Raw genomic sequence first — 111,903 nt, 5'->3', positions numbered from 1 at the left:
CCCCGGCGGCGCGGCCGCCCCGTGGGCGTCGGAGACGGCGGGAGCGCCCTGGGGGCAGACGCCCGCCCCCGAAGCGCCGGACGCGCACCGGCCGGAGGGACACGCGCCGGACACCCACGCGCCCGAGGGCTACGCGCCGGACACGCACGCCGTCGAGCGCGGCGCCGGCGGCCACGGCTCCGAACAGCCCGGCTCGCACGAATTCGACGCGTCAGCCGAGCAGCCGTACCCCGAGGCGCCGGCGGAGCAGCCGTACGCGGAGGTGTCCGCCGAGCAGCCCTACCCCGAGGTGTCCGCCGAGCAGCCGTACGCCGAAGGCTCCGGCGGGCCTTACTCCGAGGGTTCCGGCGAACCGTACTCCGAGGGTTCCGGCGCGCCGTACGCCGAAGTGTCCGCCGAGCAGCCCGGCCCAGCCGCCTCACAGACCGCCCACGAGGGCCGTGAGGCCGGTGACGCCGTCGAGGCGTCCGAGGAGGCCCAGGAGGCCGCTGAGGCCGTTGAAGGGGCTGCCGAGGAGGCCGCGGAGCCTGCCGCCGAGCCCGCCCCGGAGGCGGACGCCGGCGAGGGAACCGCCGAGGGTGGCGGGGCCGCGGAGGCGTCCGACGGTGAGGCGGCACCCCCGCCCTCCGGTGAGGAACACCCCCTCGCCTCCTACGTCCTGCGGGTCAACGGCGTCGACCGCCCCGTCACGGACGCGTGGATCGGCGAGTCCCTGCTCTACGTGCTGCGCGAGCGGCTCGGTCTCGCGGGCGCCAAGGACGGCTGCTCGCAGGGCGAGTGCGGCGCCTGCAACGTGCAGGTCGACGGCCGGCTCGTCGCCTCCTGCCTGGTGCCCGCCGTGACCGCGGCCGGCAGCGAGGTCCGCACGGTCGAGGGCCTGGCCGCCGACGGGCAGCCCTCCGACGTACAGCGTGCCCTCGCCAGGTGCGGCGCGGTGCAGTGCGGGTTCTGCGTGCCGGGCATGGCGATGACCTTGCACGACCTCCTGGAGGGCAACCCGGCGCCGAGCGAGATGGAGACCCGCCAGGCACTGTGCGGAAACCTCTGCCGCTGCTCCGGCTACCGGGGCGTCGTGGAGGCCGTCAAGGAGGTCGTCGCGGAACGCGAGTCGCACAGCACGGCCGCCGACTCCGAACAGGACGGCGACGAGGCACGTATCCCTCACCAGGCGGGTCCGGGAGCCGGCGGCGTCAACCCGTCGGCGTTCGAACCGGCTGAACCGCACGACCGGACGTACGGACCCGGACAGGGACAGGACGGAGGCCAGGCGTGAGCAACGAAGCCGCCACCGCGACCACCGCCGCGGAGGCAGCACCCGCCCCCGAGCCGATCCCGCACGGCCTCGGCGTCGCCCTCCCGGCCGCCGACGCCCGCGCGAAGACCGAGGGCACCTTCCCCTACGCGGCCGACCTGTGGGCAGAGGGCCTGCTCTGGGCGGCCGTGCTGCGCTCGCCGCACCCGCACGCGCGCATCGTGTCCATCGACACCTCCCACGCGCGCGAGATGCCCGGCGTACGGGCCGTCGTCACCCACGAGGACGTGCCGGGCAGCCCGGTGCACGGCCGCGGCAACGCCGACCGGCCGGTCTTCGCCTCCGACGTCGTACGCCACCACGGCGAGCCCATCGCCGCCGTCGCCGCCGACCACCCCGACACCGCGCGCATGGCCGCGGCCGCCGTCATCGTCGAGTACGAGGTGCTCGAACCGGTCACGGACCCCGAGCAGGCCTTCGAGGCCGAGCCCCTGCACCCCGACGGCAACCTGATCCGGCACATCCCGCTGCGCCACGGCGACCCGGACGCGGCGGGCGAGATCGTCGTCGAGGGCCAGTACCGCATCGGCCGCCAGGACCCCGCGCCCATCGGCGCCGAGGCCGGCCTCGCCGTACCGCGGCCCGACGGCGGCGTCGAGCTGTACGTGGCCTCCACGGACCCGCACACCGACCGCGACACCGCCGCCGCCTGCTACGGCCTGGAACCCGAGCGGGTGAAGGTCGTCGTCACCGGCGTCCCCGGCGCCACCGCCGACCGCGAGGACCAGGGCTTCCAACTCCCGCTCGGCCTGCTGGCCCTGAAGACGGGCTGCCCGGTCAAACTCACCGCGACGCGCGAAGAGTCCTTCCTGGGCCACGTCCACCGACACCCCACCCTGCTGAGATACCGCCACCACGCCGACGCCGAGGGCAAGCTGGTGAAGGTCGAGGCGCAGATCCTGCTCGACGGGGGCGCCTACGCGGACACCTCCTCGGAGGCGCTGGCGGCCGCGGTCTCCTTCGCCTGCGGCCCGTACGTCGTCCCGAACGCGTTCATCGAGGGCTGGGCCGTACGCACCAACAACCCGCCCTCCGGCCACGTACGCGGCGAGGGCGCCATGCAGGTGTGCGCCGCCTACGAGGCGCAGATGGACAAGCTCGCGAAGAAGCTCGGCGTCGACCCGGCGGAGCTGCGCCTGCGCAACGTCCTGGCGACCGGCGACGTGCTGCCGACCGGCCAGACCGTGACCTGCCCGGCGCCGGTCGCCGAACTGCTGCAGGCCGTACGGGACGTCCCCCTGCCCGCGCTGCCCAAGGACACCCCCGAGGACGAGTGGCTGCTGCCCGGCGGCCCCGAGGGCGCTGGCGAACCGGGAGCGGTGCGCCGGGGCGTCGGCTACGGCGTCGGCATGGTGCACATGCTGGGCGCCGAGGGCACGGACGAGGTCTCCACGGCGACCGTCCGGGTCCAGGACGGAGTGGCGACGGTGCTGTGCGCGGCGGTCGAGACGGGGCAGGGCTTCACGACCCTGGCCCGGCAGATCGTCCAGGACACCCTCGGTATCGACGAGGTCCACGTCGCCCCCGTCGACACCGACCAGCCGCCGGCCGGACCGGGCTGCCGCGGCCGCCACACGTGGGTGTCGGGCGGCGCGGTGGAACGGGCGGCCAAGATGGTCCGCACCCAGCTTCTGCAGCCCCTGGCGCACAAGTTCGGCATGTCCACCGAGCTGCTCCAGATCACCGACGGCAAGATCACCTCGTACGACGGTGTGCTGTCGACCACCGTCACCGAGGCGATGGACGGCAAGGAACTGTGGGCCACCGCCCAGTGCCGCCCCCACCCGACCGAACCGCTCGACGAGACCGGCCAGGGCGACGCCTTCGTGGGCCTCGCGTTCTGCGCGATCCGCGCGGTCGTGGACGTCGACATCGAACTGGGCTCGGTACGCGTGGTGGAGCTCGCGCTCGCCCAGGACGTCGGCCGGGTCCTGAACCCGACCCAGCTGGTGGCCCGTATCGAGGGTGGCGTCACCCAGGGCGTGGGCATCGCCCTCACGGAGAACCTGCGCAGCGCCCGCGGCGTGATCCGCCATCCCGACCTCACCGGGTACGCGCTGCCGACCGCCCTGGACGCGCCGGAGATCCGCATCGTGAAGCTGGTCGAGGAGCGTGACGTGGTCGCGCCCTTCGGCGCGAAGTCGGTCAGCGCGGTCCCGGTGGTGACGTCCCCCGCGGCGATCGCCTCGGCGGTCCGCGCCGCGACGGGCCGCCCGGTCAACCGCCTCCCGATCCGGCCCCAGGCGGCGGTGGTGACGGGCCAGTGAACTCCGCGCCTGCTGCCTGTTGAACTGCTGCCTGCCGAACCGCTGCCTGCCGAACCGTCGCCTTTGCCGGTGCCGCCGGAACGTCTGTCGAGGGACGGGAACGGCGAGGGCGATCTGAGCGTCTCCTGATCCGGGGGCGTTGTCAGTGGTGGCGCGTAGTGTTCTGGGCAGTGGGAGACGTGCTGCCGGGCCTGCTCGGCCGTGCGTGCCCTGGGTGCGCGGGGACGTGAGCAAGCACGGGGGAGCACATGGGCACGATCGAGGCCGCTGTCGCGGCCATCAGACTGACCGAGACAGATCTGGATCCGTACATCACACACGCATCGACGCGCCGCTGGCTGACGGGCCCCGGACTTCCGGGCGACAGCGGCCTGTTCACCTTCGAGGAACTGCGCCGCGCGGGCGTGCGCACGGTCGCGGACTCGACGGGCGACCCGGACGGACGGCTCGCGGCGGAACTGCGGAACCAGCTGGTGATAGGCGGACTGACGGGTCCCGGTGGCCTGGAGACCGAGTCGGTGCTGCTGGACGGCGCGACCGGCGAGATCTCCACGACCCACTTCCTGCACGACCGACCCGACCTGATGGGCCGTCGCCCGCTGGCGCCCTCGCTGGAGCGGTTGGTGCGGTTCGCGACGGCGACCGACGAACTGGCTGCGCTGCGCGGCCAGTTCGCGTCCTACGCCGGCCGCTTCGGCCCGAAGGCGGTCGCGGAGGCGTCGCGTCAGCTGCTGGCCGTGTTCAAGGAGGGGACGGGCGGTGAGGTGCCGCCGTTCTGGAAGATGGCCGCGCTGATCCGCCCCCTGTCCCTGGTCGCCGGTCCGGGCACGCTCTCCGGCCTGGCGCTGGACCTTCCGGCCCGCCTCCTGGACCAGGAGTTCGGCCGGGGCAGGGTGGCCCGCTTCGAGGACGTCGACTTCCCGGCGACACTCACCCACGAGCCGACCCGCCGCTTCCTGCGGGAGACGGGCCTGCCCGAGAACGCCTTCCCCTTCCACCTCGACACGGACGTCCCGCTGGCGACCCTGGCGGAACACCACGCGGACGATCCATCGGCCGAACTCCCGCCGCGTGCCGCCCACCTGATCCGCCTCGGCGACCTCGTCGAGAACAACAGCCTCGTGATCGACGGCGAGACGGGCGCGGTCCTGAACTGGAGCGAGCGGCAGGCAACGCTGCACCCCCTCAACACCGACATCTCCACCCTGGGCTTCACCCTCTGGCTCCTCCACCGCGAGCGCGCCATCGACGAGGACCTCGACCACGGCCTCACCACGAGCACGCGCGACCAACTGGCCGCCACGATGATCCAGGTCCTGTCGACGATCGACCCGACGGGCACGTCGACCCCGCCCGGACGCCATTACTGGACAGAGGCGCTCCGGGACGAGACGGGCGGGGTGCTGTGAGCGACACCGGCTCCGCTGATCTGGTCATGTCGCCCAGCTCCGGGGCCTCGACGCCTGATCTGTCCGGGCTGTTCAGACGGTAAGGAAGGGCAGCACCCGCGGAGGGTGCCGCCCTTCGTTCTACCTGGTCAGGCGTTGGAGGCCGTAGCGGGATTCGAACCCACGTAACTCGCTTTGCAGGCGAGCCCCTCAACCACTCGGGCATACGGCCGTGTCGGTGGAGCGTGGTGCGTGGTGCTCCGGTCCGCGCTTGGTGAGATGACCGTATGGCGGGGTGGGGAGAGGGCTCAAGGGAATCGCGGGCCCTGCAACGGGACTGCCACACCCCGTTCATGAAAGGGCCTGCGGCCAGGGATGTACGACCAAGGTCCCGGCGTGGGCCCTCCTCTCGACAGGGGTCAACGTGTCTGTTGGCCCTTACGCTGGCGGGCATGACCCCTCTGGAGCCGCGTGACAACGCCGTCGTGGACACCGCCGACCTGCCCGCGGTCGAGGAGAGCGTGCTGGGGCGGGATTATCGGGCGCTCAGTGTCGGGATCGTCTCCGTCGTGCTGCTCATCGCGTTCGAGGCGACCGCCGTGGGTACGGCGATGCCGGTGGCGGCTCGGGAGCTGGACGGGGTGTCGCTGTACGCGTTCGCGTTCTCGGGGTACTTCACGACGAGCCTCTTCGGCATGGTGCTGGCCGGGCAGTGGTCGGACCGGCGGGGGCCACTCGGCTCGCTGACCGCCGGGATCGGGGCCTTCGCCGCGGGGCTGATGCTGTCCGGGACCGCGGGGGCGATGTGGCTGTTCATCCTCGGGCGGGCGGTGCAGGGGCTCGGCGGCGGGCTGGTGATCGTCGCGCTGTACGTCGTGGTGGGGCGGGCGTATCCGGACCGGTTGCGGCCGGCGATCATGGCGGCGTTCGCGGCTGCCTGGGTGGTGCCGTCGATCGTGGGTCCGCTCGCCTCGGGGGCGGTCACCGAGCATCTGGGATGGCGGTGGGTGTTCGTCGGGATCCCGGTGCTCGTCGTCCTGCCGCTGGCCCTCGCGTTGCCGCAGATTCGGCGGCGCGCTTCCGGGGCGGTGGAGCAAGGGGCGGTGGAGCCAGGGGCGGTGGAGCGAGCAGCGGGGAAGGGAACCGGGTCCTTCGACCGGCGGCGTATTCGGCTGGCCCTCGGGATCTCGCTCGGCGCCGGGCTGCTGCAGTACGCCGCGCAGGATCTGCGCTGGATCTCGGTGCTGCCGGGCGCGGTGGGTGTCGCGCTGCTCGTGCCCGCCGTGCTCGGGCTGCTGCCGCGCGGCACGTACCGGGCGGCGCGCGGGCTGCCCTCCGTCGTGCTGTTGCGGGGCGTCGCGGCCGGGTCGTTCATCGCCGCCGAGTCGTTCGTGCCGCTGATGCTGGTCACCCAGCGAGGTCTGTCGCCGACGCTGGCCGGGTTCTCGCTCGCGGCGGGCGGTGGGACGTGGGCGCTGGGTTCGTGGATGCAGTCGCGGCCGCGGGTGGAGCCGTACCGGGAGCGTCTGATGACGGTGGGGATGGTGCTGGTCGCCGCCGCGATCGCCGCCGCCCCGAGCGTGCTGATCGAGTCCGTGCCCGCCTGGACCGTCGCCGTCGCCTGGGCCTTCGGGTGCTTCGGGATGGGCCTGGTGATCTCCTCCACCAGCGTCCTCCTGCTCCAACTCTCCGCCCCACAGGAGGCCGGCACCAACTCCGCGGCCCTGCAGATCTCCGACGGACTGTCCAACGTGATCCTGCTGGCGGTGGGCGGCGCCGCCTTCGCCGCGCTGGGCGGTGGCACGGTGAGCCACGCGGCCACGGAGACCTCCGGCTCGCATCCGGCCGCGTTCGCCGCGGTGTTCCTGCCGATGGCGGCGGTGGCGTTGGCGGGGGCCTGGGTGACGACCCGGCTGCGGGAGCGCTGAAGCGCGGGGAGCCGGTGCTCGGGCGCACGGCGTGGCCCGGCCGCCGCGACCTTCCTGGGTGTCAACGGTGTCGACGGCGTCAACGGCGTCGACCTCGGAGGCGGCGATCAGGACACCGCGTATGACCTGGTCATCGATGGCGCCTCCGGGAACGAGAGCGACATCTCGGTGATCGCGGGGCGGCTGCGGCAGCTGTGACGTGGGTCCCACCCACGGGCGACCCGGGCTTGTCCGCGCGTTGACACCACCGGGCCGCCGGTAGGGTGGCCCGGTTGTCATACGTAGCCGAGCCGTCAGACCAGTTCCGCGCCGCCCGACCCCGTTAACGGAGACCGTGACTACCACCGCCGCCTCCTCCCACCACCTTTCCCCCGCCTTCCCCGGCCGCGCCCCCTGGGGTACCGCCAGCAAGCTGCGCGCCTGGCAGCAAGGGGCGATGGAGAAGTACATCCAGGAGCAGCCGCGTGACTTCCTGGCCGTCGCGACGCCCGGCGCCGGAAAGACCACGTTCGCGCTGACGCTGGCGTCCTGGCTGCTGCACCACCACGTCGTGCAACAGGTGACCGTCGTCGCGCCGACCGAGCACCTGAAGAAGCAGTGGGCCGAGGCGGCCGCCCGGATAGGGATCAAGCTGGACCCCGAGTACAGTGCGGGACCGCTCGGCAAGGACTACCACGGCGTCGCGGTGACGTACGCCGGTGTGGGCGTGCGGCCGATGCTGCACCGCAACCGGGTCGAGCAGCGCAAGACCCTCGTCATCCTCGACGAGATCCACCACGCCGGTGACTCCAAGTCGTGGGGCGAGGCGTGCCTGGAGGCCTTCGAACCGGCCACGCGACGGCTCGCGCTCACCGGTACGCCCTTCCGGTCCGACACCAACCCCATCCCCTTCGTGACCTACGAGGAGGGCAACGACGGGATCCGGCGGTCCGCCGCCGACTACACCTACGGGTACGGCAACGCACTGGCCGACCACGTCGTGCGGCCCGTCATCTTCCTCTCCTACAGCGGCAACATGCGCTGGCGGACCAAGGCCGGCGACGAGATCGCCGCGCGCCTCGGCGAGCCGATGACCAAGGACGCGGTCAGCCAGGCCTGGCGTACGGCCCTCGACCCGCGCGGCGAGTGGATGCCCAGCGTGCTGCGCGCCGCCGACCAGCGGCTCACGGAGGTCCGCAAGGCCATTCCCGACGCCGGCGCGCTCGTCATCGCCTCCGACCAGGACTCCGCCCGGGCCTACGCCAAACTCATCCGGGAGATCACGGGCAGCAGGGCGACGGTCGTGCTGTCCGACGACGCCGGGGCGTCCAGCAGGATCGACGAGTTCAGCGGCAACAACGACCGGTGGATGGTCGCCGTCCGGATGGTGTCCGAGGGCGTCGACGTGCCCCGCCTGGCCGTCGGCGTGTACGCCACCACCATCTCCACGCCCCTCTTCTTCGCGCAGGCCGTCGGCCGTTTCGTGCGGTCCAGGCGGCGCGGCGAGACGGCGTCCGTCTTCCTGCCCACCGTCCCCGACCTGCTCACCTTCGCCAACGAGATGGAGGTGGAGCGGGACCACGCCCTCGACAAGCCGAAGAAGGAGGGCGAGGAGGACCCGTACGCCGAGTCCGAGAAGGAGATGGAGGAGGCGAACAAGGAACAGGACGAGGACACCGGCGAGCAGGAGCAGTTCTCCTTCGAGGCGCTGGAGTCCGAGGCCGTCTTCGACCGGGTCCTCTACGACGGTGCCGAGTTCGGCATGCAGGCCCACCCGGGCAGCGCGGAGGAGCAGGACTACCTCGGCATCCCCGGTCTCCTCGAGCCCGACCAGGTCCAGATGCTGCTCCAGAAGCGGCAGGCCCGGCAGATCGCGCACAGCCGCAAGAAGCCGGACGAGGAGGCGGACCTGCTCGAACTGCCCGCCGAGCGGCGGCCGGTGGTCTCGCACAAGGAGATGATGGAGCTGCGCAAGCAGCTCAACACGATGGTCGGCGCGTACGTCCACCAGAGCGGCAAGCCGCACGGGGTCGTCCACACCGAGCTGCGCCGGGTGTGCGGCGGACCGCCGAGCGCGGAGGCCACGGCCGGGCAGCTGCGGCAGCGGATCGCCAAGGTGCAGGAGTGGGCCACCCGGATGCGGTGACGCCGGGCGCTGTGCCTCGGCGGGTCCGGTCGGGGGGCATCTTTCCTGTTCCGGGTGTGGGCCGGTGGGGCCGGGGACTGTCGCGTCCCGTGGCGGAGGCGCGTGTCGGCGCAGCCCCGCGCCCCCTCCGAGTTCCGCACGCCGTGCGTTTTCAGGACAAACGGAAGCAGTCCGTACCGGGGAGTGCCCGGATTCTGGACGGAGCCTTCCGCTCAGCGAACTGCCTTCGCTACTGTCCGCCTACGCACACGCCCCGTGGCAGCGCCGCCGCGGAGCGCAGCCGTGAAGCGACGCGGTCCGGCAACTGGCCGGGCCGCCGGCCGATCGGCGGCCTCTGAAGCGCGTCGCCGACGGGACTCGGTGACGCATCTGTCGCGAGGGGGCTGCCGACCTCACCACTTGGAGGAGTGGGCGTCGTGACCGCGGAGACCTCTCAGACGCTCGACCGGGGACTGCGTGTCCTCAAACTGCTGGCCGATACGGACCACGGGCTGACCGTCACCGAGCTATCCAACAAACTGGGCGTGAACCGGACCGTGGTGTACCGGTTGCTCGCCACGCTGGAACAGCACGCGCTCATACGTCGTGACCTGGGCGGCCGTGCCCGGGTCGGCCTCGGTGTGCTGCGCCTGGGCCGCCAGGTGCATCCGCTGGTACGCGAGGCGGCCCTGCCGGCCCTGCGATCGCTGGCGGAGGACATCGGGGCGACCGCGCATCTCACGCTGGTGGACGGGGCGGAGGCGTTGGCCGTGGCCGTCGTCGAGCCGACGTGGACGGACTATCACGTGGCCTACCGGGCCGGGTTCCGGCATCCGCTGGACCGGGGGGCCGCGGGACGCGCGATCCTAGCCGCGCGCCGGCAGCCGGTGGACGAGCCCGGGTACACCCTGACCCACGGGGAGCTGGAGGCGGGAGCCAGCGGCGCCGCCGCACCTCTGATCGGGGTCACGGGGGTCGAGGGCAGCGTCGGCGTCGTGATGCTGGCGGACGCGGTGCCGGAACGCGTGGGACCACGGGTCGTGGACGCGGCCAGGGAGGTCGCGGAGGCCCTGCGCTGAGGTAGCCGGGCCGGAGCGCGGTGCCTTGTGCCGGTGCCGGTGCTGGTGCCCGTGCCCCGTGCCGGTGCCCGTGCTCGTGCCCCGTACCCGTGCCCCGTGCCCGTGCCCGTGCCCGTGCTCAGCGTCGTGAGGCCGAGGGAGAGGGCGAGGGCGTCGGGCCGCGCCGCCGTGCCGCGGAGCTTCATGCGCCGCGGGCGGGGCCGCGGGCGGGGCCGACCGCCCCGTGGCCGGAAGTGACCGCCGCGTTAGATTGATCCTGTGCTCTCTCGCCTCACGCGCCCCCGGGCCGTCGCCGTCTGCGCCCTGCCCGTCGTGGCCCTCCTCGCCACGGCGGCCTTCGCGCCGCTGCCGTTCTCACTGACGCAGCCCGGGATGACGGCGGACGTCCTCGGCGAGAACAAGGGCGACCCGGTGATCACGATCTCCGGCGCCCCGACCCGGGACACCACCGGGCAGCTGCGCATGACGACGATCGAGGCGACCAACCCGGACACCCGGATCCGGCTCGGTGACGTGCTCGACGCCTGGTTCGCCACGGACCAGGCGATCATGCCTAGGGACGCGGTCTACCCGAGTGGTCAGAGCGTCAAGGAGATCGAGAAGCACAACACCGAGCAGATGCGGGAGTCCCAGGACGCGGCGACCGAGGCCGCCCTGAACTACCTGGACCTGTCCGGCAAGGACATCAAGGTGACGCTGAAACTCGCCGACGTCGGCGGCCCCAGCGCCGGCCTGCTGTTCACCCTCGGCATCATCGACAAGCTGAACGGCGACGGCAGCGGGAGCGACCTCACGGGCGGCCGCACCATCGCCGGTACGGGCACGATCGACGCGGCGGGTGAGGTCGGCGCGGTCGGGGGAGTGGCCCTGAAGACGCAGGCCGCGCGTCGGGACGGGGCGACGGTGTTCCTGGTGCCGAAGGACGAGTGCTCCGACGCGAAGTCCGAGCTGCCGAAGGGGCTCCGGCTCATTCCGGTGACCACGCTGAAGGGCGCGGTGAACGCCCTGACGGCGCTGGAGAGCGGGAAGGGTTCCGTCCCCAGCTGCTAGTGGGGCCCGTGGCCGACTCAGCTGGTGGCCGCTTTCGGCCCTCACTCCTCCTTGACGAACCCCTCCGCCTTCAGCCAGTCCAGCGCCACCTGGTGCGGGTCCTCCCCGACGACGTCCACCTTGGCGTTCAGGTCCTGCGCCACGGCGTTGGTCAGCCTCTTCGTGATCGGGTTCAGGACGTCCGCGATGGCCGGCCACTTCTTCAGGGCCTTCGTGTTGATCTCGGGGGCCGCGTTGTAGTTGGGGAAGAACCTCTTGTCGTCCCGCATCACCGCGAGGTTCATGGACTTGATGCGGCCGTCGGTGGTGAAGACCTCGCCGTAGGTGCAACTGCCCTTCGCGGCCTGGGTGTAGATGATCCCGGTGTCCATCTGCGTGATGTTCTTCGCCGGGACGCTCATGCCGTACGCCTTCTCCAGCCCGGGCAGCCCGTCCGCGCGGTTGGCGAACTCGCTCTCCACGCACAGGGTGACCGCACCCGGGTCGGACTTGGACAGCGCGGCCACGTCCGAGAGCGTCCTCGTGCCGTACTTCTCGTAGTTGGCCTGGTTCATCGCGAGCGCGTAGGTGTTGTTGAGGGGCGCCGGGGGCAGCCAGGTCAGGCCGTTCTTCAGGTCGGCGTCGCGCACCGCCTGCCACTGCCGGTGCGGGTCGGGGATGGGCTTGCTGTTGCCGAGGTAGGTGATCCAGGCGGTGCCCGTGTACTCGTACATGCCGTCCGCCTCGCCGGACTTGACCGCCTCGCGGGCGCCGATGGACCCCTGGACGCCGGTGCGGTCGAGCACGTCCGCGCCGGCCGCCTCGAAGGCGATGCCCATGATCGCGCCGAGGATGAGCTGCTCGGTGAACTCCTTCGACGTCACGGTGAGATCGGCGCCGTCGAGCGGCAGCCCTTTGCCGATCGAGCCCGGCTTCACCTCGTCCACCATCGGGGATCCGCTGGTCAGACCGCAGGCGCTCGCCGACACCAGCATCCCGGAGGCCAGCAGCAGACAGGTACGCCGTCTCATGTCCCCGCCTCCAACCCGCGCGGCCGCAGCAGCAGTTCGGCCAGCGAGGCCAGCCAGTCCACCAGCAGCGCGAGCGCGACCGTGAGGATCGAGCCCAGCACCAGCACCGGCATCCGCTGGCTGGTGATGCCGGTCGTGATCAGGACGCCCAGCCCGCCGCCCCCGCCGAAGGTCGCCAGGGTCGCCGTACCGACGTTCAGGACGAGCGCCGTACGGACGCCGGCCAGGATCAGCGGGACGGCCAGCGGCAGCTCCACCCGGGACAGCACGCCCATCGGTGACATGCCGATGCCGCGGGCCGCCTCCAGCAGCGTCGGGTCGTTCGCCTTGAGGCCGGCGATCGTGTTGGACAGCACCGGCAGCACGGCGTAGGCGATGATGCCGATCAGAGCCGCCTTCATGCCGGTGCCGAGCCAGATGACCAGCAGCGCGAGCAGGCCGATCGCCGGTGTCGCCTGGCCCATGTTGGCGAAGGTCATCGCCACCGGGGTCGCCTTCCTGAACGCCCGCCGGGTCAGGAGGATCCCCAGCGGGATCGCGATGATCAGCACGAAGAACGTCGAGATCGCCGTGAGTTCGATGTGCTGCCACAGGGCCTTCGAGACCTGGCCGTCGGACAGCGCGTTCTCGGAGACGAAGTCGAGGTCGGCCTGCCGGAACCACAGCCAGGTCGCCAGCAGCCCCGCGACCAGGACGGCGGGCAGGATCGTCAGCCTCTGCCAGGTGACGCGCGGCTTCAGGGGGCTCGGCGGCGGCGGTGGGGCCTCGCCCTCCTCCCGCTCCTCCCGCCCTTCCCGCTCCTCCAGCTCGGGGGTGGTCACGCCTTCCTCTCCCCTCCGGCGCCCTCCTGCTCGGCGTGGGTCTGGGCGGACCGCAGCGCCTCCAGGTCGTGCTGGTGCTCCATGGCCTCCAGCCGGTCCGCCTCCAGCAGCTCGTGCACGGAGTTCATCAGCGTCTCCACGTCGACCACGCCCGTGTACTCGCCGCGCCGACCGGTCACCGCGACCCGCCCCGAGCTGTCGGTGAGCACCGCCTCCAGCGCGTCCCGCAGGGTCGCGTCCCTGGTCACCGTGTCGTGCACCAGCGTTCCCGCGCGGGCCAGCGAGCCCTTGGCGCGCATGAGGTCGCCGCGCCTGAGCCACTTGTAGGGCCGGCCCCGCTTGTCGAGCAGCAGGATCTCGCTCGTCCCGCTGGAGCGGAGCTTGCTGAAGATCTCCTGGAGCGGGTCGTCGACGGTCACCGTGGGGTAGTCGGTGATCTCCACGTCCCGCACCCGGGAGAGGTTGAGCCGCTTCAGCGCGGCCCCCGCGCCGACGAACCCGGACACGAAGTCGTCCGCGGGGTTGGTGAGGATCGCCTCCGGGGTGTCGAACTGAGCGATGTGGGAGCGTTCGCGCAGGACGGCGATCCGGTCACCGAGCTTGATCGCCTCGTCGAAGTCGTGCGTGACGAAGACGATCGTCTTGTGCAGCTCGTGCTGGAGCCGGATCAGTTCGTCCTGGAGGTGGTCACGGGTGATCGGGTCGACCGCGCCGAACGGCTCGTCCATCAGCAGCACGGGCGGATCGGCGGCCAGCGCCCGGGCCACGCCGACGCGCTGCTGCTGGCCGCCGGAGAGCTGGCGCGGGTAGCGGCCGTGGAACTCGCCGGGGTCCAGCCCGACCAGGTCGAGCATCTCCTCGACCCGGTTCCTGATCCGCGCCTTCGACCAGCCGACCATCCTGGGAACGAGCGCGATGTTCTGGGCGACCGTCATGTGCGGGAAGAGACCGGAGGTTTGGATCGCGTACCCGACCTTCCGGCGCAGCTTCACCGGATCCATGTGGGTGACGTCCTCGCCGTCGATGCGGATCCGGCCGCCGGTCGGCTCGATCAGCCTGTTGATCATCTTGAGCGTCGTGGACTTCCCGCAGCCGGACGGGCCGACGAAGATGACGATCTCGCCCGCCCTGATCTCCATGTTGACGTTGTCGACGGCCGGCTGCGGACTGCCCGGATACCGCTTGGTCAGGTTCTCCAGCTCGATGGAGGCACCGGAGGTCGCTGTCTCAGGCACGGATCCCCCTGGGAATGGTCAGCCGTCCGATCAGGACGTACGCCGCGTCGAACAGCAGGGCCAGGACGATGATGCCGAGCGTGCCCGCGAGCACCTGGTTGATGGCGTTCTTGCTGCCCAGGGAGCCGAGTCCGCGGAAGATCACGTTGCCGAGACCGGGCCCGGAGGCGTACGCGGCGATCGCGGCGATGCCCATCAGCATCTGCGTGGAGACCCGGATGCCGGTCAGGATCGGCGGCCAGGCCAGCGGCAGCTCGACCCGCACCAGCCGCATCACCCGGGACATACCGATGCCGGTCGCCGCGTCCACCAGCGAGGGGTCGACCCCGCGCAGCCCGACGATGGAGTTGCGCACGATCGGCAGTAGCCCGTAGAGCGTCAGCGCGATCACCGTGGGCGGGACGCCCAGGCCCACGATCGGGATGAGCAGGCCGATCATGGCGAGCGAGGGAACGGTCAGGATGGTCGAGGTGGTCGTCGTCGCCAGGTTGCCCGCCCACTCGCTGCGATAGGTGACCACGCCGATCAGGACCCCGAGCAGCGTCGCCACGACCATGCACTGGAAGACGGCGCTCGCGTGCTGGTAGGCGTCCGTCAGCAGCTGTTGGTGGCGGGTGCCGAGGTACTCCCAGAAGTTCACATCCGCTCACCCCAGGTCGGCGCTAGTTCCTCTCCCGGTCCTCGGCCGCCTGCTCCACCAGCGGGATGATCCGCAGCGGAACGGGGTTCTCCATGACGATCGCGGTGGAGGCCCGGACAATGCCATCAAAACCGACAACCAGGTCGATGACCCGCTGGAGATCGGCGTTGGAACGGGCCACGAGCCGGCACAACATGTCCCCGCCGCCGGTGGTGGTGTGCAGCTCCAGCACCTCCGGAACGCCCGCCAAGTGCGCCCGTACGTCCGCCCCTTGCCCCTGCCGGATCTGCAGGGTCGCGAAGGCGGTGACCGGGTAGCCGAGCGCCGCCGGGTCCACCTGCGGACCGAATCCGCGGATGACGCCATTCGACTGAAGCCGGTCCAGACGCGCCTGTGCCGTGCCCCGGGCGACCCCCAGCCGCCGCGACATCTCCAGCACCCCGATCCTCGGCTCCCGCGCCAGCAACACGATGATGCGGCCGTCAAGCCCATCGATCCCGTCGGTTCCCACGGTGGCCTCCCAGCGCTGGTCATCCTGTACAGAAAGCCCGCAGGATCCCCTGAGGCACTGGTCATATTGTTCAGCAGAATTGCGAACTATTGCGCACCTTGCCATCGCGGGACAAGGCTTGCGCTATGACGCAGACCACACACCACACTCCCGACACCGCCCGGCAGGCCGACCCCTTCCCGGTCAAGGGAATGGACGCGGTCGTCTTCGCCGTGGGCAACGCCAAGCAGGCGGCGCACTACTACTGCACCGCCTTCGGCATGAGGCTGGTCGCGTACTCCGGACCGGAGAACGGCAGCCGCGAGACCGCCGCGTACGTGCTGGAGAACGGCTCCGCCCGCTTCGTCCTCACCTCCGTCATCAAGCCCGCCACCCCCTGGGGCCACTTCCTCGCCCAGCACGTGGCCGAGCACGGCGACGGGGTCGTCGACCTCGCCATCGAGGTCCCGGACGCGCGCGCCGCGTACGCCTACGCGATCGAGCACGGCGCCCGCTCGGTCGCCGAGCCGTACGAGCTGAAGGACGAGCACGGCACGGTCGTCCTCGCCGCGATCGCCACCTACGGCGAGACCCGCCACACCCTCGTCGAGCGCACCGGCTACGACGGCCCGTACCTGCCCGGCTACGCGTCCGCGAGCCCGATCGTCGAACCGCCGGCCCACCGCACCTTCCAGGCCGTCGACCACTGCGTCGGCAACGTCGAGCTCGGCCGGATGAACGAGTGGGTCGGCTTCTACAACAAGGTCATGGGCTTCACGAACATGAAGGAGTTCGTGGGCGACGACATCGCCACCGAGTACAGCGCGCTGATGTCGAAGGTCGTCGCCGACGGCACGCTCAAGGTCAAGTTCCCGATCAACGAGCCCGCGATCGCCAAGAAGAAGTCCCAGATCGACGAGTACCTCGAGTTCTACGGCGGCGCGGGCGTCCAGCACATCGCGCTCAACACGAACGACATCGTCCAGACGGTACGGACGATGCGCGCGGCCGGGGTGCAGTTCCTCGACACCCCCGACTCGTACTACGACACCCTCGGCGAGTGGGTCGGCGACACCCGCGTGCCCGTCGAGACCCTGCGCGAACTGAAGATCCTGGCCGACCGCGACGAGGACGGCTACCTTCTGCAGATCTTCACCAAGCCCGTCCAGGACCGGCCGACCGTCTTCTTCGAACTGATCGAACGGCACGGTTCGATGGGCTTCGGCAAGGGCAACTTCAAGGCGCTCTTCGAGGCGATCGAGCGCGAGCAGGAGAAGCGGGGCAACCTCTAGGCCCCGAGGTCGAGGGGGGACCGTGGACGAACGCGTCGACCTGGCCACGCCGGCCGTCCGCTGGCTGTGGAAGAAGGCCACCCTGCGGGAGTCCACGGTCCTGCAGTCCTTCGCCTTCGACGAGGTGCACAGGCACCTGTACGTCCTCCAGGTCCGGCGGGGCGGCGTCGACGCCGGCAACCTGTGCCTCAACAAGCTCGACTACGACGGTGACTCCCTCGGCCACATGTACCTGCACGGCTTCGGACACGGCGTGAGCATGGGTGTCCAGCACGCTGCCGACGGCACGGTCTGGATCTGGACCGAGGCCGACTCCCGGGGCGGCTACGGCCAGGGAGTCACCCGCTTCCGCTTCGCCGACGGCGCCGTCCGCACCCGCGACGACGTGAGGATACGCAAACCGATACCGGGGTCGATCAACAACCAGCCCTCGGTCTGCACGGCCTCCGGCCGCATCGCCGTCCGTTACCGCACCGACGGCAGGCCCCGCTACCGCGTCTGGGACCTCGACGCCTTCACCGCCCGCGACTACGCCGACCCGGTCGCCGACATCCCCCAGTCGGGCGCCCACCCCGACCCCGCGATCCCGTTCCAGGGCTACGCCCTGCACGGTGACCACCTCTACCAACTCGCGGGCACCGCCTACGGCGCCTCCAACCCGCGTGCCGAGCGCGGCAACATTTACCTGTCCTGCCTCGACATCCGCACCGGTGAACTGGTCCAGCGACGGCGCACCGGAGCCGGTCACTCCCTGGACTTCCGCGAACCCGAGGGCCTCGCGGTCCGCCAAGACCCCGAACCGTGGCTGTGCCTGGGGCTGGCGTCGGGCAGCCCGGGGGCCCGCAGGTTCTCGGTGTTCTACAAACCCCGGGCGTGAGCCCTACTCGTCCGGCGCGTCCATCACCGGCAGCTTCCGCAGCGACGGCTCACCCAGCTGAGCGAGTGCCGCCCGGGCCGCCCGCGCCCGCGCCGGCGAGAAGTACGGGTTGATCCGCAGCGCCTCCTCCAGGTGCCGTCGCGCCGACCCGTGCCGCTTCAACTCCTTCTCGATCATGCCCCGGTGGTACATGTACAGGGCGCTGCGCACGCCCCCCTCCTTCGTCTTGTCGGTCGCCGTCACCGCGAACCGCAGCGCCTCCTCGTGCGCCCCGGCCCGGTGCAGCGCCCACCCCAGCGCGTCGGCCACCGCGATGCCCGGCTGCCGGGCCCACTCGGCCCGCAGCCGCCGTACCGCCGCCCGGGCGTCCCCGTGGTCCGCCTCGAACTGCCCCAGCACCAGCTCCTCGTCGGCCCCGTGCGAGGCGGCGGTGCGCACCCGCTCCCGCAGCAGGTCGTACTGCACCCGCGCGGCCTGCCTGAGCCCCAGGGTCTCGTACAACTCGCCCAGTTCCAGGGCGTACTGGGGGAGTGGCTGCCTGGCGAGGGCCACCCGGTAGGCGTTCAGTGCCTCCGTGGTCCGGCCCAGTGCCGCCAGCACCCGCCCCTGACCGGCCTGCGCGGCCCGCTGGTCGGGGTCGACGCGCACCGCCTCCTGGAAGTGCCGCAGCGCGTCCTCGCGGTCGCCGCGCTCCCACGCCAGCTGCCCGGCCCGCTCCAGATACGCCGCCCGCTCGGCCGGTGCCCGCGCCCCGGCCGCCGCGTCCGCGAGGGCGGCGGCGGCGTCCTCACGCCAGCCGTTGTCGCGGTAGACGGCGGCCGCGCGGGCCATCACGGCCGGCCCGGAACGCAGCTCCTGCAGCCGGTCGAGGGCCCCCTTGGCGGCCTTGTGGTCGCCGAGGCCGGTATAGGCGTCGATCAGCAGTGGATACGTCGTCCACCGCCCCGGTGCCGCCTTCCGGGCGGCCTCGGCCCACGTCCGCGCCGCCCGGAAGTCCCGGCGCGCGTTGGCGAGGGCCGCCAGGCCGCCGAGGGCCTCCGCGTTCCCGCGCGCGTCCACCTTGAGCGAGGTCCGCAGCGCCTGCTCGGCCCTCGGGTAGTACCCGGCGTCCGCGGTCCGCCGCCCCTGCTCGACAAACGCCGACCCGAGCACCGCCCACGCCCGCGCGTCCCGGGGATGCGCCCGCAGGTGGGACTCCCGGTCGTCGATCAGCGCCGCCAGGTCGGGCAGCGCGGCCGGCACCCCGGACGTGACCGCGCTCAGCGCCTGCGCCCCGGGGGCCGGCGCCGGAGCCCCCGTCCCCGCCCGCTCCCAGGGCAGCAGCGTCAGCACCCCGCCCAGCACGGCACACCCCGCGACAGAGGCGATCAGCGCGCGCCGGCTGATCCGCGGCCGCCGTACCGCGGCCCCCGTCTTCACTCCCGCCTTGGCCCCCGCTTCCGCCTCCGCGCCTGCCCCGGTCTCCGCGGTCTCCGCGCCTGCCCCGGTCTCCGCGGCCTGCGCGGTCTCCGCCGTCCGAGGGGGCTGCGGGGTCTGCTCCGCGGTCTGGTCCGGACTTTGCTCCCGGGGCGTCTCCGAAGCTTCCTGCTGCTTCTCCATGGCGCTCACTGTGCGTCAGTACGACGACCACACCCTGGCATGCGGCGGCTGCCGTACTCGGGGTTCACACCGATGGCCCCCGGTGCGACCCTGTGATCATGAGCCGTATCGAAGCGCCTCGCGACGAAGCGACCGGGAACCTCGTCGACCGTCTGCTCGGCGGTCTGCCCACCGAGGCCGTCCTCACCGACCCGGACGTCACGGCCTCCTACGCCAACGACATGGCCAGCTTCTGCCCGGCCGGCGCCCCGGCGGTGGTCGTGCTGCCGCGCACCGTCGAGCAGGTCCAGCACGTCATGCGCACCGCCACCGAACTACGCGTCCCGGTCGTCCCGCAGGGCGCCCGCACGGGCCTGTCGGGCGCGGCCAACGCCACCGACGGCTGCATCGTGCTGTCCCTGACGAGGATGGACCGCATCCTCGAGATCAACCCCGTCGACCGCATCGCCGTGGTCGAACCGGGTGTCGTCAACGCCACGCTCTCCCGCGCGGTCAACGAACACGGCCTCTACTATCCGCCGGACCCCTCCAGCTGGGAGATGTGCACGATCGGCGGCAACATCGGCACCGCCTCCGGCGGGCTGTGCTGCGTGAAGTACGGGGTGACGGCGGAGTACGTCCTCGGCCTCGACGTCGTCCTCGCCGACGGGCGGCTGATGTCCACCGGCCGCCGCACGGCCAAGGGAGTCGCCGGGTACGACCTCACCCGGCTGTTCGTCGGCTCCGAGGGCTCGCTCGGCATCGTCGTACGCGCGATCCTGGCGCTGCGGCCGCGGCCGCCCGAGCAACTGGTGCTGGCCGCCGAGTTCGCTTCCGGGGCCGCCGCCTGCGAGGCCGTGTGCCGGATCATGGAGGGCGGCCACGTGCCGTCCCTCCTCGAACTGATGGACCGCACGACGGTCAAGGCCGTCAACGACCTCGCCCACATGGGGCTCCCCGAGACCACCGAGGCCCTCCTGCTGGCCGCCTTCGACACCGCGGACCCGGCCGCCGACCTCGCCGCCCTCGGCGCGCTGTGTGAGGCGGCCGGCGCCACCCAGGTCGTACCGGCCGACGACGCCGCCGAGTCCGAACTCCTGCTCCAGGCACGCCGGTTGTCCCTCACCGCCCTGGAGGCGGTCAAGGGCACCACGATGATCGACGACGTGTGCGTGCCCCGGTCGAGGCTCGGCGAGATGCTCGAAGGGACCGAGCGGATCGCCGAGAAGTACCAGCTCACCATCGGGGTCGTCGCGCACGCGGGCGACGGCAACACCCACCCGACGGTCTGCTTCGACGCCCAGGACCCCGACGAGTCCCGGCGCGCCCGCGAGTCCTTCGACGAGATCATGGCGCTCGGCCTGGAGCTCGGCGGCACCATCACCGGTGAGCACGGTGTGGGCGTGCTGAAGAAGGAGTGGCTGGCGCGCGAGATCGGGCCGGTGGGCGTCGAGATGCAGCGGGCGATCAAGGCGGCGTTCGACCCGCTGGGCCTCCTGAACCCCGGAAAGCTCTTCTGACCCGCTCTTCCCGCTCACTCCCCGTCCTGGGACTCGTCCGACGGCCACGGGTCGCACAGCCACAGCTCGTCGTGACAGCCCGGAATCGGGGCGAGCAGCTCGGCCAGGCCGTCGTCGATACCGAGCTGTTCGGCCTCGGAGCCCGGGGGCACGGCCCGCAGCGTCCGCTCCAGCCAGGCCGACACCTGGGGCGTCGGGGCCTCCAGCAGGGCGTCGCCGTCGGGGGAGCTGAGCGCCATCAGCACGACACTGCGCCCCGCGACCTTCGTCGGCCACACCCGCACGTCCCCGTGCCCGCACGCCCGGAACACCCCCTCCACGAGGAGTTCGCGGGCGAACGTCCAGTGCACGGGATGGTCGGTGCCGATGTGGAAGGTGACGTGGACGGCGTAGGGGTCGTCGGAGCGGTAGCTCAGCCGGGCCGGGACCGGGATGCTGCGCTCGGGCGACAGGACGAGTTGGAGCTCCAGCTCCCGCTCCACCACGGTGAAATGCATGGCGTACGTTCCTCTCTCGCGCGCTTTCGCGCTCTCTCGTGGCGGGACCCGCGTCGGGCCCGTACGAGGAGAGAGGGAGTGGGGCCCCGAAGCATTACGCGGTTTTCCGGAACTTTTTTCCCGGCACTGTCACGAGGTTGCTCAAAAAGAGTGGGTCCGGTGGGACTGGCGGTGGGGGTTGCGCCGGTCTGATAGATGTGTAGCCCCCATATTCACCCCCGAGCAGATACGGGACGACGGACATGAGCGCCCCAACCCCGGCCCCCGGTGACGACAGGCCCCGCGACGGTTACTACCCGGACCCGTCCATTCCTGGATACGTCAGGTACTGGAACGGCGCTGCCTGGGTACCGGGCACCAGCCGCCCGGCACCGGCGGACGGCGAGCGGCTCGACCCGCCACCCGGCTCCCCGGCCGTGACGGCCTCCGGGCCGCCGCCGGTCGAGGAGACGGGCCCGCACTTCTTCGACGAGGACCCGGCCGGCCTGTCCGGCGGCCTGGCGTCCGGCGTGCCCGGACAGGCCGACGCCCAGCACGGCAGCCGGCCCGAGCCCGCGTCCGCCTGGGGTGCCGACCGGTCCCGGCAGTCGGGCTTCGGCGGAGACCAGGACCGCCGGGTCTCCTGGGGCTCGCCGCAGACGGCTCCGCAGGGCGCGCAGGGGGCTCCGCAGGGCGCCCAGCAGACCTCGGGTGCCCCGCAGGGCGCCGATCCGCGGCAGCCGCACGCCGCCGGGCCCGGCGATGCCCCGGCCCCGCCGGACGGTCGCTCGGCCCGTACGGACGGCACGGCGACGATCCCGCCCGCCGCGCCGGACCGGGAGGACGCGTCCGGCAACACGTTCGTCTTCCGCCGGGCCACGGCGGGCTCCGGTGAGCAGGCGGGAACTCCCGGCGTCCCGGGCCCCGGTGGCCCCCGCGGTGACGAGGGCACCATGACCTTCCGCGCGCTCTCCCCGCGCACGGCACAGCAGGGCGGGGCGGCCGGGGCGCAACGGGGGAGCACGGGCGCGGCCGACGCCGCCGCGGCAGGCCTCAGGCCGCAGCCCGCGGCCGGCTTCGAGGGCCGGTACCCGGCGAACGGCGGCCCGGGCGGAACCCCGCCCGCGGCCGGAGGTCCCGGACCCGCCGTGGCCGACGGCCCCGGAGCTCCCGGCTTCGGTGCCGGAAAGGCGGCCGCCCGGGCCGCGTCCGCGCAGGGGCAGGCAGGCGCGGGAGCCGCTCCCACCGCCCCCTCCGGCCCGCAGCAGACGCCTCCGGCGCCCGGTCCGCAGCAGACGGCCACCCCGAGCGTGCCCCACCAGCCCGGCGCACCCCAGCCCGCCGCTTCCGGCGGCACGCCGATGGCGAGCGGTGCCGGTGGCGGCCAGCCCTCCTGGGCGCAGCAGGTGCACCGGCTCGCGGGCGCCGACGAAGAGCAGCCGGTCACGCCGTGGAAGCCGCCGGTGGAGGACGTGTTCCAGGCGGCCGCCCGGCGTCAGTCGGAGGCCCGCCCGGCGAGCATGGGCAAGAGGCTGGCGGCCCGTCTGGTGGACACCCTGGTGCTCGGTGCCGTCACCGCCGGTGCCGCCGTGCCTCTTGGCGCCAGGGCCATCGACCACGTCAACGAGAAGGTCGAGGCGGCCAAGCTGTCCGGCGAGACCGTCACGGTCTGGCTGCTCGACGGCACGACGTCGGTGTACCTCGGCATCGTCCTCGCCGTGCTGCTGGTCTTCGGCGCCCTCTACGAGGCGCTGCCCACCGCCAAGTGGGGCCGCACCCTCGGCAAGAAGCTGCTCGGCCTGGAGGTGCGGGACATCGAGGGCCATGAGCCGCCGTCCTTCGGCGGGGCCCTGCGCCGCTGGCTCGTGTACAGCGTGCCCGGCCTGCTCGGCATCGGTGTGGTGGGCGTCGCGTGGTGCCTGTTCGACCGGCCGTGGCACCAGTGCTGGCACGACAAGGCGGCCCACACGTTCGTGGCGGTGGCCTGACGGAAGCACCGGCCGGGTTCCTGACGAGAACGGCCGACAACGGCCGACAACGGCCGACGGGCGGCGGCGAAGGGATGCCGTACGGCGTTCGTCGTAGATGATTCGGTCGCCCGGACGGCCGCTCGCCGGATGCGGAGTGGGGGCGTTCGCGGTCGACTCGGGCCATGAGCAGTGAACCGCCTCCCGGCTCCGGTCAGCAGCCACCGGAAGACGACCCGTTCAGGAAGCAGCCCCCGCCGGCCGGGGGCTCGGGATCGCCGTACGGCAGCGGGCCTCCGTACGGCGGTGGCGGCCCCTACGGCGGCGGTGACCCCTACGGGGGCGGGACCCCGTACGGCGGCGGCGGTCAGCCCGGCGACCCGCTGGCCGGCATGCCTCCGCTCGCCGACAGCGGCCGGCGCACACTCGCCCGCATCATCGACATGATCATCGTGGGCATCGTCGTGTGGCTGATCACCCTGGGCTTCGGCGTCAACGAGTACGACGTGGACGGCGACCAGATCGAGTACAGCAAGTCGCTCGGTCAGTCCCTGGTCGCCGCGGTGCTCTACATCGCCTACGACACCCTCATGATCGTCAAGTCCGGGCAGACGCTCGGCAAGAAGTGGCTGGGCATGCGGGTGGCCAACCTCGACAACGGGGCCACGCCGTCCGTGCAGAACACACTGATCCGCTCAGCGGTGCTGTGGATCCCGTTCGCGTTCTGCTGTGCCTGCATCTGGACCGCGATCTCGGGCGGCGTGAGCTTCTTCGACAAGCCCTACAAGCAGGGTCTGCACGACAAAGCGGCGAAGACGGTGGTGGTCAGCACCCGCTGAACCACCGGCCGGCCTCGCCGCCGGAAGACGTACGGACGAACACAACGCGCGGACGAACAGAACGTACGGACGAACAGAACGTACGGACGAACAGACCTCAGGACGCAGCGCGCTCGTGCACGGGCTGCTCGGACGCCAGTGAGGCGACGGAGGCCGGCACGGGCGCCTGTGCGGTCCGCGTGGCGGGGCGGTGCACCGCCACCAGGCGTGGCTTCGGCGTCGGGACGGTCATCGCGACCAGCAGCCCGAGAGCGAGCGCCGAGACTGCGATGATCGCGATCCCCACGCCCGAACTCGTCTGTGACAGCAGCAGCATGGCGAGCGTCGAGAAAATCACGGTGCACGAACCGTAGGCGAGCTGTGCGGCCGTCGGGCGAGGCGTGACAGTCGGACGAGGCATGGCAATCGTGTCCTCGGAAGTGGGGGTCCACGGGGGCGTCGGCCTGGCTTTCCGCCGATTTCAGGGCGTTCCGCCAGTCGACTCTAATCGGCTGCATGCCCGAGTGGAACGAACAGTAAGCGTGACCTGACCAACAGTGCCGGAGCACGGGGGGCGCACGGAGTCATGGTGTCCATCAGGTGGACGGAACCGCGCGCCCGTTCGAAGGCGGACCGGTGTTCGCAAAGCGAACACCGGCTCCGCATAGTGCAATTGACCTGTCCAAGTCAAGGTCTGTCTTTTCTTCCCAACCTCTAGTCAAATGACGTCACTTGACTACACGCGTTGACCACGCGCGCGCGGATCCCCCAGGCACCGGCCCCCCTCCTTCCGCGCGCCCGAACGCGGGGGAGGAATTCAAGTGACCAGCAGATCCTGGCAGTTCAGAACGGCGGCGGTCGCCGTGGCACTCGCCGCGGCCACCGCCACCTTCTCGACCTTCGCGGTCGCCCAGGCCGACCCGGCCGGCGCACCCGCGGCCGTCGACGGGCACGACCCGCAGCCGGCCAAGAGCAGGGAGCACGACCTCGACGGACCCCTGTCCCAGACGCAGGCGGCCCAGCGCGAGGAAGCGCTCGACCAGGTCATATCCGGTGCCGCCAAGGTGCGGGACCGCGACGGCTCGAAGGTCGTCAAGCTGGAGGGCGAGGACAAGTACGTCGAACTCGGCCGCGAGAAGACCGACAAGATCTTCACCATCCTGGTGGAGTTCGGCGACCAGGTCGACAGCCGCTACGGCGGCACCCCCGGCCCCCTCCACAACCAGATAGCCAAGCCGGACCGGGCCAAGGACAACAGCACGGCCTGGCAGGCGGACTACAACCAGCGGCACTTCCAGGACCTCTACTTCGGCACCGGCAAGAACACCGAGTCGCTGAAGAAGTACTACGAGAAGCAGTCCTCGGGCCGTTACTCGGTCGAGGGCAAGGTGACCGACTGGGTCAAGGTCCCCTACAACGAAGCCCGTTACGGCTCCAACGACGCGCCCACCGGCGCCTGGTATGCGGTGCAGGACGGCGTCAACGCCTGGGTGGCCGAGCGCGAGGCGGCGGGCGACTCCGCGGCCGAGATCAAGGCGGAGCTGGCCGAGTTCGACCAGTGGGACCGCTACGACTTCGACGGCGACGGCGACTTCAACGAGGCCGACGGCTACGTCGACCACTTCCAGATCGTGCACGCCGGCGAGGACGAGTCCGCGGGCGGCGGCGCGCAGGGCGAGGACGCCATCTGGGCCCACCGCTGGTACGCCTTCGGCACCGACTCCGGCTCCACCGGTCCCGACACCAACAAGCTCGGCGGCACCGAGGTCGGCGACACCGGCATCTGGATCGGCGACTACACGATCCAGCCGGAGAACGGCGGACTGGGCGTCTTCGCCCACGAGTACGGCCACGACCTGGGCCTGCCCGACGAGTACGACACCTCCGGCGGCGGCGAGAACTCCACCGGCTTCTGGACGCTGATGTCCTCCGGTTCCTGGCTCGGCACCGGCAAGGAGTCCATCGGCGACCTGCCCGGCGACATGAACGCCTGGGACAAGCTCCAGCTGGGCTGGCTCGACTACGACATCGCCGAGGCGGGCGTGAAGTCGAACCACACCCTGGGTGTGGCGGAGTACAACACCGAGAACCCGCAGGCCCTGATCGTGCAACTGCCCGACAAGACGGTCACCACCGAGGTGGTCGCCCCGGCACAGGGTGACAGCCAGTGGTGGAGCGGCAGCGGTGACGACCTGCGCAACACCCTGACGCGCTCGGTCGACCTGACCGGCAAGTCCGCCGCGAGCCTGACGCTCGACGGCTGGTGGGACATCGAGGCGGACTTCGACTTCCTCTACACCGAGGTCTCCACGGACGGCTCCAACTGGACGCCGATCGACGGCAAGCTGGCCGACGGCAGCGCCATCCCGCGCGACGGCAGCGACAAGCCCGCGCTCACCGGCACGGTGGAGTCGTACCAGAAGCTGACGTTCCCGCTGGACGCCTACGCGGGCCAGAAGATCAGCCTGCGCTTCCGCTACGCCACCGACGGCGGGGTGGCGCAGCAGGGCTTCGCGGCCGACGAGATCACGGTGACCGCCGACGGCGCGACCGTGTTCTCCGACAACGCCGAGTCCGCGGACGAGGCGTGGACGGCGAAGGGCTTCTCGCGCATCGGCGCGGCCATCACGGACGACTATCCGCAGTACTACATCGCGGAGAACCGCCAGTACGTGTCGTACGACAAGACCCTCAAGGTCGGCCCGTACAACTACGGCTTCTCGACGACCCGTCCGGACTGGGTGGAGCACTACGCCTACCAGAACGGCCTGTTGATCTGGAAGTGGGACACCTCGCAGGCGGACGACAACACCAGCCAGCACCCCGGTGAGGGTCTGATCCTGCCGATCGACTCCCACCCGGCCCCGCTTCGGTGGTCCGACGGCACGCTGATGCGCAACCGCATCCAGGCCTTCGACTCGACCTTCACCCGTCAGCAGACGGATGCGATCACGCTGCACAACGCGGACGTCGCGACGAAGATCAAGTCGCGGGTCGGGGTCCCGGTCTTCGACGACGGCACGTCGACGTACTACGACGCGTCGAACCCGCTGGCGGGCGTCAAGATCACTGACACCGATACCCGGATCAAGATCACGAAGGAGCCGGCGGACGGCTCGACGATCTCGGTCCAGGTGGGCCCCTCCGCGAAGTAGTCGGCATATTCGCAGGTCAGAAGCGTATCGGCGGCGACCCCCTGGCGGGTTGCCGCCGATCGTGTTTAGGTGCGTCCTGTGGTTGTCTTATTGACACTGATGTTGACGTCGACTCGCACGGGGGCATGACCGCATGGCCGCAGGAGGTTTTTGCAAGCTGCCGACCGGCAGCGTGGTGGTGGCACTGAACCTGCCCCGCCCCGCCGCCGACGGCACGGACTGCGTCCGTGTGCTGGTCCACGCCCAGAACCGGGCGCGCGCCCTGACCAGGCTGCGCAACCTGGGCATGCGCGCGGTCTACCTGCGGGGCAACGCCGCCCCGCCGACCCCGGACGAGATCACCGCGGTCCTGCACCACCCGGACGGCCTGATATGGCGCACGGCACCTGACCTCGGTGTCGGCCCGGAGCTGGTCCAGGAGCTGTGGCACCCCATCCGGGCCCTGCTGAGGCGGCCGGCGGCGTCGGCGTGAGCTGCGGCGGGCGTCGCACCGGCGGCGCCCCGCCCGCCTGCGCGGGGCCCTATACGACCGGCTTGCCGGTCAGCTCGACGCCCGCCCCGCGCATCTCCTCCAGGGCCCGTTCGGTGGTCTCCTCGGCGACCCCGGCGGTCAGGTCCAGCAGGACCTGGGTGCGGAAGCCCTCGCGGGCCGCGTCCAGCGCGGTGGCGCGGACGCAGTGGTCGGTGGCGATGCCCACCACGTCCACCTCCTCGACCTCCCGGGCCCTGAGCCAGTCCGCCAGCGGGACGCCGTTCTCGTCGGCTCCCTCGAAGCCGCTGTACGCCGCCGCGTACGCCCCCTTGTCGAAGACGGCGTCGATCGCGCCGGAGGCGACGGCGGGGGCGAAGTTCGGGTGGAAGCCCACCCCCTCGGTGCCGGCGACGCAGTGCGCGGGCCAGGAGTGGACGTAGTCGGGGTTGTCGGCGAAGTGGCCGCCGGGGGCGATGTGGTGGTCGCGGGTCGCCACCACGTGCTGGTAGCCGGAGCCGGCCGCCTGCCCGATCAGCTCGGTCACGGCGGCGGCCACATCGGCACCCCCGGCCACCGCGAGGCTGCCCCCCTCGCAGAAGTCGTTCTGCACGTCTACGACGATCAAGGCGCGGCGCATGGTCGGTGTCCTTCGGTTATGGACGACTGGGTCGTGGAAGGGGGTGCTGGCCCGGCCGGTGAACTTACGAGCCTATTGACTCGAAGGGCCGTTCGGGAGGGGGCGTTGCGGGGCGCATCGCGTCACTCCCGCTTTAGCTACCCGAGCGCCCGTGCGCGTACTCCGTCGGGATGACCGGTTCTCCGCGGGACAGCTGGGTCGCCGACAGCGGCAGGCCGGCGCGGGCCGCCGCGTGGCGGTCGCGTACGACGTCCAGCGGCTCGCGGGCCACGACCTCGCCGCCCTTGACGAGCTCGACCAGGAGCTGCCGGTCCGCCAGCTCGGCCGGTACCGGCCCGGTGCCGACGACCTCCGCCTCCGCGACCCCGTGGCTGTCGAGACGCCGCGCGGCCCACTTGCGGCCGCCGACGGACGTCTTGCCGCCGGACGACTTCTTCGCCACCGACACCAGCGGAGCCTTCGGGTCGGCGGACTCGGCGCGGGCGACCAGCTTGTAGACCATGGAGGCCGTCGGGTGCCCCGAGCCGGTCACCAGCTGGGTGCCGACGCCGTACGCGTCCACCGGCGCCGCCCCCAGCGAGGCGATCGCGTACTCGTCCAGGTCCGAGGTCACGATGATCTTCGTGTCCGTCGCCCCCAGCTCGTCCAGCTGCTGCCGCACCCGGTAGGCGACCAGCAGCAGGTCACCGGAGTCGACGCGCACCGCGCCCAGCTCGGGTCCGGCGACCTCGACGGCCGTGCGGACCGCCTCGGTGACGTCGTACGTGTCCACGAGCAGCGTCGTGCCCCGGCCCAGCGAGTTCACCTGGGCCTGGAAGGCGTCCCGCTCCCGGTCGTGCAGGAGGGTGAAGGCGTGGGCGGACGTGCCGACCGTGGGGATGCCGTAGCGGAAGCCCGCCGCCAGGTCGGAGGTGGTGGTGAAGCCGCCGACGTACGCGGCGCGGGAGGCGGCGACCGCGGCCAGCTCGTGGGTGCGCCGGGCACCCATCTCGATCAGCGGCCGGTCACCGGCGGCGGAGGCCATCCGGGAGGCGGCCGCGGCGATCGCCGAGTCGTGGTTGAGGATCGACAGGATCACGGTCTCCAGGAGCACGCACTCGGCGAAGGACCCCTCGACCCGCATGATCGGCGAGCCCGGGAAGTACACCTCGCCCTCGGGGTAGCCCCAGATGTCACCGGAGAAGCGGTAAGAGGACAGCCAGTCCAGGGTGGTGTCGTCGACGATGCCGCGCTCGCGCAGGAAGGCGAGGACGTCGGCGTCGAAACGGAAGTTCTCGACCGCGTCCAGGACCCGGCCGGTGCCCGCCACCACGCCGTAGCGGCGCCCGTCCGGCAGGCGCCGGGTGAAGACCTCGAACACGCTGCGGCGCTCGGCGGTCCCCGCTTTCAGAGCGGCCTGCAACATCGTGAGCTCGTACTGGTCCGTGAAGAGCGCCGTCGAGGGAACTTCCACCGGCAGTCCAAGGTCCGCTACATCCACGACAGCTCTCCTCGCCCATGACTCTCCGAGTGCCCCCGGGCCGGCCGGGGGCCCGGGGGTTGTCCCCGGTGTACGCCGCATGGCAGGAGATGCTACCCCCATTTCGTCACTCTGACGATTTCGGGTTCCCGTCGCCTCCGTCACACGTCGGTTTGTGCGACCACCCCCCTGCGGTGGCAGCATGGGCCATGTGACGTCACCCGCTCCCGTAGAGATCGAACGCACCGAGTCGGCGGAAGAGGTCTTCGCCGTCCCCGAGCCGGACGTCCCCTGGGTCACCATCGTGCACAACGACCCCGTCAACCTCATGAGCTACGTGACGTACGTCTTCCAGTCGTACTTCGGCTACACCAAGGACAAGGCCACCAAGCTCATGCTCGACGTCCACCACAAGGGCCGGGCGGTCGTCTCCAGCGGGAGCCGCGAGGAGATGGAACGCGACGTGCAGGCGATGCACGGCTACGGCTTGTGGGCCACCCTCCAGCAGGACCGGAAGTAGCGATATCCCCTGATGCCCGGACAATTCGAACCGCTCCCCGGCGGCGGCGCGGCCGTCGCGCTCGACGACGTCGAGATCTCCATCATCCGGTCGCTGGCCGTCCAGCTTCTGGAGCTCATCGGCCCGGGCCCCGCCGAGGACGCCTCCGACGACCCGCTCGCCGAGCTGTTCGCCGAGGGCCCGAGCGAGCCGCCCGCCGACCCCGTCCTGATGCGCCTCTTCCCGGACGCCTACAGCGACCCCGAGGGGACGCCGGGGCCCAGGGAGGCCGAGGAGCAGCGGGCGTACTCCGCCGAGTTCCGCCGCTACACCGAGAACGACCTGCGCTCCGGCAAGCGGGAGAACGCCCTCGCGGTGATCCGTGCCCTGAACGAGCTCAGCTCCGCGGCCGAGGGTGGCGGGGCGGTCCTCAAGCTCTCGCCGGAGCAGTCCCGGCAGTGGCTCGGCGCCCTGAACGACCTGCGCCTGGCGATCGGGTCCCGGCTGGACATCACCGACGAGGAGGACACCGACCTCCTCTACCGGCTGCCGGACGAGGACCCGCGCAAGCCGATGGTGATGGCGTACCTGTGGCTCGGCGGCCTCCAGGAGACGCTCGTGACGACACTTATGCCGTGACTTGTGAGGATGATGTGTTCGCTCAGCGGACGCTCAAATCCGGATAACGATCGCATCACCGCGACGGGCACCTATGCCCGTCGCGGTGTTCTTTGTCCGCTTCTTCTCGTGGTCTGCGTCACATGACGTACGGGTGATCAATATTGCGGGCGTGATAAATCTTCACGACCGCCCGGTGAACACCACCCATGTGCGCCGGGTGCGCCACCGAGCCGGCAGACCGTCGGCCAGGCAGAAAGCTCCATCAATCCGGGGGGATCGAGACCCGATCCGAGGCCGACGAGAGGCCCGGGTCGGAATGGAGAAAGGCGCACTACACATGACCTCACCGCAGGTCGAGGAGAAGACCTCCGAAGAGGGGTACGAGCGCGGGCTCGGCAGTCGTCAGGTCCAGATGATCGCGATCGGCGGCGCCATCGGCGTCGGCCTGTTCCTGGGCGCCGGGGCGAACATCGCCAAGGCCGGACCCAGCCTGATCTTCATGTACGCCCTCGCGGGCGTGATCATCTTCTTCATCATGCGGGCGCTCGGTGAGCTCCTGCTCTACCGCCCGGTCTCGGGCTCCTTCGCGGAGTACTCCCGCGAGTTCCTCGGTCCGTTCTTCGGCTACTTCACCGGCTGGACGTACTGGCTGATGTGGGTGGTGACCGGCATGGCCGAGCTCACGGCCGCCGCCATCTACGTCAACTACTGGTTCCCGGAAGTCCCCCAGTGGGTGACCGCACTGGTCTTCCTGGTGATCCTCTTCGGGGTGAACCTGATCTCCGTGAAGCTCTTCGGTGAGCTGGAGTTCTGGTTCTCGATGGTCAAGGTCACCGCCCTGATCGGCATGATCGTGATCGGCCTGGGCGTGCTCACGTTCGGCTTCAGCAGTGCCGGCGACACGGCGGCCGTCTCCAACCTCTGGGCCTTCGACGGCTTCTTCCCCAAGGGCGTCGGCTCGTCCCTGATGACCCTGCAGGGCGTCATGTTCGCCTACCTCGCCGTCGAGCTGGTCGGTGTCACGGCGGGCGAGTCCGAGGACCCGGAGAAGACCCTCCCCAAGGCGATCAACACCCTGCCCTGGCGGATCGCGCTGTTCTACGTCGGTGCCCTCACCGTCATCCTGTGCGTGGTCAAGTGGACCGAGTTCGCGCCCGGTGTCAGCCCCTTCGTCGCGGCCTTCGCGAAGATCGGCATCCCGGCGGGCGCGGCCATCGTCAACTTCGTCGTGCTGACCGCGGCCCTGTCCTCCTGCAACTCGGGCATGTACTCCACGGGCCGCATGCTGCGGAACCTGGCCGACAGCGGCGAGGCCCCCAAGGCGTTCAGCAAGCTGTCGTCGACCAAGACGCCCGCCTTCGGCATCTTCGTCTCCGTGCTCTTCATGGGCATCGGCGTGGTCCTCAACTACGTCGTCCCGGAGAAGGCCTTCGGCTACGTCACCTCGGTCGCCACCGCGGCCGGCATCTGGACCTGGCTGATGATCCTGGTCAGCCACGTCCTGTACCGCCGCGCGGTCGAGGCCGGCCGGCTGCCCGCCTCGTCCTTCCCGGCGCCGGGCGGCTCGAAGTGCAGCTACGTCGCCATCGTCTTCCTGCTCTTCGTCACCGGCCTGATCGCGTACGACGCCGACTCCCGCGTCTGCCTGTACGTGATGGCCGTCTGGGCCGCGGCCCTGGGCATCGGCTGGGCGATCCTCAAGAGCCGCAACCCCGAGGTCGCCGCCCGCGGAGACGAGCGGTTCGAGAAGGTCGGCTAGGACCCGTCCCGGCCGCACGATCCAGGACGTCCGGCCGCAGGGAGCACTCGTGGCGCTCCCTGCGGCAGCCGCTCAGGACGTCCGGCATGTGGGCCGCCCGTACCATCCCTCGGTACAGGCGGCCCCTTTGCTTATCCTGACCAGCATGCTGACCATCACCCAGGCCCTGTACGACCAGATCGTCGCCCACGCGCGCGAGGACCACCCCGACGAGGCGTGCGGCGTGGTCGCGGGCCCGGAGGGCGCGGGCCGCCCCGAGCGCTTCGTCCCGATGCTGAACGCCGCCCGCTCGCCCACGTTCTACGAGTTCGACTCGCAGGATCTGCTCAAGCTCTACCGCGAGATGGACGACCGCGACGAGGAGCCGGTGGTGATCTACCACTCCCACACGGCGACCGAGGCCTACCCGTCCCGCACCGACATCTCCTACGCCAACGAGCCCGGCGCGCACTACGTCCTGGTCTCGACGGCGGACACCGACGGGGCCGGCGACTTCCAGTTCCGCTCCTTCCGGATCGTGGAGGGCGAGGTCACGGAGGAGGAGGTCACGGTGGTGGAGTCGTACTGATCTCACTGTTCGGTTGGAATGTGTCCGGAATGCGAGATCACACCCCGGACCCCCGAGCGGGAATCGATACGATGAGCCCATGGTTTCCCACGACGTGAGCGAGAAGACGCCGGGCATGCTGCTCGTGGCGCGGCTGCACGTCGACCTGTGCAGGCTCGCCAGCGCCATCTGTTGACGCTGCCCTGCCGCCGTACGGCCGAGGGCCGCGGCGCCTCACCCTGCAATACCCGCCCCAGCTGCGCTGCCGCGCGCCCACCGACCTGACCACTTCCGACAGGAGCCCGCAACCATGGCCATCGAGGTCCGCATCCCGACCATCCTCCGCCAGTACACCGACGGCCAGAAGGCCGTGGAGGGCACCGGGGACACCCTTGCCGAGCTCTTCACCGACCTCGAGACCCGGCACGCGGGAATCCAGGCCCGCATCGTGGACGGCGGCGAGCTGCGTCGCTTCGTCAACGTCTACCTGAACGACGAGGACGTCCGCTTCCTCGACGGCATCAACACCAAGCTCGCCGACGGCGACAACGTGACGATCCTGCCGGCCGTCGCCGGCGGCATGGTCTGAGGCCCCGGCCACCGATGCGTTACGACTCCCCGCTGGCCGCGGTGGGCAACACCCCTCTGGTGCGCCTGCCGCGGCTCTCGCCGTCCGCCGACGTCCGTATCTGGGCGAAGCTGGAGGACCGCAACCCGACCGGCTCGGTCAAGGACCGTCCCGCCCTGCACATGATCGAGCAGGCGGAGAAGGACGGCCGGCTGACCCCGGGCTGCACGATCCTCGAACCCACCTCCGGCAACACCGGCATCTCCCTCGCCATGGCGGCCAAGCTCAAGGGCTACCGCATGGTGTGCGTGATGCCCGAGAACACCTCGCAGGAACGCCGTGACCTGCTCGGCATGTGGGGAGCCGAGATCATCTCCTCGCCCGCCGCCGGCGGCTCCAACACCGCCGTCCGGGTCGCCAAGGAGCTCGCCGTGGAGCATCCCGACTGGGTGATGCTCTACCAGTACGGCAACCCGGACAACGCCGGCGCCCACTACGCCACCACCGGCCCGGAGATCCTCGCCGACCTGCCATCCGTCACCCACTTCGTCGCGGGCCTGGGCACCACCGGCACCCTGATGGGCGTCGGCCGCTACCTCCGCGAGAACAAGCCGGACGTGAAGATCGTCGCCGCCGAGCCCCGCTACGACGACCTGGTCTACGGCCTGCGCAACCTCGACGAGGGCTTCGTACCGGAGCTGTACGACGCGTCCGTCCTGACCACCCGCTTCTCCGTCGGCTCGGCGGACGCGGTCACCCGCACCCGCGAGCTCCTCCAGCAGGAGGGCATCTTCGCGGGCGTCTCCACCGGCGCCGCCCTGCACGCCGCGATCGGCGTCGGCAACAAGGCGCTCAAGGCCGGCGAGAGCGCGGACATCGTGTTCGTCGTCGCGGACGGCGGCTGGAAGTACCTCTCGACGGGCGTCTACACGGCGGCCACGACGGAGGAAGCGATCGAGACCCTGCAGGGCCAGCTCTGGGCGTGACGAAACCCGCGGCCGACGCGCCAGGAGGTGTCCGCACCCCCTAGTCGGCCAGGTGGCGGACCTGGTCCCACAGGACCGGGTCCACCACCCCCACCTGCCGCCGGAAGTCCCGCACCGGCACTTCACGCAGCTCGTCCGTCTCCAGGAAACTCGCCCGGCCACGGGCATCGCCGACGGCACCCGGCGGCAGCGGGATCACCCCGGCCCGCTCGTCGTGGTACTTGCTGGTGATCTTCGCGACGGTCGCCCGGTTCCCGTGCACCACCAGCACCAGACAGGGCCGGTCCTTGCCTCCCGGGCCGTCTTCGAAGGGCACGTTCGCCCACCAGATCTCCGCGGGCCGCGGCCGCGCCGCGCCGCGTCCGCGCGGCCCCGTCGGGCGCCCCGGCGGCCGGGTCCGCCGTCCCGCGGGACGCCGGCCGCGTCCCCAGCCGTCGACGAGCGTGGCGACCAACGCGAGCAGCACCAGCGCCACGAGCGCGAGCCACCAGGACGTATCCATGGGCATGACGTTACCGGCGTGCGATCCCGGCTGCGCGCCCTTCCTCGCGCCCCGCACGCCTTCGGTCCAGCCGAACCGGTGACAGCGCAGGTGAGTTCGCCCACAACAGCCCCTGGTGGAGGAGCGACCGGGAGTTTTGCGCCTTACGCTCGACAAACCGCACGACCCCCGTTTCCTTCCCAGAAAAGTTTCCCGCCCGCGGAGGTTTCTGCTTTATGAAGCTCACCGTCGTCGGCTGCTCGGGGTCGTTCCCGTCCGCGGAATCGGCCTGCTCGAGCTACCTCGTCGAGGCCGACGGCTTCCGGCTGCTTCTCGACATGGGCAACGGTGCCCTTGGCGAGCTGCAGCGCCACTGCGGTCTCTACGACCTCGACGCGATCTTCCTCAGCCATCTGCACGCCGACCACTGCATCGACATGTGTGCGTACTTCGTCGCGCGCTACTACCGCCACGACGGCGGCCGCTGCGACCCGATCCCCGTCTACGGGCCCGAGGGCACGGAACACCGGCTGACCACCGCCTACGCGGACACCCCCACCGCCTCCTCCATGAGCGAGGTCTTCGACTTCCACACGGTCAAGCCGTCCACCTTCGAGCTCGGCCCGTTCACGGTCCACACCGACCGCGTGGCGCACCCGGTGGAGGCGTACGGCATCCGCGTCGAGCACGCCGGGAAGTCGCTGACGTACTCCGGCGACACCGGCCTCAGCCCGGCCCTGGACGAACTCGCCCGCGACACCGACCTGTTCCTGTGCGAGGCCGCCTTCACGCACGGCAAGGAGAACATCCCCGACCTGCACCTCAACGGCCGCGAGGCGGGCGAGACGGCGACCCGGGCAGGAGCCCGCCGCCTGGTCCTCACCCACATCCCCCCGTGGACCGATCCCCAGGTCAACCTGGCCGACGCGCGCGCGGTGTACGACGGTCCGGTGGAGCTGGCGACGCCGAGCGTGTCGTACGAGATCTGACGCCGGAGCGTGCACGAAGGCCCCGGAACCTTCCCGGTTCCGGGGCCTTCGTCATGCCGTACGGCCTGTGTGGGGGGGCCTCACGCCTTGGTGAGGTCCTCGACCTCCTCCTCGGGCTCGCGGCCCGGGGTGGGGAGGTCGAACTTGGTGATCGCGAAGCGGAAGAGGGTGTAGTAGATCGCCGCGAAGACCAGACCGATCGGGATGATCAGCCATGGCTTGGTGGCCAGGGTCCAGTTCAGCCCGTAGTCGATGGCACCCGCGGAGAAGGTGAAGCCCGCGTGGACGCCGAGCGCCCAGGTGACGGCCATGGAGACGGCGGTGAGGACCGCGTGGATCGCGTACAGCACCGGGGCGATGAACATGAACGAGAACTCGATCGGCTCGGTCACACCGGTGATGAACGAGGTCAGCGCGAGCGAGACCATCATGCCCATCACGGCCTTGCGGCGCTCGGGACGAGCGGCGTGGGCGATCGCGATCGCGGCGGCCGGCAGACCGAACATCATGATCGGGAAGAAGCCGGACATGAACTGACCGGCCGTCGGGTCACCGGCGAAGAAGCGGTTCAGGTCACCGTGGACGATCTCGCCCGCCGCGTCCTTGAAGTCGCCGAGCTGGAACCAGGACACGGTGTTGACGAACTGGTGCATGCCGATGGGGATCAGCGCGCGGTTGATCAGGCCGAACAGGCCCGCACCGACGGCGCCGAGACCGGTCATCCACTCGCCGAAGTCGGCGATGACCTCACCGATCGGCTCCCAGACCAGGCCGAAGAAGACGCCCATCAGGGTGCCGACGAAGGCCATGATGATCGGCACCAGCCGGCGGCCGTTGAAGAAGCCGAGCCAGTCCACCAGCCTGGTGCGGTGGAAGCGCTGCCACAGCACGGCGGACAGCAGACCCATCAGGATGCCGCCGAGGACACCGGGGTTGTTGTAGGTCGCGGCTATGTCCGCGCCGGCCTGGACCTTGGCCTCGGTGACCGGGAAGGCCTTCAGGACGTTGCTGTAGACCAGGAAACCGACCAGGGCGGCCAGCGCCGTCGAGCCGTCCGACTTCTTGGCGAAGCCGATCGCGACACCGATGCAGAACAGCATCGGCAGGTTGTCGAAGATCGCGCCACCGGCGGTGGCGAACACGGCCGCGACCTTGTCCCAGCCGAGGCCGTCCTTGCCGAACACGTCGGGCTGGCCGAAGCGCAGCAGCAGCCCCGCCGCCGGCAGTACGGCGATCGGGAGCTGGAGGCTGCGGCCGACCTTCTGCAGGCCCTGGAACAGTCCGGAACCCCGCTTCTTCGCGGGGGCCGCCGTTGCGGTGGCGGAGCTCATACTTCCTCCATCGGGTGGTGGTCTACACCACTCAGTGGTGTAGACCATGTTCTAGCACGATGAAGGGCGCATAAGGAACCCGCGGTTCCCGTGACGGGAAGGCTACTTTGGGCTACCTGTTCCGGCCGGGTGCGGACCTACCCCTTGGTGACGTCCTCGACCTCCTCCTCGGGCTCCCTGCCCGGCGTCTTGAGGTCGAACCGCGTGATCGCGAAACGGAAGATCACGTAGTAGACGGCCGCGAAACACAGGCCGATCGGAATGATCAGCCACGGTTTCGTCGCCAGGTTCCAGTTGATGACGTAGTCGATCAGCCCCGCCGAGAAGCTGAAGCCGTCGTGCACCCCGAGCCCCCACGTCACCGCCATCGACACACCCGTCAGGACCGCGTGCACCGCGTACAGCAGCGGCGCGATGAACAGGAACGAGTACTCGATCGGCTCTGTGATGCCCGTGACGAGCGAGGTCAGCGCGACGGAGAGCATCAGACCGCCGACCTCCTTGCGGCGGCTCGGCTTCGCGCAGTGCGTGATGGCGAGCGCCGCGGCCGGCAGCGCGAACATCATGATCGGGAAGAAGCCCGAGGTGAACTGGCCCGCGTTCGGGTCGCCCGCCAGGAACATGTTGATGTCGCCGTGCACCACCGTGCCGTCCGGCTTGGTGTAACTGCCGAACTGGAACCAGATGGGCACGTTCAGGAACTGGTGCAGACCGATCACCAGCAACGCCCGGTTCGCGATACCGAAGACACCGGAGCCCCACGCGCCCAGGTCGGTCAGCCAGTCACTGAAGCTCTCCAGCGCGTCACCGATCGGCGGCCAGACCCACAGGCACACCGACGCGAACGCGATCGCCACGAACGCCATGATGATCGGCACCAGCCGGCGGCCGTTGAAGAAGCCGAGCCAGTCCACCAGCTTGGTGCGGTGGAAGCGCTGCCAGAAGTACGCCGACATCAGACCCATGATGATGCCGCCGAAGACACCCGGGTTCTGGAAGGTGAACTCCGACACCGATCCGTCGGCCGTCACCTGGCAGCCGATGCCGGTCAGGGTCTTCGTGCCCTCGGGGCAGTCCTCCGGGAACTGGAGCAGCACGGTGTAGTAGACGAGAAATCCCGTCACCGCCGCGAGAGCTGTCGAACCGTCGGCCTTCTTCGCCATGCCGATCGCCACACCGATGCAGAACAACAGGGGCAGCCCCAGCTGACTGTCCAGCAGCGCGCCGCCCGCCCCCGCCATCACCTTGGAGACGTTCGTCCAGCCGAGTCCGTCGGCCCCGAACACGTCGGGCTGGCCGAGCCGGTTGAGGATGCCGGCCGCCGGCAGCACGGCGATGGGCAGTTGGAGACTGCGGCCCATCTTCTGCAACGCCTGGAACACGCTGTTCCAGCGGGCGCGCGCGGGACTGACCCCCGTGTCGGCACTCTCGGCACTCATGGTTTGGCGACCGCCTGTCAGGTGGTGTAGACCAGCTACGGACGATTTCGTTGCTGCCAGGTCATCTTTCGGTACCTCCGGCACGATCGCTCGCGAAGATGGGCCAACTGTGGGTTACTGCGACAAAGCGGTTCGGATCAGGGAGAAGGAACATGGCCAGCAAGGCTGAGAAGATCGTTGCCGGGCTCGGCGGCATCGACAACATCGAAGAGGTCGAGGGCTGCATCACCCGCCTGCGGACCGAGGTCGTCGACGCGAGCAAGGTCGACGAGGCCGCCCTGAAGGCCGCCGGAGCCCACGGCGTCGTCAAGATGGGCACCGCCATCCAGGTCGTCATCGGCACCGACGCCGACCCGATCGCCGCGGAGATCGAAGACCTGATGTGAGTCCGCGGGCCCCACACGGCCCCACTCACTCTTCAGGGGCCTTTCCCACCGCGGGAGGGGCCCCTTCCCCATGTGCGACTAGGCTCAGCGCCATGTCTCGAATCGACGGCCGCACCCCCGAACAACTCCGCCCGGTCACCATCGAACGCGGCTGGAGCAAGCACGCCGAGGGCTCCGTCCTCGTCTCCTTCGGCGACACGAAGGTCTTCTGCACCGCCTCCGTCACCGAAGGCGTCCCGCGCTGGCGCAAGGGCAGCGGCGAGGGCTGGGTCACCGCCGAGTACTCCATGCTGCCCCGCGCCACCAACACCCGCGGAGACCGCGAGTCCGTGCGCGGCAAGATCGGCGGCCGCACCCACGAGATCAGCCGTCTCATCGGCCGCTCCCTGCGCGCGGTCATCGACTACAAGGCACTCGGCGAGAACACCATCGTCCTGGACTGCGACGTCCTCCAGGCCGACGGCGGCACGCGCACGGCGGCCATCACCGGCGCCTACGTCGCTCTGGCCGACGCGATCTCCTGGGCCCAGGGCCGCAAGCTGATCAAGGCCGGCCGCCAGCCCCTGACCGGGACGGTCAGCGCGGTCTCGGTCGGCATCGTCGGCTCGGTCCCGCTCCTGGACCTCTGCTACGAGGAGGACGTCCGCGCCGAGACCGACATGAACGTCGTCTGCACCGGCGACGGCCGCTTCGTCGAGGTCCAGGGCACCGCCGAGGCCGAGCCCTTCGCCCGCGACGAGCTCAACGCCCTCCTCGACCTCGCGGTCGCCGGCTGCACCGACCTGGCGGCCCTGCAGCGCAAGGCCCTTGATACGGTCCTCGAAAAGTAAAGGGCGCACCAAGAAGGCCGGCCGTCGCGGGCAACCGCGCCGACCGCCTTCGCGTCACTACGGGTACGGGCGCACGGAACACCACCGTGCGCCCGGCCAGTACGAGGGCCATCGAGGCCCTGCCAACGGGAGGGAACAGATCCATGGCCGCGAGCCGACGCCGCCCAGGTCGCCGAATCGCCATCGTCGCCGCGGTGGCCGCTGTCGCGCTGACGACCGGTCTCACCACCGGCTGCGACGCCGTCAACAAGGCACTGGACTGCGTCCAGACCGCCGACGCCATCGCCGACAGCGTCACCAACCTCCAGCAGGCCGTGGAGAACGCGTCGAACGACCCGACGCAGCTCGAGGAGTCCCTCGACGCCATCGACAAGAACCTCACCGACATCGGCGACAAGACCGACAACGCCGACGTCAACAAGGCCGTCGACCAGCTGGACCAGGCCGTCGGCAACGTCCGTGACGACGTCGCGAACGGCGACACCACCCCTGACGTGAGCGGGATCACGGACGCGGCGGGCGAACTGACGAAGGTCTGCACGCCGTAACCGGGCCGGGGGCGAGGCCGGGATACTGGACCCCATGACCCGCTTGATCCTCGCCACCCGCAACGCCGGAAAGATCACCGAGCTCAGGGCGATCCTCGCCGACGCAGGCCTGCCCCACGACCTCGTCGGCGCGGAGGCCTACCCCGACATCCCCGACGTCAAGGAAACAGGCGTCACCTTCGCCGAGAACGCCCTGCTCAAGGCCCACGCCCTCGCCCAGGCCACCGGCCTGCCCGCCGTGGCCGACGACTCCGGCCTCTGCGTGGACGTCCTGAACGGCGCCCCCGGCATCTTCTCCGCCCGCTGGGCAGGCCGCCACGGCGACGACAAGGCCAACCTCGACCTGCTGCTCGCCCAGCTCTCGGACATCGCCGACGAACACCGGGGCGCCCACTTCGCCTGCGCGGCGGCGCTCGCCCTGCCGGACGGCACGGAACGGGTGGTGGAGGGCCGGCTGCGGGGCGTACTCCGGCACACCCCGGCCGGCACGAACGGCTTCGGCTACGACCCGATCCTCCAGCCGGAGAACGACACCCGGACGTGCGCCGAACTGACGGCGCAGGAGAAGAACGCGATCAGCCACCGCGGCAAGGCGTTCCGGGCGCTGGTGCCGGTGGTGCGGGAGCTGCTCGGCTGACGTACTGGTGCGGCCGGAGGGACTCGAACCCTCACGGGAGTTACCCCACTGGGACCTAAACCCAGCGTGACTGCCAGTTCCACCACGGCCGCCTGACACTGCCCGGCCATGCTACCGGGCGGTGCCGGCCAGGCCGGAACCGATATACTGCTGATCACACGTCAGGCCTCCCGGGCCCGGACCCCCGTCCGGCCCAGGAGGCTTTTTTCATGGCCTCAGAACTGATCGTCCGACCAGTAGTCCCCGCCGACCATCCCACCGTCGAACGCCTCTGGCTCCTGTTCCGGCATGACCTGTCCGAGTTCGGCGGGCAACTGCCCTACGCCGACGGGACGTTCCGGAAGGAGCGGCTGGAGGCTGCCTTCTCGGGGGACCCCGGCTGGGCGGCGTACCTGTTCAGCGTCGGCGGGTCTCCCGTCGGGTTCGCTTTCGTGCGGGGGCTCGACGCGCCCGTGCGTGTGCTCAACAGCTTCTTCGTCGTGCGCGGAGCGCGCAGGGCCGGGGTCGGGCTGCGGGCCGTGCGGGAGGTGGTGGCGCGGCATCCGGGGGAGTGGGCGGTGGCCTTTCAGGACGCCAACGCCGGTGCCGTCCGGTTCTGGCGGCGGGTCGCCGGTGAACTCGCCGGGGACGGCTGGCGGGAGGAGCGCAGGCCGGTGCCGGACCGGCCCGACCTGGCTCCCGACGTGTGGGTGTCGTTCAGATGCCCAGGTCCTTGATGATCTTCGCGACGTGTCCGGTCGCCCGGACGTTGTAGAGGGCGCGCTCGACCTTGCCCTCCTCGTCCACGACGATCGTGGAGCGGATGACGCCCATGTACGTCTTGCCGTAGTTCTTCTTCTCGCCGAAGGCGCCGTAGGACTCGGTGACGGTCTTCTCGGGGTCGGCGAGGAGGGTGATCTTCAGGGACTCCTTCTCGCGGAACTTCGCGAGTTTCTCCGGCTTGTCGGGGGAGATGCCGATCACGTCGTACCCGGCGCCGGCCAGCAGCTCCAGGTTGTCGGTGAAGTCGCACGCCTGCTTGGTGCAGCCGGGGGTCAGGGCCGCCGGGTAGAAGTAGACGATGACCTTGCGTCCCTTGTGGTCGGCCAGGGACACGTCGGTGCCGTCTGCGTCGGGGAGGGTGAAGGCGGGGGCCACGTCCCCGGGCTGGAGTCGCTCGCTCATCGGTCTAGCGTAACGGGGGGTCCTGACAGTGCGGCGGCGCACAGAGCTGACAGACTGTCCGCAACAGGCAGCAACAGGTATCAGCTGACTTCGGAGGCCCCACGGTGGCGGACACGTCGGACACGAGAACCCCGGCGCAGATCGAGGCGGACATCAAGCGCCGCCGCGAGATGCTCGCCGAGACGCTCGACGAGATCGGGGTGCGGGTGCACCCCAAGACGATCGTGGGCGATGCCAAGGCCAAGGTCGTCTCCAACATCGACCACACGCTCGGCCGTGCCTATGTAGGGGTCAACCGGGCCGTGAGCGATGTGAAGGCGCAGTTCGTCGACGAGGAGGGCGCGCCCCGGCTGGAGCGGGTCGTGCCCGTGGCCCTCGTCGTGGTGGGTGTCGTGGGGCTGCTGGCCCTGGGCACCCGGCGGCGCAAGGGCTGACCCGGCGGAGTCCGTGGCTGGTAAAGGCAGGTAGGTTCAGAGGCGTGAGCGCCAACAGAAACGAGCACAGCAGCCGGCACGACAAGCTGCCCATCCGGATGCTGCACGACCGGGTACTCGTGCGGCAGGACACCAGCGAGGGCGAGCGGCGTTCCGGTGGCGGGATCCTGATTCCGGCCACCGCGGCGGTCGGCCGGCGGCTGGCCTGGGCGGAGGTCGTCGCGGTGGGGCAGAACGTGCGCACCGTGGAGATCGGTGACCGGGTGCTGTACGACCCGGAGGACCGGGCCGAGGTGGAGGTGCGGGGCGTCGCCTACGTGCTGATGCGTGAGCGTGATCTGCACGCCGTGGCCGCGGACCGGTTCGAGGGAGCCGAGGACTCGACCGGGCTGTACCTCTGAATCAACGGTGCGACGGGGGCCGGTGACGATCGTCACCGGCCCCCGTCGCCGTTTCTTGCTACATTCGAAGGACCCCGACGAGACGCGCCGTACCGGGACAGGCAAAGACGACGCACGTACGCCAGTCCGCCCGTCTCTCGGAGGTTCTCCCATGGCCTGGGTTCTGCTCGTCGTCGCCGGTCTGCTCGAGGTCGGCTGGTCGGTCGGCATGAAGTACACCGACGGTTTCACCCGGCTGGTCCCCAGCCTGTTCACCGGGGCGGGCATCGTCGCCAGCATGCTGCTGCTGTCGTACGCCGCGAGGTCCCTGCCCATCGGTACCGCGTACGGCGTGTGGGTCGGGATCGGGGCGGCCGGGGCGGCGGTGTTCGGCATGGTGGTGCTGGGGGAGCCGGCGACCGCCGCCCGGATCTTCTTCGTGTGTCTGCTGCTGGTCGCCGTGGTGGGGCTGAAGGCGACCTCCGGGCACTGAGACCGGGGGGCGGGCGTTACGGCCTTCGCGTTGTCAGCTGCGGGCCCGGCCCGGTGGTCGTGCCGCCCGTGGTGCCTCCGGTGTCGCCGCCGGTCGTGTCTCCGGTGGTGCCGCCCGTGGCGGTGTCGCCGCCGGTGGTGTCCCCGGTGGTGCCGTCGGTGGCGCCGCCATCGGTGGTGGTGCCTCCGTCGGTGGTGTCCCCGGTGGTGCCGCCGGTGTCCTGGTCTCCGGTGGTGCCGTCGGTGGTGCCGCCGTCGGTGGTGGTGCCTCCGTCGGTGGTGTCCCCGGTGGTGCCGCCGGTGTCCTGGTCTCCGGTGCTGCCGTCCGTGGTGCCACCGGTGTTCTCGTCACCGGTGCCGGGATCGCTGGGGGTGTCGGACGGCGGGGCCTGGATCACGTCGGCGCCCGGCTGGAGGACGAGGTCGAAGTCGGTGACCGGCTTGTCCTTGAGGGCGTCCTTGGTGAACTGCGCCCAGATCTCGGTCGGCGCCCCGCCGCCGTTGATCCGGTCGAGGCCCATCGCGCCGTACAGCGACTTGTGGGCGGCCGTGACCGGGTCCTGGCCCATGACGGAGACGACGGTGGCGAGGTCGGGGGTGTAGCCGGCGAACCAGGCGGCGGTGTCCTCCTCGGCGGTACCGGTCTTGCCCGCGGCGGGGCGGCCGGCGGCCTGGGCGGCGGTGGCGGTGCCGTTGTCCACGACGCTCCGCAGGACGGAGGTGGTGGTGTCGGCGGCCTGGCGGCTGACGGCCTGCCTGGTCTTCTGCTTGGGCAGATCGACGTCGCTCACGCCGTCCTTGGTGATCTTCTTGATCATCGTGTACGTGCCGTGCTTGCCGTGGTTGGCGAGCGTCGCGTAGGCCTCCGCCATGTCGAGGACGCTGGCGGTGGACGGGCCGAGCGCGATGGACGGGGACGCGGTCAGGTCAGGGGTGTCGGCCGGGATGCCGAGGTCGATCGCGGTCTCCTTGACCTTGTCGGAGCCGACGTCCACGGCCATCTGCGCGTACACCGAGTTGACGGACTTGTCGGTGGCCTCGCGCACGGTGATGTCGCCGTAGTTGCCCTGGTCCTCGTTCTCGGGGTCGTAGGAGCCGCCGTCCCAGCCGACGACGGGCCGCTTGTTGGTGCCGTCGTAGATGGTGTTCGGGGTGATCGTGCGGCCGTCCTGCGTGGTGGAGCCGTTCTGGACGGCGGAGGTGAACACGAACGGCTTGAAGGTGGAGCCGACCTGGAAGTCACCGCGGGTGGCGTTGTTCGTGTACTGCTTCACGTAGTCGATGCCGCCGTACATGGCGACGACCTTGCCGGTCTTGGGGTCGACGGCGGCGCCGCCCGCGCGGACGTAGGTGTCGACCTTGCGGTTCTTCTTGTCCAGCTTGTCCATCAGCTGGTCGTTGACCGCGTCGACGAAGGCGTCCTGCTTGCTCTTCTCCAGCGTGGTGGTGATGCGGTAGCCGCCGGCGTCGAGCTGGTCGGAGGTGAGGATCTTGTTGTCGCTCAGGTAGTCCTTGATCGCGGTGACGATGTAGCCGCGCTGCCCGGACATCCCGGTGGAGACGGTGGCCTCCTTCGGCATCGGGAACTTCATGCCGGAGCGCTCCGAGGCGCTGAGCCAGCCCTTGGTGACCATGCCGTCCAGGACGTAGTTCCAGCGGGCCTGCGCGGCGGCCTTGTTCCCGGGGTGGGCGACGACGTCGTACTCGCTGGGCGCGTTGACCAGAGCGGCGAGGTAGGCGCCCTGGGCCGCGTTCAGGTCGGCGGCGTCGATGCCGTAGTAGGCCTGGGCGGCGGACTGGATGCCGTAGGCGTTGCGGCCGAAGTAGCTGGTGTTGAGGTAGCCCTCGAGGATCTGGTCCTTCGACTCGGTGCGGTCCAGCTTGATCGAGATGAAGAACTCCTTCACCTTGCGGGTGACGGTCTGTTCCTGGGCCAGGTAGTAGTTCTTCACGTACTGCTGGGTGATCGTCGAGCCGGACTGCTTGCCCTTGCCGGTCGCGGTGTTCCACCCGGCGCGGAGCATCGCCTTGGGGTCGATGGCGGACTCGGTGTAGAAGTCGCGGTCCTCGGCGGCCAGGACGGCGTGCTGGGCTTCCTTGGAGACCTGCGCGAGGGAGACGTTCTCGCGGTTGACCTCGCCGTCGCGGGCGAGCTGGCTGCCGTCGGCGTAGAGGTAGACGTTGCTCTGTTTGGTGGCGAAGGCGTTGGCCGGCGGGATCTTGACCAGGGAGTAGCCGAGGAAGAACAGGCCGGCCAGGAGCAGGACGCCGACGACGAAGGTGCCGAGCACCATCCGCCAGGTCGGGATGATCCGCCGCCAGCCGGTGCGCTTGGGCCGCTTGGCCTTCTTGCCGTCCTGCCCGGAGGGCTCGGCAGCCGCCTGGGGGTCTCGTGGGGCCCAGCCCTGGGTCGGCTGCTGCGGCTGCGGCTCGTCGCTCATGTCGTGCACGGACTCCTGTTTCGCTGCTGCTTACGTTCCCGTACGCCTCGTACGCCTTCTGCGCCCCCAGTTGAAGACTCTCGCACCACCCGTTCCGTTCCCGGGAATCGGCACGCACTCGCCCGGAAAACGCGTGGCGTGCGGCACAGCCCGCGCACTAGGCTCCTGCGCTTCGGTGTCTACAGGGCCTTGAGGACGGTGCGCGTGGGTACGGGCCGGTTGTACGCGACCGTCGCGGCGGGGGGCTTCCGAAGGTACGCGACGTATCGGGCCGCCACGGCGGCGGGGGTGTTCACCAACACGGTCTTCGGGCTGATCCTGGTCTACACGTACACGGCCCTGTGGGACGAGCGGCCGCATCTGGGGGGCTACGACCTGGCGCAGGCGGTCACCTACGTGTGGATCGGCCAGTCGCTGTTCAAGACGCTGGCCAGCGGGGGCGGCGGCGTCGAGGGCGAGCTGATGGAGCGCATCCGTACGGGGGACATAGCGGTCGACCTGTTCCGGCCGGCCGACCTCCAGCTGTGGTGGCTGGCGGCGGACCTGGGCCGGGCGGCGTTCGAGCTGCTGGGGCGCGGGGTGCTGCCCTTCGTGTTCGGGGCGCTGGTCTTCGACCTCGCGCTGCCCACGGACGTGTCGACGTGGGCGGCGTTCCTGGTCGCCGTGCTGCTCGGGATGCTGGTGAGTTTCGGGATCCGCTATCTGGTGGCGCTGACCGCGTTCTGGCTGATGGACGGCACGGGTGTGACGCAGATGGCGATGCTCACCGGGTGGTTCTGCTCGGGGATGGTGCTGCCGCTGAACGTCTTCCCGGGTGCGCTCGGCGAGGTCGTGAGGGCCCTGCCGTGGTCGTCGCTGCTCCAGGCCCCCGCCGACCTGCTGCTGGGGCACGCCGACCCGCTGCCCACGTACGCCTTCCAGGCGGGGTGGGCGGTGGCGCTGCTGGCGGCGGGGCGGCTGGTGCAGTCGGTGGCGGCGCGCCGGGTGGTGGTCCAGGGTGGCTGAGACGGGCCGGGTGGCGGGCCGGGACTGGGCGGTGGAGAAGGACCTCGGGGCCAGGTCGAGCCGGGTGGTCGACGGGCTGCGCGCCTACCGCATGATCACCGCGATGTGGATCCGCTCCACGATGGCCTACCGCGCCTCCTTCCTCATGACCACGTTCGGCAACTTCGTGGCGACCGCGCTCGACTTCGTCGCCGTCCTGCTGATGTTCTCGCGGGTGGACGAGCTCGGTGGCTACACGCTGCCGCAGATCGCCTTCCTCTACGGCCTGTCCAGCACCGCGTTCGGCCTCGCCGACCTGGCCGTCGGCTCGATGGAGAAGCTGGGGCGGCGGGTGCGCGACGGCACGCTGGACACCCTGATGGTGCGTCCGGCGCCGGTGCTCGCGCAGATGGCCGCCGACCAGTTCGGGCTGCGCCGGCTGGGGCGGGTCACCCAGGGCGTCCTGGTGCTCGGCTACGCGCTGGCCACCGTGGACATCGACTGGACCTGGGCGAAGGTGCTGCTGATGCCGGTGATGCTGGTGAGCGGCGCCGCGATCTTCTGCGCGGTGTTCGTGGCGGGCGCGTCCTTCCAGTTCGTGGCGCAGGACGCGGCGGAGGTGCAGAACGCGTTCACGTACGGCGGCACGACGTTGTTGCAGTACCCGCCGACGCTGTTCGCGACGGAGCTGGTGCGCGGGGTGACCTTCGTGCTGCCGCTGGCCTTCGTCAACTGGGTGCCCGCGACCTATGTGCTGGGGATGCCGCTTCCGCTGGGCCTGCCGGGGTGGGCGGCCTTCCTGCCGCCGCTGGTGGCGGCGGCCTGCTGTGCGCTGGCCGGTCTCGCGTGGCGGGCGGGGCTTCGGTCCTATCGGAGTACGGGAAGTTAGGGGTTCTCGGGTGAAGGGTGCGTTCGCGGTGGACAGTGCGTTCATCGAACTGGACCGCGTCGAGAAGGTCTTCGACGTGCACAGGAAGACCGGCTTCATGAGACGGGAGCTGCGGCGGGTGCGCGCGGTCGACTCGATCTCCTTCACCGTGGCGCGCGGTGAGATGGTCGGCTACATCGGTCCGAACGGCGCCGGGAAGTCGACGACGATCAAGATGCTCACCGGCATCCTGACCCCGAGCGGCGGCCGGCTGCGGGTCGCGGGCATCGACCCGTCACGGGAGCGGACGCGGCTGGCGCACCGGATCGGGGTGGTGTTCGGGCAGCGTACGACGCTGTGGTGGGACCTGCCGCTGCTCGACTCCTACCGGCTGATGCACCGCATGTACCGGATTCCCGACGCCCGCTACCGCGAGAACCTCGACCGTCTCGTCGAACTCCTCGAACTCGGCGACCTGTTGGACGTGCCGGTACGGCAGCTCTCGCTAGGTCAGCGGATGCGCGGCGACATCGTGGCGGCTCTGCTGCACGACCCGGAGGTGCTCTACCTCGACGAGCCGACGATCGGTCTGGACGTCGTCTCCAAGGGCAAGGTGCGGGAGTTCCTGCGGGAGTTGAACGCCGAGCACGGCACGACGGTGCTGCTGACCACGCACGACCTCCAGGACATCGAGCAGCTGTGCTCGCGGGTGATGGTCATCGACCACGGCCGGCTGATGTACGACGGTCCGCTCACCGGCCTGCACGAGGTGGGGGACAGCGAGCGGATCCTGGTGGTCGACCTGGAGCGCGAGCTGCCGCCGATCGAGGCGCCGGCACCCGCCCGGGTGGTGAAGGTGGACGGGCCGCGGCAGTGGCTGGCGTTCCCGGCGGCGGCGTCGGCGGCGCCGCTGGTGGCACGGATCGCGGCGGAGTACCCGCTGGTGGACCTGTCGGTGCGGGAGCCGGACATCGAGGCGGTGATCGCGAAGATGCTGCACTCCCTCGGGGACACCACCGACCCTCCGTCCGAGAGGGCGACCGCATAGTGCCCGCGGCCCGGAACTCGTAGGCTGCTGGTATGACCGAGGATGCCCCGGAGCTGCGCGCCTCCGACGCCGATCGTGAACGAGTCGCCGAGATCCTGCAGGACGCTCTCGCGGAGGGGCGCCTCGACATGGAGGAGTTCGAGGAACGGCTGGACGCCACCTACAAGGCGCGTACCTACGGCGAACTCACGCCGATCACCCGGGATCTGCCGGCCGCCGCGGGGGCCGCGCCCGCTCCTCGGGTGTCGATGACCAAGGAGCCCGCCGGGAGCGGGAGTTGGGCGGGACGGATCGTCGGCGGCGAGGGGACCTCGACGTGGGCGGTGGCCGTCATGTCGGGGTTCCAGCGCAGGGGCCGCTGGACGGTGCCGAGGCGGTTCAACTGCTTCGCGTTCTGGGGCGGCGGCGAGATCGACCTGCGTGAGGCGAACTTCGCGGCCGGCGAGGTCGAGATCAACTGCATCGCGATCATGGGCGGGATGCAGGTGATCGTGCCGCCCGGCGTCGAGGTCGTCGTCCGCGGCATCGGCGTCATGGGCGGCTTCGACCAGCGCGAGGAGGGGGTGCCGGGCGACCCCGGCGCCCCGCGTGTGATCGTGACGGGCTTCGCCTTCTGGGGTGGCGTCGGCGTGGAGCGCAAGCTCACCCGGGCCGAGCGGCAGCAGCTCAAGGAGGAGCGCCGACAGCAGAAGCTGGACCGCGGGACGTCGGCGCGCGAGCTGGGGCAGTCGTTCCGGGAGGACGTGCGGGACGCGCACCGGCGGATGCACGACGGGCACCGGGACCTGATGCGGGAGCGGCGGGACAGGCGCCGGGACGGGGATCACTGAGCGGCGCCTGCCCGGGTGGCGGCCCTGCGGGCCGGCCGGCCCTACAGCTCGGCCGGCGCGGCGCCCTTCAGGTCGTCCAGGTCGAAGGACTCCGCCATCCGCTCGTACCCCTTGTCGCTCGGGTGCAGATGATCGCCCGAGTCGTAGTCGGAGCGGAACCTGCGCGGGTCGTACGGGTCCCGGACGGCCTGGTCGAAGTCGACGACGGCGTCGTAGACCCGCCCCGCGCGGATCTCGGCGTTGATCTGCTGCCGTACGGACTCGCGGGCGTCGGTGTAGCCGCGGTGGCCGCCGAAGGGCATGAGTGTCGCGCCGACGACCTTGATGCCGCGGGCGTGGGCCTGGCGGACCAGGGTGCGCAGGCCCTCGACGATCGCGTCGGGGTCGGCCAGCCGGGGGTTGCGCAGGATGTCGTTGATGCCGAGGTCGACGACGACGATCTTGACGTTCGCCCGGCCCAGCACGTCCCGGGCGAAGCGGTCCACGCCGGCCTGGTTCTCGGCGGGGCGGCCGAGGCCGTCGGCGAGGACCTGGTTGCCGCCGATCCCCTGGTTGACGACGCTGTAGCGGGGCAGGTCGCGGCCCGCCGCCAGCGCCGTGCGCAGCCGCTGGGACAGGAGGTCGGTCCAGCGGTGGTTGGCGTTCGCGGTGGAGCCGACGCCGTCGGTGAGCGAGTCGCCGAAGGCCACGACGGTGCCCACGGCCTCGTCACTCAGCACGTCCAGCGCGGTCAGATAGCGCCAGTACTCGGTCCGTTCGGTGTACGCGGCCGCCGCGGTGTCCTCGGTACGGTCGCCGACGGCGGCGTACGAGGTCTGGCGGGCGTGCGGGTGGTAGGTGACCGGGCCGGAGCGGGTGGGGGAGTAGGTGGTGACCAGCACGTCGGAGCCCGCCGGGATCCGGAGGCTGACGGCGTCGCTCAGCACCTGCTGCCCGGCCGGGACGACCACGACGGTGTTGCCGCCGAAGGTCAGCCGCCGCATGGTGTCCGCGACCGCCTCGGCGGTGTCGGCGGTGGCCGAGAGGGCGATCGAGGCGTGCGTGATGGTCAGCGGCGACTGGCCGTAGAGATTGGACAGCGTGATGCGGGCACTCGTACCACCGATGCCGGCGTGGACGACGTTGCGCACCGAGCGGCCCGCCAGGCCGGCGGTCTCGGTGCCGGGTTCGGCGCCGACCGGCGACGCGGACCAGGAGCCGACCCAGACGGCCGTGGAGGCCGGGGCGGCGGAGTTGTGGGGGATGCGGGGGCCCGCCAGGGTGTTCCGGTCCTGCGTACCGGAGTCGGTCGTCACTCCGACGTAGATGGCGGCGGACAGGGCCACGATCGCGGAAAGGATCGCGGCGAGCAGGGCGTAACCATGACGCCGGGTCATGCTGTGTTGTTCTCCTCGGGCGATGGGAGCCCGAGGCTCCGATCTGATGAACCCATGATGAGCCATGAGTCGGGGAAAACTGACAGGACCCCGCCACGTTCCCCCGACCGGACAGACGCAGGGAACTCTTGTTCCGTTCCAGGAGTCGGTCAGGAAGGGACAATGTGTGAGGGATCACCGACGGGTGGAGTGGATGGAACCTACGGAAAAGGGATCAATCGGCGCCGAGGGGCAGCATGCCCGCCCCGGAGCCTCCCCGAACCGCGCCATGAACACGTTCAGCGAGGCGGACGAGGAGAAGCTGAGCGGCGTACGGCGGATGAAGCTCACCGCGACCGGCCTGCTGCTGCTCGTGGCGCTGGTCTACGTCCTCGCGAAATGGGCGTCCCACGAGGGCGCCGGCGGCTGGGCCGGCTATGTCGCCGCGGCCGCCGAGGCGGGCATGGTCGGCGCGATGGCCGACTGGTTCGCGGTCACCGCCCTCTTCCGGCACCCGCTCGGCCTGCCCATCCCGCACACCGCGATCATCCCCACCAAGAAGGACCAGTTGGGGGTGTCCCTGGGCGAGTTCGTCGGGGAGAACTTCCTCTCCGAGGACGTCGTACGGCAGCGGCTGCGCTCCGTCGGCATCGGCAGCAGGCTCGGCATCTGGCTGGCCGACCCGGAACACGCCGACCGGGTCACCGCCGAACTCTCGGCCGCGCTCCGGGGCGCCCTGACCGTCCTGCGCGACTCCGACGTCCAGGCCGTGGTCGGCGAGGCGATCACCCGGCGCGCCGAGGCCCAGGAGATCGCGCCCGGCATCGGCAAGATGCTGGAGAGGGTCGTCGCCGACGGCGGCCACCGCCGGGCCGTCGACCTGATCGTCGGCCGGGCGCACGACTGGCTGGTGCTGCACAGCGACTCCGTGATGGACGCCGTCCAGGGCGGGGCGCCCGGCTGGACCCCGAAGTTCGTCGACAAGCGGGTCGGCGAACGCGTCTACAAGGAACTGCTGCGCTTCTGCTCCGAGATGCGGGACATGCCCTCCCACCCCGCCCGCGGCGCCCTCGACCGCTTCCTCGCCGACTTCGCCTCCGCCCTCCAGTCCGACACCGACACCCGTGCGCGCGTCGAGCGGCTCAAGGGCGAGGTGCTGGGCCGGGGCGAGGTCCAGGACCTGATCGCCTCAGCCTGGACCGCCGTACGCTCCATGATCGTCTCGGCGGCCGAGGACGAGCGCAGCGAGCTGCGGCTGCGGGTGCGGGCCTCCCTGCTCTCGCTGGGCTCCCGGATGGCCGCCGACCCGAAGCTCCAGGCCAAGGTCGACGGCTGGGTGGAGGGCGCGGCGGTCTACGTCGTCACCACCTACCGGCAGGAGATCACCTCCCTGATCACGGACACCGTGGCGGGCTGGGACGCCGAGCACACGACGAAGAAGATCGAGGCGCACATCGGCCGGGACCTGCAGTTCATCCGGATCAACGGCACGGTGGTCGGCTCACTGGTCGGCCTGCTGATCTACACGGTGACGAGGGCGCTGGGGGCGTGAGGGGGCTGGTCGGGGGAACCTGACCGGGGTTCTCGCTCAAGGAGGAGGGAGCCCATGGCCAACGCAGAGGCCGAGCCCGGCCGCACCATCACCACCAGCCTTCCCGCCCGGCTCGACCGCCTGCCGTGGTCGCGCTGGCACTGGACCATCGTCATCGGTCTCGGCACCGTGTGGATCCTCGACGGCCTCGAGGTGACCGTGGTCGGCAACATCGCCGGCCGGCTGTCCGAGCCCGGCAGCGGACTGCCGATCACCTCCGGGCAGGTCACCGGCATCGCCGCCGCCCTCTATGTGGCCGGTGCCTGTCTCGGCGCCCTGTTCTGGGGGCGGCTGACCGACATCTGGGGGCGTAAAAAGCTCTTCATGGTCACCCTGGCGGTCTATCTCGGAGCGACCGCGCTGACCGCCGTCTCCTTCGACACCTGGTGGTTCCTGGTCTTCCGCTTCCTCACCGGCTTCGGTATCGGCGGCGAGTACGCGGCCATCAACTCCGCGATCGACGAGCTGATCCCCAAGGACTACCGGGGCCGCGTCGACCTGATGATCAACGGCAGCTTCTGGCTGGGCGCGATCGGCGGCTCGCTGCTGTCGATCGTCGCGCTGGACACCGACGTCTTCGCGGCGAACGTCGGCTGGCGGCTCACCTTCGCCCTGGGTGCCGTCCTCGCCCTGGTGATCCTCCTCGTACGCCGCCATGTCCCGGAGAGCCCGCGCTGGTTGCTGATCCACGGGCGCGACGAGGAGGCGGAACGGATCGTCTCCGCCATCGAGGAGCGGATCGAGACCGAGAGGGGCGAGCGGCTGCCGGAACCCGAGGGTGAGCTCACCATCCACCAGCGCCGCAACGTCACCTTCCTGGAGATCGGCCGAACCGTCTTCTCCCGGTACCGCAGGCGCGCGGTCCTCGGCTTCTCCCTCTTCATCGGCCAGGCCTTCCTCTACAACGCGATCACCTTCGGCTTCGGCGCGATCCTGACGACGTTCTACGACGTCCCGACCGGCAGCACCGGCTACTACTTCGCCGTCATCGCCCTCGGCAACTTCTGCGGTCCGCTGCTGCTCGGCAGGCTCTTCGACACGGTCGGCCGCAGGGTGATGATCTCCTCGACCTACCTCCTGTCCGGCCTGTTCCTGTTCGGCACGGCCTGGCTGTTCGACCGCGGCTCGCTGAGCGCGGCCACGCTGACGGCCTGCTGGTGCGCGGTCCTGTTCTTCGCCTCCGCGGGCGCCTCCAGCGCCTACCTGACGGTCTCCGAGATCTTCCCGATGGAGACCCGCGCGATGTCCATCGCCTTCTTCTACGCCATCGGCACCGCGGCCGGCGGCATCAGCGGCCCCCTGCTGTTCGCCGAACTCACCGGCACCGGCAAGGTCGGCGACACGGTCCTCGCCTTCCAGATCGGCGCGACCCTGATGTGCCTGGCCGGCCTGGTCGCCGCGCTCCTCGCCGTCCGCGCGGAACGCCGCTCCCTGGAGGACATCGCCAAGCCCCTGACAGCGGCCTCCTCCCCGCCGACGCCGGCGGGGAAGGGCGAGCGCCCGGAACCGGGAACCCCGGAACCGGGCTCGCAGACGGCCACGGTGTAAGGCCGCCACGGTGTAGGACCGCCACAGCGCAGAACCGCTACCACCTGCTGCCCGCACCCGGCCCCCGCCCGGCTGCGGGCAGTCGGCTGCGGTGTGGGGCGGCTACGGCGTGGGGCGCTACGGCGTGGGCCGCTGTCCGCACCCGGCCCCGCCCAGCTGCGGGCAGTCGTGCCGCCTGGGACGGCACGGGTGGGCGCAGGCGGCGCCCCGGTAGCGCCGGGCCGCGCGACCCACCCCCGGCCCACCCGGCCGGCGGCGCCTACTCGGCGCCGTCGCGCCGCACCCGGTCACGCCGACGCAGCAGCAGCAACCCACCCGCGACGGCGGTGATCCCCGCAGCGGCGGACCAGGCCACGATGTCGTCGGACCCCGTAGCGGCGAGGTCCCCACCGGACGCGGGCGACGGAGAAGCAGAAGCGGTAGCCGAAGCCGAAGCAGAACCCGAGCCCGCTCCCTGCGGCCGCGCGTCCGAGCCCGACACCGACCCCGACGCTGCGGAGCCGCCCTCCGCCCCTCCCCCCGGCCTCGGCGCCGCACCCGTATCCGTCGCCCTGTCCCGCGTGAACGCCAGCGTCCCGAAGCCGAGTTGGTCGTACCCCCCGCTGTTGGGCCCGTAGTCCCCACCCCCACCCTCCGGCGCGGACCTCGCGGCGATCCGGGTGAGGTAGGACGCGGAAAGCCCCCGCCGCTTGGTGTAGTGGTTGGCGATCATCGCCCAGATCGGCCGGGTCATGGCCGGATCGACCCCGGCCGCCTCCGTGACCGTCTCCGACCCCGACCACCCGTCGACGGCCCCCTTCGCCCGGGTGTTGGCGGTGAACGGCACCCCACCGCCCAAGCTCCACTTGGCCACGTACTGGGCGCCCTTGAGGAACCGGCTGTCGTCGTAGCCGTACAGGTCGATCCCCTGGTTCCAGGCCATCTCGCAGAAGGTGCCCATGAGGCCGACGCCGAGCAGCGCGTGCCCTTGGTCCCGCCCCGCCTCCAGCCACTCCGCGAGCCCGTCGTCGTGCACCACGGGGATGGCGTTCTTGAGGGAGCCGAGGCCGTCGCCGTGCTTGAAGTAGTCCACCGCACGCGCGACTTGCGCCTTGTCGTCGCAGAAGATGCCGGTGGCCAGGACGCAGGCCATGGCCGTGAGGTCCCAGTTGGTCCAGTAGTTGGAGGTCACGGCGTCGTTGTGCCGGACCAGGAAGCTGTCGCTGAGCGGAGCGAAGACACCGCTCAGCATCTCCCGGAAGCGGTCGAGCTCGAAGTCGGGATGGTCGCGCACGAGTTCGGCCGCGTTGGCGATCTGGTAGCCGTACAGACCGGCCGCCAGGAAGCGGTCGGCGTTGCCCGCCAGCGTGGTCAGCCTGGCCGACCAGGCGTTGAGGATCGCGACGGCGGTGTCGGCGTGCGCGCTGTCGCCGCCGACGTGGTAGCGAAGGCCGTTCTGGTACGCGGCGTGGACGTCGTTGTAGAGGGTCGCGTAGTTCTGGCCGGCCCCTCCCCGGATCACGGTCGCCTGCGGGTTGGCCGTCCAGCCGCTCTGCGCATGGCGGTTGGCGGTCAGCTTGGCGAACCCGGCGGTGTAGGGGGCGGCGCCCGCCTTCACCTTGGCGGCCATCCGCTCCAGGTCGGCGCGGGTGTGCAGCAGCCCGGGGTGGGCGAAGGCGGTGCCTGCCGCGACGGCCGGGGCGGCGGTGATCGCGGTCGTGGCGCCCGCGGCGACGCCGACGGCTCCGGCTGCCTTGAGCATGCTGCGGCGGCTGATCTGTGAAGTCACGTGGGTCATTCCTCGCGTGCCTGGGGCTGGGGACGGTCAGGAGACGCGAGGGTGGGCCGGTCGATAACAGAAACGCGACGCGTGGTGAGGAGTCGTACCGATGACGGTTCGCAGGATCGTGCCCGACATCCGGGTGGAGTCCGAGGACGGGATGAGCCACAGCCGTGACTTCTACGGCCTGCTCGGCCTCGAGGAGGTCATGCACCTGGGCTGGGTGATGACCCTGGCGTCCCCGGCCAACCCGACCGCCCAGATCAGCTTCTTCACCGAGGAACGCACCGGGCCGGTCGTGCCCGACCTGAGCGTGGAGGTCGAGGACGTCGACGCCGTGTACGCGCAGGTGGTGGCGTCGGGTGCGGAGGTCGTACGGGAGCTGAGGGACGAGGAGTGGGGCGTACGGCGGTTCTTCGTACGGGATCCGAACGGGCGGGTGGTGAACGTACTGGGGCACCGGCCCTCCCGGAACCCGTGAAGACGCCGCTCCTCCCCAGGGGCTGTGCCTCAGCCCCTCCGGTCCGCGACCGCCCACGACGCCAGCGCCACAGCCCCCGCCACCCCGAACACCGCCGGCCACGCGCCCACCTTCTTGGCCAGCGGGTGCGACCCGGCGAAGGCGGCGACGTACGCCGCCGTCAGCGCCCCCGCCGCCGTCCCGCCCGCCTGCTGCCGCCACTGCCGCGCGGCCGCTGCACCGGCGACGGCCAGCACGGCCCCGCCCAGCGGCCGCTGCCTGGTCCAGCGGGCGACGCCGTACCCACCGACGAGACCGCTCGCCGCGACGACCGCGCTGGGAACCTTCGCCATGCCTGCCTCCTGAGCCGTACGGATGCCCCGACGTCCTCGACGTCCGGTGAGCCCGAGGCTAACGCCGAGGCGGCCCGCCACCCCGTACCTGAGTCGGGGCTTGTCAAGTTTCCTCCTTCGAGCTATATAAGAAGCCGTAGGGCATCGCGCACCAGCGCCTCAGAAAGGAGTAACTGTGATGCTCATGCGTACGGACCCCTTCCGCGAATTCGACCGCCTCGCGCAGCAGGTCCTCGGCTCCACCGCCCGCCCCTCCGCGATGACGATGGACGCCTACCGCTCCGGGGACGAGTTCGTCGTCCACTTCGACCTCCCCGGTGTCGACCCCGAGACGATCGACCTGGACATCGAACGCAACGTCCTGTCCGTCCGAGCCGAACGCCGTTCCGCCGCCCCCGAGGACGCGGAACTGATCGTCGCCGAGCGGCCCACGGGCAGCTTCAGCCGCCAGCTGTTCCTCGGTGACACCCTCGACACGGAACGCATCGACGCCTCGTACGACGCCGGAGTGCTGACCCTGCGCATCCCCGTGGCGGAGCAGGCCAAGCCGCGCCGCATCCAGATCGCGGGCGGCGACAGCGGGCGCCGACAGCTGGGGAGCGCCACGTGACGGTTCTGAGCGTGCGGCCCCAGCGGCGGCACAGCGGCACCGGTCAGGGCAGGCCCCGATGGGCGGAGCTGGTCGAGGCGGTACGGGCGTCGGGCCGGTACTCCACGACGGCGGAGGCGGAACGCGTCACCCGCATCGTCCTCTCCGCCCTCGGCGGCCTCGTCACCGGCGACGAACGGGTCGACCTGGCCCACGCCCTGCCCGAGGAGGCGGCCCGCGTGATCGCCGCCCGGATCCCGGAACCGCACCGCCTGACGGCACCGGAGTTCGTGGCCGCGATCGCCGCCCGCGTCCCGGGAGCCACCCCGGCCACGGCCCGCTGGGACGTCGGATCGGTCCTGGGCGTCCTGCCGGGCCTGGTCGGCGACGACCTGGTGGACCGTGTCCTGGCCCGACTCCCGCAGGGCTACGCCCTGTTGTTCGGCCGCGCGGAACTGACCCCGACGGGCTGAACGAACCGGCGGCCGTCAGCCCCCTCCCCTCACACACAAACACCGCCGGGCCCGGCCGTCATCCCCGCCCCGGGTACGCGACTCCGACGCGTACCCGGGGCCGACATGTATCCGGCGTCGACCGCGCACCCGGGCCGACCGCGCACCCGGCCCGGTAACGCCCGTATGGAGCATCTCCGGTAGTGACCGCCGTGGAGGCGGGCGATGCTCGGACAGCACACCACCACCGGACCCGACGACCCGACGACCCGGCCACGGCGTCGGAACCGGGGCACGAGACGACATCTGGGGAACGGATGCTCAAGGTCAGCATTGTGGTGCCCGTCTACAACGCCGGCGATTACATCGACCGCTGCGCACCCTCGCTCCTCCACCAGAGCCTCGGCCGCGACGCGTACGAGATCGTCTACGTCGACGACGGCTCGACCGACGACTCCACGCAGCGCCTCGACCGGCTGGCCGCCCGGCATCCGCACGTGCGCGTGTTCCACCAGGAGAACTCCGGCTGGCCGGGAAAGCCCCGCAACGTCGGAGTGCGGATGGCCCGCGGCGAGTACGTCCAGTTCGTCGACCAGGACGACGAACTGACCCCGGAGGCACTCGAACACCTCCACCGCCTCGCCACCCGCAACGCCTCCGACATCGTCCTCGGCAAGGTCATCGGCACCATGCAGGGCCCCAGCAGCCTCTTCAGACGCACGGTCGAGCAGTGCACGGTCGAGGACACGCCCCTCATGGACAGCCTGACGCCGCACAAGATGTTCCGCCGCGACTTCCTCCTCGACGAGGGCATCACCTTCCCCGAAGGCCCCGTACGCCTGGAGGACCAGCTCTTCATGGCCCGCGCCTACGTGCGCGCGAAGCGCGTCTCCATCCTCGGCGACCACCCCTGCTACGTATGGAACCGCCGCGACGACGGAGGCAACACCAGCAGCCGCGCGAGCACCCCGGAGACCTACTACGGCCACCTGCGTACCGTCGTGGAGGAAATCAAGGCGAACACCAGACCGGGCCCCCTCCAGGACCACCTGCTCCGCCGCTCCTACCGCGTCGAGCTGCTCCGCCCGGTCAGCGAACCCCGCGTCCTCCAGCGCACGGGCAGCGCCCTCGAACGGTACTTCTCCGTCGTACGCGACATGGCCCGCGACTGCTACCCGCCCGGCGTCCGGGACGGGCTCCCCGCGATCACCAGACTCCGGGCGCACCTCCTGGAGGAGGGCCTTTTGGAGTCGCTGGTCGAACTCGCGAGCCGCACCCAGAAGATCAGACCCCACTACACGGTCGACGACGTCCGGCGACGCGACGGCAGCCTCGTCCTCACCACCACGTTCGCCATGCTCCGCCCCGACGGCGAACCCCTCACCCTCGTCGAGCGCTACGGCCGTCTGCTCCTGGACCCCGAACTGCTGGACGGCATCAAGGGCGCCGAGGACTGGGAGGTCCCGCACCCTCTCAGCCACGCCCACGGCGAGCTCCTCGTCCACGACACCGCCCGGAACCTGTGGTGGTTCCCGGACACCGCGCTCACCCCGAGCACCCAGTCGCTCGGCCGGGGCAGACACCGCGTGGTCCTCACCGGCGAGACGGTCATCGACCCCCTCACCCTGGCCGGCGGTGGCGCGATGCCCGTCGGCACCCATTTGGTGTGGGCCAACGCCCAACTCCTCGGCTCCGGCCGCCGGACGCGTCTCACGGGCGGCGCCGACAGCCCTCGCCCGCCCGCCCTGCGGGTCGGCACCCCGCCCCGCCTGGTCATCCCCGGCTGGGGCGGCCCCGCGGGCCAACTCCGCCTGTCCGTGGGACGACCGGGCCATGCCACCGTCCCTCACCGCGTGCTCCTGGCCACCACCGCCGCCCCGGGTGTCCGCCGCGCGGCCCGCACCGTCATCCGGCGCCTTCCGGCGGACGTCCGCAAGCAGGTCCGTACGCTCGCGCGCAGAGCGGATCCGTGGGCGGCGGCTCAGAGGGACTGAGCGGCGGTACCTGCCCGCTCACGCCCGCCGCTCACGCCCGCCGCTCACGCCCGCCGCTCACGCCCGCCGGTCACGCCCGCCGGTCAACGACTAGCACTCGACGCAGGGGTCCGTCCCCCAGCCCAGACCGCTGATCCTCTCGTCCTTCAGCGCGCCGGTGTACGCCTGTACCTCGTCGACGTCTCCGTGCAGGTACTCGCCCCAGCCGTCGCCGACCTGCGCCCGGCCGATCTGGAGCGCCCCGGAGCTGGGCCAGCCGTTCGGAAGGGTCCCGGTCGCCTGGGCGTTGGTCCAGCCGTCCAGGAAGAGCTTGACCGTGTCGGTGGCGTCGTCGTAGACCACGGCGAGGCGGTGGCCCTGGCCCTCACCGCCGTCCGCCGACTCGATCTGGGACACCACCGTCTCGGCGGCACCGACCTCGTCCTTCTCCGGCATGATCAGCTGCCAGGCGTGCTCGGACGGTTCGTAGCGCACCTTGAAGGCGTCGGTGTGCTTGCCCGCCTGGGACAGCACGGTCATCGGATGGGCCGGCTCGGAGTCCGCCAGCCGGACCACCACGCCCAGGGTGAAGCTGTCCCCGGTGTCCACCACCGGGCCCTCGGTGACGGCGTGCCCGGTCTCGCCGTCCAGCCGCAGATGTCCGTCGCCGACCAGGGCGGGCGGCACGTAGGTGCAGTCGGGGTCCAACTCAGGGATGCAGGAGCTGTCGGAGCCTCGGTAGATCGTCGCTCCCGCGCCGAGCGTGAGCGGCGCTCCGCCCTTCTGCTCCGGGCTCGTGCCGTTCGTCGCGGTCTCCAGTGACCAGTGGCCGAGCAGCTTCGGCGTGCGGCGGCTCAGTTCGGCCACCTCGAGGGGCACCACGACCCTGTCGTGCACCCGTACGTCACCGATGTCGCCGTGCCACCGCGCGTGGTAGCCGGACTTGTCGCGGGCGCGGCCGATCTGGAACGCGTCGTTCGCCTCGGGAGGCGTGGCCTCGGCGGCGGTGCCGACCGGGTGGCCGTTGACGTACAGCTGCGCCTTGCCGGTCTCCTCGTCGTAGAGCCCCAGCAGGTGGGCCCACTCACCGGTCTCCGGAGCACCGCCCGACACCCGTGCGCCACCGATGCCGAACGACCAGGTGGGCCCGGAGTCCGGGCTGCTCAGTCCGAGACGGAAGCCGGCCGTGTCACCCGCGTCCTGGCTGGCGACGGTCATCGTCCGGTCGGTCTGCGCGGGCCGCACCCAGGCGCTGACCGCGAAGGTCTTGCCGGTGTCGACGGCCGGGGCGTCCGGGGTGAGGAAGCCGTGGCGGCTGCCGTCGAGGGCGGCGGTGGCCGTGGCGCCGGTGCCCCGGGGTGCCGGACCGCCGAAGGTCACGCCGGTACCGGCGCGGGCCGCGGCACCTGTCTCGGCGGCGGCGCTGGTGGCTCCCGCCGCGTCGTCGAGCTTCCAGTGGGCGACGGGTGCGCGACCGCTCTTGACCCGGAAGTGGTACGTGGTGGTTCCGCTGCTGCGCCCCGAGCGGTCGATCGCGCGCACGCTCAGGTAGTCCGGACGGGCCTGGAGCGGCAGGAACCGGATGGTGGCGGGCCCGCCCATCTCGTCCGGTCGGGCGGTCCCGTACGGGCCGCCGATGAAGTTGTAGCGGTACTCGACGACGTCCGCTGACGGAGAGTCCATGGTGAAGCTGCCGTAGACGCCGACGCCGTCCTGGATCTGCTCCTCCGGGTAGTCGGCCGAGGTGACGGCCGCCTTCTCCGGGCTGACGTCGTCGTACACGAACTCGCAGACGGACCCGTCACCTTCCGAGCTCCAGGCGGAGGTCGTCTTGGTGTCGTCGGCGCGGACGTGCCAGGAGATCACCGTGTCCGTCGGGATGTCCTCCGGCAGCCGCCACTGCAGCCGCGACCCCGACAACGTCTCGTAGGACGTGTACGTCCGGCGCTGCTCGACCCCGGCCGCGTCGGTCCACCACGCCTCGAACTCGCCCCTGACCATGTTGGCCTCGGCGGGCTGGTTGTCCTCCTCCGGGTCGTACAGGACGGCGCCGAGCGTCGGCGGCGACCCGACGTACGCCCTGTCGTCACCCGTCGCGCACGCCTTGGTCCCCGTCTGCAGGTCCTGCACGAGCGGCTGCTTGGGCGGCAGGTTCTCCGCCGCGTACGCCGTGCCGGACATACCGGTCCCCGCCACCACCACCGCCGTCGCACAGCACAACGCCGCCAGCTGTGCCGAAGCGGTTCTCCCTCTTTCGGCCGGCTGTCTTCCAGCTGCTTGTCTTCGAGTCAACTGTCCCACCCCTGTTCGTCGTTGAGGCTCGTGGCCGCACGAGCCGCATGAAGCTAACAGAGGTGACTGACACAGCCGAAGTGTTTTCCGCCCGTGACGCCGCGGCGACTGGATCTTCTGCTTCCCCCGTCCCGGATCCGACGTCCTACGCCGCCCGCGCCCTGTCCGGCACCTGCCGCGGGAGGTACGCGGCCAGGTCAGCGCGCTCGCACGGAGGGCGGACCCGTGGACGCCGAGCGGGAGGGACTGGGCCGCCGGTGCGGACCCGACGCCACCCCGGACTGTCAGTGCCGTCTGCGAAGGTGTGAGGACTGGGCGGCGCGCGCAGGCGCCGTCCGGATTCGGTGCTGGAGGGGGCAGGGTGACGGACCGAGGGCACGGCTGGTCAGGCCTGGTGTGGGACGACTGGAGGAACCACGAGGAGATCCGACGGCGCCTCGACGAGGGCGCGGACCCGGACACGTGGGGCTCGGGAGGCCGCCCCCTGCACCGGGCGGCGGCGTTCGGGTCACCGGAGGTCGTCGCGGAACTGGCCCGCCGCGTCACGGACGTCGACGCTCTGGAGTACGGCACGACAGCCCTGTGGGAAGCCCTCCTCTCCCGCCAACCAGACAACGTGCGCGCCCTCGCCGAAGCCGGCGCCGACCCCTGGCGTTCCCAGCTCGGCGGCTGGTCCGTGGGCCGGCTCGGCCTGGCCGGCCCGGCCCCCGACCTGTTCCCGCTCCCGGCGGGCGAACCCGGCCTCACAGAGCCCCAACAGCAGGCGGCCCAGGAGGCCCGACGCCTCATCGCCGCACTGGGCGACTTCTACTACGACGGCCTGGGTCTCGCCTGCGTGGCCGGCATCGACGCCGAGGAGGCGATACGCCGCCTGGAGGCGACCCCCGTCCAGAACGCGGACCTGGACGACATCGTGGAGAACCCGTACGACTACGACGTCGACGAGATCCTCGACATCGTCGGCGTGACCACGGTCCCCGGCGGCTGCGTGCTCACCCAACCCTGGGGATACGCCCCGTCGATGCCCGGCATCCACACCCGCCTGTCCGTCGGCACCGTCTCCAGCGGCCTGTACGCCAACCCCAAGAGCGGCAACCAGGGCAGTGTCGCCCGCGACGGAACCATCGAGGGCTGGGACCTCCACCCCGGCGGCGGCCCCGACGCGGACCACACCCCCGAGGAGGTCCTGACCGCCTACCTCTACAACCACGAGGCGGTGGCCTACACCTGCGCGTACGCGGGCCTGCGCCTGACCGACGCCCGCGCGGTGACCGGCCCTCCGGACGCGTGGGTGGAACTCCCGGAGCGCGACTACTGGACGTACTGAACTCCGTGCCCTGTCACCGCATGTGACGAGCATCACGGACCGTAACTAGTTGAAGTTTTTGCCATCCACCTTTACAAAATGGTTCGTTCCACCAGTCATTGACCCACAGCAGGCAACTGGAGCGTTGACGCCATGACCGACGGCCCCGGTCCCGCCACCGTGCCTGCTCAGGCATCCGCCACCGTCAGATACACCCGGATCTTCGAGGAACAGCAGCCGCGCCTCGTCGCGTACGCGCGCTCCCTCACCCGCAACTCCTGGACGGCCGAGGACCTCGTGGCCGAGGCGCACTTCCGCGTGTGGCGGCGGCTGTCCGCGGGCCACGAGATCGACAACGTACCGGCGTACCTCATGACGACCGTGCGGCACCTCGCGGGCGCGGTCGCGACCGCCACACGGGAGACCCCCCAGGACCCGCAGACCGCCGCCGAACGCTCCGGGCCCGCCGATTCCCTGGCGGGCGACCCGGCCGAACAGGTCTCCTCCGTCGACCTGTTGACGCGCGTCCTGGGCCAGTTGCCCGAGCGCTGGGTGGAGGCACTGTGGCTCGCGGAGGCGGAAGGCCAGTCCCTGGAGGTGGTCGGCCAACGCATCGGCGCCAAGCAGGGCGCGACGGCCGTACTGCTGCACCGGGCCCGCGAGGGCATGCGCCAGGCCTTCCTACGCGTCCAGACCGGCGCCCCGGACGACCCCGCCTGCGAGGTCCACTGGGTACGCATGCCCGCCTACGTGCGCGGCAACGCGACCGCCCGCCAGTCCGAACGCCTCCTCGGCCACATCGACACCTGCGACGACTGCCGCCACCGCCTCGCGATCCTGATGCGCGCCAACGACCGGCTCCCCGCGCTCGTCGGCCCCGCCCTCCTCGTCTTCGCCCTCGGCGGCACGGGCAAGTACGTGCTCTCCCTCGCGGCGGCGTCCACGGGCGCGGCGACCGCACTGGGCGGATCCGGCGGCGCCGCCGGATCCGGTGGCGCAGGGTTCCTGGACGCGACGCGCCAAGCCGTGACCACCGGGGGAGGGGCGAAGGTCCCGGCGGCGGTAGCGGCCGGCGCCGCAGCCGTGACCGCCACCGCCCTCGCCCTCGTGCTCGCCCTCGGCGCGGGCGACCCTTCGACCACCACGCCGGACAGGAAGCCACTGGCGCAGGCACCGGCGGCCCGGCCGTCGAAGGGGACGGCACCGGTGGGCGACGCGCCCAAGGGGCTTGAGGGGTCCGCGGGTTCGGAGGACAGGGGGAAGGTCGAGCGGGCCTGGGTGGATGGCGGCGGCATGGTTGTCGTGGCGAAGGACACGGTCGATGCGGGCGACTCCACGGTGGCGCCGGTGGCGCCGGTGGGGCGGACGGCTGAGGAGCCGGTGGGTGATGCGCCGGTTGGAGGTACGCCGGTTGGAGGTGCGCCGGTTGTGGCGGGGCCAGTGGATGAAGGCCCGGTGGACGAAGAGCCTGTGAACGACGGCCCGGTGAACGACGGCCCGGTGGACGAGGGGCCGACGGACGAGCCGCCGCCGCAGGAGGGGCCCGGACCGGAGGACGGGGGCTCGACACCCGCGCCGGCCGACCCGGTGGAAGCTGATCCGAACCCGCCGGTGCAGGAGAACCCGCCTGGCGAGACCCCGGAACCGGAAGCGCCAGAGGTCCAGGAACCCCCGTCCGAGGAACCCCCGTCCGAGGAGCCCCCGTCCGAGGCGCCGGGACAGGGAGCGCCGGAAACCGAAGCGCCGCCGACCCCGTCGCCCGAGCCCACGCCCGCACCTACGCCGACACCTACGCCGACACCTACGCCCGAACCTACGCCGACACCTACGCCCGTACAGAACCCCTCAGATCCGGCGGAGCACACTGACCCGCCTTCCCCGAACCCTGGGGCCGGCTGCGGCGACGGGAGCGAGGAAGAAGCCCGGCTGGAGTATTAGGCCGCCGGTGTTTTGCGGGGTGCGCGGACGTCGTGGCGGGGTGTGGGCCGGGTGTTCTTTTGCGGCCCACCACCATCTACCGGGTTTCTGGTACGGAATTGAGGCGTCAGCCGTCCAGCCAGTCTCCTGTGACGTCGGTGGGAAGATATCCCGTGGCGTTCCAGAGGAAATGCGGGTGCGCGCAGCCGAACATGTAGGCGAGCAGTGTGGTGTCTTCCCTCCCGGTTTGAGGGTCGTGCAGGGTGTGGAACCTTTCAGATCCGACTACGCCGGCGTCTTCTTGGACCTGACGGGCGCGGGCGGGGGACGGTGCGGCGCTGGATGCCTCCACGGCGGCGATATAGGTGCGGCGCAGGATCTCCCATGTGCTGTCGATGTTGCCGTACCAGGGACCGTGTAGTGCTTCGAAGGCATGGAGCTCGGCGTCGAAGAGGGGCCATGTCCGGGGGTACTGGGCTCGGCAGCGGGCGGACAGCTCGGCGGTCCGGGCGCTCAGTGCCGGTGCGGTGGGCCGCGGGGCGATGGTGAGGGTGGTGCCGTGGGTGAGGATGCCGGTGCACGCGTTGGGCTGCAGGTCGCACAGCGGGCACTCCTGAGCCGAGGGGAGGCCCTGGGTGATGCCGTCGAACCACAGGGCGTGGCGGCCTGTGAGCCCCATCCAGACGATGGTGGTGGTCATCAGCCAGGTGTTCCACATCGGGGCGTGCGCCTCGGGCATGCAGCCGTATTTGACGAGGGCGATGGCGCAGGCGGCGTAGAGGGCCTTGGTGTGGGTGGACATGTCGGCGAGCCAGAAGTTGCTGATCTCGCCGGTGAGGGCGTCGACTCGTACGTCGGCCATGTCGTCGATGACGCGGCACAGCAGCAGAGAGGCGAGGTGTTCTTCCTGCCAGAGCTCGGTGTCGGGCGAGACATGCCAGAACAGGCAGTCCAGCATCTGGAGGATCGAGTAGGTGCTCTGGTCGAGCGGGTTGGTCTGAGGGAGTGTGACGCTGCCCGCGTGATGCTGTTGGAGCCAGTACTCGTCAACGGATCGCTTATGGGCTGCGAAGAGTCCGCAGACCAGGGCCCGTGCGCTGTTGGTGCTGAAACGCTCGGCCAAGCGGCCTTCGACGAGTTGGGTGAGGCGCGTGGTATCGATGGTGTCGATCACGCGTTTGTATTCGTGGAAGACGAGGATGTCGTCTTCGAAGCGGTGACGGTGGCCAAGGTCCCGTTCAAGGTCGTTCATCTGACGGGTCCAGGACCATCCACCGGTCAGGACGCTGTCGAGTTCCCGGCGGTATGGCCAGGTCTTGGCTATGAGGGGACGACCGGCGCTCTGCCGCCAACCGTAGTCACCCAGCGTGCGTGCGGGGGGCGTGGGCAGCCGACGGCACAGAGCGCAGGCGCAGCCGGTTGTCTGCTCCTCCTCGTGCGGCGGGGCGAGCGCACGGCTTCTCCAGGCCTCTTCCAGCATCCTGCTGGTCAGTCGGCAGACTTCAACATCAGTGCTGACCTGGGGGAAGGCGGCTTCGATCACGCGCAGGCTGGTGTCCAGTTGCCGCAGCCTGGCAGAGCCCTCCTCGTCGGGCGGGAGGAACGCGCTCGTCGCCAGACGGAGGGCTCCCTCCACATGCAGCGTGGTGCTGGAGTGGGGGGAGCCGAGTGCGTCCAGCCGCTGCTTGGCGGCGTCCTGGGAACTTCGGTGCTGTTCCGTGCACCCATTGATGCGTCTCCCCAAGAGGCGGGCCAGGGCGCTCCCCGCCTCCCCGGGCTGGAGCTGGGCGCCGGGCTGCGCCGGGAGCACACTGTCGGTGGACGGCTTCCGACCAGCACCTACGACTCGTGATTTCACACCGGTCTCCCTTCAAGCTGTGGTCCTGGCAGCGGAATCGATCGGCCGTGGTTGTCGGCCGGTCGTGTCCGGGATCTTCTGTAGGTGGAGGACGAACTGCCCCGTGCCGGCTCGACTCTCGAACGGGCGAGCCGCTCGGCTACGGCAGATTCATCCTCGAACCCCGGCCTGGCTGCGGACCGGGCTCATGTCCCGGATCCAGCACAGAGGGCGCTCCTGGGGGGCACTCCGGACGTCTTCTGACAGGGGCGAAGGGGGGGGCGAACGTGAGGTCCTGAGGCATGCGCTTCCTTTCGGGAGACGGACCGCAGAGTCCCCCCGGCCCTGCAGACAGGCGGCCGCCGAGACCGCCCGCGCACTCGAACTGGGCTTCGCAGATCGAAAGTTGAACCGAGAAGCGCTACGAGGCTGCCCAGAGCGTAAATGATCTACACCGTGACCCGACCGTGATCTGGATTACTGCTCAAGCCCCATGAGCTGCATATACTCGCGCGCCCCCACGTACGTGAGCGTTGCCGCCGGATCGTCGAGCGGACCGCGTCCTGGTTCTCCGGCTACCGCCGATCCAGCCCTCGCTGTCGGTCACCCTCGACAAGCCGGGCAAGGTCGCCGACTTCCTTCGCGCCGCCGGCCTGGCAGAGTCGGGCCGGAGCTGTGGTCAGTCGTCACGGCGTGGAGTAGGTCAGTCCGTCCGGCTCCACAGCACGCCGTACCCAGGACCTTGATCCATTTTCACAACAGACCCTGGTGCGGAGCCGAAGCGAGCAGGCCGAGGCCCTGCCCTGCGCCGAGGCCGGCCGTCGTCACGTCGGGCGCGTTCAGTGTCGCCGGGCCTGTCGCAGGGCAACCTTCGGGGCTTCTCGCACATCACACAGGCATGAGGTCCAAGTGCACGGTCTTCGGGGCAGTACTGGCTGCCGTGGTGCTCGCCCTGACGCCCAGCGCGTCCTCCGCAGCCGACGGACCGTCCGCGAAACCGTCCCCCCTGCCGACGCAGGCATACGCGACGATCGACGCGGAAAAGCAGCTCAACGTGGGGTCGGCGACGCAGTCGGTCCACGTGGGCTGGGGTTTCTGGGACGACGGCGCGCAGGTCCCCGTACCCACGAACGACACGCTCGTCATCGATACGCGTGATCTGGCGGGCATCGCGAGCGTCACGGTCGACGACCCGAGGTGCAAGGACGGTGGTCGGGTCATCACCTGTGCCAACACGGGTTCCTCGCAGAGCCGTTCCGTCGACTTCACCGTGCGTGCGGACGCGGGCGCCGCCACCGGCGCCGACGGCACGATCACGTACACCCTCAGCGCCGACCACGCCACCGGCACCACCGCGAAGGCGAGAGTGGTCGTCGGCATCCCGAAGTTGATCGTCGGCAGGCTGCCGGATGTGACGCACGCCAGGGTCGGGTCGCGGGTCGATGTTCGGCTCCGGCTCCGCAACACCGGGGATCTGGCCACCGACCGGCGCGTCATGCTGAGCTGGGAGTCGGTGGGCGGTCTGGTCTTCGACCGCAGGTTCTCCAACTGCGCCTACGGCGACAGTCATGAGCCCAGTGCGCCCGGCAGCCAGGTATCCGTCACCTGCGTCTTCCCGGTCGGCCCGGACTCCGTGCCCGCGGGGGCCACCATGGAGCTGAGCAGCCCCCTGACCGCCACGGTCGGCAAGCACGTCCTGACCGCTGTGACCGACTACTCGGCCGAGCTGCTGAAACCCGGCGTAGAGCCCGGCGGCGGCAGCCACCAGGGCACCGGGCCGGCGCTCACCCTGGTGCGGGCGTCCGGTGCGGGAAGCGGATTCGAGAAGGGCGCCGAGGGCCGATTCACCGTCGCGGCGGACAACTCCGCGGATTTCGCGGCCGAGGCCACGCCGAAGCCGGGCAGCGGGGCGGGCGCCTGGACGCTGGACATCAACGCCCTGAACCACGGCCCTGCCTCCGCGTACGGGATCGACGACAAGGCTGCCACCGTGGTCGATGTGGTCCTGCCCAAGGGCGCTGTCGCGACCGGCAACGTTCACATGGAGGAGGAGGACAGCCCATACGGCCCCTGCCTGCTCCGGAACGGCAGCACCAGCACGGCACCTTTCGAGGCGGGCCACCGGCATTACGTGTGCACCGTGCCGTTCGGCCTCGACGCGGGCAAGAGCCAGCTGTTCGTACTGATGGTGAAGACGTCCAAGGCGTACGACGGTGCCAAGGGCACGGCGACCGTGCGACCCGGCCCGGCCGGCATCCCCTTCCACGACCCCGACGCCTCCAACGACAGCGTCACCTTCGCCTTCGGCAAGCCGGCCACACCGACTGCCGCGGAACCGTCCGGCGACACCCTGGACGCCACCGGCGCGGACCGGACGACACTCATCGCCACGGCGGCAGGCTGCGCCGCTCTGCTGGGCGGCGTGGCCATCGTCGTCCGACACCGCAGACGTTCCCACTGACGCCGGACGGATCCGGCGGGCAGCCGCGTCGAGTGCGCGGCCCCCTCCCGCAACTGGGGCGGTACCAACGGGGCGTACACCGGCGCGCCTTAGATGAACAACACGCTAATAACCTGTGTGCGAACGTAACTTGACCGTGACTCAGGCCTCACTCGTACGGTAATCTCCAGGAAAAGAGATGTTCGCGTCAGCCAACTCATATCCGGCACCGCGAACGCACGGACACGGCGGCGGCAGACATTCAGTCGGGCCCAGGCATGACCGAGGGGAAGTGACGATGGAGCGGCGACGGATCCCAGACGATTCCGACTTCCGGCCGGCATGGTCACTCCCGGAACACAGCCGCACCCGCTCCTAGCGCCACAGGGTCGTGACGCACCCGGCCCAGTAGCCGAGAGCGCCTGTCACCTTCAGGCACCCTCGATCTCTCTCTTCTTCACGTTCCGACCCGCGCCAGGCAGGCATTTCCCACCTTCAGCCCTCTTCGGGCGACGGACGAACTGCGGCTGTCCGGCTGCTGTCGCACACCCCTGGATCACCCGTGACAGAACACAACCCAAAGGAGGAAACGGTGTTCGATCTCCGTACGGAGGCAGAAATGAGGCTGCACTCAGAGAAGGTGGCGAAGGAACTCGCCCTGAAAAAGCAGCGCGAGGAGGGCGTCGAGAAAGAAGTCGCACTCCCGACATCCCTCACGGCAACGGACGACCCCCAACCGGCGGTCGACACCTGACCGAACCGAAAACCCGCGGCCCGCACCGCCGAACACGCCGCGCGGGCCGCGGCCTCGTTCCCCTGACCAGCAATGACTGGGCCAGTCGGCCACGAGCGCACCCCCTCCCCACCGACCCGCCGCCCACCCTTGGCCGCCCGTCGGTCTTCGCCTCGCAACCGCCGGCCTCAGTAAACCGGGCAGCCTTGGGCGCCCTCGCCGCTCACTCACCTGAAGCACGACTCGGCGTGAACACGTGATCGGCGCCGAATCGCAGTACCGTTACTCCTCATGCAGGCTGCGGCCAGTCACCCTCTCGATGAGCTGCACTACCGTGTTTAGGCGTTCATCGAGGAAAGTGCTGTAGTTGTCGTTGGCGAGGCCGCTACTCGAGTCGCTCTTGATTGCGTGGGAGGAAAGTACCGCTTCCAGCTTCTCTTCCCCGTACGTGGTGGCCATTTCGCTCAGGTACTGGCTAGGTGCTTTGTCTCGGATGATGCGGTTGGTCTCCGCGTCGATCAGGGTGCGGTTCAGGAGGAGTTCTGGGCTTTCCGCCGCTTTGGCGCGTGTCAGGTAGGCCTTGGGGAATATGTGGTGCGAATCGATCTGCACCTCTCCCACCCGGTACGGGGTCATAGCCTGACCTGTATGGAAGTCCTCGGCCCGCGTGGTGGCGAGCAGGCACACCAGTCCGCAGTACAGAGCCTTTCTGCGCACAGACGCGGAGCGGAGTGTGGACGCGCTCAGCGGAAGCTCCTCGAGAGCCTCCGGGGACTGTCCTTCACCGGTGAGGACCCAGTCCTTCAGGCGGCCGTAGTCGGCACCAGCCTGACTGTTGGCTCCTTGGTCGTAGTTGGTGGTGAAGACGCTGCACCAGAAGAAGCGCTGTAGGCGGGTGTACGCGGGGGCCCGGTCGAGGGGTTCCAGCTTCTGGATGTCGCTCCACACAGCGCCCATCGGTATGAGCAGCATTCCGTAGGGAAGCCACTTCGGCGCGACCAGCCCGCAGTCCGACTGCAGCATGTCGATGACTCCGGCCACGCCCTTGACAGCGGCCGACCAGTGCTGCGAGATGTCGGCGGCGGTGAGCTTCTTCAGGACGTCGGACCGCTGGGCGGAGCCATAGGCCCTCAGGCAGACCGTCTGAAGGATGCTGTACGGGTCGACCCTGAAATCGATCAACGCCTTGTAGTTGTCCTGGGCTTCGACCCACAGGTCTCGGAGGTTGACCCCTTGCGGGTAGTAACGAGCCGTCAGTAGCTCAAACGGGCCCAGCGGCTTGCCAGTTCGGTTCAACGTCTCGAAAATCGTGCACACGGCCTCGATCGGTGTGGTTTCCGGGAGCGTGAGAACCGGCAGGCCATAAGAGCGCAGGGGGACGATGTACTTGTCACGCATGCGCCTGTACAGGGACTTGAGGTACTTGGCGTTGGAGCTACCGTCATTACTGACTACGTTGTCGACGTACTCATCAAGCCAGTCATCGAAACTGCTGACCCCGGAAACGGGGAAGTGGGAGATGCCGAGTAGCTCTTCGTTCTTCTTGACCTGTCCCTTGCTCACGGCGACAGGCACGGATATGACAGCCTTGTCGAAATTGACCTCGTGGAATTCCTTCACGTAGTCCTCGGCCGTGCTGACGAACTCGTCGACCTTGAGGTAGAAGCGTTCGTCGCCCGCGCCGGTGAGCGCTTGGTAGAGAGCCGTGAGGCGCTGCTGGCCGTCCAGGACGAGTTCCGCGGGCTTCTTGTCTCCCAGCTCGGGGGCGCCCTCGAAGTTGCGGCTCGCGAAGGTCTCGCCGTCTCCCTGCTTCCAGAGGAGCAGGGTGCCGACCGGGAACTCCGAGATGATCGACTGGATCAGCTCCTCGGTGCGCGTCGCATCCCAGACGAAGTCTCGCTGGAAGTCCGGGAGCGCGATCTCACGACCATGGATCCGTGTCACCAGGTTCGAGAGCTGCCGCGGCACTGTCTCGAAGATCGGGTCCGACTCGTAGGCGCTTGTCATGGTGCCATCCCGTTGCGATCGATCCTGCATGCTCTGGGGAGCAGGTGTTCGTCGATCTTATGTGCTGCTGCTGAGTGAGCGTCAGCAGAAGGCAACGGTGAATTGAGAGGCGCCCGAGGCGAGGTGTGGCGACCAAGATGACTTCACGTCTGGTTAGCAGGACTCCTCTATCGAGAGCCTCTCCTTCAGGGGGCGTATGAAGGAGTGCCAAGCCCCGTGACCGACGGTGATGACAGGGCCTCCCATCCTCTTTGAGTCGCGTATGAGGGTGCCGCCAGTAACGAGGGCGCACTCGACGCACTCTCCTCCGGCTCCGTTGCTGTGCGACGACGTGAACCACACCAGAGGGGCGGGGGCGCAGGACTCTGTCATGCTCACCTTCTGTATTCATTCAAGATCGACTTGATCAGTTGCGCGGAGCGCTGAGGGCTGAGGGCAGTGGCTCGCAGACCGTCGAACGCCCGTGTGTACTCACGGACATGATGCTCGCCTTCGAGGTACACGGCATCGGTGATGCCGTCCCGGTACACGAGGTCTGGGTCTTCCGGGGCGGGGAATCCCAGCATGGTGAAGGTGCCGGTCGCTGGATACGTGCCGGAGTCGAAGGCCAGGACCTGCAAAGTCACCGTCGGCAAGTCGGCTGTGTGGAGGACGCGTTCGAGTTGCTCCGCCATCAGGGCGCCGTCTCCGATGGCGTTGCGTACAGCACCCTCGTGGACGATGAACCAGGCGTCGGGGGCGTCCGGGAGTGTCAGCATGGCCTGGCGTTCCATGCGTACGCGTACGGCCCTGTCGATGTCGCCGGAGGTCATGTGCCCGCCTGCTTTGTGGAGTTCGCGGGCGTAGGCCTCCGTCTGCATCAGCCCGGGGATCAGCTCGCACTGGTACTGGCGGAGAGTGGAGGCGTCCTGCTCCAGGCCGATGTAGATGTTGAACCACTCAGGCACGCCGGCGCCGTGCACCTGCCACCAACCACGTGTCTTGGCTTGCCTGGCCAACGACTTGAGGAACTCCCGGAGCTCATCGCTCGTGTCGTAGAACCTGCACAGGGCGTCGATGTCCGAAGGCTGCACCCGCCCGCTGCCGGTCTCCATCCGGTTGACCTTGGAACCACTCCATTCCAGGCCTGCTCCGACCTGGGCGCAAGTGAGGGCGCTCTTCTCGCGGAGCTTCTTCAGCTCGATCGAGAGGCGACGGCGGCGTGCCGTAGGTGAACCGGCCATCCCAACATCCCTTCCGGTAGCGAGCGTTCAGTCTCGCGCCAAGGGGTGTGGCTGCCAATCACTCGGAAGTGGGAATCCCGCCGTGCACATTGCATAAAGGGATGGGCGCCCAGCACTCTGGTCTCGACGCAACTCATCGTGAGCGCTGATAACGCTCCGCGTTCCTGTGTCGCCGACTGCGAGGAGAGGGACTTTCGTGGACCAAGTAGCGTGCATGTCACGCAAGCCATGGGAGCTGGCCTTCACGGCGAAGCCTGCCGAAGTAGCCGCCCTGCGCCGCCTCATGAGGTTGCATCTCGGGATCTGGGGCTTGCACGAAGTCGTTGAGGAGGCTCAGCTCTGCGTCAGCGAGCTCGTGTCCAACGTCATCACGCACGTAGGCCCCGACACACCCACCACCCTCGTTGTGTCAATGAGGGGCACGCAACTGCGTATCGAAGTGCACGACCCGAACACCAGGACCGTGCCGACGAAGATCAGCGCGGACGCCGACGCCGAAGCGGGGCGCGGGATGTTGCTGATCGACGCCTTGGCCCAGCGCTGGGGGGTTCAGCTCTTCCCCGACCACAAGGTGACGTGGTGCGAGCTGGCCACGAACTTGACCACGCCCCACGGGCACAGCGGAAGCCCGCAGGTCGAGAGAGCCGAGAGAGTGCTCAACGCCTATCGGGCGCATGAGCCGACGAAGCAAGCCGGCGGAAGTCGGCTCACGGCTGCTGTGACGGAAACCGTGGCGGTGGGGATCATCGCCGATCTCCTGCACTGGCTCAGAGCCCATGGCCATGACGCTGACGAAGCTTTGGACAGAGCTCAGACGCACTTCGAGGCGGAAGCGGAGGCTCTGACGACCCTCCGGTGTTGACCTCTACGCCCTACGGCCCGCTCGGCGCATCGCCCTCATCCACCGGTGACCACTGCGGCGTACGACCACACGTCAGCGGGAAGCTCATGCTGCAACGCCCACGTGATTCCCATCGGCTTACTGCCCTTGTGGTCGTCATAGATCGCGGGCCCCAGGAGCATCCACGGCTGGGACTTACCGATGTCGGTGCTCTTGTAGCGCCGCATGAAGAGCAGGACGTGGCTGCCCTGTTCCTCGTGACGCTGGTAGCGCTGACCCGTCGGCGAGGTCTCGGCAGTCGCGTTCTGGGACTCCCAGTGGAAGAGCGTTGGGCTCAGGGCGTAGTCCTTGTAGCGGACCGTGGGGGAGAAGTCCTTCTCGTTCTTCTCCAGGGTGATGAGGAGGGCGTCGGTCTTGATCTCCTCTACCCACTGGACTCCCTGCGCGAAGGACCGGGGCATCTGGCCGCCGAAGCGGGCTACGCCGAGGGCGGCCAGGATTTCGGAGCGGTTGTAGGAGCTGTGGACCTTCAGGGGGATGTGGCTGTGACTGTCCGGCAGGGGGATGGGGAAATGGTCGGCCACTCCCATGACATGGGAGATCACCTGGCGGAGCTCATCGCGGAACACCCTCTGGTCGCGTAGCGACCTGAGACCTTGCTGATAGCTCGTGAAGCCACCTGCGTTGTCCCACACGTTGAAGAACAGCATGCGCGCGTATGCCTGGTCGTCTGGGCTGAGCTCCTCGTAGGACGGAGCGTCGTCGGCCAGAAGACGGAGGTATGTCTGGGCCCGGTCAGGGTCGTCGACGTGGAGAAAGGCATGGACGCGCTTGAGGAGGGCGGCTTCCCCCTCTGGGGCAGGGTCCTTGACCAAGCCTGCCCTGCGCAGCACGGTCGTCCACGAGTTGTCGCCCTTGTACAGCTCCTTGATTTCACGCCGACTCTCGCGGAGGAAATCGACCAACTGTGGCGTGCCGTACGCCTTGACCTCGTTGACCAATGTCTTGACCGTGGCGCCCAGTTGAGCACGGATGTTGTCGAGTACGAGGTCCTTGGACTTGCCTTCCAGGATGATCTGGCACCCGGAGGGAAGTTGCGGAAAGTCATGCTCGATGTGGTCGACGAGTCGGTTGCGGGAGAAGTTCGTCAGCGCCCGGAACTGCTCCTCGAAGCGGAACTCAGCCCTGTGCTGGCCGATGAAGTCCAAGACGGTGAGCACCGGCTTGGACTCGGTGCGGCGTAGCCCCCGGCCAAGCTGCTGGAGGAAGACCGTCGCGCTGTTGGTGGGACGCAGGAGTAGCAGCGTGTCGACGTCAGGGATGTCGAGTCCCTCATTGAACAGGTCGACGGAGAAGATCACCTGGAGCCTGCCGTCGCGCAGGTCAGCGAGCGCTTGGGCGCGCACCCCGGCCGGCGAGTCGCTGTCCAGCGCCACTGCTTGGAACCCGGCCTGACGGAAGAAGTCGGCCATGAAGTGAGCATGGGACTTGGTCACGCAGAATCCCAGCGCTCTCATCACTCCGGGGTTGGAGACCTTGTCCCGGATCTGCTTGACCACGATGCGGGCACGGGCATGGTTGCCTGTGTAGAGGTTTCCGAGTTCGTTGTCCGCGTAGGTTCCCTTAGTCCACCCGAGATTCGTCAGGTCCGTGCCGTCTGGGATTCCGAAGTAGTGGAACGGGCAGAGGAGGTCATTCTCCAGGGCCTCCCACAGACGCATCTCCGCTGCGATGCGGCCGTCGAAGAACTCGTCCTGAACATTGAGCCCGTCCATCCGCTCCGGAGTGGCGGTGAGGCCCAGCAACTGCTTCGGGCTGAAGTGGTCGATCACCCGCCGATAGGTGGCGGCGGTCGCGTGGTGGAACTCGTCAATGACGATGATGTCGAAGTGGTCCGGGGCCAGTTGCTCCAAGCGCCGCATATTGAGCGACTGGACACTCGCGAAGACGTGGTCCCAGGCCTTTGGCTCTTGGCCGCTGTGGAGGAGCTCTCCGAAGGATGCGTCATCGAGGACCTCTTGATACGTCCGCAGAGACTGCCGAAGGATCTCTTTGCGGTGCGCCACGAACAGCAACCGTGGTTGTTCGGTGTCGAACTTCCTGGCGAGGCTTCGATAGTCCAATGCCGCCATCACGGTCTTGCCCGTGCCGGTGGCCGCGACCAGGAGGTTCCGGTCCCGCCCTCGGATCTCCCGCTCCACTCGGAGACGTTCAAGCATGTCCCGCTGGTGCGGATAGGGACGTACCTCGAGGCCAGAGAGATTGATCCTCAGATCGGCAGCCGACGTGCTGCCACTCGCCTGAGCCAAGGCCTGATCAAGGCGTGCACTGTGCTGATCGGGGTCGTAGGGCTCGAAGGCGATGTCGTTCCAGTAGGCGTCGAAGGTCGCCTCGAACTTGTTGAGGACCGCCGGGGTGGCGACTGACGACAGCCGTACGTTCCACTCCAGACCATCGAGCAGCGCCGCCTTCGACAGGTTGGAACTGCCTACGTACGCGGTATCGAAGCCGCTCTCCCGGCGAAACAGCCATGCCTTCGCATGCAGGCGGGTAGAGCGGAGCTCGTAGTTGACCCTGACCTCGGCGCCGAAATCGCGGACGAGCCGATCGAGGGCATGGCGGTCGGTCGCGCCGATGTAGGTCGTCGTGATGACGCGGATCGGTACGTTGCGTTCCTTGGCGGCTCTCAGGGAGTCCTCCAGCACGCGGATGCCGTACCACTTCACGAAGGCGCAGAGCAGGTCGATGCGGTCCGCGGTGGCCAGCTCGGCTCGCAACTCCGCGCCCAGACTGGGGTCTTCCGGAGCGTTCGTGATCAGTGAGGTTTCGGAGAGAGGCGTGAGGGGGCGCATCGCGTAGACACCGGGAGCCTCCTGCTCAGCGAGAGCCAGGAGCTGGCGCGGGCCCTCGACGATGGTGCTCGCCGCCTCGGTGTCGTGCTGATCAGGTGTTGAGGTGTCCAGCGACCGCAGGATGCGGTTGGCGGCGGCGACCTGCTTGTCGTGCGGCAGCTGGCTGAGCTTGCGCCCCACGGCCTCACCGATATGGCGAGCCAGGACGTGCGGGGACGACTCGGCGCTGACCTCGGCGTCGATCGCTTTCCAGCCCGCGGCTTCGAATCGCTCGATCTCGGCGTGGACGTCGTGGGTGATCAGCTTCTCGTAGACACCTGCGATCGGCTTCGACCGGCCCCCTGCTTCTGCCACGACTGCCCCCTGATCCCTCGCGGTTCGCACACGGTGGCCTCACGCCGACACATGCCGATGTGGATCTGTTCTAACAGCCGTCACTGACATTTGAAGGTCTGTACTGAAAGATGATCCTCTTTGGTCGGCGTCGCGTCACCCCAGCTCACACGAACGCCCACACGGCCAGCCCCACCCCGAACAAACACAACGCCACCCCGTTCACCAAGTAGGTCTCCGGGTTGAACGTCTTCTGGGTGCGCACCACCACGACCCGTCGAGGATCGTCCGGGTCGTAGCGCACCACCACCTCGCAACCCACCCACAGGGAGTGCTGATCCGCGTTGAGCGGGGCCCGGCGATACGTCTGACGCGCAGGGCCCGCCTGGTAGCGGAGCTGGGCCGGATGAAGCGTGGCTCCCTCGCGGCGGGGTCCGCGGACGACCTCGCCCTTCGCGCGCGTACCCCGGACGCCGAGGTGCCGTACGCCCTTTCGCTCGCGGAGGCCCCGTCGGACGACACGGGCCCCGTAGGCGAGCCACCCGGCGGCGAAGAGAAGGACGAATGTCAGCCAAGGCTGGGACATCTCGCCCCTCTCCGGACAGCGCCCCTGAGGTCAGGTGCTGCTAGGCCCCCGCCCCGTGGCACCCCGCGTAAACCACTCCCGACCCGCACCAGCACCCCACCCCCCGCTGTGGAGGCCAGGCCACGGCCCGACCTCGTGCCGCCAGCGTCGTCGCGTACTGCGGGAGGAGTTCCGAGTCGGCCGGCGATGACCCCTCCGAGGCCGCGAACGCCTCGTACGACGGGACGGTTCCCGTCACGATTCCGAGGTTCGGTGTGCCGGAGGACGCCAGTTCCCTCAGCGACGCCTCTATCGTCGCGAGGTGCTCCTCGTGGGAGGGGTACTCCGCCTCCAGGGACGGGTAGGCGGCGACGAGTTCGGCCAGTTCGCCGGCCGGCCAGTGGAGGACCGCCACCGGGAACGGGCGGGACAGGGCCTCGCGGAAGGTGCCGAGCTCCGCCTGGAGGCGGGAGATCTCCGCGGCCAGTTCCGCCGGGTTGTCCGAGCCGAGGGACCACACGCGCTTCGGGTCGTGGAGTTCGTCGAGGGAGACGGGGGAGGAGTGGAGGGTGTCGGCCAGGACGTCCCAGTCGTCGTGGGTCAGGCCCAGCATGCGGCGGACGCGGTGCCGGCCGAAGAGGAGGGGGTGGAGGGAGTACGGGGGCTCCTCGACGTCGGCCAGGAGGGTCCGCGCACCCTCTGTGAACGTCTCCTGCGCCGCCTCCAGCTCGTCGTGGGACTCCAGCGCCTCCGCCACGATCACCCAGGGGGCGGCGTCCCGCGGGGACGCCGCCCGGACGCCGTCGATGATGGCGCGGGCCTCGGCCTCGTGGCCGTACTCCCAGAGGTTCGAGGCCTTGAGGGCGCGTACCAGGTGGGGGTTCTCCAGGCTGTTCGACGACGCCAGCAGGCGGTCGTAGAGCGTGCTCGCGGCGGGACGGTCGCCGGCGAGTTCCAGGTGGGCCGCGGCCTGCAACAGCAGGGCTTCCGCGTCCTCGGGATACAGGCCGGCGGTCCGCTCCAGGCGTGCCGCTTCGGCGGGGTGGTCGACGTTCTCGGCGGGCGTGTCGGGGCGCATGCATGACACCGTACTGCCGGGCCGTGACAAAGGGAGAGGTATCCCCAGGCCAGCCCGTGGATCTGTAGATCGTCTGTAGATCGTCAGGAGGCCGGCTTCCTGGCCGTCCCCCGGGCCGGCGTGGCGGGTCAGGGCGAACGGGCCTGGCGTATCCGGTCAGGGCGAACGGGTCGGCCGGCGGGTCAGGACGAACGCCGAGAACCGCGGGACGGTCACGGCTGCCACGAAGAACGTGGGGTGGGAGCGCGGACAGTCACGGGTCCCGGGAGCCTCGCCCTCGTTGATCTCGGCGCTGTGCCTTGTGGGCAGCCGCGGGACGGGAGCATCCCGCTCGTGAGGCCGACGAGGGCGAACGCGTACCCGACCACCGGCACCGCGGCCAGGGCGAAGTCCTGGGCCCGGCCGGCGGCGATCATGCCGGCCGGGCACAGCACCCGCCCGAGGTGTGAGCGTCCGTTCTAGATCGTCACCCCGTCGATCTGCAAGGTCTGCACCGCCTTCCCCGCGAACCGCACCGCCACCGACTTCCCGCTCAATCGCGTGTCCGAGTAGGCCGCGTACTTGTCGCCGCCGGTGGTGACCGTGTTCCAACGGGGGACCAGGCCGCCCGAGCCGCCCGTCACCGTGGTGAAGCGGGAGAGGTCGAAGGTGAGGGTCTGGGCCGAGGTCGACGTGTTGAGGGCGACGATGATCAGGCGCCGCGCGCTCGCGTCGTAGGCCGCCGCCGCGTAGCTCACGCCCGTGTCCAGGATGCGCATGCCGGGGCGGATGTGGCGGCTGAACTGGGCCATCACGTGGTACTTCGTCTGGACCGTCGTCGGCTGCAGGGTGTCCTTGTCGTAGGCGATCAGCGCCCAGCCGGCCGTGGGGTCCATCACCTGCCAGAACGCCCAGGCCGTGGGGTGCAGCCAGCGGAAGTCGTACAGCAGGTTGAAGGCCATGGTGTAGCCGGTGCCGTCGCTGTCGCCGGTCTCCGAGTTCCAGAGCTTCTTGCCGGCGGTGGTCACCACGTCCGTGTAGAGGAGGTCGCGGCGGCCGCCCGAGCCCTGGTAGCCGTGCACGTTGACCTGGCTGACCAGGGCCCTCGTGGAGGAGTTGAAGGAGGCCCAGGTGGAGCGGGCGGTGTCGTAGTTGGTCTCGTCGGAGGCGGCGATGCGCACGCCGGTGAGACCGCGCTTGTCCAGCTCGCTGCGCATGTAGGGGAGGACGGCCGCCTGGACGGCCGGGTCCATGTGGCAGCCCTCCTGGGTGCCGGTCGCGGTCCACCAGGACGAGGCCGGCTCGTTGAAGGGGTCGACCGTCGCGAAGTTCACGCCCCAGTTGTTCTTGGCGTAGAGGGCGGTCGCGGCCAGGTGGGAGGCGTGCTGGCGGTAGTTCCAGGTCTGGAGGTTGTTGCCGCCTCCCGAGGCGCCGGAGGGGTTGTGGTTGCTGCACATCCACCACATGGGGGAGTTGGCGAACAGCTCGGTGGTCGCGCCGCGCTGGACCGCCTTCTGCAGCATCGCGCGCTGGTTGGCGTCCGCCGTCCAGTCCCAGGCCGAGGACGTGGGGTCCTCGTTGTTCCAGTCCTGCCAGAAGCCCTCGATCTGCTTGAATCCGGGGATGTTCGGCGACTCGACCATCGCCTGGCCGCCGACGGTGTTCCAGCTGCACGCGCCGAGGTTGTAGCGGGCGATGTTGAGGCCCAGGCCGGGGAGTGTCGTGCCGTTGTACGTCACCGAGTTGGTGGTGAAGAAGGCGTCGGCGAAGTCGTTGCGGGAGCCGAAGACGTTGGCCCACCAGGCCAGGGAGGTGCCCCAGCCCTCCCAGGTGCCGTACGAGGTGCCGGGGTTCACGGCGATCGTGGCGTCCGCCTCAGCGGTGCCTGTCGCCAGGGCGCTGCCGAGGAGCGTCCCGCCCGCGGCCGTCAGCAGTGTTCTGCGTCGGATCATGGCTGTTATGCCTCCGCCTCTCCATGCGGTGGACGGTCAACTGGCCTTCATTGAAAAGGAGTTGACCGGTCGAACATGCACCACCCCCCGCGTGCCAACACGAAGCATCGGGTGTGGTGTGTGAGGTTGTCGAGAGGTGTGACAGCGCTTTCTTTCAACCCTGTCGTCTCTTCGTACGACGGTTATCAGAAGGGGTAGCCGTTGTCGTGGCGCCCAGTGTGTCGACGACCGTCCGTCGAATGAGCCCAACCTGCCGATGGGTCTGGCCAGTTGAGGGAACCGGCCCTATCGTGCGGGCGCGGTGAAGGGGGCGGACACATGCGGATTCCCGTCGTGCGGCACAGTTCCCGGCGGCGGCGTGCCCGTTGGCGCCGGGTGGTGTGGGTGGCGGGGGAAACCCTCGTCACCGTCGGGGTCGTACTCCTGCTCCTCGTCGTCCACCAGGTGTGGTGGACCAACCGGGAGGCCAAGGAGGGCGCGGAGCGGGAGGTGTGGGCGCTGGAGCGGCAGTGGGGTGAGGGTGGGGTCGAGAGTGGGGGCGGCGGCGCTGATCCGCCGGACGCCGGTGATCCCCGTACGGCTGTCGAGTCCGGTACGACCGTCCCGTCCGCCTCCCCGGACGGCTCCCCCGGCGTCGCCCGGCCACGGTCCGGCACCGGTGACGGCACCGCCCGCCCCGACTGGTCGCGGGCCTACGCCATCCTCACCATCCCCCGCCTCGACCTCCGTGTCCCGGTCGCCGAGGGCACCAGCAGGAGCCGTGTGCTCGACAAGGGATACGTCGGCCACTACCGCGGTACCGGCCAGCCGGGCCAGGCCGGGAACTTCGCGCTCGCCGGGCACCGCAACACCCACGGCGAGCCCTTCCGGTACATCAACCGGCTGCGGCCGAAGGACACCGTCGAGGTCGAGACCGGCAGCGCGGTCTACACGTACGTCGTCGACAGGACCCTGCCGCGGACCTCGGCCACGGACACGAGCGTGATCCGGCCCGTGCCGCACTCCACCGTCCACCCCTCCCGCGGCTACACCGACCCCGGGTACTACCTCACCCTCACCACCTGCACCCCGGAGTACACCTCCAGGTACCGGCTGGTGGTCTGGGGACGGCTGGTCTCGATGCGGCCGCGTTAGCGCGGGGGGCGGGCCGGGGTGGAGCCGCCGTTCTCAGGCGGCCTCGTCCTCGTTGCCTGAAGTCGGTGACGCTGACCAGGACCGGGCCGCGGTGGTCCCGGGCTTCGCCTGGCGTCCACGAGGACCTCAGCATGACGTCCCGCCGAGGGCCTTCGCCGGGTGGGAGGCCGCCGGGGTGTCGGGGTTGGCGCGGGCCCCTACAACTCCGGCGGCATGCCCGCCAGCATGAGCGGCATGAACGAGGTCGACACCGGCAACGACTGCGTGCAGACCTATGCCACACGGGTCAAGCAGGGCGAATGGCATCTGTACGACGACATTCGTGTGGCTGCTCCTACGTGGAAGGAGGTGTGCGGCCGCTCGGCCATGTCGGGGTGGATCAACTCCACGTCGATGGGGGGAGCGTTCAGCGGGGGCTTCTCCGGCAGGTATCGGCTGCTCGACCAGGACCCGTACTGGGTGGACTTCCCTCAGTTCACGCACTGCGACGCGTCCAAGGCGACCGTGACCTGCACGGTTCCCAAGCCATGACAGTCTCCTGAACGTTGCTGGGGCACAGCACTGGCTCTGGCTGTGCTGTGCCCCACCGGCCCCACGTTGTGCACGGAAGGAGTGAACCGCAATGCCTGACGATCTCGCGTGGATCGCTGATGCCTGGCGCGGCACGAGCCCGAGCGCCACCGACCTGTACATCACCTGCGCCCGCGGCCTCAGCCCCCAGCAGCTGGCCGAACGCATGGCCGACCATGAGCCCGTCGAGATCGGGCCCGCCCTCACCATCGAGGAAGCGCACCGCATGGTCGACCTGACACAGATCTATTGCGTCGGCCGCCTCGGCCAGAGCGGCGACTGGTCGTTCATCGTGGAGTGCGTGGGCAGTGAAGGCTGGGCCCTGGACCCGGCAACGTCCCGCGGCGGCGAGATCCTGATCTTCGACCCGCGGCCCGACGATCCCCCCTCCTTCTTCACCTACCTCGCCGACGGTGAGCTGCAGCTGCACTTCGAGTTGGGCTTCGGCTATGACCCCACAGGAGCCCAGCCCGACCTGCTGCGCCCGGCGCTGGAGGCAGCCGGAGTCATTCCTCCGGAGGACGACATGGATGACCTGCCGGGCGAGGACGAGGAACTGGCACCTGCCGAAGAGAAGCGCCGGGTGTTGAAGGTCATCGGTGAGCACTTCGGGCTGTCGCTCCCGCGGGAGGTGATCGAAGGCGGCCAGCTTCCTGCCGTGGTCACCCGCACGTCACCTCCGTCCTCCTGGTGACCACGAGCGTGGGCGATCTAGCCACCGCTGTCCGGTAACGGGCACATCGGCTGGACGGCAGACCGCCCCACCCGCGAGGCTTGTCCCCGACACGTCGGACCGGCGCCGCCCACCGCACGCCGGCGAGGGCTGCGGTCACGAAGGCGGCGAGGGTGATGACCGCGGCGAAGGTGATGGCGGCGCGAGTGAAGGCGGCGGGGTAGGTGGCGCCGTCCATGCGGGCGTGCTTGCCCGCCCCGGCCGCGGCGAGTAGCCCGACGACGATGACGAGTGCGGTGGTCAGCAGGACGACGGCGACGGCCACGACGGGCTCAGCAGACGGACCGGCTGCCCGGCCAGGCCGACCACCTCGGGTTCGCGGTCCAGCACCATCAGCTGCGCCCGCATCGCGGCCGACCGCACGCCACATGCCGGCTGGTCGTGGCCGACCACCACTGACCGGGCCCCCATCGCCGCCCCGGCACCACCGGGAACGCCGACACCGGTTCCAGCTCCTCGAAGGCCACCGCGAGAACCGAGCCACAACCTCGCCCTCGAAGACCAGCTCCGGGACTGGTCCGAGGAGCTCCGCCGCCGCTGACGGATCAGCCCGCCCAGCCGATGTCACGGACCTCGATCGCACCGGCATGCGGCATGAACTGGATCCAGCTTCTCTGCACTAAGTCAAATGGGTGTGGCTCCTTTGGAGGGACGAGCGTACCCGGGTGCGTTCCGCTGGTGGCGGGCTCCGCCCGGGGCCCGGCGGGCGGGTGTTCATTGCTGAAGAGAGTGACGTCGTAGCCAACTCCGTTGGCTGGTAGGTGTATCGGTACGACCTGGAGTGTGCCTGGCACTTCGGCGCTCGACTGATATGCGCCGGTGGTCAGCCGGTGAAGGACTCGGGGCCGAAACGGCCCCATGCGACGAAGGTAGCCAGGGCGAGGTAGATCAGGTCGCCTACGATCGTGGCCTTCTCGCCACGGCGCAGACGCATGGTGACCGCGCAGGCAAACAGCAGAACAAGTCCGGTGGCGGCCAACGGCACCAGCACCGGCGCGATGTCGAGGACCGCGGGCAGAATCAGGCCGGCCGCGGCCAGCAGCTCGACGGCGCCGATGGCTTTGAGAGCGCCGGGGCTGAACTCCAGGACCCACTGCGCAGAGGAGCCCATCGCGGCCAGCTTCTCCTGCGGCACGAACATCTTGGAGCTGCCCACCAGGCAGACAGCGGCGAGCACTCCAGCGATGATCCACAGTGCGACGTTCATCATCAACTCCCTGATCGAGGACTTCCGCACCCGAGACGAGGCAGCGACTCGGCCTGTGACATGCCCGAACCCAGACAGTAGAGAGACGTGGGTCACACCGTTCCGTGTCACAGACGTGAGGGCCGTCTCGTCTCGGGGATGAAGGCATCGACGAACGTGGAGGAGCACACGATGGACGCGCGATTGAACTACTTCGCCAACCCGGCCGCCGGCAAGGCCCTCAAGTACTTCATGTCGGTCGGCCGGGAGCTGAAGGAATCGCCGCTGCCGGCCACGACGCAGGAGTTGGTGGCGCTGCGCGTGAGCCAGATCAATGGCTGCGCGGTCTGCATCGACATGCACACCAAGGAAGCCGCCGCGGCCGGCGAGAGCCCGGTGCGGCTGAACCTGATCGCGGCCTGGCGGGAAGCGACGGTCTTCACCGCGGCCGAGCGCGCCGCACTGGAGCTGGCGGAGCAGGGAACCCGGGTCGCGGACGCGGCCACCGGGGTCAGCGACGACGTGTGGGCCCGCGCCGCTCAGCACTACGACGAGGAGCAGCTCACGGCCCTCGTGCTGCTGGTCTCGTTCATGAACACGGTGAACCGGCTGAACATCATCACCCAGCAGCCGGCCGGCGACTACCAGGTCGGCCAGTTCCACTGAACCACCACCGCACCCTGGCCCAGGTCAGGCCCGCCGGGGCCAGGACGCCGTGGTCAAGGCGGGCAGGGCGGTCGCGGCACGAGCGTTGTCTGCTCCGCCCACACATCGAATGATCTTCGAAGGATGCCTCGCCGGCGCGGGTCCGGCCGGGCACACAGACCGCAAAGGGGAGTCGGCGTGGGCAAGGTCGAGGAGTTCGAGGAACTGCGGCCGCTGCTGTTCTCGATCGCGTACCGGATCCTGGGCAGCGTGGGCGAGGCGGAGGACGCGGTGCAGGAGACCTGGCTCCGCTACGACGCTTCGAGAACCCGGCCCGTGTCGGCCAAGGCGTTCTTGTCAGCCACGGTGACCCGGATTGCGATCGACGTGCTTCGCTCCGCCCGGGTGAGGCGGGAGGAGTACGTCGGACCGTGGTTGCCCGAGCCGCTGCTGGACGATCCGTACCAGGACCCGGCCCGCGCGGCGGAGCTGGCCGACTCGGTGTCGATGGCGGCGCTGCTGCTCCTGGAGCGGCTCAGTCCGCTGGAGCGGTCGGTGTTCGTGCTGCGGGAGGTCTTCGCCTTCGGCTTCGACGAGATCGCTGCCGCGGTGGGGCGCTCAGAGGCGGCGTGCCGGCAGCTGCTCGTACGGGCACGCCGCCACATGCACGAGGGACGGCCCCGGTTCGAAGCGGACCGCCAGGATCGGCAGGAGCTGGCGAGGCGGTTCTTCGAGGCACTGACGCAGGGAGACGTGGACGGACTGCAGAATCTGCTGTCCGCCGACGTCCAACTCATCGGGGACGGCGGTGGCAAGGCACCGCAGCTGGCCAGGGCCGTCGCCGGCGCCGAGAACGTGGCCAGGCTGCTCGCCACCGTCTACCCGCTCATGGCCCGGATCGACATCACGTTCGAACCGCACGAGGTCAACGGCCAGCCGGGCGCGCTCTTCCGCGACCGCGACGGCAAGATCCTCCACATCCTCGCCCTCGACACACTCGGCGGGCAGATCCAGACGATCCGCGCGGTCATCAACCCCGACAAGCTCAGCCACCTCGGCCCGGTCGCCGACGCCTGGGCCGTCGACCAGGAAGTGAAGCAGACCCGTAAAACCCAGTGATCTCCCGACCAGCCTGACAGGGCAGGACCGGAGGTTTCAGTGCCGCATGCCGATGATCCTGGCGCACCGCTCGCCCGTGACCTGTTCCCGCGATACGAACCGCGATCATCATCCACCGCCCAAGATCGATTATCGACACACGCAGTGGGGGTTCAGTCATGATCCTGATTACCGGGGCCACCGGCGTCGTCGGCCGGGCAGCCGTCCGCCTCCTGGTTGAGGGGGGAGCGGAAGTCGCCGCTGTCACCCGCGACCCGCACGCCGAATTCCCCGCGGGTACCCAACTCGTCCACCCCGCGGAGCTGCCCAACCTCGACGGCGTGGAGGCCATCCTGCTCAGCCCGCGTGCCGTCGGATCCGCCGCTGTCGACCTGTTGGCCCGCGCCCGCGAGACGGGCGCGGCAAGGGTGGTCGTGCTGTCGGCCGTGACCGTGCAGTACCCGGCTGGGCACGCACGCTTCCGGCAGCAGTTCCACGCGGTTGAGGACATCGCCAAGGGGAGCGGCCTGGACTGGACGATCCTGCGCTGCGCCGATTTCGCCGCCAACACCCTGGCCTGGGCCGGGCAGATCCAGGCGACCGGGACCGTGCGGGGGGCATACCCGCACGCGAGGACCTCGACCGTCGACGAGCGTGACATCGCCGCGGTGGCCGCCCTCGTCCTGGCCCACCCGCGGCACCGCGGTCAGACGTACCTGCTCACCGGAGATCAGTCGCTGAGCCAGCCGGAGAAGGTCGCAGCGCTCGGCGCGGCGCTCGACCGGACACTGTCGTTCGTCGAGGCCGCACCGGACGAGATCCGCCGCGGCATGCTCGCCGCCGGCCTGCCCGACGAGGTACCCGACCGGCTGCTCGGCTCGCTGGCCGACTACGCCCGCGAAGCCGGGCCCACCACGGACACCGTGCGGCGGCTGCTGGGTCGCCCGGCACGCACGTACGCCACCTGGGCGCGAGACCACCGTGCCGCCTTCACCGCAGGAGGACCCCGATGAGACTCACGATCGTGGCCGCCACCGGCGGTATCGGACGGCACCTGGTCGAGCAGGCGGTGGCCGGCGGGCATGACGTCACCGCCGTGGCCCGCCGCCCGCGTGAGCTGCCGGGCGGCGTCCGGACGGTCGCCGTCGACCTCACCCGACCCGACATGCGGGCGCTCGCCGCGGCGGTACGCGGCGCCGACGCCGTACTGTCCGCGCTCGGCCCGCGAAACCCGCGCGCGGACGCGGGCATCACCTCGCGCGGCACCCGCGCGATCGTCGCGGCGATGCAGGCCGAGCAGGTCCGGCGGATCGTCATCGTCAGCGCCGCACCCGTCGGACCGGTGCCGGTGCCCGGCCGGCCGACGCCACCCAGACACGATCCCGGCGATGGCTTCTTCATGCGCTACCTGGGCGTCCCGTTGACCCGCGCCATGTTCGGCCGGCACTACGCCGACCTCGCCGTCACCGAGCAGACCCTGCGCGACAGCGGACTGGAATGGACGGTGTCGCGCCCGCCCAAGCTCACCGACAAGCCCCTGACCGGCAGGTACCGGACCGCGTGGAACCGCAACATCCGGGGCGGGTTCTCCGTGTCACGCGCCGACGTCGCCCACCACATGCTCGCCATGGTGAACCGGCCGGACACCATCGAGCAGGTCGTCGGAATCGCGAACTGACGCATACCGGCCACACACACGACCCGGGCGGCGGGTGGGGAAGCGGGCGGCGACCCGCGACGGTCACCAACAAGGTCAGGAAGATGCCTCGGCCGTCCCGCCCGCCCCTTCGCCGCCCGGGTCACCCATCGCGAAAGGACGTGATCATGATGAAGTACGCCCGTTTCGTCAGCCTCGTATTCGCGGGGCTGTTCGCCGGATTCCTCACTGCGGTCCTTGTCCTGGAACTCTCGCTGCGCGGCTTCGACAGCACCGTCTACACCCAGGTCCGGCTGGTCGAACTCGACTCCCTCGACAAACTCGCCGTCGCCACACTCCTGCCGGCGCTGATCGCCACAGCGGTACTGGTTCACCAGACCTACCGGACGAACACCCGATGGTTGACCGTGGCCGCACTCGCCCTCCTGGTCCTCGTCTTCGGCCTCACGCTCATCGTCAACCTGCCCATCAACTCCGACCAGCTCCACTGGAACGCCCAGTCCCCGCCCGCCGACTGGACCGACGTACGGGACCGCTGGCAGATCGCCCACGCCGTCCGGACGGTAGCCGCGGTCCTCGCCTTCACGGTCCTCGCCCTTGCAGCCTCGCTGCCTCGTACACGTCGTTCAAGCCTGCCGAACACCTCGGCGCGGACAATCCGCCGAGCACCGCGCCGGTGACGGAGCCTGCGGCCATGATCGTGGTGAAGCGGATGTTGGCGCCGAGGACGGCGAAGCTGCCGTCGCGGCTGTAGCGGGCGAACGCGACCAGCATGGTCGGCAGGGAGACCAGTAGAGAGAGGCTTCCCGCGGTTTTGATGTCTTCTCCGAACAGCAGAACGATCGTTGGGATCAGCAGCTCGCCCCCGGCGACGCCCATGATCGCGGCGACCACCCCTATGCCGAAGCCAGCCGCGACGCCGGAAGGGAATCTGGGCCCAGAGCGGCAGCGCGAGCGTGTCCAGGGTGGTGGTGTGGGTGACCACCAGGGCGGCGGCCATGAGCACCATCAGCGCCGACAGCACCTTGTAGAGCTTTTGGTCGGCTTTCTTCTGCTGTGCCACCTTGGCGCGGGCAGCCTTCGCCTGGGGGGTAGTGATCTGCCGTACCTTGGTGGATTTCACTCCGGGTACGTTGAGGCGGCCCGACAGTTCAGCTGCTTGTGCCAGCGGTGTGAGCGAGGCCGGCACGGACAGCAGCACCGCGAGAAGCACGGTCAGGGTGCTCCGCCGGCCGCGTCGGCCGGGTGGATAGAAGTGTGGGGACACAGAGAATTCTCCAGAGGGTGCAATGGCTGCGGTGCCCGCACCGCACCCGGCGGGGGGCGATAGGGGCACCGCAGTGAGGACTCAGTAGCCGATGAGGTTCTCGACCTGCGTCGGGCCGGGGCCCGCCAGTCCGGCGACCGGCCGAGGGCCGTCAGGATCTGGGCCCACGTGCCCGCCTCGCCGTCCGCCGGCAGGGCCGGGCGGAAGGGGCTCCCCGGGGCGAGGCGCGTGTCGTCGTCCGGGACGGCTCGGGCCAGGGGGAGTGCGGCGGCCGTGAGTTCGGGGCCGGGGTCGTGTGCGAGATCCAGGGTGCGCGTCGGCCGGGAGCCGCTCCGGCCGAAACGGCCGTTGCGGCCGATCGAGGCGGATCAGGTATAACCGAGGCAGTACACGTGGCAGTGCGATCACGAGATGATGCGACCACGTGAAGACGCGACCACGTGACAGGGTGACGTACGAGCCGATGTTCGACAGGCGAGAGGAGGGCCGCACATGATCCGCAGTCTGGCGAGTCTGCGACCCGCCGCCGTCCTGGTGCTCCTCTTCCTCGACGTCGCCCTGCTGGACTCCGGCAGCCTCTCCGCCGCCGTCGCGCTCGCCGCGACCGCCGCGGCCGGCTCCGCGTTCGCGGCCTGCTCGCTCCTCGCCTCGCGCTCAGCGCCCGCCGTGCCGCCCACGCGGGTGCGTACGGCCATCCGCGACCGCGACCGCCGTACGGCGTTCCTGCCCCAACGCGACCCCGACGCCAGGGGACGCACGCGGCCCCGAGCGCCCGGGCACGCCCTCCCGGCGACCGTCGCGTAGGGCACACCTCTCTCGAGTCGGACCCCGCGCGGGTCGTCATGCCGTCTCACCACGTCCGGCACGACGAGACCCCCGGAGGGCTCACCCATGTCCGTCTTCGCAGATCTGGTCCGGCACCTCGCCGACCTGCTCCAGCCGCTGTTCGGCGCCACCGCGGCCGCCGCCGCGATCGTCCTGTTCACCGCGTTCGTACGACTCCTCGTCCACCCCCTGTCCCGGGCCGCCGCACGCGGACAGAAGGCCCGGGCCGCGCTCCAGCCGAAGGTCGCGGAGCTCAGGAAGAAGCACGGGAAGAACCCCGAGAAACTCCAGAAGGCCGTGATGGAACTGCACGCCGAGGAGAAGGTGTCGCCGCTGTCCGGCTGCATGCCGAGCCTGTTCCAGCTGCCCGCCTTCTTCCTGCTCTACCACCTGTTCTCCAACACGGAGATCGGCGGCAAGGCGAACGGACTCCTCGCGCACCAGCTGTTCGCCGCGCCCCTGGGCGACCGCTGGGCGGACGCGCTCGGCGACGGCGGGGCGTTCGGGGCGGCCGGGCTCGTGTACGTCGGGCTGTTCGCCTTCGTCGCCCTGGTCGCCGTCTTCAACTTCCGGCGCACCAAGCGGATGATGGCCGCGAACACGGCGATGCCGGTGGGGGGCGACGGCGGGCCGGTGCCCGGGATGGGCGCGATGACCAAGGTCATGCCGTTCATGTCCTTCTTCACGCTCTTCACGGTGGCCGTGGTGCCGCTGGCCGCCGCGCTGTACGTGGTGACCAGCACGACGTGGAGCGCGGTGGAGCGGTCGGTCCTCTACCGCTGACGACCGCCGACCGCTCGCGTCGACGGGGTTACGGTCCAGTCCGTGAACCGGGTATTGCGGACCGGACCTCGACCTTGGACGATCGACCAGTCATCCGATGGCTGCACCCGTCGGTCGACGACCCCGCGATCGAGGGAGATTGTGATCATGAAGCTGCTGCGAGTCGGTACGGCGGGAACCGAGCGGCCCGCGCTGCTCGACGCCGAGGGCACCCTGAGGGACCTCTCCGGCGTCGTACCCGACATCGACGGACCGCTGCTCGCCGACGACGGGGCGCTGGGCCGGATCCGGGACGCGGCCGACGCGGGCACGCTGCCGGCGCTGGACGCGGTGGGGCTGCGGGTCGGACCGCCGCTCGCCCGGATCGGCAAGATCGTGTGCATCGGGCTCAACTACCACGACCACGCCCGCGAGACCGGGGCCGAGCCGCCCGCCGAGCCCGTGATCTTCTTCAAGGCCGCGGACACGGTGGTCGGGCCGCACGACACGGTGCTCATACCGCGCCGGTCGGTGAAGACCGACTGGGAGGTGGAACTGGCGGTCGTCATCGGGCGTACGGCCCGCTATGTCGAGTCCGCCGAAGCGGCGCTCGGGCATGTCGCCGGGTACGCGGTGGCGCACGACGTGTCCGAGCGGGAGTTCCAGATCGAGCGGGGCGGGACCTGGGACAAGGGCAAGAACTGCGAGACGTTCAACCCGTTGGGGCCGTGGCTGGTGACCGCCGACGAGGTGCCCGATCCGCAGAACCTCGGGCTGAGGCTGTGGGTCAACGGGGAGCTGAAGCAGGACGGCACGACCGCCGAGCAGATCTTCCCGGTGGGTGAAGTCGTGCGGTACGTCAGCCAGTTCATGACGCTGTATCCCGGCGACGTGATCAACACGGGTACCCCGGCGGGGGTCGCGCTCGGGGAACCGGAGCCGAAGCCGTTCCTTCGGGCCGGGGACGTGGTGGAGCTGGAGATCGAGGGGTTGGGGCGGCAGCGGCAGGAGTTCAAGAACGCGTAGCGCTCCGCGGGTTGGGCGGGGGTTGTGCGGGGTCGGGAGGGGTGGGGTTGGGCGGGGTGGGGAGGTGCGGTGGGTTGTCGGGTGCGGGTTGGCGGGGGCTGGTCGCGCAGTTCCCCGCGCCCCTGGGGGGTGGCTGGGCGTGGGCAGTTCCTGTGGCCCTGGGGGTGGCTGGGCGCGCAGTTCCCCGCGTCCCTGGGGGGTGGCTGGGCGTGGGCAGTCCCTGCGGCCCTGGGGGTGGTTGAGCGCGCAGTTCCCCGCGCCCCTGGGGGGTGGCTGGGCGTGCGTAGTTCCTGCGGCCCTGGGGGTGGTTGAGCGCGCAGTTCCCCGCGCCCCTGGGGGTTGAGGTTGTGTCAGGGGAGTAGGGCTGCGAGGCGGTGCCAGGCGGCGCGGGGCAGGGTGTCCCGCGGCTCGCTGTCGACTATCTGCAGGGCCAGATGGTCCGCGCCCGCCTCGAAGAACGTGTCGACACGGGCGCGGACCGTTTCGTCGTCGCCCCAGGCGAACACCGCGTCGATCAGACGGTCGCTGCCGCCGTCGGCGAGGTCGTCCTCGGTGAAGCCGTGGCGCAGGAAGTTGTTGGTGTAGTTCGGCAGGGAGAGGTACAGGGCGAGGAACTCGCGGGCCAGGGCCCGGGCCCGGTCCGCGTCCCGCTCCAGGACGACCGCCAGCTCCGGGGCGAGGAGCGGGCCCTCGCCGAGGATCTCGCGGGCGTAGGCGGTGTGCTCGGCGGTGACCAGGTACGGGATGGCGCCGGCCGCGCGGTCGCGGGAGAGCTCCAGCGTCTTCGGGCCGAGGGCCGCCAGGAACCGGCGGTCCGCCGGCACGCCCGCCGCGTCCAGGGCGTCGAGGTAGGTGACCAGGGACGAGTACGGGCGGCGGTACTGGTCGGCGAGCTTGGCGTGGCTCACGCCGAGGCCCAGGGCGAAGCGGCCGGGGTGGGCCGACTCCAGGTCGGCGAAGCTCGCCGCGCTGTCGGCGGCCTCGTGCTGCCAGATGCTCTGGATGCTGGTGCCTACGGTGAGCGTCGAGGTGGCGTCGAGGAGCGGCGCCGCGTGTTGGGCGGCGCTGTTGCCGCCGAGCCACACGGCACCGAATCCGGATTCCTCCAACTCGGCGGCCGTCTCCGCGAGTTCGCCCCGCCGGGACGGGTCCTCCGAGCGCAGGCCGACGCTCCAGACGCCGTACCGTCCCACGGATTCCTTCAAGGCGTCACTCATCAGGGCCGTTCCCTCCGGTCGGTGTGCTGTCCACGGGTGCCAACCGGAGGGGGCCTCGGGATCTTCCCGGCGGGCCCGGTCAGTGCCCCAGGAACTGCTCCAGCGCCTCCACGACGAACCGGTGGTCCTGCAACTGCGGCAGCCCCGACACCGTCACCGCGCCGATCACACCGACACCCTCGACGTTGATCGGGAAGGAGCCGCCGTGGGCCGCGTACTCGTCCGGGTCCAGGCGGGACGAGTCCTCGAACGTGGTGCCCTTTGCGCGGAAACGGGCGCCGACGAGGTAGGAGGCGGAGCCGTAACGCTCCACCACCCGCCGCTTACGGGCGATCCAGGCGTCGTTGTCCGGGGCGGACCCGGGCAGGGCGGCGTGGAAGAGCTGCTGGCCGGCGCGGTGGATGTCGATGGCGACCGGGGCCTGACGCTCCCGGGCCAGGTCGACGAGGAGGGAACCCAGCGCCCACGCGTCGTCATGGGTGAACTGGCGGAAGACCAGACGGCGTTCCTGTGCCTCCAGTTCCTCCAGCGGCGGGGTCAGCTCCGGGTGGAACTTCGGGGTGATCTCCTGGTTGTGCGACTGGTTGTACGTCACAGCGACACCGCCACTCCGTCGTGGGCCGAACGGCGCGCCGCCTCCAGTACGTCGAGGGCGGCGGCCGCCTCCAGCGCGGTCACCGGGTTGGGACCGCCCTCGGTGAGGGCCCTGGCCACGGCCGCATAGTAGGCCGGGTAGTCGCCGGGAAGGGTCGGTTCGGGGCGTCCGCCGCCGGTCAGCGGCGACTCTCCGGCGCCGACGCGGCCCCACAGCTCCTCGGGCTCCAGGCCCCAGTCGCCCGCCCGGCCCGGACGCAGGCCGTCCCGCAGGTCCGCCTCCTGCGGGTCGAGGCCGTACTTCACATAGCCCGCCTTCGAGCCCAGCACCCGGAAACGGGGGCCGAGTTGGGCGGTGGTCGCGGAGACGTACAGGTGGGAGCGGACACCACTCGCGTGGGTGATCGCGATGAACGTGTCGTCGTCGGCCTGCGCGCCGGGGCGGCGGACGTCCGACTCGGCGTACACCGAGGCGGCCGGTCCGAAGAGCACCAGCGCCTGGTCCACAACATGACTGCCGAGGTCGTAGAGCAGACCTCCGATCTCTGCCGGGTCGCCGGACTCCCGCCAGCCGCCCTTGAGTTGCGGACGCCAGCGCTCGAAACGGGACTCGAAGCGCCACGGCTCGCCCAGCTCGCCGTCCGCGAGCAGCTTGCGCAGGGTCAGGAAGTCGTTGTCCCAGCGGCGGTTCTGGAAGACCGACAGCAGCAGGCCGCGCTCCTCGGCGAGGGCCGCCAGCCCGCGCGCCTCGGCGGCCGTGCCGGCGACGGGCTTGTCCACCACGACGGGCAGGCCGGCCTTCAGTGCTGCGGTGGCGAGCGGGACGTGCGTCTTGTTCGGGGACGCGAGGACGACCAGGTCCAGCTCGTCGGCCCGATCGAACAGCTCCTCAGGCGTGGCGGCCAGGCGTACGTCCGGGAACTCGGCGCGGGCCTGCCCCTGCCGCTCGGGGTTCGAGGTGACCACCGTGTCCAGGGCGAGGCCCTCGGTGGCGGCGATCAGCGGGGCGTGGAACACGGAGCCGGCGAGGCCGTAACCGACGAGGCCCACGCGCAGCGGGGTGTCGGCAGTCTTGCGTCCAGTCATGACCCCTACTTTCGCAACGCTGTTGCCAAAGTGCAAGCGGTGGGGAGAATGGGGGCGTGAACAGGGTGAAGGGCGACGGCGTGGGTGCGGTGGCTGGTGGAGGAGGAGGCGGAGGCGCTGGCGGGGTGGGAGGTTCGGGCGGGGTCACAGGCGCGGCGGGGGTGAATCTGCTCGCCCTGCGCAGCCACAACACCGCGCTGGTGCTCGACCTGCTGCGCACGGCTGGCACCGACGGCATCAGCCGCCTCGAACTCGCCGAGCGGACCGGTCTGACACCCCAGGCCGTCAGCAAGATCACCGCACGGCTCCGCGAGGAGGGCCTGGTGGCCGAGGCCGGGTACCGCGCCTCGACGGGCGGCAAGCCCCGGACCGTACTGCGGCTCGTGCCGGGGGCAGGGCACGCGCTGGGCGTCCACCTGGACCGGGACGAGCTGCACGTGGTGCTGGTCGATCTGAACGGGACCGTGGTGGCGGAACGCCGGGCGCCACTGGACCTGGGCTCGGGCGCGGACGCCGTGGTGGCGGCGGTGGCGCGAGAGGCCGAGGCGGTGGTGGGGGAGGCGGTGGCCGGGTTGCCCGACGCGGCTGTGACCGAGGTCGGCGGGGGGCTGCCCGACGGGGCTGTCACGGAGGTCGGCGGGGGTGTGCATGACGGGGGCGTCATCGAGGTCGGCTCGGGGGTGCCTTGCACGGCTGTCACGGAGGTCGGCTCGGGGGTGCCTGACGGGGCCGTCATCGACGTCGGCGTGGGAGTGCCTGACGCGGGCGTCACTGAGTTCGGCGCGGGGGCGGCTAGCGCGGCCCTCACCGACGTCGGCGCGGGGGTGTCTGACGCGGCCACCGTCGGCTCAGGTGCTGAGCCGGCCGGCGGGCGTCTCGCCGGCGTCCGGTCGCTTCTCGGGCTCGGGGTCGCGCTCCCCGGGCCTCTCGACCACACGCGGGGCGTGCTGCACCGGGTCACCGGGTTCCCCGAGTGGGACGGCTTTCCGTTGCGGGACGCGCTGGTACGGCGGCTCGGGGTGCCGGTGGCCGTCGACAAGGACACCAACGCGGCGGCGCTCGGACTGGCGGTGGCCGGCGAAGGGGGCGAGGGCGGCGGGGGCGGGTCGTTCGCGTTCCTCTACCTCGGTACGGGGCTCGGAGCCGGGCTCGTGATCGGCGGGGCCGTGCATCGGGGGGCGCGGACCGGGGCGGGGGAGTTCGGCCACCAGGTCATCCAGCTGGACGGGCCGCGCTGCGAGTGCGGGAACCGGGGCTGCCTCGAGACCCTGTGCCTGGGCGCGGTCTCGCGCGGCGAGGTCGAGGAGGCGGCGCGGGTGCTGGGGGAGGGGGCCGCGAACCTCGTCGGACTCCTGGACATCGACCTCGTCCTGCTGGGCGGCCGGACGGTCACCGCGGCGCCGGAGGCCTTCGTACGGGGGGTCTCGGCCGTTCTGGACGCCCGGGCCCGGGGGGCGGGGGCGGTACCTGTTCGGATCGCCTCGGGCGGGGTGGCGGAGGGCGCCGCCCAGCTGCTGCTGGCGCCGCTGTTCGGGCGGGGGGACGGGTGAGGGGTGCTTCGTTCGTCCGCGGGGCGGGGGGCTGTGGCTGAGGTCGGACGGGCTCACTCACCCGCGCCGGCGGGACGCCGCTGCGCTCGCCCTCCCCGACTCCCGGCTTCGCTCGAGCGGCACGACTGCCCGCAGTGGTGCGGGGCGGGCGCCCCGCACCGCCAATCGGCCGTAATCGCGCCCTCCTTCGGTGCCCCACCCCGCATGGCGCCGCCTGGGCCCCACCCTCGCCCGGCATGGTCATGTGTTCATGCGACTGTCTACGTCCGCCGCCCCCTGCCTCGCAGCAGCCGCCGCTCTGCTGACCGCGACCACGACCACGACCACAAGCACGACCGCGACCGCGACCACGACCACGAGCGCGACCACGTCCGCGCACGCCCACTCCCGTCCCGCAGCAGCAGCCTCCGCCGCAGCACCCGCCTCCGCCGCAGCACCCGCCCCCGCCTCCTCCTGCGCCGCCTCCGGTGACCGGGCGTTCCCCGTCACCACCCGGATTCACGGTGGGCCCAGGTCCTACGAGGCCGGCGGCGGGTTCGGGACCTGGTATCTGGATCTGACCAACACCACCGACCGCAGCTGCGCGAACATCCACCCGGTCGTCGTTCTCGCCGATGACGGGCGGGCGTTGGGATCGTCCCAGCCCCGCCTGGAGTTCTACGACGGCCCGGGCGAGGACGCCCGCCCCCACCCCGTCCGCTTCGAGCGCACCGACGCCGACGAGCTCGTGGGAGTGATGACCGACGAGCACGGCAGCTTCCCCGGATTCACGGTCGAGCCGGGGAAGACGCTCACCGTGAAGGTCAGGCTCGCTCTGACCTCGGACGCGGAACCGAACGAGGTCACCGTCAACGCGGCCGTCGTACAGCGGCACGACGACGACGGCGACTGGGTCGGCCAGTCGAACGACTACCGCTTCGGCATCGAGGACGAACCGTCCGCCGGTCACGACCCGAGCCCCCGGCCCACGGCCACCGCCACCGCCCGCTTCCCCTTCGCCGCCGAGGCCGGCGAGCTCGCCCGCACCGGTCTGCCCGCGATCGCCGGCCTCGCGGCCACGGCCCTGCTGCTCGGCACCGGCGCCGCCCTCCTGGCAGCCCGCAGACGCCGCTGAGCCGGCTGCCCGGGCCGACCGGACGAAACCAGCCATCCGACAGCCGTCCAACCGGCCATTCCCTCAAGATCGGACCACTGTCTACTCTGGGGCGACGCAGCACCGCGTACATGCGTACGGCAGGAGATCCCGCACATGGCAGACCGCAGGCCCATCGAGTCGTGGCTCACCGACATGGACGGTGTGCTCATCCACGAGGGCGTACCGATCCCCGGCGCCGACGCCTTCCTCAAGAAGCTGCGTGAGTCCGGCAGGCCCTTCCTGGTCCTCACCAACAACTCGATCTACACACCGCGCGACCTGCACGCCCGCCTGCGGCGCATGGGCCTGGACGTGCCGGTCGAGTCCATCTGGACCTCGGCACTGGCCACCGCCCAGTTCCTGGACGACCAGCGGCCGGGCGGATCGGCGTACGTGATCGGCGAGGCTGGTCTGACCACCGCGCTGCACGACATCGGCTACATCCTCACCGACCACGAGCCGGACTACGTCGTCCTCGGGGAGACCCGGACCTACTCCTTCGAGGCCATGACCAAGGCCGTACGGCTCATCGAGGGCGGCGCCCGGTTCATCGCCACCAACCCGGACGAGACGGGCCCCTCGACCGAGGGCCCGCTGCCCGCGACCGGTGCCGTCGCCGCGCTGATCACCAAGGCCACCGGCCGGAGCCCGTACTTCGCGGGCAAGCCGAACCCGCTGATGATGCGGACCGGCCTCAACGCCATCGGCGCCCACTCCGAGACCAGCGCCATGATCGGCGACCGGATGGACACCGACGTACTGGCCGGCATGGAGGCCGGAATGCAGACGTTCCTGGTGCTCACCGGCCTCACGCGGCCCGAGCAGGTCGACAACTTCCCGTACCGGCCGTCCCAGGTCGTCGACTCGATCGCGGACCTCGTCGACCGGGTTTGAAACCTTTCCTGACCCGTACGGAGTAACGCGGCCCCGCCTGAGGATGCGGGGCCGCTGCCGGAGGGGGAGGCTCCGGATATCTGGAGGTTCACGATGCGTTCCCTACCTCTCACACTCTGCACAGGGCTGCTGTCCCTCGCCGCCCTCACCCCCGTGGCCCACGCCGCGGACGGCGGCAGCGTCTCCCTGACCCCGTCGTCCCCCGCCGCCGGCGCCGAGGTGGCGCTGCGGGTGAGCGGCTGCGCCGGCCGGACCGCCACCGCGACCTCGGTGGCGTTCGTCGCGGAAGCCCGGCTCACGGGCGCCGGCGGGACGCTGGCCGGCGAGACCCGGGTCCGCGCCTCGATCGAGCCCGGCTCGTACGACGTCAAGATCGCCTGCGCCGACTTCGCGGTGAAGGGCAGGATCGTCGTCGTCAGCGGCGGCTCGGCGGCCGACCCGACCCGGCACCCGGCCTCGCTCGCCTCCCCGACCGCCCCCGTCCAGGCGGGCGGCGGCGGCACCGCCCACCTCGCCGCCACGGACGACCGCCCCGCCGGTCCCGGCACCGGGCACACCGTGATCGGGCTGATCCTCGCCGCGGCCGCCGCGGTGGCCGTCGGGCTCCGGAGTACCCGCCGGAGCCGCGGGACGGACTGACCCGCCATGTCCGACCACGAACGCTCCTCCGGCACCGGCCGCCTCCTGACCGGCGTGGCCTGGGCGGTACTGCTGCTCGGGCTGTGGCTCTGGGGCCGCGAGGTGACCGACGTACGCGACGGGATGTCCGCGCCGACCACGGGTGACGTGGCGGCGGTCGGGCGGCCGCCGGACGTGGAGCTGCCGCCCGCCCACCGGCCGCTCGGCGCGGCCCTGCCGCAGCGGGTCGACATCCCCGGCCTCGGCGTGCAGGCCCACGTGGTGGCGCGCGGCCTCGACGGGGCGGGAGCCATCGATCCGCCGCCGTACGACCAGGCCGGGGCCGTGGGGTGGTACGCGCGGGGCGTGACACCCGGGGCGGCCGGCACCGCCCTGATGGTGGGGCACGTCGACACCGAGACCAAGCCCGCCGTCTTCTACAAGCTCAGCGTCCTCAAGCCGGGCGAGACGGTCCGGGTGATCCGGGCCGACGGCAAGGTCGCCGAGTTCACCGTCGACGACGTCCAGGTCGTCAGCCGCGAACACTTCGACGCCCGGCAGGCGTACGGCCCCCGCCAGACCGGCCGGGCCGAGCTGCGGCTGATCACCTGCGGCGGAACCTTCGACCGGGCGAGCCGCAGCTACACGGCCAACGTGATCGTCTCGGCGTACCTCACCGGCACGGGACTCTGAACGGTTCTGTGGCACCTGGCCCGGTCGACGACCCGCTCCCCGAAGTCGTCGACCGGGCTGGTCCTCGACCGCGGGCGCACGGGTTGCGGGAGTGACCCGGCGACCGGCGCGGGAGGCGTGGAAAGCCACGGTGGGTGTAGGTGTGGCCGGGGGCTGGGGCCGTATGAGAAGACTCTAGAGCGGATGAGCGCCCGGGCCTAGTGGCGGATCGACGTCACGTGCCGGTTTGGTGGCTCTGTGTCATCCGCGCTGGTGACATGGGGTCCGGCGCGGAGGGTACGCGGTTTCTACGATGCCCCGTCGATCGGACCCTCCACCTCCCGGCGCAGCTCGGCCTCGTCCACGCGCCTGTCGATGACCGCGCTCGCCACCTGGTCCAGCGGCAGCCGGCGCCGCCGGGCGTACTGGCGGAGCGCGACGAACGCCCGGTCGGCTCCGACCTGCCAGCGCTCGGCGAGCATGCCCTTCGCCTGCTCGATACGCACCCTGCTGGACAGGGCCTGCTGCAGCTGCCCGGACAGGTCGCGGTACCGGCGGTAGACGCGGTGGTTCTCCAGACCCACCGCGGCCGCGTCTGCCAGGGCCTGCGCCACCAGCACCTCTCTTCCGCTGTCCTCGGGTGAGGAGGGCAGCGTCGGCATGAACACGTTGAGCGCGCCGAGGAGTGTCTCGTCCCGGCGCAGCGGGACCGCGTAGGTCGCCGCGATGTCGTGCCCGAGGGCCCGCTCGGTGAACACCGGCCAGCGGGCGTCCGCGTGCGCCGCCCGGATGGACACCGGCGTCACCGGCTGTCCGGAGCCGTAGCTGTCCAGACAGGGACCGCCGCCGTACTGCGCCGCCAGCAGGTCGAGCGCCATCTCTCGGTGCCGGCTGCTGCCGGCCAGCGACACCGCCCGGGAGCCGTCGATCAGCATCACCCCGGCCGTCCGCGCGGCCAGCAGCTCCACGCAGTGGTCGGACACCCGTTGTAAGTGGCGCGTGGACTCGAAGCCGTCGGTGAGCGTGTCCGCCGACTCCACCACCGCCGCCGCCAGTCGGATCTCCCTGGTGATGTACACCATCCCCGGCACTCCCCTTCGCCCGACGAGCGCCCCGCCGCGGCGCGCTACCCCGACCCTCGGGGCTGTAACAGCTCTCGGACAAGGCCTGGGCGACCTCGTGGGCGGCGCGACGGGTGTGTCAGGATTGAGACTTGGAACGGTGCACCCAAGGGGGAGTTGGATGTACGTCAGCAGGGGGGCCGGGACGAGGGCTTCCGCGGCGGCGCTGGGGGCGGCGCTGTTGATCGCGGGTTGTTCCTCGTCGGGGGACGGAGAGGGCAAGGACCCGTCCGACGCCGGTGCCGGAATCACCCAGCAGCCCAAGGGGACCGACCCGTACTGGGTCAACCCGGACGGCAGCGCGGCGCAGCAGGTGCAGGACTACGAGAAGTCCGGCAAGAAGGAGAACGCCGAACAGATCCGGAAGATAGCGCAGCAGCCGATGGGCGAGTGGATCTCCCCGGAGAACCCGGAGGAGCAGGCCCGGGGCTACACCGAGGCCGCCGAGAAGGCGGACCGTGACGCGCTGCTCGTCCTCTACAACATCCCGCACCGGGACTGCGGCCAGTTCTCGCAGGGCGGCGCCGCCGACGGCAACGCCTACCGGGCCTTCGTGGACAGCGTCGCCAAGGGCATCGGCGACCGCCCGGCCACGGTGATCCTGGAGCCGGACGCGGTGCTGCACATGGTGGACAACTGCACGCCCGAGGAGTTCCACGAGGAGCGCTACGACCTTCTCAACAAGGCCGTCGCCCAGCTCAAGTCGCTGAAGAACACCAAGGTCTACCTCGACGCGGGCAACGCCGGCTGGGGCAAGCCGGACCAGATCTTCGAGCCTCTGCAGCGCGCGGGCATCGCCCAGGCCGACGGGTTCTCGGTCAACGTGTCCAACTTCTACTCCACCGAGGACTCCATCGCCTACGGCAAGAACCTCTCCTCGAAGGTCGGCGGCAAGCACTTCGTCATCGACACCAGCCGCAACGGCAACGGGCCCTACGACGGCGGCAACCCGGACGAGCGCTGGTGCAACCCGCCCGGCCGTGCCCTGGGCGAGGCGCCGACGACCAAGACGGCGGATCCCCTGGTGGACGCCTATCTGTGGGTCAAGCGCCCGGGAGAGTCGGACGGCGAGTGCAAGGGCGGCCCGAAGGCGGGCGAGTGGTGGGCGGACTACGCGCTGAAACTGGCGAAGTCCTCCGGCTGACACCGGACACCGACATCCGGCACTGACACAGCCCCGCGTCCCTGTCTCCAGGGGCGCGGGGCTGTGGCGTGTGCGGCTTCGGCGTGAGCTACGGCACCCGGACCCACCGGGCCTTGCTCGGCGTCCCCTGGTCGTCGTTCACGAACAGCATGTACCACCCCGACTGCACGAGGTTCCTGTTCTTCGGCACGGTGACCGTGATCTTGTCCCCGGACACCTTGTAGTCGAGCTCGATCGACCGCTGGTCCACGTCGGTCACGTGCGTGGCGGCGCTGGGCCGGATCAACCGCACCGACTTGATCGTCGACGCGTGCTGCGAGGTGTACGTCCCCGACTTTCCGCGCTCGATCCGCTCCGGACCGCCCGAGAGCGACGGCTGGGCTCCCCGGTACAGGTACGGCGGCGTGTAGATCTCGATCCGCTGCTCGAAGGTGCCCGGCTTGGTGTTCGCCTTGTCCCCGTACAGCGAGTCCGAACCGAAGAACATCACCCGCCCGTCCGGCAGCAGCAGCGACCCGGAGTGGTAGTTCCGGCCCACCAGCGGATCGGCGACCTCGTCGAAGGTGTTGGTGTCCGGGTGGTACAGCCGCGCCTGAAGGATGTTGGAGTCACCGCGCCCGCGGTAGTCCTCCGACCCTCCCGACACCAGCACGGAGTCGTCGGGCAGCACCGAGGCCTGCGCGTACCGGGTGCCCTTCTCCAGCGTCGGTCCGTCCACGAACGCCGGGCTGTCCGCCTTCAGGTCGATGATCCGCGTCTTGTTGGAGGAGAGCTTGGACTCGCCGACCCCGCCCCCGCCGATCACCATGTACTTCTCGTCCTGCGCCGGCGGCAGCAGCACGGTCCCGGACGTTTCCAGCATGTTCGGGTCGCTCAGCCCGGGCAGCTTGGTGAACTTGTTGGTGTCCACGTCCCAGACACCCGGGTCGCGGCCCACGTCGTCCGGTCCGTAGCCCGCGTTGGAACCCGAGTAGAAGATCTTGCCGTTCTGCATGAGGAACAGCGCCGGGTAGGTCGGGAACTGACGGATCTTCTCCGTGTAGGTCCACTTCCTGGTCTTCGGGTCGAAGACCTCGTTCTTGCCCGGGACCAGCTGCCCGATGTCGTCGAGACCGGAGACGCTGAGGATCTTCCCGTCGCTCAGGGTGGTGAGCGTCGGGTACCAGCGGGCCTCCTTCATCGGGTCGACCTTGATGTACTTCTCGGCGATCGGGTCGAACTCGAAGGCGTCCCGGATGCCCTGGAAGTCCTTCTTGTCCAGGGCGAGCTTCTGCGCGATGCCGTACGTGTTCTTGGCGTCGGCGCCGGACAGGCCCTGGACGGTGTAGTTGTCCTGGGTGCCCGTCTCGTACTTCTCACCGCTCTTCTGCGCCTCGACGTAGATGCGGCCCAGCCCCGGGGTGTTGCCGAGGAACTCGCCGGTCTGCTTGTCGAAGTTCTTCGTGGCCCGCTCGACGACGACCGGGTCCTTCGACACGAAGGTCTTGCCGTTCTCCTTGCCCACGAACTTGGTGCCCGCGGGGACGGTGATCGGCTTGTCCGGGTTCTCGTTGTGGACGATCATCAGGCCGCCGGCCTTGGTGACGTCCCCCTCGAGCTTCTCGTACCGCTTGGTGCCGCCGGCGATCAGCAGGTTGCCGTTGGCGAGCTGGGTGTGGCCGGTGCAGAACAGGTCACTGGGCGTGGGCACGTTCTTGATGGTTCCCTTGACCGGGTCCCAGATCCGGGTGTCGAACTTCTTGGCGTCGAAGTTGTCCTGGTTGTTGCCCGACCCCGCGACGAGCAGCACCTTGCCGGTGCGCAGCAGCGCCGCGTGGATCGTGTTCAGCCGGTACTTCTCCGGGAAGTCGATGACCTCCCAGTGGCCGTTGTCGGCCTTGTACTCCGGTTTGTTGATTTGGTACTGGTGGTATTTCTCGGACCCGAAGCGGTACAGCCACGGGCCGTTCATCCCGGCCAGCGCGAGTACCACCGCCGTACCAATCGCCAGTCGACGGGCGCGGCGGCGGCCTGCACGGTCGTTCATTCCTTACGTCCCCCAAGTCCACCAAGGGCGATCTGCATGGTCTGGTCGCCCGTCCCGCTGTCGGCCCAGCTCGGCTTGTGCTGCGGAGCGTGCTGGGCCGGGCCGTGCTGGGCCGCGGTGCGCTGCACGGGCAGCGGCTGCGGCTCGTAGGCCCCCACGGGAGCCGCGGGCCGGTCGGCGGGGACCGCGGTGTGCGGCTCCTGCGCGGGCGCGGCGGGCTTCTTCCGCTCCTGACGCAGCATGTGACGCCAGGCGAAGATCGGAGTCGCGGTGATCAGCGTGGCGAACGTCGCCCAGATGATCATCGCCGGGTGCGCGTGCCCGTAGACGAAACCGGCCGCGATCGACGCACCGAAGATCCCGATGAAGTACCAGTGGTACCGGAAGGTCCCGAACCACCTGTCCGGGCTGGCCGAATCGCCCTTGGGGGTGACCACGAACTTGCTCTTGCGGCGCAGGGCGGAGTCGATCAGCGCCTTGGCGTAGAGCGGCGCGGACAGCGCGGACATGACCATGCCGGCCACACCGCCGGACCCCTCGGGCTCGTGCGGGGAGACGTTGTGCCGGCGGTTCCAGATGTACAGGCCGATCTGCAGCGCGGAGGCGTTGCCGTAGAGCATCAGCCACACGGTCGGGTCGATGTTCACACCCGAGGCGCCCAGGCCCAGGAACAGGGCGCAGCTCAGTGCCGCGAGGATCCAGTTCAGGGCGGACATCGGGTAGAAGATGATCATCATCGTGTAGTTGAAGAGCTTGCTCGGCGGCAGCGAGTACCAGCCCTTCCAGTACTGCTTGAGGATCGTCTCGTACGTCCCTCGCGACCAGCGCATCTGCTGGGTGAAGAAGTCCGTCCAGGCGCTCGGGCCCTCGCCGACCGCGAGGACGTCCGGGGTGTACACCGAGCGCCACTTCTTGCCCGTCGCCGGGTTCTTGTGGCGGTGGATCTCGAAGCCGGTGGCCATGTCCTCGGTGATCGAGTCGTACAGGCCGCCGATCTGCTTGAGCGCCTTGATGCGCACGGCGTTCGAGGTGCCGACGAACATCGGGGAGCCGTACCTGTTGCCGGCGCGCTGGATCAGGGCGTGGAAGAGGAACTGCTGCGACTCGGCGGCCTTGGTGACGAAGTTGTCGTAGTTGCCGTAGACCTGCGGGCCGATGACGAAGCCGATGTTCGGGTCGCGGAAGAAGCCGAGCATCCGCTCCAGGTAGTTGGGCAGCGGCACGTGGTCGGTGTCGACGGAGGCGAAGAAGTCGTAGTTGTCGCCGTGCGCGTCCAGCCAGGCGTTGTAGTTGCCGTGCTTGGTCTTGGCGCGGTGCGGGCCCTTGGCCTGGTTCCACTTCGCGACGCCCTTGCGGGAGAAGTGGTGCACGCCGAGGCGCTCGCAGACCGCCTTCACGTCCGGGTCGTCGCCCTCGTCGAGGAGCCAGACATGCATGAGGCCGCGGTGCCGGATCCGCACCGCGGCTTCCAGGGTCTTCGTCACCATCTCCAGCGGCTCCTTGCCGGGCACGAAGGAGGTGAGGAAGGCGACTCTGGTGCCGGGCTCGGGCACCACCGGGATCGGGTCGCGGGCGACCAGGGTGGCATGTGCGTTCGACAGCACGTTCATGCAGCGGAAGAACTCGATCAGGCCGATCGAGACGAGCATCACGATGTCGAGCGCCGGCAGCCAGGCGAACTCCACGTAGTCGCGCTCGGTCCAGTGCTCGGGCTGGAGCAGCCACGCCAGCAGGACCAGCGAGAGCAGCGGTGCGGCAGCCAGCATCAGCGCGACCCTGATGCGGTGCGGTTCCTGCGAGATCAGCGACCGGTACTCCACCCGGTACGGCTTGGCCGGATCAGGTTGGGTGAGGGGACCGGCCAGTCTGCTGTAGTGCTCGTAGTCGTATTTCGGCAGCGTCTTCTTGATCCGACGGAACGCACCGGTCCTGTGCGACGGCACCCTGAGCTGGGTGGTCGAGGACGGGTCGAATTCCTGCCGGGCGCCCGTCGGCGTCGACGTCATGAGTCATCCCCCCACACGCGGGAACACCGCGTGTTTCGTCGTTTCCTTACGTCTGTTCCAGTCCCCCTCGACCGTCACAGTCGTATCAGCGGTGGGTCGCAGTCACCACATGCTCCACACTTTCAAGACACGGAACCACGACCTTCCGGTTGCATGATGCCCCCCTCGGCATCCGGTCATGAACGGGGCCCCTTTCCCCGTACCAACCGGGCAACCGGCTCCTTGCCCCCCAACTGCCGCGTATCCGCAGCATCTTGAAGAACCAGGGTTCTACGGCGTTCATCATGATCGCAAGATGCGAAACGCGGTGTTTACCGGTCATACGCGTTCATTGTGGCGCCTGTGGGGAGCTTGTGGAGCCATTGTGTACAGCGAGGTGCCGGAGACCCCGGCCGGACAGCCGACAGGCCCCCCGCCGAGGCGAGGGGCCTGTCGTGTCTGTGCGCCGCCAGGGACTCGAACCCCGGACCCGCTGATTAAGAGTCAGCTGCTCTAACCAACTGAGCTAGCGGCGCCTGCTGACCTGCACAACTCTACCGGACCCCCGGGGGTGCTCCGGACCACCGGCCGGGCCCGGGAGGGGGCGCGCGTACATCATTCGGACCGTCAGCATGCGCGTCGGGACGACAGTTGAGAAACTGGCGAATGTGCACAGATGCGAACATTTCCATCTGGAGTGTGAGAGGAATCGCATGACGACTCCGGTCTTCGAGGAAATCGATCCCGCGAGCGACTGCGACTGCCCCGGATGCGTTCACTGGCGGCGCGTCCTGCCGCGTTCCCCGTCGTCCCCGGCCGGCCGTCATCCCGCCGCCCACCGGGCGGTGATCCTCGCCGCGGCGGCCTCCACGGCGTTCGTCGCCGGCCAGGCGGCACCGGCCGTCGCGGCCCCCCACGCGCCCGCCCGGCCGGGCGTTCCCACAGGTGACGAGCCCGACACCCCGCAGGGGGACAAGGCTCCGCTGCACGGGCCGGGAGGCCGGCCCACGGGGCAGGCGGCCCCGGTGAAGACCCCCGAGACCACCCGCGCGGACATCATCAGACGGGCCAAGCTGTGGGTCGCCGCGAAGGTGCCGTACAACATGAACGGGTACTGGTCCGACGGGTACCGGCAGGACTGCTCGGGGTTCGTGTCGATGGCCTGGAATCTGCCCGGAAACGAGTGGACGGGCAGCCTCGAGCGGTATGGGGTGCGGATCGCCAAGGACGATCTGCAGCCCGGGGACATCCTGCTCTTCCACAACCCGGCGGATCCCGAGAAGGGATCCCACGTGGTCATCTTCGGCGGCTGGACGGACTACACGCACACCTCCTACGTCGCCTACGAGGCGACCCGCCCGCACGCCCGCCGGCAGTCCACCCCGTACGCCTACTGGAGCCACTCCGACCGGTACCTCGCCTACCGGTACAAGGGACTCGCCGGTGGCACGGCGGGGCCGGAGCCGGACAGCGCGAAGCCGGCCGCTCCCGTCCCGACGGCGTTCCCGGGCACGGCGTACTTCGGCCCGGGCGCCCACAACAAGCACGTCACCCGGCTCGGCCGGATGCTCGTCGAGCGCGGGGCCGGGGGCCACTACACCTCCGGGCCCGGCCCGCGCTGGTCGGACGCGGACCGCAGGGCGACCCAGGCCTTCCAGCTGGCCCAGGGCTGGTGGGGCCGGGACGCCGACGGGCTGCCGGGACCCCGGACCTGGGCGCTGCTGGTGACCGGGCAGGGCAAGGACGTCACGGCCCAGGCGGCCGCTCCGGCGGCACCCTCCTCCCACGGGGTGCCCGGCTATCCGGGGCGGGCGGCGTTCCGGCCCGGGGCGGACAACGCGTACGTGACCCGGCTCGGGAAGCAGCTGGTGAAGAAGGGGTTCGGCAGGTACTACACGGCCGGCCCGGGACCGCGCTGGGGCGAGGCGGACCGGCGAGGCGTCGAGGCCTTCCAGCGCGCCCAGGGCTGGCGGGGCGGCGCGGCGGACGGCTACCCGGGGCCGGAGACCTGGCGGCGGCTCTTCTCGTAACCCGGGCCCCGCCGCAAGGACGGCCGCGAGCGCGACCGAAGGCGCGACCGGCACCACCCCGGCAGCCCCCGGCATCACCCCCTGCATCACCGCCTGACGGACCCCCGAAGTACCCCCTGTTGTGACGCATCTGGCGCGGAGGCTGGAGGCACGCATGAGCACGACCACTTCACACACCCCCGAGTCCGAGGGACCCGCCCGTCCCGCCCGGCTCATCCAGAACGAGTCGACCACCGAGATCCCCGTCCACCTGCTGTTCCGCGACGAACCCGAGCCGGTGGCGGTGCCGCTGCGGCCCGCGGTCGTGGGGCGCCGGCAGGGGACCGGTGAACAGCCCCGCTTCCGGCGCCCGGTGGCCTCGAAGCCCCGGACCGTGCCGGAGGTGGATCCCGCGCTGACCGAACGGCCCGCGCGGGTGCTGCCCGGAGCGGTGGGCGTGTTCGCCGGCACCTGCGGCACGGCGGGCTGTCTGCTCACCTCGTGGTGGGCGGGCGCGCTGCCGCCGCTCGCGGCGCAGGCCCTCGCGCTGCCCTCGTACGCCGGGGCGGGTCTGGGGCCCGCGCAGTGGGCGGCGTACGCGGGTGCGGGCGCCCTCGGGCTGTTCGGGTTCGGCGGGCTGGCCCGGGGGCGGGCCGGGCGGGCCTGGGTGCTCGGGCTGTTCGGCCGCTACCGGGGCACGGTCCGGCGCACCGGCCTGCTGTGGGTCAACCCGCTGCTGCTGCGTCGCCGGGTGGACGTGCGGCTGCGGCACTGGCGCAGCGAGCCGATGCCCGCGGCCGACGCCAACGGGGTCGCGCTCAGGGCCGTGGCCCTGGTGGTGTGGCGGGTGCGGGACACCGCGCGGGCCACGCTGGGTGTCGAGGACCACGAGACGTATCTGCGGGAGTGCGTGGAGGCGGGGCTGGCCCGGCTGCCGGTGGAGATGCCCGGGTCGGGGCGGGGTTGCGCCGACGCGGCGGGGGACGCGCTGACCCGGCTGGTCGCGGCGGACGCGGCGCCGGTCGGGATCGAGGTGTTCTCGGTGCGGCCGGTGCGGGTGGAGTACGCGCCCGAGGTGGCCTCCGCGATGCACCGGCGCCGGATCGCCGCGCTGGACGCGGAGCAGCGGGCGAGCGTGCTCACCTCGGTGGTGGACTCGGTGGAGGACACGGTGACGCGGCTGACCATGCGGGGCCTGGTGGAACTGGACGACTACGAACGCAAGGCGCTGGTGAAGGACCTGACGGTGGCGTTCTGCGCGGGGCGGGGCGAAGCGACCTCCTGATTGGTATGGACATGTTCAAGAGGTGCCCATAATCTGGGACTTGGTCTAGACCTACCTGCACGGCTCACTGAACCTCCCCCACGTTCTCCAGGAGCGGCAGCATGCGCAAAAAGACCAAGTGGTACGCCGCCGCGCTCGGCCTCACGACGACCGGAGCCCTCGTGCTCTCGTCGGGCGGCGCGAGCGGCCACGGCTACACCGACCTCCCCGTCAGCCGTCAGAAGCTCTGCCAGAACGGCTCCGTGACCAACTGCGGCGACATCCAGTGGGAGCCGCAGAGCGTCGAGGGCCCCAAGGGCTTCCCCGCCTCCGGCCCGGCCGACGGGCGGATATGTTCCGGGAACAACACGCGCTTCGCGCAGCTCGACCGCCCGCGGACACCGGCGGGCACGGCCTGGCCCGCGACCCGGGTGAGCGGCGGTCAGAGTCACACGTTCCGCTGGCAGTTCACGGCCATGCACGCCACCAGCGACTTCAAGTACTACGTCACCAGGGCGGGCTGGAACCAGAACCACGACCTGGCCCGCTCCGACCTCAACCTCACCCCGTTCCTGACCGTCCCCTACGGCGGCCAGCGGCCCCCGTCCACGCTCTCGCACAGCGGCACCCTGCCGTCCGGCCTGAGCGGCCGGCACGTCATCGTCGCGGTGTGGACGGTCGCGGACACGACCAACGCGTTCTACGCCTGCTCCGACGTCACGTTCTGATCGCCGCCCGTGGGGGGCGCCGGAACTCTGAGCCTTACTTGAGAAAGCCCGGCACTCCCCACGGGTAGGTTCCCCACACGCCGCCGAACAGGGCTGGTGCAGGAACATCGGGGGACACCGTGCAAGCGTTCTTCTTCGTCATGCCGCCGTTGCTCATCATCGGGATCGTGGGTGTCGCCGCGTACGCGGTGATCCGTCGTGCCCAGGTCGTCAGCAGCGCCTGGAACAGCGGACTGACGGCCCAGGCGCGTTGTCTGCGGGCGTACACGACGACCAGCGGCGGCGGCAACACGTCCGTGCACACGACGCTGCACCACGTCTACGAGTTCGTCACGCGCGAGGGCCGCGTCGTCCGGTTCGACGAGGGCGGCGGCCCGAGAACGACCGTCGAGGGCGACATCGTCATCGTGCACTACGCGGCACACCACCCGGAGCGGGCCACGGCCAAGGCGCCGGCCCGCGGGCAACTGGCGGCGAGCACCGGCTGCCTGCTGGCGCTCCTCGGCACCATCGCCGTGTTCTGCCTCGGCTTCATGGCCCTGGCGCTGCTGGCGTTCGCCTGACGGACGGCCTCGCGCCCGGGGCTCCACATCTGACGGTACGTCAGCTAACGTGCCCGGTCATGGAGTCCAAGGCGCGCACGGTGGCCGAACTCGTCGCCGGCCGGTGGGGCGACCACCGTCCGGGGCTGTGGTGCGAGGACCGGGTGCTCACGCACCACGAGGTGGCGGCCGGCGCCGCGGCCCGGGCGGCGCTGCTCGCCGACCTGCTGCCGCCGGACGCCGAGCCGCATGTCGGGGTCCTGCTCGACAACACCCCCGAATACCCGCTGTGGCTGAGTGCCGCCGCCCTCGCGCGAGCCGCCGTGGCCGGAATCAACCCCACCCGCCGGGGGGCCGAACTCGCCCGCGACATCCTGCACACCGAGTGCCGGATCCTGGTCACCGAGCGCGCCCACCTGCCGCTGCTCACCGGCCTGCGACTTCCCGGCGTACGCGTTGTGGTGACCGGTTCACCGGAGTACGACGACCTGCTCGCCCCCTACGCCGACGCGCGGCCGGACGCCTCCCCGGCCCGCCCGGGGGACCGGCTGCTGCTCTACTTCACCTCCGGCTCGACCGGCGCCCCGAAGGCCGCGCTCTGCTCCCAGGGCAGGCTGGCCGCGGCAGGACGTTCGCTGGCCGGCCAGTTCGCCGTACGCCCCGACGACGTGCACTACGTCTGCATGCCGATGTTCCACGGCAACGCGGTCATCGCCGACTGGGCGCCCGCCCTCGCGGCCGGAGCGGGCGTGGCGCTGCGCCGGCGGTTCTCCGCGTCCCGGTTCCTGTCGGACGTACGGGCCTACCGGGCGACGTACTTCACGTACGTGGGGCGGGCGATCCAGTACCTCCTCGCCACCGAGCCGCGCGCCGACGACCAGGACCATCCGCTGCGGCTCGGCTTCGGCACGGAGGCGGGGGCGGTGGACGCGGCGGCCTTCGAGCGGCGGTTCGGGGTGCGGCTGGTGGAGGGGTACGGCTCGTCGGAGGGCGGCGCGGCGATCCAGTGGCGGCCGGGAACCCCGCCCGGCGCGGTCGGCCCGGCGGCCGACGGACTCGTGGTGCTGGATCCGGCCACCCGCGAGGAGTGCCCGCCCGCTCTCTTCGACGCGGCCGGGCGGCTGCTGAACGGCGACGAGGCCA

103 protein-coding genes, 3 tRNA genes, 1 pseudogene and 1 riboswitch (2 of these 108 cut by a window edge) are annotated in these 111,903 nt (G+C 70.4%); of the genes and pseudogenes, 67 read left to right on the top strand and 40 right to left on the bottom strand.

The features are described 5' to 3' along the window. From AQJ84_RS33880 to AQJ84_RS33870, 3 genes are all read left to right on the top strand, one after another. Window positions 1-1,273, top strand: the 3' portion of a protein-coding gene (locus tag AQJ84_RS33880) for a 2Fe-2S iron-sulfur cluster-binding protein (RefSeq protein WP_030042587.1). Its footprint begins 512 nt before the window's first position; only the last 1,273 of its 1,785 coding nucleotides appear in the window; its start codon lies beyond the left edge, outside the window; it ends in the stop codon at window positions 1,271-1,273. Next, the gene (locus AQJ84_RS33875) at window positions 1,270-3,579 is read left to right on the top strand and encodes a xanthine dehydrogenase family protein molybdopterin-binding subunit (RefSeq protein ID WP_030042586.1); all 2,310 of its coding nucleotides are present in this window, start codon (window positions 1,270-1,272) and stop codon (window positions 3,577-3,579) included. The genes AQJ84_RS33880 and AQJ84_RS33875 overlap by 4 nt, the downstream gene beginning before the upstream one ends. Before the next feature lie 248 nt (window positions 3,580-3,827). Beyond that, window positions 3,828-4,988 carry an SUKH-4 family immunity protein gene (locus tag AQJ84_RS33870; protein ID WP_030042585.1) on the top strand — a complete coding sequence of 387 codons (1,161 nt, stop codon included), beginning with the start codon at window positions 3,828-3,830 and terminating at the stop codon, window positions 4,986-4,988. A gap of 136 nt (window positions 4,989-5,124) precedes the next feature. Here the strand turns inward: AQJ84_RS33870 and AQJ84_RS33865 are convergent. Beyond that, a tRNA-Cys gene (locus tag AQJ84_RS33865) sits at window positions 5,125-5,199 on the bottom strand. Window positions 5,200-5,419: 220 nt separating this feature from the next. Here AQJ84_RS33865 and AQJ84_RS33860 point away from each other — a divergent pair. The 4 genes from AQJ84_RS33860 (at window position 5,420) to AQJ84_RS33845 (ending at window position 11,128) form a co-directional block, all read left to right on the top strand. Next, a complete protein-coding gene (locus tag AQJ84_RS33860) occupies window positions 5,420-6,895 on the top strand; it encodes an MFS transporter (RefSeq protein WP_030042584.1) in 1,476 nt (491 codons plus the stop codon). A 334-nt stretch (window positions 6,896-7,229) separates the two neighbouring features. Further along, complete coding sequence (locus tag AQJ84_RS33855; RefSeq protein ID WP_030042583.1) at window positions 7,230-9,020, top strand: DEAD/DEAH box helicase; 1,791 nt, start codon at window positions 7,230-7,232, stop codon at window positions 9,018-9,020. 416 nt (window positions 9,021-9,436) lie between these two features. Continuing rightward, a complete protein-coding gene (locus AQJ84_RS33850; protein WP_030042582.1) occupies window positions 9,437-10,078 on the top strand; it encodes an IclR family transcriptional regulator in 642 nt (213 codons plus the stop codon). Window positions 10,079-10,336: 258 nt separating this feature from the next. Next, window positions 10,337-11,128 (top strand): YlbL family protein, encoded by a 792-nt coding sequence (locus AQJ84_RS33845; RefSeq protein ID WP_030042581.1) that lies wholly within the window; start codon window positions 10,337-10,339, stop codon window positions 11,126-11,128. Window positions 11,129-11,169: 41 nt separating this feature from the next. On the opposite strand, the gene AQJ84_RS33840 is transcribed toward AQJ84_RS33845, so the two are convergent. From AQJ84_RS33840 to AQJ84_RS33820, 5 genes are read right to left on the bottom strand one after another with little or no spacing between them, the layout of a single operon-like run. Continuing rightward, window positions 11,170-12,138, bottom strand: coding sequence for a glycine betaine ABC transporter substrate-binding protein (locus tag AQJ84_RS33840; RefSeq protein WP_030042580.1), 969 nt, complete (start codon window positions 12,136-12,138; stop codon window positions 11,170-11,172). Further along, the gene (locus AQJ84_RS33835; protein WP_030042579.1) at window positions 12,135-12,959 is read right to left on the bottom strand and encodes an ABC transporter permease; all 825 of its coding nucleotides are present in this window, start codon (window positions 12,957-12,959) and stop codon (window positions 12,135-12,137) included. The genes AQJ84_RS33840 and AQJ84_RS33835 overlap by 4 nt, the downstream gene beginning before the upstream one ends. Continuing rightward, window positions 12,956-14,194, bottom strand: a complete 1,239-nt coding sequence (locus tag AQJ84_RS33830; protein WP_030042578.1) for a betaine/proline/choline family ABC transporter ATP-binding protein — start codon at window positions 14,192-14,194, stop codon at window positions 12,956-12,958. The genes AQJ84_RS33835 and AQJ84_RS33830 overlap by 4 nt, the downstream gene beginning before the upstream one ends. Beyond that, the gene (locus tag AQJ84_RS33825) at window positions 14,187-14,834 is read right to left on the bottom strand and encodes an ABC transporter permease (RefSeq protein WP_053191141.1); all 648 of its coding nucleotides are present in this window, start codon (window positions 14,832-14,834) and stop codon (window positions 14,187-14,189) included. Before AQJ84_RS33825 ends, AQJ84_RS33830 begins: the two co-directional genes overlap by 8 nt. 22 nt (window positions 14,835-14,856) lie before the next feature. Continuing rightward, on the bottom strand, window positions 14,857-15,345 hold the full coding sequence (locus AQJ84_RS33820) for an Lrp/AsnC family transcriptional regulator (RefSeq protein ID WP_030042577.1): 489 nt from the start codon (window positions 15,343-15,345) through the stop codon (window positions 14,857-14,859). 125 nt (window positions 15,346-15,470) lie between these two features. Between AQJ84_RS33820 and hppD the strand changes: the two genes are divergently transcribed. Then, window positions 15,471-16,616, top strand: a complete 1,146-nt coding sequence (hppD, locus tag AQJ84_RS33815) for a 4-hydroxyphenylpyruvate dioxygenase (RefSeq protein ID WP_053191144.1) — start codon at window positions 15,471-15,473, stop codon at window positions 16,614-16,616. 22 nt (window positions 16,617-16,638) lie between these two features. Beyond that, window positions 16,639-17,493: a phage baseplate protein gene (locus tag AQJ84_RS33810; RefSeq protein ID WP_030042574.1), complete on the top strand. Its 855-nt coding sequence runs from the start codon at window positions 16,639-16,641 to the stop codon at window positions 17,491-17,493. A 3-nt stretch (window positions 17,494-17,496) separates the two neighbouring features. On the opposite strand, the gene AQJ84_RS33805 is transcribed toward AQJ84_RS33810, so the two are convergent. Further along, entirely contained in the window at window positions 17,497-19,092 is a 1,596-nt protein-coding gene (locus AQJ84_RS33805; protein WP_225877335.1) for a tetratricopeptide repeat protein, read from the bottom strand. 92 nt (window positions 19,093-19,184) lie between these two features. Between AQJ84_RS33805 and AQJ84_RS33800 the strand changes: the two genes are divergently transcribed. Next, window positions 19,185-20,591 carry an FAD-binding oxidoreductase gene (locus AQJ84_RS33800; protein WP_030042572.1) on the top strand — a complete coding sequence of 469 codons (1,407 nt, stop codon included), beginning with the start codon at window positions 19,185-19,187 and terminating at the stop codon, window positions 20,589-20,591. A 14-nt stretch (window positions 20,592-20,605) separates the two neighbouring features. Here the strand turns inward: AQJ84_RS33800 and AQJ84_RS33795 are convergent, their stop codons facing one another. After that, window positions 20,606-21,088, bottom strand: a complete 483-nt coding sequence (locus tag AQJ84_RS33795; protein WP_030042571.1) for an SsgA family sporulation/cell division regulator — start codon at window positions 21,086-21,088, stop codon at window positions 20,606-20,608. A gap of 242 nt (window positions 21,089-21,330) precedes the next feature. Here AQJ84_RS33795 and AQJ84_RS33790 point away from each other — a divergent pair, with 242 nt between their 5' ends. Together AQJ84_RS33790 and AQJ84_RS33785 are read left to right on the top strand one after the other, a co-directional pair. Further along, on the top strand, window positions 21,331-23,055 hold the full coding sequence (locus tag AQJ84_RS33790) for an RDD family protein (RefSeq protein WP_053191146.1): 1,725 nt from the start codon (window positions 21,331-21,333) through the stop codon (window positions 23,053-23,055). Between the two features lie 164 nt (window positions 23,056-23,219). Then, window positions 23,220-23,873: an RDD family protein gene (locus tag AQJ84_RS33785; RefSeq protein ID WP_030042568.1), complete on the top strand. Its 654-nt coding sequence runs from the start codon at window positions 23,220-23,222 to the stop codon at window positions 23,871-23,873. 97 nt (window positions 23,874-23,970) lie between these two features. Here AQJ84_RS33785 and AQJ84_RS33780 read toward each other — a convergent pair whose 3' ends face one another. Next, window positions 23,971-24,273: a hypothetical protein gene (locus tag AQJ84_RS33780; RefSeq protein WP_030042567.1), complete on the bottom strand. Its 303-nt coding sequence runs from the start codon at window positions 24,271-24,273 to the stop codon at window positions 23,971-23,973. Between the two features lie 400 nt (window positions 24,274-24,673). On the opposite strand from AQJ84_RS33780, the gene AQJ84_RS33775 reads away from it, so the two are divergent. After that, on the top strand, window positions 24,674-27,007 hold the full coding sequence (locus AQJ84_RS33775) for an immune inhibitor A domain-containing protein (RefSeq protein WP_053191148.1): 2,334 nt from the start codon (window positions 24,674-24,676) through the stop codon (window positions 27,005-27,007). A 133-nt stretch (window positions 27,008-27,140) separates the two neighbouring features. Further along, window positions 27,141-27,479, top strand: a complete 339-nt coding sequence (locus AQJ84_RS33770) for a hypothetical protein (RefSeq protein ID WP_030042566.1) — start codon at window positions 27,141-27,143, stop codon at window positions 27,477-27,479. 49 nt (window positions 27,480-27,528) lie between these two features. On the opposite strand, the gene AQJ84_RS33765 is transcribed toward AQJ84_RS33770, so the two are convergent. Next, window positions 27,529-28,116, bottom strand: coding sequence for an isochorismatase family protein (locus AQJ84_RS33765; RefSeq protein ID WP_053191149.1), 588 nt, complete (start codon window positions 28,114-28,116; stop codon window positions 27,529-27,531). A gap of 133 nt (window positions 28,117-28,249) precedes the next feature. Beyond that, entirely contained in the window at window positions 28,250-29,596 is a 1,347-nt protein-coding gene (locus AQJ84_RS33760) for a nicotinate phosphoribosyltransferase (RefSeq protein WP_053191151.1), read from the bottom strand. Window positions 29,597-29,777: 181 nt separating this feature from the next. Between AQJ84_RS33760 and clpS the strand changes: the two genes are divergently transcribed. From clpS to AQJ84_RS33730, 7 genes are all read left to right on the top strand, one after another. Next, window positions 29,778-30,095, top strand: a complete 318-nt coding sequence (gene clpS / locus AQJ84_RS33755; protein WP_030042563.1) for an ATP-dependent Clp protease adapter ClpS — start codon at window positions 29,778-29,780, stop codon at window positions 30,093-30,095. Between the two features lie 12 nt (window positions 30,096-30,107). After that, window positions 30,108-30,713 carry a DUF2017 domain-containing protein gene (locus AQJ84_RS33750; RefSeq protein WP_053191153.1) on the top strand — a complete coding sequence of 202 codons (606 nt, stop codon included), beginning with the start codon at window positions 30,108-30,110 and terminating at the stop codon, window positions 30,711-30,713. Between the two features lie 319 nt (window positions 30,714-31,032). After that, the gene (locus AQJ84_RS33745) at window positions 31,033-32,454 is read left to right on the top strand and encodes an amino acid permease (RefSeq protein WP_030042561.1); all 1,422 of its coding nucleotides are present in this window, start codon (window positions 31,033-31,035) and stop codon (window positions 32,452-32,454) included. Window positions 32,455-32,599: 145 nt separating this feature from the next. After that, complete coding sequence (locus tag AQJ84_RS33740; RefSeq protein WP_030042560.1) at window positions 32,600-33,022, top strand: Mov34/MPN/PAD-1 family protein; 423 nt, start codon at window positions 32,600-32,602, stop codon at window positions 33,020-33,022. Between the two features lie 79 nt (window positions 33,023-33,101). After that, window positions 33,102-33,197, top strand: a complete 96-nt coding sequence (locus AQJ84_RS45015) for a putative leader peptide (RefSeq protein ID WP_019759525.1) — start codon at window positions 33,102-33,104, stop codon at window positions 33,195-33,197. 114 nt (window positions 33,198-33,311) lie between these two features. After that, complete coding sequence (locus tag AQJ84_RS33735; protein ID WP_030042559.1) at window positions 33,312-33,590, top strand: MoaD/ThiS family protein; 279 nt, start codon at window positions 33,312-33,314, stop codon at window positions 33,588-33,590. Between the two features lie 14 nt (window positions 33,591-33,604). Further along, window positions 33,605-34,555, top strand: coding sequence for a PLP-dependent cysteine synthase family protein (locus AQJ84_RS33730; protein WP_030042558.1), 951 nt, complete (start codon window positions 33,605-33,607; stop codon window positions 34,553-34,555). Window positions 34,556-34,595: 40 nt separating this feature from the next. On the opposite strand, the gene AQJ84_RS33725 is transcribed toward AQJ84_RS33730, so the two are convergent. Next, window positions 34,596-35,057 carry a type II toxin-antitoxin system PemK/MazF family toxin gene (locus AQJ84_RS33725; protein WP_030042557.1) on the bottom strand — a complete coding sequence of 154 codons (462 nt, stop codon included), beginning with the start codon at window positions 35,055-35,057 and terminating at the stop codon, window positions 34,596-34,598. Between the two features lie 215 nt (window positions 35,058-35,272). Here AQJ84_RS33725 and AQJ84_RS33720 point away from each other — a divergent pair, with 215 nt between their 5' ends. Continuing rightward, window positions 35,273-36,025, top strand: a complete 753-nt coding sequence (locus AQJ84_RS33720) for an MBL fold metallo-hydrolase (RefSeq protein WP_030042556.1) — start codon at window positions 35,273-35,275, stop codon at window positions 36,023-36,025. 80 nt (window positions 36,026-36,105) lie between these two features. Here the strand turns inward: AQJ84_RS33720 and AQJ84_RS33715 are convergent, their stop codons facing one another. After that, window positions 36,106-37,356: a PTS transporter subunit EIIC gene (locus AQJ84_RS33715; RefSeq protein ID WP_030042555.1), complete on the bottom strand. Its 1,251-nt coding sequence runs from the start codon at window positions 37,354-37,356 to the stop codon at window positions 36,106-36,108. Between the two features lie 137 nt (window positions 37,357-37,493). Further along, window positions 37,494-38,795 carry a PTS transporter subunit EIIC gene (locus AQJ84_RS33710; RefSeq protein WP_030042554.1) on the bottom strand — a complete coding sequence of 434 codons (1,302 nt, stop codon included), beginning with the start codon at window positions 38,793-38,795 and terminating at the stop codon, window positions 37,494-37,496. A 152-nt stretch (window positions 38,796-38,947) separates the two neighbouring features. Here AQJ84_RS33710 and AQJ84_RS33705 point away from each other — a divergent pair, with 152 nt between their 5' ends. The 4 genes from AQJ84_RS33705 to rdgB all read left to right on the top strand — a co-directional run bounded on the left by AQJ84_RS33705 (window position 38,948) and on the right by rdgB (window position 41,196). Continuing rightward, the gene (locus AQJ84_RS33705) at window positions 38,948-39,181 is read left to right on the top strand and encodes a glucose PTS transporter subunit EIIB (RefSeq protein ID WP_030042553.1); all 234 of its coding nucleotides are present in this window, start codon (window positions 38,948-38,950) and stop codon (window positions 39,179-39,181) included. Between the two features lie 92 nt (window positions 39,182-39,273). Next, window positions 39,274-40,011, top strand: coding sequence for a ribonuclease PH (gene rph / locus AQJ84_RS33700; protein ID WP_030042552.1), 738 nt, complete (start codon window positions 39,274-39,276; stop codon window positions 40,009-40,011). Between the two features lie 143 nt (window positions 40,012-40,154). Then, a complete protein-coding gene (locus tag AQJ84_RS33695) occupies window positions 40,155-40,559 on the top strand; it encodes a hypothetical protein (RefSeq protein ID WP_030042551.1) in 405 nt (134 codons plus the stop codon). 34 nt (window positions 40,560-40,593) lie between these two features. Then, window positions 40,594-41,196 carry an RdgB/HAM1 family non-canonical purine NTP pyrophosphatase gene (rdgB, locus tag AQJ84_RS33690; RefSeq protein WP_030042550.1) on the top strand — a complete coding sequence of 201 codons (603 nt, stop codon included), beginning with the start codon at window positions 40,594-40,596 and terminating at the stop codon, window positions 41,194-41,196. Between the two features lie 5 nt (window positions 41,197-41,201). Here rdgB and AQJ84_RS33685 read toward each other — a convergent pair. Continuing rightward, a tRNA-Leu gene (locus AQJ84_RS33685) sits at window positions 41,202-41,288 on the bottom strand. Between the two features lie 117 nt (window positions 41,289-41,405). Here AQJ84_RS33685 and AQJ84_RS33680 point away from each other — a divergent pair. Further along, on the top strand, window positions 41,406-41,912 hold the full coding sequence (locus AQJ84_RS33680; protein ID WP_030042549.1) for a GNAT family N-acetyltransferase: 507 nt from the start codon (window positions 41,406-41,408) through the stop codon (window positions 41,910-41,912). On the opposite strand, the gene bcp is transcribed toward AQJ84_RS33680, so the two are convergent. Next, window positions 41,893-42,360 (bottom strand): thioredoxin-dependent thiol peroxidase, encoded by a 468-nt coding sequence (gene bcp / locus AQJ84_RS33675; protein ID WP_030042548.1) that lies wholly within the window; start codon window positions 42,358-42,360, stop codon window positions 41,893-41,895. The genes AQJ84_RS33680 and bcp overlap by 20 nt on opposite strands. Before the next feature lie 104 nt (window positions 42,361-42,464). Here bcp and AQJ84_RS33670 point away from each other — a divergent pair, with 104 nt between their 5' ends. The 3 genes from AQJ84_RS33670 (at window position 42,465) to sugE (ending at window position 43,667) form a co-directional block, all read left to right on the top strand. Then, window positions 42,465-42,794 carry a DUF3618 domain-containing protein gene (locus AQJ84_RS33670; protein WP_030042547.1) on the top strand — a complete coding sequence of 110 codons (330 nt, stop codon included), beginning with the start codon at window positions 42,465-42,467 and terminating at the stop codon, window positions 42,792-42,794. A 44-nt stretch (window positions 42,795-42,838) separates the two neighbouring features. Continuing rightward, complete coding sequence (locus AQJ84_RS33665; protein ID WP_030042546.1) at window positions 42,839-43,195, top strand: GroES family chaperonin; 357 nt, start codon at window positions 42,839-42,841, stop codon at window positions 43,193-43,195. A 48-nt stretch (window positions 43,196-43,243) separates the two neighbouring features. Continuing rightward, a riboswitch (guanidine-III (ykkC-III) riboswitch) is annotated at window positions 43,244-43,312 on the top strand. Window positions 43,313-43,346: 34 nt separating this feature from the next. Then, window positions 43,347-43,667 (top strand): quaternary ammonium compound efflux SMR transporter SugE, encoded by a 321-nt coding sequence (sugE, locus tag AQJ84_RS33660; RefSeq protein ID WP_030042545.1) that lies wholly within the window; start codon window positions 43,347-43,349, stop codon window positions 43,665-43,667. 16 nt (window positions 43,668-43,683) lie between these two features. Here the strand turns inward: sugE and AQJ84_RS33655 are convergent, their stop codons facing one another. Next, window positions 43,684-46,107, bottom strand: coding sequence for a transglycosylase domain-containing protein (locus AQJ84_RS33655; protein WP_030042544.1), 2,424 nt, complete (start codon window positions 46,105-46,107; stop codon window positions 43,684-43,686). Window positions 46,108-46,311: 204 nt separating this feature from the next. Between AQJ84_RS33655 and AQJ84_RS33650 the strand changes: the two genes are divergently transcribed. From AQJ84_RS33650 to AQJ84_RS33635, 4 genes are read left to right on the top strand one after another with little or no spacing between them, the layout of a single operon-like run. Then, entirely contained in the window at window positions 46,312-47,112 is an 801-nt protein-coding gene (locus AQJ84_RS33650; RefSeq protein WP_030042543.1) for an ABC transporter permease, read from the top strand. A 10-nt stretch (window positions 47,113-47,122) separates the two neighbouring features. Next, on the top strand, window positions 47,123-47,980 hold the full coding sequence (locus AQJ84_RS33645; protein WP_225889226.1) for an ABC transporter permease: 858 nt from the start codon (window positions 47,123-47,125) through the stop codon (window positions 47,978-47,980). Between the two features lie 28 nt (window positions 47,981-48,008). Further along, window positions 48,009-49,007, top strand: a complete 999-nt coding sequence (locus AQJ84_RS33640) for an ABC transporter ATP-binding protein (protein ID WP_037803666.1) — start codon at window positions 48,009-48,011, stop codon at window positions 49,005-49,007. Window positions 49,008-49,039: 32 nt separating this feature from the next. Beyond that, the gene (locus AQJ84_RS33635) at window positions 49,040-49,837 is read left to right on the top strand and encodes a DUF1707 SHOCT-like domain-containing protein (RefSeq protein ID WP_030042540.1); all 798 of its coding nucleotides are present in this window, start codon (window positions 49,040-49,042) and stop codon (window positions 49,835-49,837) included. Window positions 49,838-49,878: 41 nt separating this feature from the next. On the opposite strand, the gene AQJ84_RS33630 is transcribed toward AQJ84_RS33635, so the two are convergent. Further along, window positions 49,879-51,213 carry an SGNH/GDSL hydrolase family protein gene (locus AQJ84_RS33630; RefSeq protein WP_053191155.1) on the bottom strand — a complete coding sequence of 445 codons (1,335 nt, stop codon included), beginning with the start codon at window positions 51,211-51,213 and terminating at the stop codon, window positions 49,879-49,881. A gap of 193 nt (window positions 51,214-51,406) precedes the next feature. On the opposite strand from AQJ84_RS33630, the gene AQJ84_RS33625 reads away from it, so the two are divergent. Together AQJ84_RS33625 and AQJ84_RS33620 are read left to right on the top strand one after the other, a co-directional pair. After that, window positions 51,407-52,744 (top strand): DUF445 domain-containing protein, encoded by a 1,338-nt coding sequence (locus AQJ84_RS33625; RefSeq protein ID WP_030042536.1) that lies wholly within the window; start codon window positions 51,407-51,409, stop codon window positions 52,742-52,744. Window positions 52,745-52,798: 54 nt separating this feature from the next. After that, window positions 52,799-54,331 (top strand): MFS transporter, encoded by a 1,533-nt coding sequence (locus tag AQJ84_RS33620; RefSeq protein WP_030042535.1) that lies wholly within the window; start codon window positions 52,799-52,801, stop codon window positions 54,329-54,331. A 259-nt stretch (window positions 54,332-54,590) separates the two neighbouring features. On the opposite strand, the gene AQJ84_RS33615 is transcribed toward AQJ84_RS33620, so the two are convergent. Then, on the bottom strand, window positions 54,591-56,108 hold the full coding sequence (locus AQJ84_RS33615; RefSeq protein ID WP_374935393.1) for an alginate lyase family protein: 1,518 nt from the start codon (window positions 56,106-56,108) through the stop codon (window positions 54,591-54,593). Window positions 56,109-56,199: 91 nt separating this feature from the next. On the opposite strand from AQJ84_RS33615, the gene AQJ84_RS33610 reads away from it, so the two are divergent. Next, complete coding sequence (locus AQJ84_RS33610; RefSeq protein WP_030042533.1) at window positions 56,200-56,571, top strand: VOC family protein; 372 nt, start codon at window positions 56,200-56,202, stop codon at window positions 56,569-56,571. Window positions 56,572-56,600: 29 nt separating this feature from the next. Here AQJ84_RS33610 and AQJ84_RS33605 read toward each other — a convergent pair whose 3' ends face one another. After that, entirely contained in the window at window positions 56,601-56,903 is a 303-nt protein-coding gene (locus tag AQJ84_RS33605) for a hypothetical protein (protein WP_030042532.1), read from the bottom strand. A 178-nt stretch (window positions 56,904-57,081) separates the two neighbouring features. On the opposite strand from AQJ84_RS33605, the gene AQJ84_RS33600 reads away from it, so the two are divergent. From AQJ84_RS33600 to AQJ84_RS33590, 3 genes are all read left to right on the top strand, one after another. Further along, window positions 57,082-57,513 (top strand): Hsp20/alpha crystallin family protein, encoded by a 432-nt coding sequence (locus AQJ84_RS33600; RefSeq protein WP_030042531.1) that lies wholly within the window; start codon window positions 57,082-57,084, stop codon window positions 57,511-57,513. 5 nt (window positions 57,514-57,518) lie between these two features. Further along, a complete protein-coding gene (locus tag AQJ84_RS33595; RefSeq protein ID WP_374935394.1) occupies window positions 57,519-57,965 on the top strand; it encodes a DUF2267 domain-containing protein in 447 nt (148 codons plus the stop codon). 296 nt (window positions 57,966-58,261) lie between these two features. Beyond that, complete coding sequence (locus AQJ84_RS33590; protein WP_030042529.1) at window positions 58,262-59,938, top strand: glycosyltransferase; 1,677 nt, start codon at window positions 58,262-58,264, stop codon at window positions 59,936-59,938. 90 nt (window positions 59,939-60,028) lie between these two features. Here the strand turns inward: AQJ84_RS33590 and AQJ84_RS33585 are convergent, their stop codons facing one another. Beyond that, a complete protein-coding gene (locus AQJ84_RS33585) occupies window positions 60,029-62,098 on the bottom strand; it encodes a LamG domain-containing protein (protein ID WP_053191157.1) in 2,070 nt (689 codons plus the stop codon). A gap of 472 nt (window positions 62,099-62,570) precedes the next feature. Here AQJ84_RS33585 and AQJ84_RS33580 point away from each other — a divergent pair, with 472 nt between their 5' ends. Both AQJ84_RS33580 and AQJ84_RS33575 read left to right on the top strand, forming a co-directional pair. Continuing rightward, window positions 62,571-63,536 carry an ankyrin repeat domain-containing protein gene (locus AQJ84_RS33580; protein ID WP_030042526.1) on the top strand — a complete coding sequence of 322 codons (966 nt, stop codon included), beginning with the start codon at window positions 62,571-62,573 and terminating at the stop codon, window positions 63,534-63,536. Between the two features lie 132 nt (window positions 63,537-63,668). Beyond that, on the top strand, window positions 63,669-65,453 hold the full coding sequence (locus tag AQJ84_RS33575; protein WP_063785367.1) for a sigma-70 family RNA polymerase sigma factor: 1,785 nt from the start codon (window positions 63,669-63,671) through the stop codon (window positions 65,451-65,453). Between the two features lie 106 nt (window positions 65,454-65,559). Here AQJ84_RS33575 and AQJ84_RS33570 read toward each other — a convergent pair whose 3' ends face one another. After that, window positions 65,560-66,975, bottom strand: coding sequence for a hypothetical protein (locus AQJ84_RS33570; protein ID WP_225877230.1), 1,416 nt, complete (start codon window positions 66,973-66,975; stop codon window positions 65,560-65,562). Between the two features lie 1,192 nt (window positions 66,976-68,167). On the opposite strand from AQJ84_RS33570, the gene AQJ84_RS33565 reads away from it, so the two are divergent. Then, window positions 68,168-69,730 carry a hypothetical protein gene (locus AQJ84_RS33565; protein WP_030040401.1) on the top strand — a complete coding sequence of 521 codons (1,563 nt, stop codon included), beginning with the start codon at window positions 68,168-68,170 and terminating at the stop codon, window positions 69,728-69,730. Between the two features lie 541 nt (window positions 69,731-70,271). Continuing rightward, window positions 70,272-70,463: a hypothetical protein gene (locus AQJ84_RS43260; RefSeq protein WP_128092260.1), complete on the top strand. Its 192-nt coding sequence runs from the start codon at window positions 70,272-70,274 to the stop codon at window positions 70,461-70,463. 261 nt (window positions 70,464-70,724) lie between these two features. On the opposite strand, the gene AQJ84_RS33560 is transcribed toward AQJ84_RS43260, so the two are convergent. The 3 genes from AQJ84_RS33560 to AQJ84_RS33550 form a co-directional block, all read right to left on the bottom strand. Next, the gene (locus AQJ84_RS33560; RefSeq protein WP_030040400.1) at window positions 70,725-72,449 is read right to left on the bottom strand and encodes a GmrSD restriction endonuclease domain-containing protein; all 1,725 of its coding nucleotides are present in this window, start codon (window positions 72,447-72,449) and stop codon (window positions 70,725-70,727) included. Between the two features lie 153 nt (window positions 72,450-72,602). After that, window positions 72,603-72,821, bottom strand: coding sequence for a DUF397 domain-containing protein (locus tag AQJ84_RS33555; protein WP_030040399.1), 219 nt, complete (start codon window positions 72,819-72,821; stop codon window positions 72,603-72,605). Between the two features lie 2 nt (window positions 72,822-72,823). Then, entirely contained in the window at window positions 72,824-73,672 is an 849-nt protein-coding gene (locus AQJ84_RS33550; protein ID WP_030040398.1) for a helix-turn-helix domain-containing protein, read from the bottom strand. A 214-nt stretch (window positions 73,673-73,886) separates the two neighbouring features. Between AQJ84_RS33550 and AQJ84_RS33545 the strand changes: the two genes are divergently transcribed. Then, entirely contained in the window at window positions 73,887-74,534 is a 648-nt protein-coding gene (locus AQJ84_RS33545) for an ATP-binding protein (RefSeq protein WP_225877229.1), read from the top strand. A 35-nt stretch (window positions 74,535-74,569) separates the two neighbouring features. On the opposite strand, the gene AQJ84_RS33540 is transcribed toward AQJ84_RS33545, so the two are convergent. The 4 genes from AQJ84_RS33540 to AQJ84_RS33525 all read right to left on the bottom strand — a co-directional run bounded on the left by AQJ84_RS33540 (window position 74,570) and on the right by AQJ84_RS33525 (window position 81,272). Further along, the gene (locus tag AQJ84_RS33540; RefSeq protein ID WP_030040396.1) at window positions 74,570-77,719 is read right to left on the bottom strand and encodes a DUF3427 domain-containing protein; all 3,150 of its coding nucleotides are present in this window, start codon (window positions 77,717-77,719) and stop codon (window positions 74,570-74,572) included. A gap of 145 nt (window positions 77,720-77,864) precedes the next feature. After that, window positions 77,865-78,284 carry a DUF3592 domain-containing protein gene (locus AQJ84_RS33535; RefSeq protein WP_030040395.1) on the bottom strand — a complete coding sequence of 140 codons (420 nt, stop codon included), beginning with the start codon at window positions 78,282-78,284 and terminating at the stop codon, window positions 77,865-77,867. Window positions 78,285-78,324: 40 nt separating this feature from the next. Next, the gene (locus AQJ84_RS33530; RefSeq protein ID WP_030040394.1) at window positions 78,325-79,341 is read right to left on the bottom strand and encodes a hypothetical protein; all 1,017 of its coding nucleotides are present in this window, start codon (window positions 79,339-79,341) and stop codon (window positions 78,325-78,327) included. A 458-nt stretch (window positions 79,342-79,799) separates the two neighbouring features. Next, window positions 79,800-81,272, bottom strand: coding sequence for a glycoside hydrolase (locus AQJ84_RS33525; RefSeq protein ID WP_030040393.1), 1,473 nt, complete (start codon window positions 81,270-81,272; stop codon window positions 79,800-79,802). A gap of 318 nt (window positions 81,273-81,590) precedes the next feature. On the opposite strand from AQJ84_RS33525, the gene AQJ84_RS33520 reads away from it, so the two are divergent. The 3 genes from AQJ84_RS33520 (at window position 81,591) to AQJ84_RS33510 (ending at window position 83,670) form a co-directional block, all read left to right on the top strand. Continuing rightward, on the top strand, window positions 81,591-82,406 hold the full coding sequence (locus AQJ84_RS33520) for a class E sortase (protein WP_030040392.1): 816 nt from the start codon (window positions 81,591-81,593) through the stop codon (window positions 82,404-82,406). A gap of 234 nt (window positions 82,407-82,640) precedes the next feature. Then, window positions 82,641-82,937, top strand: coding sequence for a hypothetical protein (locus AQJ84_RS33515; RefSeq protein ID WP_225877228.1), 297 nt, complete (start codon window positions 82,641-82,643; stop codon window positions 82,935-82,937). A 91-nt stretch (window positions 82,938-83,028) separates the two neighbouring features. Beyond that, window positions 83,029-83,670: a DUF6461 domain-containing protein gene (locus tag AQJ84_RS33510; RefSeq protein ID WP_030040390.1), complete on the top strand. Its 642-nt coding sequence runs from the start codon at window positions 83,029-83,031 to the stop codon at window positions 83,668-83,670. Here AQJ84_RS33510 and AQJ84_RS44490 read toward each other — a convergent pair. The 3 genes and pseudogenes from AQJ84_RS44490 to AQJ84_RS33500 form a co-directional block, all read right to left on the bottom strand. Then, on the bottom strand, window positions 83,639-83,974 hold the full coding sequence (locus AQJ84_RS44490) for a hypothetical protein (protein WP_225877227.1): 336 nt from the start codon (window positions 83,972-83,974) through the stop codon (window positions 83,639-83,641). The genes AQJ84_RS33510 and AQJ84_RS44490 overlap by 32 nt on opposite strands. An 8-nt stretch (window positions 83,975-83,982) precedes the next feature. Next, a pseudogene (locus tag AQJ84_RS41605) lies at window positions 83,983-84,179 on the bottom strand (TnsA-like heteromeric transposase endonuclease subunit); the annotation flags it as partial. A 353-nt stretch (window positions 84,180-84,532) separates the two neighbouring features. Beyond that, the gene (locus AQJ84_RS33500) at window positions 84,533-84,916 is read right to left on the bottom strand and encodes a DoxX family protein (RefSeq protein WP_030040388.1); all 384 of its coding nucleotides are present in this window, start codon (window positions 84,914-84,916) and stop codon (window positions 84,533-84,535) included. Window positions 84,917-85,087: 171 nt separating this feature from the next. Between AQJ84_RS33500 and AQJ84_RS33495 the strand changes: the two genes are divergently transcribed. From AQJ84_RS33495 to AQJ84_RS33475, 5 genes are all read left to right on the top strand, one after another. After that, complete coding sequence (locus AQJ84_RS33495; protein WP_030040387.1) at window positions 85,088-85,561, top strand: carboxymuconolactone decarboxylase family protein; 474 nt, start codon at window positions 85,088-85,090, stop codon at window positions 85,559-85,561. Between the two features lie 177 nt (window positions 85,562-85,738). After that, window positions 85,739-86,659 carry an RNA polymerase sigma-70 factor gene (locus AQJ84_RS33490; protein WP_030040386.1) on the top strand — a complete coding sequence of 307 codons (921 nt, stop codon included), beginning with the start codon at window positions 85,739-85,741 and terminating at the stop codon, window positions 86,657-86,659. 158 nt (window positions 86,660-86,817) lie between these two features. Continuing rightward, complete coding sequence (locus AQJ84_RS33485) at window positions 86,818-87,651, top strand: NAD(P)H-binding protein (protein ID WP_030040385.1); 834 nt, start codon at window positions 86,818-86,820, stop codon at window positions 87,649-87,651. Beyond that, complete coding sequence (locus AQJ84_RS33480) at window positions 87,648-88,316, top strand: NAD(P)-dependent oxidoreductase (protein ID WP_030040384.1); 669 nt, start codon at window positions 87,648-87,650, stop codon at window positions 88,314-88,316. The genes AQJ84_RS33485 and AQJ84_RS33480 overlap by 4 nt, the downstream gene beginning before the upstream one ends. Before the next feature lie 146 nt (window positions 88,317-88,462). After that, window positions 88,463-88,975, top strand: a complete 513-nt coding sequence (locus tag AQJ84_RS33475) for a DUF1772 domain-containing protein (RefSeq protein WP_225877226.1) — start codon at window positions 88,463-88,465, stop codon at window positions 88,973-88,975. Here the strand turns inward: AQJ84_RS33475 and AQJ84_RS44485 are convergent. Next, a complete protein-coding gene (locus tag AQJ84_RS44485) occupies window positions 88,878-89,189 on the bottom strand; it encodes a TSUP family transporter (protein ID WP_263972026.1) in 312 nt (103 codons plus the stop codon). The genes AQJ84_RS33475 and AQJ84_RS44485 overlap by 98 nt on opposite strands. Before the next feature lie 865 nt (window positions 89,190-90,054). Between AQJ84_RS44485 and AQJ84_RS33470 the strand changes: the two genes are divergently transcribed. The 3 genes from AQJ84_RS33470 to AQJ84_RS33460 all read left to right on the top strand — a co-directional run bounded on the left by AQJ84_RS33470 (window position 90,055) and on the right by AQJ84_RS33460 (window position 92,175). Then, window positions 90,055-90,366: a DUF6412 domain-containing protein gene (locus AQJ84_RS33470; protein WP_030040382.1), complete on the top strand. Its 312-nt coding sequence runs from the start codon at window positions 90,055-90,057 to the stop codon at window positions 90,364-90,366. Between the two features lie 87 nt (window positions 90,367-90,453). Further along, window positions 90,454-91,170 (top strand): YidC/Oxa1 family membrane protein insertase, encoded by a 717-nt coding sequence (locus AQJ84_RS33465; protein WP_030040381.1) that lies wholly within the window; start codon window positions 90,454-90,456, stop codon window positions 91,168-91,170. Window positions 91,171-91,317: 147 nt separating this feature from the next. Next, window positions 91,318-92,175 carry a fumarylacetoacetate hydrolase family protein gene (locus AQJ84_RS33460; protein ID WP_030040380.1) on the top strand — a complete coding sequence of 286 codons (858 nt, stop codon included), beginning with the start codon at window positions 91,318-91,320 and terminating at the stop codon, window positions 92,173-92,175. Between the two features lie 350 nt (window positions 92,176-92,525). Here AQJ84_RS33460 and AQJ84_RS33455 read toward each other — a convergent pair whose 3' ends face one another. From AQJ84_RS33455 to AQJ84_RS33445, 3 genes are all read right to left on the bottom strand, one after another. Further along, window positions 92,526-93,392, bottom strand: coding sequence for an LLM class F420-dependent oxidoreductase (locus tag AQJ84_RS33455; protein WP_030040379.1), 867 nt, complete (start codon window positions 93,390-93,392; stop codon window positions 92,526-92,528). Window positions 93,393-93,471: 79 nt separating this feature from the next. Next, the gene (locus tag AQJ84_RS33450; protein WP_037802860.1) at window positions 93,472-93,987 is read right to left on the bottom strand and encodes a heme-degrading domain-containing protein; all 516 of its coding nucleotides are present in this window, start codon (window positions 93,985-93,987) and stop codon (window positions 93,472-93,474) included. Further along, window positions 93,984-95,072 carry a Gfo/Idh/MocA family protein gene (locus AQJ84_RS33445; protein WP_053190493.1) on the bottom strand — a complete coding sequence of 363 codons (1,089 nt, stop codon included), beginning with the start codon at window positions 95,070-95,072 and terminating at the stop codon, window positions 93,984-93,986. The genes AQJ84_RS33450 and AQJ84_RS33445 overlap by 4 nt, the downstream gene beginning before the upstream one ends. 161 nt (window positions 95,073-95,233) lie before the next feature. Between AQJ84_RS33445 and AQJ84_RS33440 the strand changes: the two genes are divergently transcribed. The 5 genes from AQJ84_RS33440 (at window position 95,234) to AQJ84_RS33420 (ending at window position 99,962) form a co-directional block, all read left to right on the top strand. Next, window positions 95,234-96,622 (top strand): ROK family transcriptional regulator, encoded by a 1,389-nt coding sequence (locus tag AQJ84_RS33440; protein WP_318656199.1) that lies wholly within the window; start codon window positions 95,234-95,236, stop codon window positions 96,620-96,622. A gap of 250 nt (window positions 96,623-96,872) precedes the next feature. Beyond that, a complete protein-coding gene (locus AQJ84_RS33435; protein WP_030040376.1) occupies window positions 96,873-97,736 on the top strand; it encodes a hypothetical protein in 864 nt (287 codons plus the stop codon). A gap of 135 nt (window positions 97,737-97,871) precedes the next feature. Next, entirely contained in the window at window positions 97,872-98,651 is a 780-nt protein-coding gene (locus AQJ84_RS33430) for an HAD-IIA family hydrolase (RefSeq protein ID WP_030040375.1), read from the top strand. A gap of 93 nt (window positions 98,652-98,744) precedes the next feature. Then, window positions 98,745-99,290, top strand: a complete 546-nt coding sequence (locus AQJ84_RS33425) for a hypothetical protein (protein ID WP_030040374.1) — start codon at window positions 98,745-98,747, stop codon at window positions 99,288-99,290. Window positions 99,291-99,296: 6 nt separating this feature from the next. Continuing rightward, complete coding sequence (locus AQJ84_RS33420; RefSeq protein WP_030040373.1) at window positions 99,297-99,962, top strand: class F sortase; 666 nt, start codon at window positions 99,297-99,299, stop codon at window positions 99,960-99,962. Between the two features lie 287 nt (window positions 99,963-100,249). On the opposite strand, the gene AQJ84_RS33415 is transcribed toward AQJ84_RS33420, so the two are convergent. Continuing rightward, the gene (locus tag AQJ84_RS33415; RefSeq protein ID WP_030040372.1) at window positions 100,250-101,023 is read right to left on the bottom strand and encodes a GAF and ANTAR domain-containing protein; all 774 of its coding nucleotides are present in this window, start codon (window positions 101,021-101,023) and stop codon (window positions 100,250-100,252) included. A gap of 160 nt (window positions 101,024-101,183) precedes the next feature. Here AQJ84_RS33415 and AQJ84_RS33410 point away from each other — a divergent pair, with 160 nt between their 5' ends. Further along, window positions 101,184-102,206: a glycoside hydrolase family 6 protein gene (locus AQJ84_RS33410; RefSeq protein ID WP_030040371.1), complete on the top strand. Its 1,023-nt coding sequence runs from the start codon at window positions 101,184-101,186 to the stop codon at window positions 102,204-102,206. Between the two features lie 88 nt (window positions 102,207-102,294). Here the strand turns inward: AQJ84_RS33410 and AQJ84_RS33405 are convergent, their stop codons facing one another. The 3 genes from AQJ84_RS33405 to AQJ84_RS33395 form a co-directional block, all read right to left on the bottom strand. Further along, on the bottom strand, window positions 102,295-104,232 hold the full coding sequence (locus AQJ84_RS33405) for a radical copper oxidase GlxA (protein ID WP_030040370.1): 1,938 nt from the start codon (window positions 104,230-104,232) through the stop codon (window positions 102,295-102,297). After that, window positions 104,229-106,238, bottom strand: coding sequence for a glycosyltransferase family 2 protein (locus tag AQJ84_RS33400; RefSeq protein WP_053191163.1), 2,010 nt, complete (start codon window positions 106,236-106,238; stop codon window positions 104,229-104,231). The genes AQJ84_RS33405 and AQJ84_RS33400 overlap by 4 nt, the downstream gene beginning before the upstream one ends. Window positions 106,239-106,679: 441 nt before the next feature. After that, a tRNA-Lys gene (locus tag AQJ84_RS33395) sits at window positions 106,680-106,753 on the bottom strand. A 177-nt stretch (window positions 106,754-106,930) separates the two neighbouring features. Between AQJ84_RS33395 and AQJ84_RS33390 the strand changes: the two genes are divergently transcribed. From AQJ84_RS33390 to AQJ84_RS33370, 5 genes are all read left to right on the top strand, one after another. Continuing rightward, the gene (locus AQJ84_RS33390; protein WP_030040368.1) at window positions 106,931-108,247 is read left to right on the top strand and encodes a peptidoglycan-binding protein; all 1,317 of its coding nucleotides are present in this window, start codon (window positions 106,931-106,933) and stop codon (window positions 108,245-108,247) included. A 154-nt stretch (window positions 108,248-108,401) separates the two neighbouring features. Next, window positions 108,402-109,511 (top strand): SPFH domain-containing protein, encoded by a 1,110-nt coding sequence (locus AQJ84_RS33385; RefSeq protein ID WP_059198893.1) that lies wholly within the window; start codon window positions 108,402-108,404, stop codon window positions 109,509-109,511. A 101-nt stretch (window positions 109,512-109,612) separates the two neighbouring features. Then, entirely contained in the window at window positions 109,613-110,218 is a 606-nt protein-coding gene (locus AQJ84_RS33380; protein ID WP_030040366.1) for a lytic polysaccharide monooxygenase auxiliary activity family 9 protein, read from the top strand. A gap of 119 nt (window positions 110,219-110,337) precedes the next feature. After that, window positions 110,338-110,781, top strand: a complete 444-nt coding sequence (locus AQJ84_RS33375) for a DUF3592 domain-containing protein (RefSeq protein ID WP_030040365.1) — start codon at window positions 110,338-110,340, stop codon at window positions 110,779-110,781. Between the two features lie 59 nt (window positions 110,782-110,840). Beyond that, window positions 110,841-111,903 carry the 5' portion of an AMP-binding protein gene (locus AQJ84_RS33370; RefSeq protein ID WP_079022655.1) on the top strand. 593 nt of this gene lie beyond the right edge of the window, so only the first 1,063 of its 1,656 coding nucleotides appear in the window; the start codon lies at window positions 110,841-110,843; the stop codon falls past the right edge of the window.

The sequence above is a fragment of the Streptomyces resistomycificus genome, from assembly GCF_001514265.1.
GTDB lineage: Bacteria > Actinomycetota > Actinomycetes > Streptomycetales > Streptomycetaceae > Streptomyces > Streptomyces resistomycificus.
The sequence above is the reverse complement of the archived record's forward strand: the minus strand, read 5'-3'. Positions and strand labels throughout refer to the sequence as shown.

Excerpts from the sequence above, each read along its gene's own strand:
- AQJ84_RS33805 (WP_225877335.1), bottom strand. The coding sequence starts at position 19,092 with ATGGAGAAGCAGCAGGAAGCTTCGGAGACGCCCCGGGAGCAAAGTCCG.
- AQJ84_RS33420 (WP_030040373.1), top strand. The coding sequence starts at position 99,297 with ATGTCCGACCACGAACGCTCCTCCGGCACCGGCCGCCTCCTGACCGGC.
- AQJ84_RS33740 (WP_030042560.1), top strand. The coding sequence starts at position 32,600 with ATGCTGACCATCACCCAGGCCCTGTACGACCAGATCGTCGCCCACGCG.
- AQJ84_RS33500 (WP_030040388.1), bottom strand. The coding sequence starts at position 84,916 with ATGAACGTCGCACTGTGGATCATCGCTGGAGTGCTCGCCGCTGTCTGC.
- AQJ84_RS33680 (WP_030042549.1), top strand. The coding sequence starts at position 41,406 with ATGGCCTCAGAACTGATCGTCCGACCAGTAGTCCCCGCCGACCATCCC.
- AQJ84_RS33735 (WP_030042559.1), top strand. The coding sequence starts at position 33,312 with ATGGCCATCGAGGTCCGCATCCCGACCATCCTCCGCCAGTACACCGAC.
- AQJ84_RS33385 (WP_059198893.1), top strand. The coding sequence starts at position 108,402 with ATGAGCACGACCACTTCACACACCCCCGAGTCCGAGGGACCCGCCCGT.
- rph (WP_030042552.1), top strand. The coding sequence starts at position 39,274 with ATGTCTCGAATCGACGGCCGCACCCCCGAACAACTCCGCCCGGTCACC.
- AQJ84_RS33620 (WP_030042535.1), top strand. The coding sequence starts at position 52,799 with ATGGCCAACGCAGAGGCCGAGCCCGGCCGCACCATCACCACCAGCCTT.
- AQJ84_RS33390 (WP_030040368.1), top strand. The coding sequence starts at position 106,931 with ATGACGACTCCGGTCTTCGAGGAAATCGATCCCGCGAGCGACTGCGAC.
- AQJ84_RS33495 (WP_030040387.1), top strand. The coding sequence starts at position 85,088 with ATGGACGCGCGATTGAACTACTTCGCCAACCCGGCCGCCGGCAAGGCC.
- AQJ84_RS33485 (WP_030040385.1), top strand. The coding sequence starts at position 86,818 with ATGATCCTGATTACCGGGGCCACCGGCGTCGTCGGCCGGGCAGCCGTC.
- AQJ84_RS33870 (WP_030042585.1), top strand. The coding sequence starts at position 3,828 with ATGGGCACGATCGAGGCCGCTGTCGCGGCCATCAGACTGACCGAGACA.
- AQJ84_RS33575 (WP_063785367.1), top strand. The coding sequence starts at position 63,669 with ATGACCGACGGCCCCGGTCCCGCCACCGTGCCTGCTCAGGCATCCGCC.
- AQJ84_RS33480 (WP_030040384.1), top strand. The coding sequence starts at position 87,648 with ATGAGACTCACGATCGTGGCCGCCACCGGCGGTATCGGACGGCACCTG.
- AQJ84_RS33655 (WP_030042544.1), bottom strand. The coding sequence starts at position 46,107 with ATGAGCGACGAGCCGCAGCCGCAGCAGCCGACCCAGGGCTGGGCCCCA.
- AQJ84_RS33475 (WP_225877226.1), top strand. The coding sequence starts at position 88,463 with ATGATGAAGTACGCCCGTTTCGTCAGCCTCGTATTCGCGGGGCTGTTC.
- AQJ84_RS33405 (WP_030040370.1), bottom strand. The coding sequence starts at position 104,232 with ATGAACGACCGTGCAGGCCGCCGCCGCGCCCGTCGACTGGCGATTGGT.
- AQJ84_RS33585 (WP_053191157.1), bottom strand. The coding sequence starts at position 62,098 with ATGTCCGGCACGGCGTACGCGGCGGAGAACCTGCCGCCCAAGCAGCCG.
- AQJ84_RS33560 (WP_030040400.1), bottom strand. The coding sequence starts at position 72,449 with ATGACAAGCGCCTACGAGTCGGACCCGATCTTCGAGACAGTGCCGCGG.
- AQJ84_RS33720 (WP_030042556.1), top strand. The coding sequence starts at position 35,273 with ATGAAGCTCACCGTCGTCGGCTGCTCGGGGTCGTTCCCGTCCGCGGAA.
- AQJ84_RS33510 (WP_030040390.1), top strand. The coding sequence starts at position 83,029 with ATGCCTGACGATCTCGCGTGGATCGCTGATGCCTGGCGCGGCACGAGC.
- rdgB (WP_030042550.1), top strand. The coding sequence starts at position 40,594 with ATGACCCGCTTGATCCTCGCCACCCGCAACGCCGGAAAGATCACCGAG.
- AQJ84_RS33725 (WP_030042557.1), bottom strand. The coding sequence starts at position 35,057 with ATGGATACGTCCTGGTGGCTCGCGCTCGTGGCGCTGGTGCTGCTCGCG.
- AQJ84_RS33550 (WP_030040398.1), bottom strand. The coding sequence starts at position 73,672 with ATGGCCGGTTCACCTACGGCACGCCGCCGTCGCCTCTCGATCGAGCTG.
- AQJ84_RS33410 (WP_030040371.1), top strand. The coding sequence starts at position 101,184 with ATGTACGTCAGCAGGGGGGCCGGGACGAGGGCTTCCGCGGCGGCGCTG.
- AQJ84_RS33730 (WP_030042558.1), top strand. The coding sequence starts at position 33,605 with ATGCGTTACGACTCCCCGCTGGCCGCGGTGGGCAACACCCCTCTGGTG.
- AQJ84_RS33750 (WP_053191153.1), top strand. The coding sequence starts at position 30,108 with ATGCCCGGACAATTCGAACCGCTCCCCGGCGGCGGCGCGGCCGTCGCG.
- AQJ84_RS33425 (WP_030040374.1), top strand. The coding sequence starts at position 98,745 with ATGCGTTCCCTACCTCTCACACTCTGCACAGGGCTGCTGTCCCTCGCC.
- hppD (WP_053191144.1), top strand. The coding sequence starts at position 15,471 with ATGACGCAGACCACACACCACACTCCCGACACCGCCCGGCAGGCCGAC.
- AQJ84_RS33625 (WP_030042536.1), top strand. The coding sequence starts at position 51,407 with ATGGAACCTACGGAAAAGGGATCAATCGGCGCCGAGGGGCAGCATGCC.
- bcp (WP_030042548.1), bottom strand. The coding sequence starts at position 42,360 with ATGAGCGAGCGACTCCAGCCCGGGGACGTGGCCCCCGCCTTCACCCTC.
- AQJ84_RS33430 (WP_030040375.1), top strand. The coding sequence starts at position 97,872 with ATGGCAGACCGCAGGCCCATCGAGTCGTGGCTCACCGACATGGACGGT.
- AQJ84_RS33460 (WP_030040380.1), top strand. The coding sequence starts at position 91,318 with ATGAAGCTGCTGCGAGTCGGTACGGCGGGAACCGAGCGGCCCGCGCTG.
- AQJ84_RS33545 (WP_225877229.1), top strand. The coding sequence starts at position 73,887 with ATGTCACGCAAGCCATGGGAGCTGGCCTTCACGGCGAAGCCTGCCGAA.
- AQJ84_RS33770 (WP_030042566.1), top strand. The coding sequence starts at position 27,141 with ATGGCCGCAGGAGGTTTTTGCAAGCTGCCGACCGGCAGCGTGGTGGTG.
- AQJ84_RS33765 (WP_053191149.1), bottom strand. The coding sequence starts at position 28,116 with ATGCGCCGCGCCTTGATCGTCGTAGACGTGCAGAACGACTTCTGCGAG.
- AQJ84_RS33790 (WP_053191146.1), top strand. The coding sequence starts at position 21,331 with ATGAGCGCCCCAACCCCGGCCCCCGGTGACGACAGGCCCCGCGACGGT.
- AQJ84_RS33635 (WP_030042540.1), top strand. The coding sequence starts at position 49,040 with ATGACCGAGGATGCCCCGGAGCTGCGCGCCTCCGACGCCGATCGTGAA.
- AQJ84_RS33610 (WP_030042533.1), top strand. The coding sequence starts at position 56,200 with ATGACGGTTCGCAGGATCGTGCCCGACATCCGGGTGGAGTCCGAGGAC.
- AQJ84_RS33745 (WP_030042561.1), top strand. The coding sequence starts at position 31,033 with ATGACCTCACCGCAGGTCGAGGAGAAGACCTCCGAAGAGGGGTACGAG.
- clpS (WP_030042563.1), top strand. The coding sequence starts at position 29,778 with ATGGGCCATGTGACGTCACCCGCTCCCGTAGAGATCGAACGCACCGAG.
- AQJ84_RS33710 (WP_030042554.1), bottom strand. The coding sequence starts at position 38,795 with ATGAGTGCCGAGAGTGCCGACACGGGGGTCAGTCCCGCGCGCGCCCGC.
- AQJ84_RS33515 (WP_225877228.1), top strand. The coding sequence starts at position 82,641 with ATGAACGAGGTCGACACCGGCAACGACTGCGTGCAGACCTATGCCACA.
- AQJ84_RS33435 (WP_030040376.1), top strand. The coding sequence starts at position 96,873 with ATGCGACTGTCTACGTCCGCCGCCCCCTGCCTCGCAGCAGCCGCCGCT.
- AQJ84_RS33605 (WP_030042532.1), bottom strand. The coding sequence starts at position 56,903 with ATGGCGAAGGTTCCCAGCGCGGTCGTCGCGGCGAGCGGTCTCGTCGGT.
- AQJ84_RS45015 (WP_019759525.1), top strand. The coding sequence starts at position 33,102 with ATGGTTTCCCACGACGTGAGCGAGAAGACGCCGGGCATGCTGCTCGTG.
- AQJ84_RS33525 (WP_030040393.1), bottom strand. The coding sequence starts at position 81,272 with ATGATCCGACGCAGAACACTGCTGACGGCCGCGGGCGGGACGCTCCTC.
- AQJ84_RS33380 (WP_030040366.1), top strand. The coding sequence starts at position 109,613 with ATGCGCAAAAAGACCAAGTGGTACGCCGCCGCGCTCGGCCTCACGACG.
- AQJ84_RS33705 (WP_030042553.1), top strand. The coding sequence starts at position 38,948 with ATGGCCAGCAAGGCTGAGAAGATCGTTGCCGGGCTCGGCGGCATCGAC.
- AQJ84_RS33555 (WP_030040399.1), bottom strand. The coding sequence starts at position 72,821 with ATGACAGAGTCCTGCGCCCCCGCCCCTCTGGTGTGGTTCACGTCGTCG.
- AQJ84_RS33470 (WP_030040382.1), top strand. The coding sequence starts at position 90,055 with ATGATCCGCAGTCTGGCGAGTCTGCGACCCGCCGCCGTCCTGGTGCTC.
- AQJ84_RS33600 (WP_030042531.1), top strand. The coding sequence starts at position 57,082 with ATGCTCATGCGTACGGACCCCTTCCGCGAATTCGACCGCCTCGCGCAG.
- AQJ84_RS33520 (WP_030040392.1), top strand. The coding sequence starts at position 81,591 with ATGCGGATTCCCGTCGTGCGGCACAGTTCCCGGCGGCGGCGTGCCCGT.
- AQJ84_RS33530 (WP_030040394.1), bottom strand. The coding sequence starts at position 79,341 with ATGCGCCCCGACACGCCCGCCGAGAACGTCGACCACCCCGCCGAAGCG.
- AQJ84_RS33400 (WP_053191163.1), bottom strand. The coding sequence starts at position 106,238 with ATGACGTCGACGCCGACGGGCGCCCGGCAGGAATTCGACCCGTCCTCG.
- AQJ84_RS33795 (WP_030042571.1), bottom strand. The coding sequence starts at position 21,088 with ATGCATTTCACCGTGGTGGAGCGGGAGCTGGAGCTCCAACTCGTCCTG.
- AQJ84_RS33840 (WP_030042580.1), bottom strand. The coding sequence starts at position 12,138 with ATGAGACGGCGTACCTGTCTGCTGCTGGCCTCCGGGATGCTGGTGTCG.
- AQJ84_RS33535 (WP_030040395.1), bottom strand. The coding sequence starts at position 78,284 with ATGTCCCAGCCTTGGCTGACATTCGTCCTTCTCTTCGCCGCCGGGTGG.
- AQJ84_RS33630 (WP_053191155.1), bottom strand. The coding sequence starts at position 51,213 with ATGACCCGGCGTCATGGTTACGCCCTGCTCGCCGCGATCCTTTCCGCG.
- AQJ84_RS33695 (WP_030042551.1), top strand. The coding sequence starts at position 40,155 with ATGGCCGCGAGCCGACGCCGCCCAGGTCGCCGAATCGCCATCGTCGCC.
- AQJ84_RS33590 (WP_030042529.1), top strand. The coding sequence starts at position 58,262 with ATGCTCAAGGTCAGCATTGTGGTGCCCGTCTACAACGCCGGCGATTAC.
- AQJ84_RS33445 (WP_053190493.1), bottom strand. The coding sequence starts at position 95,072 with ATGACTGGACGCAAGACTGCCGACACCCCGCTGCGCGTGGGCCTCGTC.
- AQJ84_RS33785 (WP_030042568.1), top strand. The coding sequence starts at position 23,220 with ATGAGCAGTGAACCGCCTCCCGGCTCCGGTCAGCAGCCACCGGAAGAC.
- AQJ84_RS33565 (WP_030040401.1), top strand. The coding sequence starts at position 68,168 with ATGAGGTCCAAGTGCACGGTCTTCGGGGCAGTACTGGCTGCCGTGGTG.
- AQJ84_RS33455 (WP_030040379.1), bottom strand. The coding sequence starts at position 93,392 with ATGAGTGACGCCTTGAAGGAATCCGTGGGACGGTACGGCGTCTGGAGC.
- AQJ84_RS33715 (WP_030042555.1), bottom strand. The coding sequence starts at position 37,356 with ATGAGCTCCGCCACCGCAACGGCGGCCCCCGCGAAGAAGCGGGGTTCC.
- AQJ84_RS33465 (WP_030040381.1), top strand. The coding sequence starts at position 90,454 with ATGTCCGTCTTCGCAGATCTGGTCCGGCACCTCGCCGACCTGCTCCAG.
- AQJ84_RS33780 (WP_030042567.1), bottom strand. The coding sequence starts at position 24,273 with ATGCCTCGTCCGACTGTCACGCCTCGCCCGACGGCCGCACAGCTCGCC.
- AQJ84_RS33615 (WP_374935393.1), bottom strand. The coding sequence starts at position 56,108 with ATGACCCACGTGACTTCACAGATCAGCCGCCGCAGCATGCTCAAGGCA.
- AQJ84_RS33860 (WP_030042584.1), top strand. The coding sequence starts at position 5,420 with ATGACCCCTCTGGAGCCGCGTGACAACGCCGTCGTGGACACCGCCGAC.
- AQJ84_RS33415 (WP_030040372.1), bottom strand. The coding sequence starts at position 101,023 with ATGGTGTACATCACCAGGGAGATCCGACTGGCGGCGGCGGTGGTGGAG.
- sugE (WP_030042545.1), top strand. The coding sequence starts at position 43,347 with ATGGCCTGGGTTCTGCTCGTCGTCGCCGGTCTGCTCGAGGTCGGCTGG.